129 protein-coding genes, 1 pseudogene and 1 riboswitch (2 of these 131 running past the window's edge) are annotated in these 113,966 nt (G+C 44.1%); of the genes and pseudogenes, 12 read left to right on the top strand and 118 right to left on the bottom strand.

All coding sequences use genetic code 11. From position 1 onward, the window contains the following. Positions 1 to 29: the 5' portion of a DUF2524 domain-containing protein gene (locus tag AC0YN6_RS13340; protein ID WP_475747360.1), read on the bottom strand. Its footprint begins 154 nt before the window's first position; only the first 29 of its 183 coding nucleotides appear in the window; its start codon is at positions 27 to 29; the stop codon falls past the left edge of the window. Between the two features lie 184 nt (positions 30 to 213). On the opposite strand from AC0YN6_RS13340, the gene AC0YN6_RS13335 reads away from it, so the two are divergent. After that, positions 214 to 1,542 (top strand): cytochrome ubiquinol oxidase subunit I, encoded by a 1,329-nt coding sequence (locus AC0YN6_RS13335; RefSeq protein WP_475747358.1) that lies wholly within the window; start codon positions 214 to 216, stop codon positions 1,540 to 1,542. Positions 1,543 to 1,553: 11 nt separating this feature from the next. Continuing rightward, entirely contained in the window at positions 1,554 to 2,570 is a 1,017-nt protein-coding gene (locus AC0YN6_RS13330; protein ID WP_475747356.1) for a cytochrome d ubiquinol oxidase subunit II, read from the top strand. A gap of 157 nt (positions 2,571 to 2,727) precedes the next feature. Here AC0YN6_RS13330 and AC0YN6_RS13325 read toward each other — a convergent pair whose 3' ends face one another. From AC0YN6_RS13325 to AC0YN6_RS13315, 3 genes are all read right to left on the bottom strand, one after another. Continuing rightward, entirely contained in the window at positions 2,728 to 3,744 is a 1,017-nt protein-coding gene (locus tag AC0YN6_RS13325; protein WP_475747354.1) for an aminoglycoside phosphotransferase family protein, read from the bottom strand. After that, positions 3,741 to 4,808: a ribosome small subunit-dependent GTPase A gene (gene rsgA, locus AC0YN6_RS13320; protein ID WP_475747352.1), complete on the bottom strand. Its 1,068-nt coding sequence runs from the start codon at positions 4,806 to 4,808 to the stop codon at positions 3,741 to 3,743. Before rsgA ends, AC0YN6_RS13325 begins: the two co-directional genes overlap by 4 nt. A 613-nt stretch (positions 4,809 to 5,421) precedes the next feature. Then, positions 5,422 to 5,625, bottom strand: a complete 204-nt coding sequence (locus AC0YN6_RS13315; protein WP_475747350.1) for a hypothetical protein — start codon at positions 5,623 to 5,625, stop codon at positions 5,422 to 5,424. 414 nt (positions 5,626 to 6,039) lie between these two features. On the opposite strand from AC0YN6_RS13315, the gene AC0YN6_RS13310 reads away from it, so the two are divergent. After that, positions 6,040 to 6,225: a hypothetical protein gene (locus tag AC0YN6_RS13310; RefSeq protein ID WP_475747348.1), complete on the top strand. Its 186-nt coding sequence runs from the start codon at positions 6,040 to 6,042 to the stop codon at positions 6,223 to 6,225. Positions 6,226 to 6,350: 125 nt separating this feature from the next. Here AC0YN6_RS13310 and AC0YN6_RS13305 read toward each other — a convergent pair whose 3' ends face one another. The 47 genes from AC0YN6_RS13305 to AC0YN6_RS13075 form a co-directional block, all read right to left on the bottom strand. Beyond that, positions 6,351 to 7,442: a prephenate dehydrogenase gene (locus tag AC0YN6_RS13305; RefSeq protein WP_475747346.1), complete on the bottom strand. Its 1,092-nt coding sequence runs from the start codon at positions 7,440 to 7,442 to the stop codon at positions 6,351 to 6,353. Between the two features lie 4 nt (positions 7,443 to 7,446). Beyond that, on the bottom strand, positions 7,447 to 8,544 hold the full coding sequence (hisC, locus tag AC0YN6_RS13300) for a histidinol-phosphate transaminase (RefSeq protein WP_475747344.1): 1,098 nt from the start codon (positions 8,542 to 8,544) through the stop codon (positions 7,447 to 7,449). Between the two features lie 382 nt (positions 8,545 to 8,926). Further along, entirely contained in the window at positions 8,927 to 9,736 is an 810-nt protein-coding gene (gene trpA / locus AC0YN6_RS13295) for a tryptophan synthase subunit alpha (RefSeq protein WP_475747342.1), read from the bottom strand. Further along, positions 9,723 to 10,928: a tryptophan synthase subunit beta gene (trpB, locus tag AC0YN6_RS13290; protein WP_475747340.1), complete on the bottom strand. Its 1,206-nt coding sequence runs from the start codon at positions 10,926 to 10,928 to the stop codon at positions 9,723 to 9,725. The genes trpA and trpB overlap by 14 nt, the downstream gene beginning before the upstream one ends. Continuing rightward, on the bottom strand, positions 10,925 to 11,602 hold the full coding sequence (locus AC0YN6_RS13285; RefSeq protein ID WP_475747338.1) for a phosphoribosylanthranilate isomerase: 678 nt from the start codon (positions 11,600 to 11,602) through the stop codon (positions 10,925 to 10,927). Before AC0YN6_RS13285 ends, trpB begins: the two co-directional genes overlap by 4 nt. Then, positions 11,599 to 12,399, bottom strand: a complete 801-nt coding sequence (gene trpC, locus AC0YN6_RS13280) for an indole-3-glycerol phosphate synthase TrpC (RefSeq protein WP_475747336.1) — start codon at positions 12,397 to 12,399, stop codon at positions 11,599 to 11,601. Before trpC ends, AC0YN6_RS13285 begins: the two co-directional genes overlap by 4 nt. Then, positions 12,386 to 13,438 (bottom strand): anthranilate phosphoribosyltransferase, encoded by a 1,053-nt coding sequence (gene trpD, locus AC0YN6_RS13275; RefSeq protein ID WP_475747334.1) that lies wholly within the window; start codon positions 13,436 to 13,438, stop codon positions 12,386 to 12,388. The genes trpC and trpD overlap by 14 nt, the downstream gene beginning before the upstream one ends. Beyond that, complete coding sequence (gene trpE / locus AC0YN6_RS13270; RefSeq protein WP_475747332.1) at positions 13,438 to 15,009, bottom strand: anthranilate synthase component I; 1,572 nt, start codon at positions 15,007 to 15,009, stop codon at positions 13,438 to 13,440. Before trpE ends, trpD begins: the two co-directional genes overlap by 1 nt. Before the next feature lie 363 nt (positions 15,010 to 15,372). After that, entirely contained in the window at positions 15,373 to 15,741 is a 369-nt protein-coding gene (aroH, locus tag AC0YN6_RS13265; RefSeq protein ID WP_054024380.1) for a chorismate mutase, read from the bottom strand. Then, positions 15,741 to 16,841 carry a 3-dehydroquinate synthase gene (gene aroB, locus AC0YN6_RS13260; protein ID WP_475747329.1) on the bottom strand — a complete coding sequence of 367 codons (1,101 nt, stop codon included), beginning with the start codon at positions 16,839 to 16,841 and terminating at the stop codon, positions 15,741 to 15,743. Before aroB ends, aroH begins: the two co-directional genes overlap by 1 nt. A 2-nt stretch (positions 16,842 to 16,843) precedes the next feature. Then, complete coding sequence (aroC, locus tag AC0YN6_RS13255; RefSeq protein WP_475747327.1) at positions 16,844 to 18,013, bottom strand: chorismate synthase; 1,170 nt, start codon at positions 18,011 to 18,013, stop codon at positions 16,844 to 16,846. A gap of 216 nt (positions 18,014 to 18,229) precedes the next feature. Beyond that, entirely contained in the window at positions 18,230 to 18,400 is a 171-nt protein-coding gene (locus AC0YN6_RS13250) for a hypothetical protein (RefSeq protein ID WP_475747325.1), read from the bottom strand. A 73-nt stretch (positions 18,401 to 18,473) separates the two neighbouring features. Next, the gene (locus AC0YN6_RS13245) at positions 18,474 to 19,253 is read right to left on the bottom strand and encodes a CheR family methyltransferase (RefSeq protein ID WP_475747323.1); all 780 of its coding nucleotides are present in this window, start codon (positions 19,251 to 19,253) and stop codon (positions 18,474 to 18,476) included. 28 nt (positions 19,254 to 19,281) lie between these two features. After that, on the bottom strand, positions 19,282 to 19,725 hold the full coding sequence (ndk, locus tag AC0YN6_RS13240; protein WP_475747321.1) for a nucleoside-diphosphate kinase: 444 nt from the start codon (positions 19,723 to 19,725) through the stop codon (positions 19,282 to 19,284). A 29-nt stretch (positions 19,726 to 19,754) separates the two neighbouring features. Beyond that, positions 19,755 to 20,729: a polyprenyl synthetase family protein gene (locus AC0YN6_RS13235; RefSeq protein ID WP_475747319.1), complete on the bottom strand. Its 975-nt coding sequence runs from the start codon at positions 20,727 to 20,729 to the stop codon at positions 19,755 to 19,757. Between the two features lie 8 nt (positions 20,730 to 20,737). After that, the gene (locus AC0YN6_RS13230) at positions 20,738 to 21,586 is read right to left on the bottom strand and encodes a menaquinone biosynthetic enzyme MqnA/MqnD family protein (RefSeq protein WP_475747317.1); all 849 of its coding nucleotides are present in this window, start codon (positions 21,584 to 21,586) and stop codon (positions 20,738 to 20,740) included. Further along, a complete protein-coding gene (locus tag AC0YN6_RS13225) occupies positions 21,549 to 22,223 on the bottom strand; it encodes a UbiX family flavin prenyltransferase (protein WP_475747315.1) in 675 nt (224 codons plus the stop codon). The genes AC0YN6_RS13230 and AC0YN6_RS13225 overlap by 38 nt, the downstream gene beginning before the upstream one ends. After that, entirely contained in the window at positions 22,217 to 23,092 is an 876-nt protein-coding gene (locus tag AC0YN6_RS13220; protein WP_475747313.1) for a UbiA-like polyprenyltransferase, read from the bottom strand. Before AC0YN6_RS13220 ends, AC0YN6_RS13225 begins: the two co-directional genes overlap by 7 nt. A gap of 2 nt (positions 23,093 to 23,094) precedes the next feature. Next, positions 23,095 to 23,805, bottom strand: a complete 711-nt coding sequence (locus AC0YN6_RS13215) for a demethylmenaquinone methyltransferase (RefSeq protein ID WP_475747311.1) — start codon at positions 23,803 to 23,805, stop codon at positions 23,095 to 23,097. Positions 23,806 to 23,823: 18 nt separating this feature from the next. Further along, positions 23,824 to 24,684: a heptaprenyl diphosphate synthase component 1 gene (locus tag AC0YN6_RS13210; RefSeq protein WP_475747309.1), complete on the bottom strand. Its 861-nt coding sequence runs from the start codon at positions 24,682 to 24,684 to the stop codon at positions 23,824 to 23,826. A gap of 125 nt (positions 24,685 to 24,809) precedes the next feature. After that, positions 24,810 to 25,385: a hypothetical protein gene (locus AC0YN6_RS13205; protein WP_475747307.1), complete on the bottom strand. Its 576-nt coding sequence runs from the start codon at positions 25,383 to 25,385 to the stop codon at positions 24,810 to 24,812. 162 nt (positions 25,386 to 25,547) lie between these two features. Then, entirely contained in the window at positions 25,548 to 25,769 is a 222-nt protein-coding gene (gene mtrB / locus AC0YN6_RS13200) for a trp RNA-binding attenuation protein MtrB (protein ID WP_475747305.1), read from the bottom strand. Between the two features lie 143 nt (positions 25,770 to 25,912). Next, entirely contained in the window at positions 25,913 to 26,188 is a 276-nt protein-coding gene (locus tag AC0YN6_RS13195) for an HU family DNA-binding protein (RefSeq protein WP_076336385.1), read from the bottom strand. A gap of 225 nt (positions 26,189 to 26,413) precedes the next feature. Continuing rightward, positions 26,414 to 27,892, bottom strand: a complete 1,479-nt coding sequence (spoIVA, locus tag AC0YN6_RS13190) for a stage IV sporulation protein A (RefSeq protein ID WP_475747303.1) — start codon at positions 27,890 to 27,892, stop codon at positions 26,414 to 26,416. Between the two features lie 297 nt (positions 27,893 to 28,189). Beyond that, positions 28,190 to 28,942 (bottom strand): hypothetical protein, encoded by a 753-nt coding sequence (locus AC0YN6_RS13185; protein ID WP_475747301.1) that lies wholly within the window; start codon positions 28,940 to 28,942, stop codon positions 28,190 to 28,192. Positions 28,943 to 29,028: 86 nt separating this feature from the next. Then, positions 29,029 to 29,376 carry a 2Fe-2S iron-sulfur cluster-binding protein gene (locus AC0YN6_RS13180; protein WP_475747299.1) on the bottom strand — a complete coding sequence of 116 codons (348 nt, stop codon included), beginning with the start codon at positions 29,374 to 29,376 and terminating at the stop codon, positions 29,029 to 29,031. Then, positions 29,376 to 29,978: a nucleotidyltransferase family protein gene (locus AC0YN6_RS13175; RefSeq protein WP_475747298.1), complete on the bottom strand. Its 603-nt coding sequence runs from the start codon at positions 29,976 to 29,978 to the stop codon at positions 29,376 to 29,378. The genes AC0YN6_RS13180 and AC0YN6_RS13175 overlap by 1 nt, the downstream gene beginning before the upstream one ends. 32 nt (positions 29,979 to 30,010) lie before the next feature. Next, positions 30,011 to 30,307 (bottom strand): 2Fe-2S iron-sulfur cluster-binding protein, encoded by a 297-nt coding sequence (locus AC0YN6_RS13170; protein ID WP_475747297.1) that lies wholly within the window; start codon positions 30,305 to 30,307, stop codon positions 30,011 to 30,013. A 54-nt stretch (positions 30,308 to 30,361) separates the two neighbouring features. Further along, positions 30,362 to 30,541: a DUF2768 family protein gene (locus AC0YN6_RS13165; protein ID WP_475747295.1), complete on the bottom strand. Its 180-nt coding sequence runs from the start codon at positions 30,539 to 30,541 to the stop codon at positions 30,362 to 30,364. A gap of 137 nt (positions 30,542 to 30,678) precedes the next feature. Further along, on the bottom strand, positions 30,679 to 30,954 hold the full coding sequence (locus tag AC0YN6_RS13160) for a stage VI sporulation protein F (protein WP_475747294.1): 276 nt from the start codon (positions 30,952 to 30,954) through the stop codon (positions 30,679 to 30,681). An 81-nt stretch (positions 30,955 to 31,035) separates the two neighbouring features. After that, entirely contained in the window at positions 31,036 to 32,070 is a 1,035-nt protein-coding gene (locus tag AC0YN6_RS13155; RefSeq protein ID WP_475747293.1) for an NAD(P)H-dependent glycerol-3-phosphate dehydrogenase, read from the bottom strand. 10 nt (positions 32,071 to 32,080) lie between these two features. Then, positions 32,081 to 32,677: a glycerol-3-phosphate 1-O-acyltransferase PlsY gene (plsY, locus tag AC0YN6_RS13150; RefSeq protein ID WP_475747292.1), complete on the bottom strand. Its 597-nt coding sequence runs from the start codon at positions 32,675 to 32,677 to the stop codon at positions 32,081 to 32,083. A 12-nt stretch (positions 32,678 to 32,689) separates the two neighbouring features. Further along, on the bottom strand, positions 32,690 to 34,012 hold the full coding sequence (gene der / locus AC0YN6_RS13145) for a ribosome biogenesis GTPase Der (protein WP_475747290.1): 1,323 nt from the start codon (positions 34,010 to 34,012) through the stop codon (positions 32,690 to 32,692). Between the two features lie 77 nt (positions 34,013 to 34,089). Continuing rightward, complete coding sequence (locus AC0YN6_RS13140; RefSeq protein WP_475747289.1) at positions 34,090 to 34,269, bottom strand: capping complex subunit for YIEGIA; 180 nt, start codon at positions 34,267 to 34,269, stop codon at positions 34,090 to 34,092. Continuing rightward, on the bottom strand, positions 34,262 to 35,179 hold the full coding sequence (locus AC0YN6_RS13135) for a YIEGIA family protein (RefSeq protein ID WP_475747288.1): 918 nt from the start codon (positions 35,177 to 35,179) through the stop codon (positions 34,262 to 34,264). The genes AC0YN6_RS13140 and AC0YN6_RS13135 overlap by 8 nt, the downstream gene beginning before the upstream one ends. Then, a complete protein-coding gene (locus AC0YN6_RS13130) occupies positions 35,179 to 35,823 on the bottom strand; it encodes a YphA family membrane protein (RefSeq protein ID WP_475747287.1) in 645 nt (214 codons plus the stop codon). Before AC0YN6_RS13130 ends, AC0YN6_RS13135 begins: the two co-directional genes overlap by 1 nt. A gap of 98 nt (positions 35,824 to 35,921) precedes the next feature. After that, positions 35,922 to 37,157: a 30S ribosomal protein S1 gene (rpsA, locus tag AC0YN6_RS13125; protein ID WP_475747285.1), complete on the bottom strand. Its 1,236-nt coding sequence runs from the start codon at positions 37,155 to 37,157 to the stop codon at positions 35,922 to 35,924. An 81-nt stretch (positions 37,158 to 37,238) separates the two neighbouring features. Beyond that, positions 37,239 to 37,817 carry a lysophospholipid acyltransferase family protein gene (locus tag AC0YN6_RS13120; protein ID WP_475747284.1) on the bottom strand — a complete coding sequence of 193 codons (579 nt, stop codon included), beginning with the start codon at positions 37,815 to 37,817 and terminating at the stop codon, positions 37,239 to 37,241. Between the two features lie 3 nt (positions 37,818 to 37,820). After that, positions 37,821 to 38,489 (bottom strand): (d)CMP kinase, encoded by a 669-nt coding sequence (gene cmk / locus AC0YN6_RS13115; RefSeq protein WP_475747483.1) that lies wholly within the window; start codon positions 38,487 to 38,489, stop codon positions 37,821 to 37,823. Positions 38,490 to 38,661: 172 nt separating this feature from the next. Next, positions 38,662 to 38,859, bottom strand: a complete 198-nt coding sequence (locus AC0YN6_RS13110) for a hypothetical protein (RefSeq protein ID WP_475747282.1) — start codon at positions 38,857 to 38,859, stop codon at positions 38,662 to 38,664. Positions 38,860 to 38,913: 54 nt separating this feature from the next. Further along, positions 38,914 to 39,567 (bottom strand): flagellar brake protein, encoded by a 654-nt coding sequence (locus tag AC0YN6_RS13105; protein WP_475747280.1) that lies wholly within the window; start codon positions 39,565 to 39,567, stop codon positions 38,914 to 38,916. A 58-nt stretch (positions 39,568 to 39,625) separates the two neighbouring features. Next, positions 39,626 to 40,981, bottom strand: a complete 1,356-nt coding sequence (gene ypeB / locus AC0YN6_RS13100) for a germination protein YpeB (protein WP_475747279.1) — start codon at positions 40,979 to 40,981, stop codon at positions 39,626 to 39,628. Positions 40,982 to 41,086: 105 nt separating this feature from the next. After that, positions 41,087 to 41,248 carry a hypothetical protein gene (locus AC0YN6_RS13095; protein WP_475747278.1) on the bottom strand — a complete coding sequence of 54 codons (162 nt, stop codon included), beginning with the start codon at positions 41,246 to 41,248 and terminating at the stop codon, positions 41,087 to 41,089. A gap of 74 nt (positions 41,249 to 41,322) precedes the next feature. Further along, on the bottom strand, positions 41,323 to 42,018 hold the full coding sequence (prsW, locus tag AC0YN6_RS13090) for a glutamic-type intramembrane protease PrsW (RefSeq protein ID WP_475747277.1): 696 nt from the start codon (positions 42,016 to 42,018) through the stop codon (positions 41,323 to 41,325). Positions 42,019 to 42,033: 15 nt separating this feature from the next. Then, complete coding sequence (locus AC0YN6_RS13085; RefSeq protein WP_475747276.1) at positions 42,034 to 43,284, bottom strand: Glu/Leu/Phe/Val family dehydrogenase; 1,251 nt, start codon at positions 43,282 to 43,284, stop codon at positions 42,034 to 42,036. 137 nt (positions 43,285 to 43,421) lie between these two features. Then, complete coding sequence (locus AC0YN6_RS13080) at positions 43,422 to 44,036, bottom strand: genetic competence negative regulator (RefSeq protein WP_475747275.1); 615 nt, start codon at positions 44,034 to 44,036, stop codon at positions 43,422 to 43,424. A gap of 204 nt (positions 44,037 to 44,240) precedes the next feature. Beyond that, positions 44,241 to 44,564 carry a hypothetical protein gene (locus AC0YN6_RS13075; protein WP_475747274.1) on the bottom strand — a complete coding sequence of 108 codons (324 nt, stop codon included), beginning with the start codon at positions 44,562 to 44,564 and terminating at the stop codon, positions 44,241 to 44,243. 177 nt (positions 44,565 to 44,741) lie between these two features. Here AC0YN6_RS13075 and AC0YN6_RS13070 point away from each other — a divergent pair, with 177 nt between their 5' ends. After that, positions 44,742 to 45,599, top strand: coding sequence for a polysaccharide deacetylase family protein (locus AC0YN6_RS13070; protein WP_475747273.1), 858 nt, complete (start codon positions 44,742 to 44,744; stop codon positions 45,597 to 45,599). Here the strand turns inward: AC0YN6_RS13070 and AC0YN6_RS13065 are convergent. After that, positions 45,589 to 45,822, bottom strand: coding sequence for a hypothetical protein (locus AC0YN6_RS13065; RefSeq protein WP_475747272.1), 234 nt, complete (start codon positions 45,820 to 45,822; stop codon positions 45,589 to 45,591). The two genes, AC0YN6_RS13070 and AC0YN6_RS13065, sit on opposite strands and share 11 nt — an antisense overlap. Continuing rightward, on the bottom strand, positions 45,819 to 46,412 hold the full coding sequence (locus tag AC0YN6_RS13060; protein ID WP_475747271.1) for a lysostaphin resistance A-like protein: 594 nt from the start codon (positions 46,410 to 46,412) through the stop codon (positions 45,819 to 45,821). The genes AC0YN6_RS13065 and AC0YN6_RS13060 overlap by 4 nt, the downstream gene beginning before the upstream one ends. Before the next feature lie 113 nt (positions 46,413 to 46,525). Between AC0YN6_RS13060 and AC0YN6_RS13055 the strand changes: the two genes are divergently transcribed. Next, positions 46,526 to 47,446, top strand: a complete 921-nt coding sequence (locus AC0YN6_RS13055; RefSeq protein WP_475747270.1) for a hypothetical protein — start codon at positions 46,526 to 46,528, stop codon at positions 47,444 to 47,446. A gap of 20 nt (positions 47,447 to 47,466) precedes the next feature. Here AC0YN6_RS13055 and AC0YN6_RS13050 read toward each other — a convergent pair whose 3' ends face one another. Then, positions 47,467 to 47,793 (bottom strand): rhodanese-like domain-containing protein, encoded by a 327-nt coding sequence (locus tag AC0YN6_RS13050; protein WP_475747269.1) that lies wholly within the window; start codon positions 47,791 to 47,793, stop codon positions 47,467 to 47,469. A 240-nt stretch (positions 47,794 to 48,033) separates the two neighbouring features. On the opposite strand from AC0YN6_RS13050, the gene serA reads away from it, so the two are divergent. Next, positions 48,034 to 49,626, top strand: coding sequence for a phosphoglycerate dehydrogenase (serA, locus tag AC0YN6_RS13045; RefSeq protein ID WP_475747268.1), 1,593 nt, complete (start codon positions 48,034 to 48,036; stop codon positions 49,624 to 49,626). A 133-nt stretch (positions 49,627 to 49,759) separates the two neighbouring features. Here the strand turns inward: serA and AC0YN6_RS13040 are convergent, their stop codons facing one another. The 11 genes from AC0YN6_RS13040 to AC0YN6_RS12990 all read right to left on the bottom strand — a co-directional run bounded on the left by AC0YN6_RS13040 (position 49,760) and on the right by AC0YN6_RS12990 (position 60,085). Next, on the bottom strand, positions 49,760 to 51,226 hold the full coding sequence (locus tag AC0YN6_RS13040; protein ID WP_475747267.1) for a HAMP domain-containing sensor histidine kinase: 1,467 nt from the start codon (positions 51,224 to 51,226) through the stop codon (positions 49,760 to 49,762). After that, positions 51,227 to 51,943, bottom strand: coding sequence for a response regulator transcription factor (locus tag AC0YN6_RS13035; RefSeq protein ID WP_053376699.1), 717 nt, complete (start codon positions 51,941 to 51,943; stop codon positions 51,227 to 51,229). Positions 51,944 to 51,970: 27 nt separating this feature from the next. Then, positions 51,971 to 53,230, bottom strand: a complete 1,260-nt coding sequence (ccsA, locus tag AC0YN6_RS13030) for a cytochrome c biogenesis protein CcsA (protein ID WP_475747266.1) — start codon at positions 53,228 to 53,230, stop codon at positions 51,971 to 51,973. Next, positions 53,227 to 54,891 (bottom strand): cytochrome c biogenesis protein ResB, encoded by a 1,665-nt coding sequence (gene resB / locus AC0YN6_RS13025; protein WP_475747265.1) that lies wholly within the window; start codon positions 54,889 to 54,891, stop codon positions 53,227 to 53,229. The genes ccsA and resB overlap by 4 nt, the downstream gene beginning before the upstream one ends. A gap of 11 nt (positions 54,892 to 54,902) precedes the next feature. Further along, complete coding sequence (locus tag AC0YN6_RS13020) at positions 54,903 to 55,433, bottom strand: redoxin domain-containing protein (protein ID WP_475747264.1); 531 nt, start codon at positions 55,431 to 55,433, stop codon at positions 54,903 to 54,905. 87 nt (positions 55,434 to 55,520) lie between these two features. Continuing rightward, the gene (locus tag AC0YN6_RS13015) at positions 55,521 to 56,267 is read right to left on the bottom strand and encodes a pseudouridine synthase (RefSeq protein ID WP_475747263.1); all 747 of its coding nucleotides are present in this window, start codon (positions 56,265 to 56,267) and stop codon (positions 55,521 to 55,523) included. 54 nt (positions 56,268 to 56,321) lie between these two features. After that, entirely contained in the window at positions 56,322 to 56,825 is a 504-nt protein-coding gene (locus tag AC0YN6_RS13010) for a spore maturation protein (RefSeq protein WP_475747482.1), read from the bottom strand. A gap of 25 nt (positions 56,826 to 56,850) precedes the next feature. Continuing rightward, complete coding sequence (locus AC0YN6_RS13005; RefSeq protein WP_475747262.1) at positions 56,851 to 57,510, bottom strand: nucleoside recognition domain-containing protein; 660 nt, start codon at positions 57,508 to 57,510, stop codon at positions 56,851 to 56,853. A 67-nt stretch (positions 57,511 to 57,577) separates the two neighbouring features. Next, positions 57,578 to 58,774, bottom strand: a complete 1,197-nt coding sequence (locus tag AC0YN6_RS13000; protein WP_475747261.1) for a D-alanyl-D-alanine carboxypeptidase family protein — start codon at positions 58,772 to 58,774, stop codon at positions 57,578 to 57,580. Positions 58,775 to 58,903: 129 nt separating this feature from the next. Beyond that, positions 58,904 to 59,386 carry a GerW family sporulation protein gene (gene ytfJ / locus AC0YN6_RS12995; RefSeq protein ID WP_475747260.1) on the bottom strand — a complete coding sequence of 161 codons (483 nt, stop codon included), beginning with the start codon at positions 59,384 to 59,386 and terminating at the stop codon, positions 58,904 to 58,906. 519 nt (positions 59,387 to 59,905) lie between these two features. Further along, the gene (locus AC0YN6_RS12990) at positions 59,906 to 60,085 is read right to left on the bottom strand and encodes a hypothetical protein (protein WP_475747259.1); all 180 of its coding nucleotides are present in this window, start codon (positions 60,083 to 60,085) and stop codon (positions 59,906 to 59,908) included. 144 nt (positions 60,086 to 60,229) lie between these two features. On the opposite strand from AC0YN6_RS12990, the gene AC0YN6_RS12985 reads away from it, so the two are divergent. Further along, positions 60,230 to 60,460, top strand: coding sequence for a helix-turn-helix domain-containing protein (locus AC0YN6_RS12985; protein ID WP_475747258.1), 231 nt, complete (start codon positions 60,230 to 60,232; stop codon positions 60,458 to 60,460). A gap of 38 nt (positions 60,461 to 60,498) precedes the next feature. Here AC0YN6_RS12985 and AC0YN6_RS12980 read toward each other — a convergent pair whose 3' ends face one another. From AC0YN6_RS12980 to ald, 26 genes and pseudogenes are all read right to left on the bottom strand, one after another. Continuing rightward, positions 60,499 to 60,939 carry an HNH endonuclease gene (locus AC0YN6_RS12980; RefSeq protein ID WP_475747257.1) on the bottom strand — a complete coding sequence of 147 codons (441 nt, stop codon included), beginning with the start codon at positions 60,937 to 60,939 and terminating at the stop codon, positions 60,499 to 60,501. Further along, complete coding sequence (locus AC0YN6_RS12975; RefSeq protein WP_475747256.1) at positions 60,891 to 61,985, bottom strand: hypothetical protein; 1,095 nt, start codon at positions 61,983 to 61,985, stop codon at positions 60,891 to 60,893. Before AC0YN6_RS12975 ends, AC0YN6_RS12980 begins: the two co-directional genes overlap by 49 nt. Positions 61,986 to 62,792: 807 nt before the next feature. Then, positions 62,793 to 62,909: pseudogene (locus AC0YN6_RS12970) on the bottom strand (sporulation protein YtfJ); the annotation flags it as partial. After that, positions 62,882 to 63,574 (bottom strand): DUF2953 domain-containing protein, encoded by a 693-nt coding sequence (locus tag AC0YN6_RS12965; RefSeq protein ID WP_475747255.1) that lies wholly within the window; start codon positions 63,572 to 63,574, stop codon positions 62,882 to 62,884. The pseudogene AC0YN6_RS12970 and the gene AC0YN6_RS12965, both read right to left, overlap by 28 nt. Positions 63,575 to 63,632: 58 nt before the next feature. Then, the gene (gene scpB, locus AC0YN6_RS12960) at positions 63,633 to 64,235 is read right to left on the bottom strand and encodes an SMC-Scp complex subunit ScpB (RefSeq protein WP_475747254.1); all 603 of its coding nucleotides are present in this window, start codon (positions 64,233 to 64,235) and stop codon (positions 63,633 to 63,635) included. Then, positions 64,204 to 64,983: a segregation and condensation protein A gene (locus AC0YN6_RS12955; RefSeq protein WP_475747253.1), complete on the bottom strand. Its 780-nt coding sequence runs from the start codon at positions 64,981 to 64,983 to the stop codon at positions 64,204 to 64,206. Before AC0YN6_RS12955 ends, scpB begins: the two co-directional genes overlap by 32 nt. A gap of 35 nt (positions 64,984 to 65,018) precedes the next feature. Then, the gene (gene ribH / locus AC0YN6_RS12950) at positions 65,019 to 65,489 is read right to left on the bottom strand and encodes a 6,7-dimethyl-8-ribityllumazine synthase (RefSeq protein WP_053376708.1); all 471 of its coding nucleotides are present in this window, start codon (positions 65,487 to 65,489) and stop codon (positions 65,019 to 65,021) included. A gap of 23 nt (positions 65,490 to 65,512) precedes the next feature. After that, entirely contained in the window at positions 65,513 to 66,748 is a 1,236-nt protein-coding gene (locus AC0YN6_RS12945; RefSeq protein WP_475747252.1) for a bifunctional 3,4-dihydroxy-2-butanone-4-phosphate synthase/GTP cyclohydrolase II, read from the bottom strand. Positions 66,749 to 67,091: 343 nt separating this feature from the next. After that, positions 67,092 to 67,751, bottom strand: a complete 660-nt coding sequence (gene ribE / locus AC0YN6_RS12940; protein ID WP_475747251.1) for a riboflavin synthase — start codon at positions 67,749 to 67,751, stop codon at positions 67,092 to 67,094. A 92-nt stretch (positions 67,752 to 67,843) separates the two neighbouring features. Next, on the bottom strand, positions 67,844 to 68,935 hold the full coding sequence (gene ribD, locus AC0YN6_RS12935) for a bifunctional diaminohydroxyphosphoribosylaminopyrimidine deaminase/5-amino-6-(5-phosphoribosylamino)uracil reductase RibD (protein WP_475747250.1): 1,092 nt from the start codon (positions 68,933 to 68,935) through the stop codon (positions 67,844 to 67,846). 218 nt (positions 68,936 to 69,153) lie between these two features. Next, positions 69,154 to 69,365: riboswitch (FMN riboswitch) on the bottom strand. A 33-nt stretch (positions 69,366 to 69,398) separates the two neighbouring features. Beyond that, positions 69,399 to 69,830, bottom strand: a complete 432-nt coding sequence (locus tag AC0YN6_RS12930) for a peptidylprolyl isomerase (RefSeq protein WP_475747249.1) — start codon at positions 69,828 to 69,830, stop codon at positions 69,399 to 69,401. Between the two features lie 53 nt (positions 69,831 to 69,883). Then, positions 69,884 to 71,215 carry a diaminopimelate decarboxylase gene (lysA, locus tag AC0YN6_RS12925; protein WP_475747248.1) on the bottom strand — a complete coding sequence of 444 codons (1,332 nt, stop codon included), beginning with the start codon at positions 71,213 to 71,215 and terminating at the stop codon, positions 69,884 to 69,886. 131 nt (positions 71,216 to 71,346) lie between these two features. Further along, a complete protein-coding gene (locus tag AC0YN6_RS12920) occupies positions 71,347 to 72,993 on the bottom strand; it encodes a spore germination protein (RefSeq protein WP_475747247.1) in 1,647 nt (548 codons plus the stop codon). A gap of 24 nt (positions 72,994 to 73,017) precedes the next feature. Then, the gene (locus AC0YN6_RS12915; RefSeq protein ID WP_475747246.1) at positions 73,018 to 73,446 is read right to left on the bottom strand and encodes a stage V sporulation protein AB; all 429 of its coding nucleotides are present in this window, start codon (positions 73,444 to 73,446) and stop codon (positions 73,018 to 73,020) included. Continuing rightward, complete coding sequence (locus AC0YN6_RS12910; protein WP_475747245.1) at positions 73,439 to 74,089, bottom strand: stage V sporulation protein AA; 651 nt, start codon at positions 74,087 to 74,089, stop codon at positions 73,439 to 73,441. The genes AC0YN6_RS12915 and AC0YN6_RS12910 overlap by 8 nt, the downstream gene beginning before the upstream one ends. A gap of 115 nt (positions 74,090 to 74,204) precedes the next feature. After that, positions 74,205 to 74,960, bottom strand: coding sequence for an RNA polymerase sporulation sigma factor SigF (sigF, locus tag AC0YN6_RS12905; RefSeq protein ID WP_475747244.1), 756 nt, complete (start codon positions 74,958 to 74,960; stop codon positions 74,205 to 74,207). Positions 74,961 to 74,979: 19 nt separating this feature from the next. After that, a complete protein-coding gene (gene spoIIAB / locus AC0YN6_RS12900) occupies positions 74,980 to 75,426 on the bottom strand; it encodes an anti-sigma F factor (RefSeq protein WP_475747243.1) in 447 nt (148 codons plus the stop codon). Then, positions 75,423 to 75,776, bottom strand: coding sequence for an anti-sigma F factor antagonist (gene spoIIAA / locus AC0YN6_RS12895; protein WP_475747242.1), 354 nt, complete (start codon positions 75,774 to 75,776; stop codon positions 75,423 to 75,425). Before spoIIAA ends, spoIIAB begins: the two co-directional genes overlap by 4 nt. Positions 75,777 to 76,028: 252 nt before the next feature. Then, entirely contained in the window at positions 76,029 to 77,237 is a 1,209-nt protein-coding gene (locus AC0YN6_RS12890; RefSeq protein WP_475747241.1) for a D-alanyl-D-alanine carboxypeptidase family protein, read from the bottom strand. A gap of 225 nt (positions 77,238 to 77,462) precedes the next feature. Beyond that, the gene (locus AC0YN6_RS12885) at positions 77,463 to 78,794 is read right to left on the bottom strand and encodes a pyrimidine-nucleoside phosphorylase (RefSeq protein WP_475747240.1); all 1,332 of its coding nucleotides are present in this window, start codon (positions 78,792 to 78,794) and stop codon (positions 77,463 to 77,465) included. A 36-nt stretch (positions 78,795 to 78,830) separates the two neighbouring features. Then, positions 78,831 to 78,989 carry an aspartyl-phosphate phosphatase Spo0E family protein gene (locus AC0YN6_RS12880; RefSeq protein WP_475747239.1) on the bottom strand — a complete coding sequence of 53 codons (159 nt, stop codon included), beginning with the start codon at positions 78,987 to 78,989 and terminating at the stop codon, positions 78,831 to 78,833. A gap of 109 nt (positions 78,990 to 79,098) precedes the next feature. Beyond that, positions 79,099 to 79,938, bottom strand: coding sequence for a purine-nucleoside phosphorylase (locus AC0YN6_RS12875; protein ID WP_475747238.1), 840 nt, complete (start codon positions 79,936 to 79,938; stop codon positions 79,099 to 79,101). A 60-nt stretch (positions 79,939 to 79,998) separates the two neighbouring features. Then, a complete protein-coding gene (deoB, locus tag AC0YN6_RS12870) occupies positions 79,999 to 81,186 on the bottom strand; it encodes a phosphopentomutase (protein WP_475747237.1) in 1,188 nt (395 codons plus the stop codon). A gap of 48 nt (positions 81,187 to 81,234) precedes the next feature. After that, positions 81,235 to 82,125, bottom strand: a complete 891-nt coding sequence (gene xerD / locus AC0YN6_RS12865; protein WP_475747236.1) for a site-specific tyrosine recombinase XerD — start codon at positions 82,123 to 82,125, stop codon at positions 81,235 to 81,237. Positions 82,126 to 82,238: 113 nt separating this feature from the next. Beyond that, the gene (locus AC0YN6_RS12860; RefSeq protein WP_475747235.1) at positions 82,239 to 82,472 is read right to left on the bottom strand and encodes a YqzK family protein; all 234 of its coding nucleotides are present in this window, start codon (positions 82,470 to 82,472) and stop codon (positions 82,239 to 82,241) included. A 74-nt stretch (positions 82,473 to 82,546) separates the two neighbouring features. After that, positions 82,547 to 83,692, bottom strand: a complete 1,146-nt coding sequence (ald, locus tag AC0YN6_RS12855) for an alanine dehydrogenase (protein WP_475747234.1) — start codon at positions 83,690 to 83,692, stop codon at positions 82,547 to 82,549. A gap of 465 nt (positions 83,693 to 84,157) precedes the next feature. Between ald and AC0YN6_RS12850 the strand changes: the two genes are divergently transcribed. Continuing rightward, complete coding sequence (locus AC0YN6_RS12850; RefSeq protein WP_475747233.1) at positions 84,158 to 85,102, top strand: S8 family peptidase; 945 nt, start codon at positions 84,158 to 84,160, stop codon at positions 85,100 to 85,102. A gap of 48 nt (positions 85,103 to 85,150) precedes the next feature. On the opposite strand, the gene fur is transcribed toward AC0YN6_RS12850, so the two are convergent. The 3 genes from fur to AC0YN6_RS12835 form a co-directional block, all read right to left on the bottom strand. Continuing rightward, positions 85,151 to 85,624: a ferric iron uptake transcriptional regulator gene (gene fur, locus AC0YN6_RS12845; protein ID WP_475747232.1), complete on the bottom strand. Its 474-nt coding sequence runs from the start codon at positions 85,622 to 85,624 to the stop codon at positions 85,151 to 85,153. Positions 85,625 to 85,716: 92 nt separating this feature from the next. Then, the gene (gene spoIIM, locus AC0YN6_RS12840) at positions 85,717 to 86,337 is read right to left on the bottom strand and encodes a stage II sporulation protein M (RefSeq protein ID WP_475747231.1); all 621 of its coding nucleotides are present in this window, start codon (positions 86,335 to 86,337) and stop codon (positions 85,717 to 85,719) included. Between the two features lie 942 nt (positions 86,338 to 87,279). Beyond that, complete coding sequence (locus AC0YN6_RS12835) at positions 87,280 to 87,843, bottom strand: NUDIX hydrolase (protein ID WP_475747230.1); 564 nt, start codon at positions 87,841 to 87,843, stop codon at positions 87,280 to 87,282. 97 nt (positions 87,844 to 87,940) lie between these two features. Here AC0YN6_RS12835 and mciZ point away from each other — a divergent pair, with 97 nt between their 5' ends. Then, positions 87,941 to 88,105 carry a Z-ring formation inhibitor MciZ gene (gene mciZ, locus AC0YN6_RS12830; RefSeq protein ID WP_475747229.1) on the top strand — a complete coding sequence of 55 codons (165 nt, stop codon included), beginning with the start codon at positions 87,941 to 87,943 and terminating at the stop codon, positions 88,103 to 88,105. A 137-nt stretch (positions 88,106 to 88,242) separates the two neighbouring features. Here mciZ and AC0YN6_RS12825 read toward each other — a convergent pair whose 3' ends face one another. The 6 genes from AC0YN6_RS12825 to lpdA form a co-directional block, all read right to left on the bottom strand. Then, entirely contained in the window at positions 88,243 to 89,376 is a 1,134-nt protein-coding gene (locus tag AC0YN6_RS12825; RefSeq protein ID WP_475747228.1) for a M20/M25/M40 family metallo-hydrolase, read from the bottom strand. A 179-nt stretch (positions 89,377 to 89,555) separates the two neighbouring features. Beyond that, positions 89,556 to 90,266 (bottom strand): lipoyl(octanoyl) transferase LipB, encoded by a 711-nt coding sequence (gene lipB, locus AC0YN6_RS12820; RefSeq protein WP_475747227.1) that lies wholly within the window; start codon positions 90,264 to 90,266, stop codon positions 89,556 to 89,558. A 17-nt stretch (positions 90,267 to 90,283) separates the two neighbouring features. Next, a complete protein-coding gene (locus AC0YN6_RS12815) occupies positions 90,284 to 91,618 on the bottom strand; it encodes a dihydrolipoamide acetyltransferase family protein (RefSeq protein ID WP_475747226.1) in 1,335 nt (444 codons plus the stop codon). A 120-nt stretch (positions 91,619 to 91,738) separates the two neighbouring features. Continuing rightward, complete coding sequence (locus AC0YN6_RS12810; protein WP_475747225.1) at positions 91,739 to 92,722, bottom strand: alpha-ketoacid dehydrogenase subunit beta; 984 nt, start codon at positions 92,720 to 92,722, stop codon at positions 91,739 to 91,741. Beyond that, complete coding sequence (locus AC0YN6_RS12805) at positions 92,722 to 93,756, bottom strand: thiamine pyrophosphate-dependent dehydrogenase E1 component subunit alpha (RefSeq protein WP_475747224.1); 1,035 nt, start codon at positions 93,754 to 93,756, stop codon at positions 92,722 to 92,724. Before AC0YN6_RS12805 ends, AC0YN6_RS12810 begins: the two co-directional genes overlap by 1 nt. A 98-nt stretch (positions 93,757 to 93,854) precedes the next feature. After that, a complete protein-coding gene (lpdA, locus tag AC0YN6_RS12800; protein WP_475747223.1) occupies positions 93,855 to 95,282 on the bottom strand; it encodes a dihydrolipoyl dehydrogenase in 1,428 nt (475 codons plus the stop codon). 217 nt (positions 95,283 to 95,499) lie between these two features. Here lpdA and AC0YN6_RS12795 point away from each other — a divergent pair, with 217 nt between their 5' ends. Continuing rightward, positions 95,500 to 95,793, top strand: a complete 294-nt coding sequence (locus AC0YN6_RS12795; protein ID WP_475747222.1) for a DUF2627 domain-containing protein — start codon at positions 95,500 to 95,502, stop codon at positions 95,791 to 95,793. Positions 95,794 to 95,879: 86 nt separating this feature from the next. Here AC0YN6_RS12795 and coaD read toward each other — a convergent pair whose 3' ends face one another. After that, a complete protein-coding gene (gene coaD / locus AC0YN6_RS12790; RefSeq protein WP_475747221.1) occupies positions 95,880 to 96,356 on the bottom strand; it encodes a pantetheine-phosphate adenylyltransferase in 477 nt (158 codons plus the stop codon). 138 nt (positions 96,357 to 96,494) lie between these two features. Here coaD and AC0YN6_RS12785 point away from each other — a divergent pair, with 138 nt between their 5' ends. Both AC0YN6_RS12785 and AC0YN6_RS12780 read left to right on the top strand, forming a co-directional pair. Further along, positions 96,495 to 96,662, top strand: coding sequence for a mechanosensitive ion channel protein MscL (locus AC0YN6_RS12785; RefSeq protein WP_475747220.1), 168 nt, complete (start codon positions 96,495 to 96,497; stop codon positions 96,660 to 96,662). A 176-nt stretch (positions 96,663 to 96,838) separates the two neighbouring features. Next, positions 96,839 to 98,059 (top strand): GNAT family N-acetyltransferase, encoded by a 1,221-nt coding sequence (locus AC0YN6_RS12780; protein WP_475747219.1) that lies wholly within the window; start codon positions 96,839 to 96,841, stop codon positions 98,057 to 98,059. A 701-nt stretch (positions 98,060 to 98,760) separates the two neighbouring features. Here AC0YN6_RS12780 and spo0A read toward each other — a convergent pair. The 17 genes from spo0A to accB all read right to left on the bottom strand — a co-directional run. Next, complete coding sequence (spo0A, locus tag AC0YN6_RS12775; RefSeq protein ID WP_054024301.1) at positions 98,761 to 99,573, bottom strand: sporulation transcription factor Spo0A; 813 nt, start codon at positions 99,571 to 99,573, stop codon at positions 98,761 to 98,763. 296 nt (positions 99,574 to 99,869) lie between these two features. Continuing rightward, entirely contained in the window at positions 99,870 to 101,198 is a 1,329-nt protein-coding gene (spoIVB, locus tag AC0YN6_RS12770) for a SpoIVB peptidase (protein WP_475747218.1), read from the bottom strand. A gap of 123 nt (positions 101,199 to 101,321) precedes the next feature. Then, positions 101,322 to 103,034, bottom strand: coding sequence for a DNA repair protein RecN (gene recN / locus AC0YN6_RS12765; protein WP_475747217.1), 1,713 nt, complete (start codon positions 103,032 to 103,034; stop codon positions 101,322 to 101,324). A gap of 16 nt (positions 103,035 to 103,050) precedes the next feature. Continuing rightward, positions 103,051 to 103,503 (bottom strand): transcriptional regulator AhrC/ArgR, encoded by a 453-nt coding sequence (gene ahrC / locus AC0YN6_RS12760; RefSeq protein ID WP_475747216.1) that lies wholly within the window; start codon positions 103,501 to 103,503, stop codon positions 103,051 to 103,053. A gap of 20 nt (positions 103,504 to 103,523) precedes the next feature. Next, positions 103,524 to 103,994, bottom strand: coding sequence for a hypothetical protein (locus AC0YN6_RS12755; RefSeq protein ID WP_475747215.1), 471 nt, complete (start codon positions 103,992 to 103,994; stop codon positions 103,524 to 103,526). A gap of 183 nt (positions 103,995 to 104,177) precedes the next feature. Beyond that, entirely contained in the window at positions 104,178 to 105,008 is an 831-nt protein-coding gene (locus AC0YN6_RS12750) for a TlyA family RNA methyltransferase (RefSeq protein ID WP_475747214.1), read from the bottom strand. Positions 105,009 to 105,024: 16 nt separating this feature from the next. Next, entirely contained in the window at positions 105,025 to 106,974 is a 1,950-nt protein-coding gene (gene dxs, locus AC0YN6_RS12745) for a 1-deoxy-D-xylulose-5-phosphate synthase (RefSeq protein WP_475747213.1), read from the bottom strand. Positions 106,975 to 107,041: 67 nt separating this feature from the next. Continuing rightward, complete coding sequence (locus tag AC0YN6_RS12740) at positions 107,042 to 107,956, bottom strand: polyprenyl synthetase family protein (protein WP_475747212.1); 915 nt, start codon at positions 107,954 to 107,956, stop codon at positions 107,042 to 107,044. A gap of 2 nt (positions 107,957 to 107,958) precedes the next feature. Then, complete coding sequence (gene xseB, locus AC0YN6_RS12735) at positions 107,959 to 108,213, bottom strand: exodeoxyribonuclease VII small subunit (protein ID WP_475747211.1); 255 nt, start codon at positions 108,211 to 108,213, stop codon at positions 107,959 to 107,961. Continuing rightward, positions 108,191 to 109,567 (bottom strand): exodeoxyribonuclease VII large subunit, encoded by a 1,377-nt coding sequence (xseA, locus tag AC0YN6_RS12730; protein ID WP_475747210.1) that lies wholly within the window; start codon positions 109,565 to 109,567, stop codon positions 108,191 to 108,193. Before xseA ends, xseB begins: the two co-directional genes overlap by 23 nt. Positions 109,568 to 109,575: 8 nt before the next feature. Continuing rightward, entirely contained in the window at positions 109,576 to 110,436 is an 861-nt protein-coding gene (gene folD / locus AC0YN6_RS12725; protein ID WP_475747209.1) for a bifunctional methylenetetrahydrofolate dehydrogenase/methenyltetrahydrofolate cyclohydrolase FolD, read from the bottom strand. 48 nt (positions 110,437 to 110,484) lie between these two features. Then, positions 110,485 to 110,928 (bottom strand): transcription antitermination factor NusB, encoded by a 444-nt coding sequence (gene nusB, locus AC0YN6_RS12720; RefSeq protein WP_475747208.1) that lies wholly within the window; start codon positions 110,926 to 110,928, stop codon positions 110,485 to 110,487. Between the two features lie 156 nt (positions 110,929 to 111,084). Continuing rightward, positions 111,085 to 111,315: a DUF2273 domain-containing protein gene (locus AC0YN6_RS12715; protein WP_475747207.1), complete on the bottom strand. Its 231-nt coding sequence runs from the start codon at positions 111,313 to 111,315 to the stop codon at positions 111,085 to 111,087. Positions 111,316 to 111,329: 14 nt separating this feature from the next. After that, the gene (amaP, locus tag AC0YN6_RS12710) at positions 111,330 to 111,887 is read right to left on the bottom strand and encodes an alkaline shock response membrane anchor protein AmaP (RefSeq protein ID WP_475747206.1); all 558 of its coding nucleotides are present in this window, start codon (positions 111,885 to 111,887) and stop codon (positions 111,330 to 111,332) included. Between the two features lie 102 nt (positions 111,888 to 111,989). Continuing rightward, positions 111,990 to 112,397 (bottom strand): Asp23/Gls24 family envelope stress response protein, encoded by a 408-nt coding sequence (locus tag AC0YN6_RS12705; RefSeq protein WP_076266953.1) that lies wholly within the window; start codon positions 112,395 to 112,397, stop codon positions 111,990 to 111,992. A gap of 135 nt (positions 112,398 to 112,532) precedes the next feature. After that, a complete protein-coding gene (accC, locus tag AC0YN6_RS12700) occupies positions 112,533 to 113,888 on the bottom strand; it encodes an acetyl-CoA carboxylase biotin carboxylase subunit (protein ID WP_475747205.1) in 1,356 nt (451 codons plus the stop codon). Between the two features lie 53 nt (positions 113,889 to 113,941). Further along, positions 113,942 to 113,966 carry the end of an acetyl-CoA carboxylase biotin carboxyl carrier protein gene (gene accB, locus AC0YN6_RS12695; RefSeq protein ID WP_475747204.1) on the bottom strand. The gene runs 467 nt beyond the window's last position, so 25 of the gene's 492 nt are visible here — the last part of the coding sequence; its start codon lies off the right edge, out of view; the stop codon is at positions 113,942 to 113,944.

The following is a 113,966-nucleotide window of genomic DNA, read 5'->3' as shown; positions in this document are numbered from 1 at the left end:
TTATAATTACTCTCGAGGTTTTCAAGCATATTTTATCCTCCAATCAATAGTTATGCGCACTAGAATATTATGGTTAATATCAATTAATTTATTCATAAACTGGTCAGAAATTTTGTTCGTACCCCTCCATGTATAGTTTAATTTATTGGAAGGAATAGTATTTCAAGGGAATGATGAGAGCTATCTGATATCTTGTAAGTTGGAGGGGTTAATTTGAGTTCATTGGACTGGAGTCGTGGGCTGACAGAAATGACACTTGCTTTTCATATCTTATTCGCAACAGTAGGGGTGGGCATTCCCATCTTCATCTCCATTGCCGAATGGATAGGGATTAGAAAAAAAGATCCTCATTATTCACTCATGGCACGAAGATGGACCCGCGGTTATGTCATTACGGTAGCTGTAGGCGTAGTTACCGGTACGTGTATCGGACTTCAACTTAGCCTGTTATGGCCGGAATTTATGCGATTTGCAGGCAATGTAATAAGTCTGCCTCTCTTTTTGGAAACCTTCGCATTTTTTTTCGAAGCTATATTTCTTGGCATCTATCTATACACATGGAACCGTTTCTCCAATCCTTACTATCATTGGTTATTGACAATTCCAATTGTGATCGGCTCCTCCGCTTCCGCATTGTTTATTACGATGGTTAATGCTTTTATGAATACACCGCAAGGATTTTCTTTCCAAAATGGAAAGCTCACGCATCTTGATCCGCTCGCTGCTATGTTCAATCCAGCTACGCCATCCAAAGTAGCTCATGTATTGTCTTCCGCGTACTTATCGGCAGGTTTTGTTCTGGCCATGATTGCTGCATATTCCATGCTCCGAGGGCGAAAGCATGAATATTACAAAAAGTCCATCCGACTCACTATGATAACTGGACTGATTCTTGCGGCATCAACGATTTGGATAGGTGATATTTCCGCCGTATTTTTAGCAAAGGAACAGCCTGAGAAATTGGCCGCCGCCGAATGGCACTTCGAGACCGGTAATCAAGCTTCACTTATTATTGGAGGCCGATTAAACCCTGACACGCATGAGATAACGGCCGCTATAAAATTTCCTTGGGCACTTAGCCTTCTCGCAACGCACGATCCAAACGGAACGGTTATCGGGTTAAACGATTTTCCAAAAGACGAGTGGCCTCCGTTATATGTACACTATCTTTTTGATGCTATGGTTGGCATCGGTTTTTACTTACTGGCCGTCCCCATTCTGTTTCTCATCTTGACCCGAATGAAACGATGGAATGCATATAATCGCTGGATTCTTGGAGGAATACTAGTAGGCGGTCCACTTTCATTATTCGCCATCGAGCTGGGTTGGTTTTATGCGGAAGTAGGAAGACAGCCTTGGATACTAAGAGGATACATGAGAGTTTCCGATGCGGCTACAACAAATCCTGATGTCGGTATTACATTCTGGCTGTTCGCAGCATTATATCTCTTGCTAGGCATTAGTTGCTTGTCTGTACTCAGCCGGTTATTCCGGAAAAAACCAGCGGAACTAGAACTAGAAGAACGCCGAATTATTTTATAGGAGGATCCGGAATGTCGCTTGAACAGCTTGGAATCACAGTACTTTGGGTATTTCTGTACGGCTACTTAATCGTTGCTTCCATTGATTTTGGTGCTGGATTTTACGCTTATTATGGCAGGGTTATCGGAATCGAATCGGTAATTGCGCCTGTTATTTCTAGATATTTGTCGCCCGTTTGGGAAGTAACAAATGTGTTTCTCGTATTCTTTTTCGTCGGTATTGTCGGTTTTTTCCCGGAAACCGCCTATTATTATGGGACCGCTCTGCTAATCCCTGGCAGCATTGCTCTAATCCTGCTTGCTATCAGGGGATCGTACTATGCATTCGCTAATTATGGTGCAAAGAAAAACAACCTTTATCTTTTTGCTTATGGTGCAACAGGCCTACTCATACCAGCAGCTTTATCAACTGTGTTTACCATTTCAGAAGGCGGTTTTTTGTCTACTCGTGGAAATACCGTGACGTTGTTGATGGAGGAACTCTTCTTTAGCGCCTATTCTTGGGCGGTCGTCCTGCTTGCTGTTTCCAGTGTTCTATTTATCAGCTCGACATTCCTGACATATTACGCCGATCGTGCGGGTGACAGTAGGGCTCTCGAATGGCTTCGCTCTTTTGCATTGTGGGGAGGCGTTCCGACGATTATTTCCAGCCTCTTCGTTTTCATTTCACTTCGTAACCATAATCTTGAACATTTCCAAAACACACTTCAGGTTTGGTGGATGTTCGGCTTATCTTTGGTATCTTTTATGATTGCCATCTGGTTGATCTTTCGCCGAAAATACTACGGAACGGCATTCTTGATGGTTATGCTGCAGTTCTTTTTTGCCTTTTTTGGTTACGGGATTTCTCATCTCCCTTATTTACTTTACCCTTTCCTAACAATTACCAGCAGTATAACGAATCCGGTAATGGGGCGGGCATTAGTCGTAGCGTTTGTAGCTGGACTCGTTTTGTTAATTCCATCGCTTGTGCTGCTGCTCAGATTATTTCTATTTAATGCGAAGTATGTGAAAGGAGAAACATCATGAACGTCTTTGATCGTCAGGACAAATGGTTAATGCGGCTTTGTTTCGGAATTGCTATTTTGATGCTTTTATCAGCGATACGTTACTTGTTATAAAATAAAGGGTTGGCTTTCAACATTGCGGAAGTCCAACCCTTTATTTTCTCAATAGTTATATTCTTCTACATATTTCTCATCTCATGGATTTTTTGCAAGGTATTAAGGTGCATTGATTTATCTTCGGGCGACTCAGCGAATTTATACCACTCCACAAGCCTGTATCCGAACATAGCAAGAATTAGTTCATAGATACAATGATCGGAGATATGGGACACGTCCGCATATTCCGAAAAACCCCTGTAATACGCCGGAATGCATTTTTGGTAGTATTCAATCATATGACAGACGTCCGCTTCATCCGTTATTAAACTCGCGATATCCTCGCCCATATACCCCCATCCGGCGGTATCCCAATCGATAAGTACGATTTTATTGTCCGAATAGAATATGTTTGCCACCCAAAAATCTCTGTGGCAAAGCACTATTGGTAGCTTTTCAATACGACTGAATATTTCGTCCGCATTGTTATCTATGTCTATGAGCATATTACACAGGTGCTTCGGAATTTCGCAGTCATTGGAGCGTATGTAATCATACAAAACATTCCATGACCGATACCGCAGATAGTAGTTTTTCATAAACTCAACCTTGCTTAAATTGGACAGATTCTGCAATACGTTTGGTCGTTCAGTGTACAGCTTGCCTTGAAATCGCCCCAATTCCTCAGCTATACGTTCATACATTTCCGAGGTCAGATTTAAGCCTGACACACCATCAATATATTCCATCCACAGTTGAATCTCATCGCCATTTATTTCGGCGTGATAACACTCCGGACAACGGAACGAATCGAAGAAAACCGTTTTGAAATCCGATGCATAGAGGTCGTATTCCCTTCGCCATGAATCCGGATCACCATAACGCTCAAATTTTTTCTGTGTTTTCCAAACCACCTTATACGGCAGATTTTCACCATCGGAAGTTTCAACTTTACCTGTTACAAGCCGGACATCTCCTATTGTCCCGCCTTGCAACTCTTTGAGTTGATAATCTGCGCGGATTATCGTCTTGTCGAGCATTTTACTCAAAACAAGCGCCAGTGTTTCAGGCTTTACAAACCTTTCATCATTGTTGTTCATTTCTTGTTTCCTCCGTTTTTACCCTTATGTCGCATGGCAATCGACTTTTGCCACGCCCGTTTATCCATGAGATACCCCGATTTATCATCCACAAACTTGTTTTCCCGCTTCTGTACAAGGTAACGCTCCCAATGCTCTGGCGCCAATGATCCACCGGCAAGGGCGGCAAGAACTGCGCAGCCCGGTTCTGTCTGATGGTGGCAGTCATTGAAGCGACACTGTGTGAATAATTCTTCCACATCGTTAAATCCCGCGCTGATCCCATCGTCCGCACCGAACAGCCCAAGTTCACGCATACCCGGCGTATCAATAACCATCGCGCCGGAAGTGAGCATGAAAAGCTGGCGATGCGTTGTTGTGTGCCGGCCCCGGCTGTCGGCCTCGCGGATAACATTGACAGTCATCACTTCCTGATTCATCAAGGCGTTTAGCAGTGAGGATTTTCCCACGCCGGACATGCCGAGGAATACCACGGTTTTTCCAGGTTGCAGATATTCACACAACCCGTCTAAACCACTCCCGGTGTGACTGGAAACTGCGTGTACCGGCACATCAGGAGCGGTTTTCTGAATCTCAGCTAACGGAGCGCTGAAATCCGGGGCCAAGTCAGCTTTTGTTAAGATTATGATAGGCTGGCCGCCGCTCTGCCGTGTCTGTGTCAGGTAGCGCATGATGCGGCTGACCTTGAAATCCCAGTTTAGGGACGACACGATAAATACATAATTAAAATTCGTTGCTACGACTTGCTCCAGTATGGTTTTGACATACCCTGCTGCGTGTCCCGAATAGTCAGCGCGGGAAAATTTCGAGCGGCGAGGCAGCAATTTGGCAATGCGTGAAGCGCCGTTTTCGTTGTATTGTAGAAATACAAAATCGCCAACGCACGGAAAATCCTCCCGAGTCCCCGCAGTGTGGTAGAACGCGCCCTTCAAAACAGCCGTCACTTCTCCTTGTTCGGTGATGACGGTATATTGCTCTCGCTGAAGTTCCGTAACCCTTCCGGGTATTAAACCTATCGTCGGTGTTTCGGCTTCGATATAGCCGTATTGTTTCAAATCAATCATTGAACCGATCCTCTCCTAAAAATTAATGTTGTTTTTGGGCATAAAAATACCGCGAACAAGCAGCCTCCTAAGAAGCTACTGTTTCGCGGCGAAAAGCCAAAAGTCGGCTTATAATCAAAAAGGGATACGACCTTCATCGTATCCCGCTAACAGCAGTATTCACGAAAGGTTACTGTTTACGGCATAGCAAAAAGTACGGGTGATATTCCCGGTTGCTCTCATTCCAAGCTATGATCAAAGATTGGAATTCACTATGCCAGATATTCGGTTAAGCTAAAACCACCAATACCATATAAGCAGTCATTACAAACATCTCCTTTCGCTGGAAAAAGTTGAAATACAATTACACTTCTATAGTGTGACATACCCCATTGTGAGCAATCAATAGAAAATTTGATTATAAGCAAATTTTACCGGTCTAGTTGATATTGCTTCGAGCGATCATAGCCCACAGGGGGTCTACTGGAAGTTGGAACATACAAAATAAACTGAGAATGGGAGGGAGATCCCTCCTTTTTTCAGTTTATATTATATATAATCAAAGAAAAGGAGTGATTCTCATTAGGTGGAAAATGGTTTCTATAGGTATTTGTTCACTCATAGCAACCTTCTTTTATCTTTCTCCAGTAAAAGAAGCAATTGGTATTGAAATAATGCAGTTCTTAGGTTCAGAGATCGGTTCTGAGAGTAGAGCAGTTAATATATGGTACCCAATTTCGCTCTTACTTGGTATCATTGCCTTGGCACTAAGTTTTTTACGAATTAGTGAGAGTTTTATATCTATTGGTTTTTTTTGTGTTGTGCTAATCGCTGTCATTCAGTTCCCCCCGTTTAGTTTATGGATGTTGGTAGTAATCCTGAACATGTCATATCTCCCAGGTGTGTTAATGTTCTTGTTACATAGTACTACGTTGATTTTAGCGGTTGTTCTTTGCCTCCAGCTTTTAAAACAAGGAAAAAAGATACGAATTGAAAAATAGTTATTTCGCCTTTGCTCCAAGGTAATGGTAATTCAGGATGTTTTTGATGATTTCTATATTCATAAAAAACTCAGTGAGCAACATTATAATGATTTAATGAAACGGTACGCGAATAGGCAAAAAGAAATTAATAGAAAACTTGAAAAGAGCCTATTCCAAAAACTAATAATAAGCATGGATATTTTATTGACCTTCTTAGTGAACTTGCAATCGCATTTGAAATCGGTCTAGACCCACGAGATAAACGTGTCATGACAGAACTTATTATAGAAAAAATAATTCCAAACAAAACTATACAAGTTCTCTTTGGATGGGGTGAAATACAAGAGATTAAATACACAAAATCATCTTATAAAAATAATGAGGAACTATTTTCAAAAAAAAACCACCCCGAAGGGTGGCCCGTACTCATGATGAGCACTATAGGATTTGGATAGGAGTGGAGAGAAACCATACTGTACCTTTATTATATGTATACGCTTCCAATTTGTCAACAAGCGCTTTCATTTTTCTTTTGAAACAACTGTTAATGTTTTATCAACAAAAAAAGACGTACACCCGATTAAAGGTGAACGTCATATCCTTTAGAAGTAAGCAGCACAACTGCTTGATCCAAATACTCTTGGCTCCGGAAAGAAAGTCTTAGAACGCCCGGCACGTCCTCTCTGCTCTCGATAATATGAATGTTGCTCAAGTTGATGAGACTGTTCCCGAGCTCACTCGTAATTTTGCCGATTATACCCGGATGATCCGGAATGTCCACGTAACAGTCAAAAGCAGAATGAATCATGCCCTTGCGGCGCTCTGGCATTTTGCTGCGGAACTGACCTGCTGTTTCAAATGCCACTGCAATCCCATCGGCGTCTGAGCTCTCCAGCATCGTCACAAATTTCTCCGTTTGCTTGCTCCAATCGCGCAGCAGCTCAAGCATAACCTTGCGATTATTAATCAATATATCACGCCAAATAATCGAATCACTTGATGCAATACGCGTAATATCGCGGAAGCCCCCTGCTGCAAGCGATTCATATAGATCATTATTTTCGTTATATCCACGAACCTGATTCACAAGCGAAACGGCAATGATATGCGGCAAATGACTAATGGCACCAGCAATCTCATCATGCTCTTTCGCATCAACTCTTACGATATTCGCCTTTGTATGACTGAGTAGCTCGACTAAACGCTCAACATCTTCCTCTGGCGTGTTTTCTTCCGGAGTAAGTACATAGTAGGCGTTCTCGTACAAATGTGAAGACGCTGCTTCAACACCTGTGCGCTCTGAGCCTGCCATAGGATGTCCGCCAATGAATGAAGCCGGTCCAAAATCAAGAGATTTCGCACATGCCATCACAGAAGCCTTCGTACTCCCAGCATCAGTAATAATACAGCCAGGCTTTAATTGATACTTGCTTAGCTTCTCCATATACTCCTCGATATTGCCGACAGGGACGCATACAAAAATAAAATCGGCTTGCTCAGCCGCTTCTTGCATAGACGTCGTTGCATAATCGACCACACCGCGCTGCACATACTTCTCTACCTGCGAGGGACGATTCGAATGCCCTATTACCGTAATATCTGGTTTACCTTTAAAACAAAGGGCGATCGATCCTCCGATCAGCCCCACTCCAAAAATCGCTACTGTCGTCATAACTTTATCCTTGCACCGCCGCTTCCTGCAGAACCTGTTCTAACGCTGTAATGAATTTTTCATTCTGCTCACTCGTACCAATCGTAATCCGAATATGATTCGGATAATAAGTCCAGCGAGATCTTGAAATAATCCCTCTTCTCAGTAAGCCGTCGAATACTTCAGGAGATGGACGCTTCACATCTACCATAATGAAATTTCCGTACGCTGGGAAGTAAGTTAGACCTAAGCGATCAAACTGCTCGGATAAATAAGTCAGACCTTGTTTATTTTGGTCACGGCAGAATGTGATGAACTCTTTGTCCGCAAGTGCCGCTTTCGCCGCTGCTTGCGCTGCTCGTGATGTATTGAATGGCTCACGTACCTGATTCGTAAAACGAATAACGTCAGGATGCCCAACGCCAAAGCCAATCCGTAATGCAGCTAAACCATAAATTTTCGAGAAGGTACGAAGTACGATCAAATTACGATACTCGCTTAGCAGCTTTACGCCGTCTGGGAATTGCGGATCATTAATATATTCGCCATAAGCTTCATCAAGCACGACGAGTACATTTTCAGGAACTTGCTTCAGAAAAGCAGATAACTCTTCAAGTGTCACAATGGTTCCAGTTGGATTGTTCGGATTGCAAATCCAAATGATCTTAGTACGTGTGTTAATTTTAGCCAGCATTGCAGGCAAATCATGTTTGCCCTCTTTTAGAGGAACCTCAACGATCGTTGCATTCTCGATTTCTGCATTATGCTTGTATTGCGGGAATGTTTCATCTGCCATAATCGTTTCGTCCCCGGGAACGATGAACGCACGGTTAATCATGAGAATAATTTCGCTGGAACCTGTGCCAAAAATAATTTGATTGCTCTCTACGCCCAGTTCGTTCGCTAATGCTGCTGTCAATTCAACACTCGCGCCATCTGGATAAATATTTGAATTTAATATTTCTTCAATTGCAGCTGCTTTTGCTTGTTCAGAGCAGCCAAACGGATTTTCATTAGATGCAAGTTTAATCACTTCTTTTAACCCTAGCTCCCTCTTAACATCTTCAACCGGCTTGCCGGGTTGATAGACGGGAAGGTGGACGATATTACTTTTGGGCTGCATGAGCCGTTCACCTCTTTTATAATTGACTAGTCTCATTACTCGACATCCATTGTCTCATATCTGTGTTAGGTTTTAAAGTTTTTTTAACACAAGATTAGTCAATTGTTAAAGATTATATCGAATTTGTGATTTAAGTTTGACCAACGCAATTTGGATCAGGCTTAAATCGTCCCCATTTATTATTACGCTCTTCATTCAAAATTAACTGAAATTGAGCTGAACTAACACCAGTAACTCAGCGTTACTTACACAAGAGGACACTAGACAACTTTTCTGTGCCAACTCCCTCCCCCTCTATCCAGGAAAAACAAAAAAGCTCTCCTAGAACAAGTCTAGGGAGCCTTCTGCAATACATAAGTGCCTTCCTCACAAAAGAACACATCTACCCTTTAAGCTGTGCCACAAAATCTCCGATTTGCTTCAGACCAGCCTCACGCGTGCTTGCGTCATTCAGCAATGGAATCGCGTCTTCGATCGTCCGTACAATCGCGCTGCCGACGATTACACCGTCACACTGCTCCTCGAAGCGAGCAACCTGCTCGCGGTTAGAAATACCAAAGCCAACTGCGATCGGCAAATCGGTCGCCTCGCGAACCATGGAAAGAAACTCATTAATGCCGGAATGGAAATCTGCTCGCACGCCAGTTACACCAAGAGATGAAACGCAGTAAACAAAACCTCTTGCTTTGCGTGAAATACGAGTGACACGATCTTTCGAGGTTGGAGCTACAAGCGGAATTAGATGAACATTTGCCGCTTCTGCCATCTGTCTAACTTCCTCATCCTCTTCGATCGGCAAGTCCGGAATAATTAGACCGCTGATTCCTTTGCTCTGAACAAGTTCAAAGAACGCTTCAAGCCCAAATTGAAACACCGGATTGTAGTAAGTAAACAATATAAACGGAATTTTGACACCCGCTTCACGCGCTTGCTCAGCTATTTCAATACAATCCCTTAATGTAATGCTGCTATGAAGCAATGCTCGCTCAGAAGCACGTTGAATAACTGGGCCATCTGCTAGTGGATCGGAATAAGGAACGCCAAGCTCAATCATGTCGGCGCCCGCTTTCTCCAAGGTTTGGATAATCGCAACAGATGTCGCGAGGTCAGGGTCACCCATCGTAACGAAAGGAATGAGCGCTGTTTTGCCTTCAGACTTCAGTCTGGCAAATGCTGTATCAATGAGATTCATGCTTATTTACCCCCAAATAACCCATAATGGCTTCTACATCTTTGTCTCCGCGACCCGATAAGCTGACAACAACCACTTTGTCTTTGCCAAGTGTAGGTGCAAGCTTAATCGTCTGTGCGATCGCATGAGCAGATTCAAGAGCTGGAATAATACCTTCCGTGCGTGACAGCAGCTGTAGTGCGTCAAGTGCCTCAGCATCGGTAACGGGTACATATTCAGCGCGTCCGGAATCCTTTAAGTAAGAATGCTCAGGACCAATACCAGGATAATCAAGCCCCGCAGATATCGAATGCGCAGGCTGAACCTGTCCATGCTCATCCTGCAGTACGTAGCTCATAGAGCCTTGGAATATGCCATGACGTCCTTTGGTCATTGTAGCTGCATGTTCGATAGTGTCTACACCGCGACCAGCAGCCTCGACGCCAAGCAGCTTCACGCTGTCATCATTGACGAACGGGTAGAAAATACCCATTGCGTTGCTGCCTCCGCCAACAGCTGCTACGATATAATCCGGCAATCTGCCTTCTTCAGTCAATATTTGCTGGCGAGCCTCGTCGCCGATAATGCGTTGGAAATCACGAACCATCATCGGATATGGATGTGGACCGGTAACGGAACCCAAGATGTAATACGTATCCTCTACATGGCTGACCCAGTAACGAAGCGTTTCATTACAAGCATCCTTAAGCGTTCTCGTCCCTGACACTACAGGCACAACTTCAGAGCCAAGAAGCTGCATACGGAAAACATTAAGCTGTTGACGTTTCATGTCCTCCTCGCCCATAAATACTTTGCATTCAAGCCCAAGCAAAGCAGCAATCGTTGCAGAGGCTACGCCATGCTGTCCAGCGCCTGTTTCTGCTATTATTTTTGATTTTCCCATCCGCTTGGCAAGCACGCCTTGGCCAATCGTATTGTTGATTTTATGTGCACCTGTATGGTTAAGGTCTTCACGTTTTAAGTAAATTTTGGCGCCGCCAAGATGCTCGCTTAGTCGCTCTGCATAATACAACGAAGTCGGACGACCCGAATATTTATGCAATAAATAACGAACCTCATCTTGAAACGTTTGGTCCTTGGAATAGTGTGCGTAAGCTTCCTCTAGCTCTAACAACGCGGTCATTAACGTTTCCGGCACATATCGGCCGCCAAACTTACCAAAACGTCCATTCTCATCTGGTACTTGTGTCATGATTCCATCACCCTTCTTACAAATAATCGAATTTTATCAATATCCTTGCGTCCATCCGTTTCAACACCGCTTGATACATCAATTCCGCTCGGAGCATATGTCCTTAGCAGCTCTTGCACGTTCTCAGCATGAAGTCCGCCTGCAACATAAAGCGTCATACCAAGCTCATCAGCTGCTTGATTATATTCTTTAATGGCATCCCAATCAAAGGTTTGGCCGGTACCTCCACCAGGTGCGTCGATCAGCACGGCATCCACAGCTTCTTGAAACGGTGATAACCGCTCTAGAGCAGATATTGGAGTGTCTCCTTCGTCATTCTTCTTCATAGAAAACACTTTCCATACTTGAACATTCAGCTGCTCACGTACTTTCTGGCAAAACTCTGCCGTTTCATGACCATGCAGTTGAACTACGTCTAAAGGCGCTTCTGTCAAAAGATCCTGTAAATTCGCAAACGTTTCGTCCACGAAAACACCAACCGTTCTAGGTCGCTCACCGCCAGCTGCCTTTAAGTGAGAGACTGCTTTAATTAGCTGCGATGCCGTCGTTTTGTCTACAAGCCGCTTACTTGGAGCAAATACGAAGCCGATCTCGTGAATGGGTAAACCATCCATTTGCTGAATCGTTTGAACATCCATCAGCCCGCATATTTTGATACGCGGCCTCTGCATCATCGAACGGTTACCGGGCCCATTAAATCGTTAACGGCTTGGCCAACTTGCTCATGACGCATAAAATACTCACCGATTAACACGCCATGCGCCCCAATAGACTGCAAATAATCCATGTCACTGTTTCCTGCAATGCCGCTTTCACTAATGACTGTCACATTTTCCGGCATCAAGCCGATCAAATTCTCGGTCGTTTTCAAATCCGTGACGAATGATTTCAAATCACGGTTATTAATGCCGATCAGCGTTGCTTTATCCAGCTCTAGAACGCCTTCCAGCTCTTCTTGGTTATGCACCTCTACAAGAACATCCAAACCGATCGATTTCGCAAGATCATGAAACTCGCCAAGCTGCGATGGGGTCATAATAGCAGCAATTAGCAGAATTGCATCGGCTCCGATTAATCTAGCCTCATAAATTTGACGATAGTCAATTGTAAAATCTTTTCTTAATAGCGGAACCTTAACTGTTTCTTTAACCGCTTGAAGAAATGCATTAGAACCTTGGAAATAATCGCGATCCGTCAAGACAGAAATACAATCTGCGCCGGAAGCTTCATAAGCTGCCGCAAGTGAGGTTGGTTCGAATTCTTCGCGAATCAATCCTTTGGAGGGTGATGCTTTCTTCACCTCAGCAATGAGTCCCATACTCCGGTTGCGACCGGCTGCTGATAATGCATGCTCAAATCCACGGCAAGCCTCAAGAGCAGCGATCTGCTTCTCCACTGCTGCAAGATCAAATCGAGCAGCGAGCTCTTCAACCTCAGTTCGTTTTGTTGCTACAATTTTATCCAGAAACATTTGCAAACTCTCCTGTCGTATGAATAAGGCTAACGAGCTTGCGCTGCGCCTCTCCAGAATCGATAACCCTCGCTGCCATCTCTGCGCCTTCGCGAAGTGACGGTGCCTTTCCGCCTACATAAATACATGCTCCTGCATTCGCAATCACGATATCACGATATGCACCGCGCTGCTCTCCTGAGAAAATCGAACGAATAAGTGCTGCATTCACTTCAGGCTCCCCGCCCATTACTTCAGCTATCGGCCAGCGAGTTAATCCTAGTTCCTCCGGCGTTATATCATAGGTTCTGACGCTGCCGTCAAGCAGCTCAGAAATTTGTGTCGGTGCGGAGATACTTATTTCATCTAGACCATCATGGCTGCTTACTACCATAGCCCGCTTCAAGCCAAGCTCACCTAGCACTTCAGCAACAGTTGAAGTCCGAGAACGGTCATACAGACCAAGGAGCTGCCTATCCGCCCCAGCTGGATTAGTAAGCGGACCAAGCATGTTGAAGATCGTCCGAATACCCAGCTCACGGCGTGGAACCGAAGCATGTCGAAGTGACGGATGGTACAACTGTGCGAACATAAAACAAATGCCGATATTCTCTAAGCATTGTGCTGCTTGCTCAGGTGTAATCGTAATTTGCACACCCAGTGCCTCTAGTACATCAGCACTGCCCGTTTTTCCAGACATCGCACGGTTGCCGTGCTTGGCAACTCGAATGCCGGCAGCCGCAGCGATAATCGAAGATGCGGTTGAGATATTGAATTTATGAATACCCGATCCGCCAGTTCCACAGGTATCAAGCAAGCCCTCTTGCTCCGTGTGGAGGTGACTCGAATGTGCACGCATCGCTTCAGCGAAGCCAGTGATTTCATCCGTCGTCTCGCCCTTCATCCGTAACGCGGTTACTACACCAGCGATTTGTGCGTCAGTTGCTTCTCCGCTCATGATAATATTCATGACTCTGCTCGCTTGTTCCCTCGATAAGCTTGCGCCGCCAATCAGTTGACCCAATGCTTGCTGCATCGTTATCGCCTCGGTTGCCTGCATTATTGACCAAGCCCCTCTCCGGCCTTGACGTAATAATCCATATTAATAGAATTAAAGCTGTCCGCCGTATTTTTCGGCTTTGCGAAGAGCGCTTCCGCAGTACGAATCGCCTTAAGCATGCCTTTTGCCTTATTTACGGTTTCCATATATTCGCTCTCAGGAACAGAATCCCATACGATGCCAGCTCCTGCTTGGACATAAGCTTTGCCGTGCTTGAAAATAATCGTTCGGATCGTAATGCAAGTATCCATCGAACCACCAAAACCTAGATAACCGATAGCGCCTGCATAGGCGCCTCGTGCTTCATTCTCCAGCTCCGCAATAATTTCCATTGCTCTGAGCTTAGGTGCACCCGAAACGGTACCCGCAGGCAGACATGACACGAAAGCATCGAAGAAATCATTATCCTTATGAAGCTTTCCAGAAACGTTCGATACGATATGCATGACGTGTGAATATCTCTCGATCTCCATAAATGAGTCACACTTTACCGATCCGAACTCTGACACACGACCAATATCATTGCGTCCAAGATCAACCAGCATCAAATGTTCTGCGCGTTCCTTCTCGTCTGCAAGCAGCTCAAGTTCAAGTGCTTTATCTTCTTCTGGAGTTTTACCACGCGGCCGAGTTCCTGCAATTGGTCTCGTCTCGACGCGGTCGCCATTTACTTTCACCAGCGCCTCCGGGGATGTTCCGACAATGACTTCTTCACCCATCTTCAAGTAATACATATATGGAGAAGGATTCATCGTACGAAGCACCCTGTATACATGCAATGGATCGATATCTGTATCAATATTAAAGCGCTGCGACAGTACGACTTGAAAAATGTCGCCGGCGCGGATATAATCCTTAGCTTGTTCAATATTAGACATGAACTGTTCTTTGGTTACATTCGATTGAATATCCCCCAGCTCATAATCAACTTCAATTGAGCCGCCGGTCGTTACAGGAATCGTGACTGGCTGCTGCAGCCGATCAATCGTTGCTTCAATTTTGGCAACCGCTGCAGCGTAGCTATTCGCGATCTCCGAATCCGTAGAACCCTCAGCGATATGAACATTTCCTACAATTTGCAGCTGCTGCTTGAAATGGTCAAACACGATAACTTGATCGCAGAACATAAACTGCATATCATTCATATTCAAGTCATCAATGCGGTGTGCAGGAAGCTTCTCATAGTATTGCAGAAGATCATAGCCAAAAAACCCGATTGCACCGCCTGTGAAGGGAGGAAGCTCTGGAAGCGACGGGCTGCGGAAGGAACGCAGGTGAGCTTTTAGAAGTTCAATCGGCTTATCATTAAGCACTTGCTTCACTCCGTTATGCTCAAGCACCATCTCGCCATTTTTGCCGTATAGCATCATGAATGGATCCGTACCAATAAATGAATAACGAGCCCATTTCGCACCGCCCTCGACACTCTCCAGCAAAAACGCATGATTCTCTTTCGCAAAATGCTGGAATAATCGAATTGGTGTTTCTGTGTCCGCCATCATATAACGAACGATTGGTATTAAATTGTACTGACTGGCAAGACGGGTAACGTGCTGCAGCTCATTTGACATCCCGAACAACCTCCCTTAGTAGTTAAAAACTCTATAGTTAAAAACAAAAAAAGCTCCTGCCAGAGCAGGAGCGTTGGTTTAGATGATGACGGAAGTGTGTAAGCGGAAAAGACGCAATTATAGATACGTTGAAACAGCACTTTTACAATCCATAGTGCTAGCGCACAATAGATCATTCAGCTCTTTCTTAAAGCCACGTATCACTCATTGCCTTACTCTGCTCTACTCTCAACTAATCTCGACTCATCTAGGCTCAGCTCATAAAAACGGCTCTGCTACTCTCACTTACGTAACTAAATATACAACAACGTACAGCTATGCGTCAACAAAGGGATTTTATTCCATATGAGCTAAGCAAGAAAATTAAGCTTTAGACAAGTCCGGACGAAGCGCTTGCGCGCCATTTAAATAAACATGACGAATCTCTGCTTGGGTTTTGTCCGTGTTTATAAGTACCATCAATCTAATGCAGCGCTCTAGACTGCCTTTCACCGGTACTTCAAGCGCGCACATGAGCGGAACAAGCTCCCAACCCTTCATTTGGCGAATCGCTCGAGCAGGGAACGTCTCATCGAGATCGCTCGTAACGGTCACGAATACGCTGCAAATATCGTCTGGCACGATTTCGTTATCTGCTACGATTCCATTCAACATCTCAATCGTTGCATTCAAAATGGGCTGTTCTTCATTAGCTTCTACAGTAATCGCACCGCGAATTCCTCTAACACTCATTATTGTTGCACCTCCTGCTTTAATTGCTCTACGATTTCACGTACCCATTCAATACGTACATCGGATTTAATCTCTACTTTGCCAATTGCTGTTGGCACTACAAAAACCATCGTACCCTCAGCAAATTTCTTGTCATGCATCATCGCATCCATAATCTTGTCTACGTCCAAATGCTCAGGCAGCCTTACAGGCAGCCCAGCTTTTGCGAGAACGCGCTTCGTAACGGTATATATCTCTTCAGGAGCGCCATATCGCATGCCAAGCTTAGCCGATCCAATCATGCCGATCGAAATAGCTTCACCATGCAGCAGCTCACCGTAGCCGGCTACTGCTTCCAGAGCATGACCAATCGTATGACCCAGATTTAAGATCGCTCTTAGATCATTTTCACGCTCATCCTTTGATACGACTGCCGCTTTTACGCTGCAGCCCTTATACAAAGCGTAACCGAGTGCATCTGCATCCAGCGAGAGCAGCTTGTCGGCATTCTCTTCACACCAATCAACAAAGGATTCATCCCAAATCAGTCCGTGCTTGATCACTTCTGACAAACCGGCGCTAACTTCCCTAGGTGGAAGAGTTTGCAACGTTTGCAAATCATACAAAACCAGCTCTGGCTGATGGAAAGCGCCGATAATATTTTTGGCAAGCGGATGATTGACGGCTACTTTACCGCCTACGCTGCTATCATGTGCCAAGATCGTAGTTGGAACCTGAACGAATTTAATGCCCCGCATATAAGATGCAGCTACGAAACCAGCAAGATCTCCAACTACGCCGCCGCCAAGCGCAACGATTGCTGACTTGCGGTCAAGCCCCTCCTCTAACGCTTTAGCGACAAGCGTCTCAAGCATTGCTAGCGATTTAGAGCTTTCTCCGGCTGGAACAACGACACTGGATGTTTTAAAGCCTGCGCCTGAAAGCACGGATTCAAGTGTTTGCAAATGATTACCCGCTACGTTGGAATCGGTAATAATAAGCAGCGGGGATTTCTGGCTAATTCCATGCTTTATGAAATAGGAGGAAGCCTCTTTCAAGAGGCCTTCCCCAATGTATATAGGATAAGAGCGATCACCAAGTTCAACTGTAAGTTCCCGCATTTTTAATACCGCCCTAGCTGTTCGAGATAATTGTTCAGGTTGGCGCGAATTTCTTCAATGGAATCGCCACCAAATTTTTCAAGGAATGCTTTTGCAACTTCCCAAGCCATAACATGCTCCATTACGACGCTTGCCGCAGGAACAGCACAGCTGTCAGAACGCTCAACTTGAGCTGTAAATGGCTCTTTCGTATCGATATCCACGCTGCGAAGCGGCTTATAAAGTGTCGGAATCGGTTTCATTACGCCGCGTACAACGATTTGCTCTCCGTTCGTCATGCCGCCTTCGAAGCCGCCGAGACGATTTGTTGCACGATGATAACCGCGTTCTGCTTCGTACATGATCTCATCATGCACCTGCGATCCGCGTAGCTTAGCTGCTTCAAATCCGATGCCGATCTCGCAGCCTTTGAATGCATTGATGGAAACAACAGCTTGTGCAATCCGACCATCAAGCTTACGGTCCCACTGCACGTGGCTGCCAAGACCAATAGGCACGCCTTCAATAATACATTCTACGATCCCGCCAATGGAGTCGCCTTCTGCTTTAATTTGATCTATGTAGTCAGTCATCTTCTGTTCTGTTTCCTTGTCAACGACACGAACGGAAGATTCTTCTGTCAAACGGATCAACTCATCAACAGGAAGTTGATTAGCAGGTGCTTCGATTTCGCCGATACGAATAACTTGTCCAGCTACTTTAATGCCAAATTCCGCGAGGAATTGGCGTGCTACTGCTCCTACAGCTACGCGCGCTGCTGTTTCACGAGCACTAGAGCGCTCAAGCACGTTGCGCAAATCCTTCAAATCATATTTAAGACCGCCATTCAAATCCGCATGACCGGGACGCGGACGATGAACACGGCGCTTCTCTTCGTCGCTGCCTTCAATCGGCTCAATATTCATTACGGAAGTCCAATGCTTCCAATCGTTATTAGCAACGATAAGCGCTACAGGAGCACCCGTCGTTTTGCCGTGGCGTACGCCTCCAACAATGTTTGCTGTATCTTTCTCAATTTGCATCCGGCGTCCACGACCATGGCCCTTCTGACGACGGTGCAGCTGAAAGTTCAGTTCCTCAAAATCAATTTTTAAATTACTTGGCAATCCTTCAATAATAGCGGTTAATTGGGGACCGTGTGTCTCCCCCGCAGTCAAATATCTTAAACTCAACTAAAGCTCCTCCTCAAGTGTAAACGACTAAAGCAGTCCATTTACAGCAAATTGCCTGCTATGCTTTACTGCACTAAACATCTTTGCTCATTATAGTACAGCCTTTCCGGTTTGACAAGAATTTGAACCCCTTAAAAACAGCTCCCCATGCATAAAAAAAGGGCTGGCGGAATTGTCATCAAGAATGACAATTCCGCCAGCCCGGGCAGCATGTAGTCAATTAGCTGTTAACCGATCTTTTCTTAGTATGCTGGTTCCATCGCTCGTAAGTAATGGGTCATCTACAAGTCTCGTCATTTGCCCGCTGTCTACTCCGATAATTTGCGCGCATTCCTGAATAGAAATAAAACCGCGCCTATAAGCAGCTATAACCTTACGTTTATCCATCGGTTGCTTCATCCTCCAAGTCAGTTACCTACTAACTAGTATAGGAGTAGATGGAAAACCGTATACATGCGTCTTACACTCGGCGATAAAAAAACGTATCAGCGGTCTCAAAGCCATATTGTGCAGGTGAGAAAATTTGTTCCGTACTGCCTACAAACAGCAGTCCGCCTGGTTTAAGTGAATTAGAAAATTTATGATACAGGAGATGCTTTGCTTCTTCTGTGAAATAGATCATCACATTTCGGCATACGATCAAGTCAAACGATCCTTCAAACTTATCATGAAGTAAATTTTGCTGCTTGAATTGAATAAATTGTTTAAGTGAGTCCGAGATCTGATACGCGCCTTCTGCTTGCTTAAAATATTTTTGCCGGCATACCCCGGGAACATCACGCAGCGAACGCTCTAAATAGCTGCCTTCCATTGCCTTTTGCAGCACATTCATATCTAGATCCGTTGCGAGCAATGACGAACGCGCAAGCGCACCGAGCTCCGATAAAATCATAGCCAGCGTGTAGGGCTCCTCACCAGTTGAGCAAGCAGCGCTCCATACCTTTAGACGATTACTTGAAGCAAGCATCTCAGGAAAAAAACGTTTCTGCAAAACTTCAAAGCGGGAAGGATTCCTCCAAAACTCGGATACATTTATCGTCATACGATCCAAAAATTCATTCAGCATACTGCGATTTTGCTCAATGGCTTTCCAATACTCATCAAATGTCTCATAGCCATGTTTCATTCGTAATGTAGTCAGCCTGCGTTTCATTTGAGCTTCTTTATACTGTGACAAATCAATGTCGGTCTTTTGCTTTATTCGAGCAATAAACTGTGCAAAATCACGATCTTCAAGCATTGGCTCCTCCATCGCTTGTGGGCGAATATTAAATCCACCGTTGAATTGTATGCTCGTATTGAACCAACTCAGCTGGAGTGAAATAAATGTTGATCTCTTTTTCAGCGTTGGCTGCTGAGTCAGAGCCGTGAATAAGATTGAAATTCGTATGTACGGCAAAGTCCGAACGAATTGTTCCTGGATGTGCTTCTATCGCATCCGTCTTGCCGATTAAGGCACGTGTCAATGCAATGACATTATCGCCCTGCCATACCATCGCAAATACAGGGCCTGACGTTATGAAATCAATTAAAGGCTCATAGAACACTTTACCCTTATGTTCTTCATAATGACGCTCTGCTAGCTCATGGCTTAAAACCATAAATTTGGCTGCACACAGCTGCAGTCCTTTTTTTTCAAATCTTGAAACGATCTCGCCGATCAAGCCACGCTGAACGCCATCTGGTTTAATCATCAGAAATGTTCTTTCCATATACAATCATCCCTTTCTATTTACACAATTTAGTAATTACGTTTTCCAAACATAATCGCGATATCATTCAAGTTCTTCTTCGCTGTCACATTAGGTAATCCCTCTAATGCTTGCAAAGCTTTTTTAATATATCGGTTTGCAAGCTGATCAGCTTGCAAACCGCCATCACTTTTACGGATCATTTCAATAGCTCGTCCTGCATCTCTTTTGCCGCCTTGTTCCCTGATCAATGCGATTTCCTTCAACAAAGGATCACGTATTTTTGGGTCCTGCAGAGCAAGAAGAACAGGCAAAGTAATATTGCCTTGTCGCATATCAGAGCCGGCTGGCTTTCCTAGCTTCTTCTCGGTACCGTATAGATCAAGCAAATCGTCGCGAATCTGAAATGCCATACCTACGTTATAACCATATCGATATAAGCAATTTGCCGTTTTACGGTCAGTACCCGCTGCAACCGCGCCAAGCTGACAGCTAATTGCAATTAATAACGCAGTCTTACGTCTTATCCGAAGTAAATAATTGCGAATCGATTGTTCCGTATTAAAGAAATCACGAATTTGTTCCATCTCACCGATACACATTTGTACGAGCGCATGGGACAAAATTTGATGAATTTGTGGATTAGGAAGCGTTGCTGCGATTGATAATGCTTTGCCATGAATAAAATCGCCCGTATACATCGCAATGCGATTATCCCACTTGGACTTTACAGTGAGCTGTCCTCGACGTGTTTCAGCGTCATCAATGACGTCATCATGTACAAGTGAAGCCATATGTATAAGTTCAAGAGGGACTGCGACACGCTTCATCACATCCAGCTGATAATCGCCAAACTTGCCCGCTAACAGAACAAAAACGGGTCTAATCCGTTTTCCGCCGGCTCTAAGCAAGTGCAGAGAAGCTTCGCCTAGCAGCACATGATCATCCGATACACTGCGCTCAAGCTCCTGCTCGATCTGATTGAGGTCGCCTTTCATCTTTGCATACAAATCTAGTAGTTTCATTCTTTCACCTATTGGGCAGATTGGTCTTCAAAAAAAGTTAGCTCCACGTCATTCGACAGCAATCCTAGCTGCTTCGAATAATCGAAATATAATTTAAGTCCTTCTTGCAGCTTGCTTCCAAAATCATATTGGAGCGATTGAAAGTACATCTCCCAGTAAGTCGATGCTCCTCCAAGCTGCGTGCAGGCTTGTTCAATTAATGGATTAAGATGATTCTTATTATACTGTTTGCTCGCATTTAACGCTTTATATACTGCTTGTACTTCTTCAGGTGCTGCTGCTGCCGCTTCTTTACGTGCAGCAACTACAGCATAGGTCATGCCTAGGCCCGTCCATTCGTTCCACAATTGTCCTAAGTCAATCACATGCAGACCATGATCAAGCCATGAAGCATGGATAGCCGGGTCTCCAATAATAAGTGCAGCATCAGATGTCTCCAGCATACGCTCAAGATCGGGTTCTGCTGGTACATATTCTGGATTACACTCAAAGTGCAATGCCATCAATATTTTCAATAAATTAACTGAAGTCGCTGATGCCGTTGTTACTGAAATGCGTTCAGGACGTTTACGCGTAATCGGTTCTTTCGTAAATAACAGGATTGATCTAACATTTCCTATAGAGCCTACAGATAATTCCGGCAAGAGTACATAATCTTCCGCATTTAGTCCGTAGGCAAATGATGATATTGCAGATATATCTAATTCACCAGTTTTTAGCATCTTGTTTAATTCAGAAGGTACACGCTTTATGACCTCAAAGCTCGCCCCATTCATTCGCTCCTCGAACTGATGGAAAAGCGGCCATGCATTCGCGTAATCAATTCTTCCGATGGTGATCGGGCGATTCATGCCCATTCTGTTCATCTCCCCATCTTCTGTACAAATCATGTTCGATTGTCATATTATCAAGTACTTTGCCAACCAAAAAGTCTATCATTTCATCCATCGTCTGTGGTTTGTAATAAAAAGCCGGCATAGCCGGAATGATTCTTACCCCTAGTCGAGCAAGCGTCAGCATGTTCTCAAGATGAATTGCATGTAGCGGCGTTTCTCTTGGAATGATGAGCAGTTTCCTGTTCTCCTTCAACATCACATCTGCGGCTCTAGTCATTAAATTATCGGAAATGCCGTGCGAAATTGACGCAAGCGTCCCCATCGAGCACGGCACAATAACCATTCCTTGAACCCGGTAAGAGCCGCTTGCAATACTAGCGCCAATATCCGCATTTGGATGAAATATAAGTCTTGATTCAGCAACAGCATTGCCAAAACGTTGTTCAAGAGCAGCTTGCCTGCGTGATGTCTCCCAGCCAAGCTCTTCCTTAAGCACTCGCCAGCCTGCTTCTGTTATGACTAAATGAACCTCATAGTTCATCTGTAGTAACACATCAATTAGTCTTATTCCATAAATTGAGCCGCTCGCACCTGTTATTCCAACAACCCACCGATTCGTCCAATTCGTTGCACTTTCTTTTTTAAGATCGTTTACCATTGATGAATGACCAATAAATCAACGATGACAAAAAGAAAAAGCACAACGCTTAGCGTACCGTTCATTCCAAAAAAGGCAGTTTGAACACGCGACAAGTCATTTGGACGAACGAGCCAGTGTTGATAGAACAAAAGAGAAATCGAGATCAAAGTGCCAAGCAAATACATCCAACTAAGATCAGTCAACCAGAACAAGGCAATAAACCCAATTGCCGTAACAATGTGTAATGATCGAGCGATCCAAAGTGCTCCACTTATACCAAACCGAGCCGGTATAGAGTGCAGCCCAACATTGCGGTCATATTCAAAATCCTGTGTTGCATAGATGATATCAAAACCTGCAATCCACAAAGAAACCGTAATATACAAAATCCATGCAGCCAGATCAAACTGACCGGTGATTGCAACCCAGCCTCCAAGCGGCGATAGACCAATCGTAAGACCTAATACTAGATGGCATAACCATGTGAACCGTTTTGTGTATGAATAAAGGACGAGCAATGCAACTGCGATTGGCATAAGCTTCATTGCGATTGGCGCCAAGTTCGCCGTAGCTATAAACAATAAAATAAAAGACACAATAATAAATAGCATAACCTCAGCTGACTTAAGCAAGCCTGCTGGAAGTGCTCTTTTCTCGGTTCTTGGATTGCGTAAATCGATCGCTTTATCAATCAGGCGATTCAAGCTCATTGCTGCGCTTCGTGCACCGAACATCGCTAATGTAACCCAGCCGATTTCACCCCATGAAGGTAGACGCTGCTCCATCATAACCGCCCCTAGAATAGCTCCCATAAAGGCGAACGGCAAAGCAAAAACCGTATGCTCAAACTTAATCATTTCCAAAATAATACGTAATTTGCGAATCATTGCTACTTCTTCTCCTTTGTCCCCATATGCAGCGCAGCAACTCCGCCGGTTAGAGGATATGCCTTCACCTGATGAAGACCCGCTTCTTCAAACAGCTCTGCAAGCTGCTGTCGACCGGGGAACATTTTAAGTGATTCGGGCAACCATTTATAATCACTAAAACTTTTGGCTACCACTTTACCAATTATCGGTAATATACGTTCGAAATAAAAGTCATACATCGCTTTGAACGGTTGCCAGGTTGGTTTAGATACCTCTAAACATACAACTTGACCACCTGGCTTTACAACTCGGTGCATTTCCTTCAGAACCTGCAAATAGTCAGGAACATTGCGCAGACCGAAGCCAATCGTAACGTAATCAAAAGCATTATCCTCAAAAGGCAAGCTCATTGCATTTCCTTGGACCAATTTAATTTGTTTGTTTAATCCCAGCTTATCGACTTTAATAGCCCCGATATCGAGCATGTTTTGACTAAAGTCAAGTCCAACGATTTTGCCTGTCTCGCTTGCATTAGCAAGTGAAACTGTCCAATCACAAGTGCCGCAGCAAAGATCGAGTGCGGTTTGTCCTTTAGTTACAGCCATTTTTTTCATTGTAAACTTGCGCCATGCCTTATGTCTCCCAAAGCTAATAAGATCGTTCATCATATCATACTTTGGAGCAATCCGTTCAAATAAGCCATGCACATGGCTCTTGGAGTTCGTATCCACCTTTACAAGTCACCTCGTCTAATTGAGCGCTGGCGTGTAATCGGTCTTTTCGTTTAACAGAGTGTCGACGATGCTAGTCAATTCCCCGAGTAACTTGTCCGATTCCAGCTTGTCAGCTATTGTTTTCACCGAATCAACTGATTGCTTCAGCTTCGCCATAAGCTGGCTGCTCACGTTGTATTTTTCTGTCAAACTGTTAATAAATATGAGATCATAATTCCGCTGGGTGAGCTGCTCGCGCTCATCATCAGTACTCGCTTGCATGATATGCCAGTAGGACCAGCTCTTATCAAACAAAGCCGGATTGCCACTTCGCATTAATTCATCAGCCAAAACCTCGCAGCGACTAATGCCGTCCAGAATACCAGGCCATACTCTTGAAAGCTCACCCTCCAGAACCTCAGTGAAAATTTGGAACAACGTACTTCGAAGCTGCACCGATAAACCTAAATATTCCTCTGCGCTAACCTTCTGCTGCCTCATACGAACATAAAGATTAACTTTCAGTCGATTGACCTCGCTGACCGCTTTGCTAATTTTTGAAATCATTTCGATTTCACCGGCTTGCGAAAGCAATTGATAAAAAGTCGCACTAAAATAGTCCCCTGCCAGCACTTTAAGCTGCCTCGACCGCATCTCTGCCTCAGGACGATGTTCTTGGTGCGTATCGATTAAATCATGCGTATCCATTCCTAGCTGAACGAGAGATACGACGAGTGTATAGAGCTCACTATGTGTCTTAAGCGACGCTTGCTGGCTTAGGAAGGCATGTAGCAAGCGAAGCCTTGCATTCGCTAAGTCAGGAAGAGCCGTATGCTCCTCAATCATGTCATATTTCACATATTTTTGAGCTATTTCAGGTATACGATATGTTTTCATTGGGGAATCCTCCGAACAGAGAAGCGCAAATCGCCGCTCAATAATCTAAACTATTATAGCACAACTTATTCTAAAGAACATATGATTAGGCTTGCTTGTTCAACAAATTGCAACATACATCCCTTTTATAGCTGCGAAATGGAGGAGGGTTTTACAGTAAATCCCGATACTGGTCCAAATCGTTCTTCCCAAGCGGAAGTAAAGCTAACTCTTAGTCTCTTTCTCCAAAGCTCGTCATGCACGGGATCAGCTTGAGTTAAGCGATCCATGTCACTAATCAGCCATTCGTCTGTTTTCCGCACGTCGACAGCCGCAAGCAAATCTTCACCCTCAGCATTCGCCCCAATAATTCGAATAAGTATACGCTTCACGTTCTCAAGCTGCTGGAAGGAGACCCGCACTAGCTTCTCTACATCCCCGAACCAAATAGCCGGTCTTCCCTCACTAGTACTAACTCGCATGTCAACTGCCAGGATCCCGTTGCTCCATTCCACTTTATTCAGCCTCTCATGCAGCTGAGCAGAAATGATCACATCAACTAAATTGCTATTGGAAAGCCTAACAGCAGGCGTCGTACGGAAGACAGCCACGTCGCCGCGATTGGCCTTCTGCTGCCATGCTGCATGAGGCAGCCAAGTAAATAATAATGTGACCGCCAGCGCAGTCACGCATGCCGTTAGAAGCGGTTTGCCGATGTTCACCCTGCACCTCCGAATAATAGCTTATCTTCATGAACCTCTAAAATCAGATTCTTCATATGAAAAATAAGTCCCATCTCTCATTGTACGAGCGTTGAGGAGTTAATATTCGAATGACAAGCAGGCAAAAAAAAAGCAGGCTTAGCCTGCTTTGCTCATTAGTTGCTACTGATCAGTTTCCATTGTTCCGTATTTCGTCATGACGACCGCTTTACCCCGAATTTTAATGGCTGAAGTATGATCGGTAAATTGGCAAATCAATATTTCGTTTTTATCAAGCTTTTCCGTATGATGAAATTTCGTGTCCAGTCCGCGTGTTAATCCGATGACTTGAACGCCTTGATCCTTTGCCTTTACGACAATATACTCGCCAGTTGTAGGCTCCATCGTTATCCCTCCGCATCCGTAATTCCAAGCTTCCATGTGAATTATAGTGGATGTATAACATTTGTGCAATCCATTCTCTTATGCAAATATACAAAAAAACGCTCGAACGGTATTCCGTCCAAGCGTTTTTCACTAAAGTATGCTTAATTGGATACGAGGTCCTTAAGTGATTTTCCTGGTTTAAAAGCAGGTGTTTTGCTAGCTGCGATATCGATAGGATCTCCTGTTTGCGGGTTGCGGCCTTTACGGGCTTGACGCTCGCGAACTTCGAAGTTACCAAATCCAACCAATTGGACTTTATCTCCGCTTTGCAACGCATCGGAAATAGCATCAAAAACAGCGTCAACTGCTTTTGTTGCATCTTTCTTCGAAAGATCAGTCAATTCAGCTACTTTCGTAATCAAATCTGTTTTGTTCATTGTTTCACCTCCTCCAAGTACTTAGTGAGTACTATTTGTTTGCAATATAAACTCTCATCTTATCCCTCTTATTAACGGAAAACTTCAAAAATATACCTTTTAACTGAACAAACCTATAGTAATACAGCCGTTTGCCAATTTCAAGTAGCAACTTTCATTTCCGCCAAAACAAATAAAACCGCTCCCTATTTGGCGGCGGCTTATTTGTATACTAGATTCGTTCAGTTACAGGATGATGGCAATCAATCCACCGGAGCCCTCATTAATGATTCGTCCGAGTGTTTCCTGAAGCTTGTAGCGAGCATTATCCGGCATCATTGCAATTTTGCCCTGAATACCTTCTCGTACAATCGAATGCAGGGAACGACCGAATATATCAGACTCCCAGATTTTGATCGGATCATTCTCAAAGTCTTGCATTAAGTATCTTACCAGTTCTTCACTTTGCTTCTCCGTGCCAATAATCGGAGCGAATTCCGATTCCACGTCGACACGAATCATATGAATGGACGGTGCTGTAGCCTTCAGCCTAACCCCAAAGCGCGAGCCTTGACGGATTAGCTCCGGCTCATCAAGAGCCATTTCTGCAAGTGACGGAGCTGCAATACCGTATCCGGTCGTTTTGACCATTTCCAATGCTTCAGCAAAACGGTCATACTCCCTCTTGGCATGAGAGAACTCTTGCATCAACTGAAGCAAGTGATCTTTGCCGCGAATCTCGACTCCGACTACTTCCATCAGGATACGGTCATACAGCTCATCTGGAGCGTACAAGTCGATCTCAGCGACACCCTGGCCCATATTCATTCCGCTTAGTCCAGCTTTGGCAATGAAATCATATTCCATGAACTGAGTCACTACTCGATCGACGTCACGTAACCGGCGAATATCCTTAACCGTATCACGTACAGAACTCTCGTAGTTGCTGCGCAGCCAGTGTCTATCGCTCAGCACCATCACCCAGCTCGGCAGATTAACATTTACCTCATGCACAGGGAATTCGTAGAGCACTTCTCGCAAGACCGAAATGACCTCTTCCTCGCCCATCGTCGCTACGCTAAGCGTCATAACCGGAATATCATATTTCGCTTGCAGCTCATTGCGTAATTGCAAGGCCTCTTCACCCTTGGGACGAGTGGAGTTAATGATGAGCACAAATGGCTTGCCGACTTCCTTCAGCTCGTTAATGACACGCTCTTCAGCAACAACATAGGAGCTGCGCGGAATTTCGGCGATTGAACCGTCTGTCGTAACAACAACACCGAGTGTTGAATGCTCTTGTATTACTTTGCGCGTTCCGATCTCTGCCGCTTCCTGAAATGGAATTGGCTCATCGAACCATGGAGTTGTGATCATGCGTGGACCATTTTCGTCCTCATAGCCCTTCGCGCCTTCTACAGCATATCCAACACAATCGACCAGTCTCATGTTTACCTCAAGTCCATCGGTAACCCTGAGCTTTACCGCTTGATTCGGGACAAATTTTGGCTCTGTTGTCATAATCGTCTTACCTGCGGCGCTTTGAGGAAGTTCATCCACGGCTCTCGCACGGTCTGATTCGTTCGCAATGTTAGGAAGTACAACCGTCTCCATAAACCGTTTAATAAACGTTGATTTGCCCGTCCGGACAGCCCCGACAACCCCGAGGTAAATATCCCCGCCGGTTCTTTCGGCTATGTCCTTGAAAATATCTACTTTCTCCACTGAATATCCCCTCCCAATTGATTTTTCCGGTTCGCCGCCATCCACCGGTCAATAGGGCAGGCCAGCGACGCAACTCGTACATGCTTTTTGGACTAGTAACATCTTATGTGCAAGCTTTCCGATTATGACGATTCCTTGCATGAAATCTTTTTTTGTTCCTCTGCGGGCTTCCCTTCCAAGATTGAGTTATATGAGAAAAAGAGCAAATCTATGACCCTAATGGTCAAAAAAAACCTCTCCAAGACAATAGTCAAGGAGAGGCTATAAGGTAACATTTAAGTATAAACGTGTATGATCCTATTGCTTTACAGCCTGCGGCTCATTATTTACATAGTGATAAACAGGTGCTTTGACGGGAACAAAGTCTGATCCATCGACTAGCAATGTACGCAAATCCAACTCCGCAGCAAAATCTGTTTTTCCGCTTTTCTGAATAAATTGCATAATATCGATACCATAGTCAGAGTATACAACGCCATTATCATCTACGAGCGCTTGAATCGATTGCCCTGAAAAAACACTTTGAATAATCGGAGCAGATTTATTCATCGCTTTGTAATCAATTTGATAATAACCTGGGTAGGTTTGTACTCCTTTGGGAAGAACTTTGTTTGTTTGGATATAGGAGGTAACCGAGGCCTGAATATCATTAATTTTTTGGTACGCTAAAATATCGAGCAGCTTCACTCTAGGCGTTGTCTCTTCATCAATGATAAGGTAGCTATAATTACCGCCCTTCTCAAAAGCCGATGAAGGGATATCCGTTAGATAGCCTGTCCGCCCAAGCACGCCAAAATCAATATAAAACTTTTCATATCTCGGCGTGTCCGCCGAACTGTTCTTCATAGGCAGCATGCCCGTTTCAGCCTTATATTGATCAATAGCTGCCTGCACATTTCGCACTGCATCTTTTGGAGCTACCTGATTTTGTTTGAGCTGGTCTTTCGGATACATGCAGCCCGACAACGCAAACAAAATAACAAACAAAGCAGAAAATGCTGCTGTTCGACGAGCATAACTCGGCAGCTTCTTCGTAAATATTCCGTTCATTGTTTATAACCTCCTTAAGGTTTGCGTAGCAAACCACTTCGTAAGCATTAACTTAGGTTTGCGTAGCAAACCTACTTCGTATGCCGCTACCATAATCCGTCGTTTTCCTCCGCTTGCTTTGCCAGTTGTCGCGCTACTGCTGCTCGAAGCGGATCGAGCGGAATTTCCACATCTACTTTGCCAGCTACTCTTGCTTGGCATGACAATCGAATATGGTCTCCGTCTAATCCGTACAGCTTCCGCCTCTCCACATCCGCAATCGGCTGCAGCACACTTCCAGGGCGCACGGAGACCTTGCACATGAAGCAAGCAGCTTTGCCGCCGCATCGTGTACGAATGGGGATATTAGCGCGTCTGGCGGCGTCTAGCAGCGTTGTACCCGGCTTCACTCTAACGGTCTTGCCAGATGGCCAAAAGGTAACCTCTCCATCCATCACAAGCCACCGACCTTTCGATTGAATAACAATTGATGTAAACTGCGCTTAGCCTCTAAAGCAAATGAATTATTTGATTCAATCGCAATCAAGGCTTCCTCATGAAGGGCAGGAGCTTCAGCATACGCTTGAATGATAAGATCGACACGATCCATGCGTCCACGCAAAAAATTAAACCAAAGCTCATGCGCAAGTGGAACAACAGATACGGATTGATCAGAATCGCGTAGTTTAACTTGTTTGGAGAGGGGAATCAGAAGCTCTCTAACCATAGTCTTATAATAGGAGTCTCGGGCGTTCACCTCAAAGCCGCCAACAAGCTCAACCTGAATATCATGAATTAGAAAATGGCAAAGGGTTGAGCGATACATATCCGTTACACTAAGAATCGGTTGATCAATGGCGAATGACTCCAGCGACTTATAAATAGCGTGTATATCCTCTTCGTCGCAATAAATATCCAAGTCGCGAGGATCAGCTGATAATGGAAGGCTTCTTAACATAAGACTAGCACTACCGCCAATCACCCACTGCGCTTGACTTGATTCAGCGGCTTTTTTCACGACAGCCAGCGCTTTATGAATTCGTTCGTGTTCTGACATCGCCGGCACGTCCTTCTTCAGTTGCATATGCATTAAAAATAAGGTTTGTTGGCAGCTTTAATTATCGCATCTGCACTTTTAACTACGGCCTGACAGCCCAGTCGGTAACCTTCATCAAACTCCTCTGGCTCAAGGCGGTCCCACTCCACATCTGTTACCTCTTCAAGCTGGTCTCTGCCCTCTGTTACCAAGCAGCGGCACCGTGCACATGTACCTCTAGCACATGAGGAGCTCCAGTCGATCTCATGTTTAAGTGCGAGGTCAAGCAGTGACAAGCCTTCTTCTGCTTTTACTACAGCTGTTTTGGTCCTACCCTTTAATTCAATCATTGTATGTCATAATCTCCTTTTTGCAGTGAACAAACGTCCCCTATGTAGTATGAGTTAAATAATAGATATAAGACCGCAAATAAATCCAATAATTAGAATGAGAAACGCAATTAGCGAAAGTACAAATTTCACTGCACCTTTCGTTTTCAAACGAGCAAACGTAATTAAAAGGGCCGCAATCGCCATCATACCAATGCCGAATAGCGAAACCCACATTTTTGTCATCGCATCCATAATAATTCCATTCTCCTAATCTATATCATAATGAATTCTCACCCATTATAACATCGCACAAAAAAAAGGACAAAAGCCGACAGAGCATTTAACCGAATAATAAAATTCGGAACGCTCCTCGCTTTTGTCGCTTCATTTTATTTTTTTATCATCATTTTCATGAGTGCTTCCATATTGCTAGCGCTCATGCCGCTGGCTTTGACAGCTTTTACGATATCATTTACGGTCGATTCCGAGACCTTGACTTTAGCCACTTCCGATACTTGCTTGATTAGCTTGCGGAGCTCAGCTTCGTCTTGCATTGTTTCTGCTGTTACTCCACTGGCAAGCTTCTTGACAGAGCTCTCGGAAATTCCCTTACCAGTCTTTTTATTAATCGAATTGAGAATATCCTTGGAAAAATCTCTCGCCATACCCTACACCTCCAGCATGCGCATGTGTCTTGCTCCATGCATCATATGAGAAGGGCAGATGTTTGGTGTAGGCGCTGGTTCTTAGCCCAGCTCTTCGATTTCATGCGTGCGAAGTCTGCCCATAAGATGCTCAACAGCTGTCCGTGGTGCTTTATTTGCGAACAAAACCTCGTATAGCTGAAACGTAATCGGCATTTCCACTTCATACTGTTTGGCTAAACTATACGCTGCACGAGTCGTGCGAACGCCTTCTACAACCATTCCCATCTTGCTGAGCACATCTTCAAGCGGCGTCCCGTCTGCTAGCATATAGCCTGCACGCCAATTGCGGCTATGCTTGCTTGTGCAAGTGACGACAAGGTCTCCGACGCCTGCAAGACCGGCAAAAGTGAGCGGATTCGCACCCATAGCAGTTCCTAATCTGCTGATCTCCGCGAGTCCCCTAGTAAGTAAAGCAGCTTTGGCATTGTCGCCAAATTGAAGACCATCCGTCAAGCCAGCACCGAGCGCTATGATGTTCTTGATGGCTCCAGCCACTTCCACGCCTACGACATCTGGATTCGTGTATACACGGAAATGAGTATTCATAAGCGCATCCTGAGCTTGCTCAGCTGCTTTGATGTCTGTAGATGCGACTACAACCGTAGTTGGCTGCTTCAAGATAACTTCCTCAGCGTGGCTTGGTCCGGATAGGACAACCAGCTGTTCCAATGACCGACCAAGTTCCTCTGAGAGTACAGTTGTCATCCGCTTCATCGTATCCGATTCAAAGCCTTTAGTTGCGTGAACAACAACCGTCTCATTTGACAGAAATGGCGCTGCTTGCTTAGCCACATCGCGCATTGCGCCTGAAGGCGCAACGAACAAAGTAAGCTCAGCATCCTGCAGCGCCAGCTTCATATCCGTCGTTGCATGAATCAGCTCTGGAAGTTTAACGCCAGGCAAAAACTTGCTATTCACATGATTTCGATTAATGTCCTCCGCTTGTTCGCTGCTGCGCGTCCAAAGATTTACATGATATCCGTTATTCGCGAGTACGGAAGCTAGAGCAGTGCCCCAGCTCCCCGCAACAAGCACAGCCGCATTTTTCTTTATGGTTGAATTCAGCTTGGTCATGCGACGCTCACTACCCTTTCTTAGCACCTAACTTATTTTCCGTCCCTTGGAACAGCTTTACAATATTCGTCCGATGACGTACGAAAGCGAAGATACAGATCAGAAGACTTGCACATAGTAAAGGCACTGAAAAATAAAAGATGGAAATAAATAATGGCGTTAAAGCAGCAAACAATAAAGAACCGAGTGAAACATATCTAGTCAGAGCAATTACCGCAATAGCGATAATCCCTGCATAAAGCGCAGGAAAAAATGAAAGCGTCGCAATAACACCCACGGTGGTTGCAATTCCTTTGCCGCCTTTAAAACGGAACCAAATCGGCCAATTGTGCCCGATGATCGCAGCTAGTCCGCATAGCACTGGAATCCAATCATTATCACTAAGTGCCCGGCCAATGAATACGGTTGCCACACCTTTGGCGATATCGAGTAAGAACACCAGTATGCCCGGCCCTTTGCCGAGCACCCTGAGTGTATTCGTAGCTCCGGCGTTTCCGCTGCCGTGCTGACGTATATCGATACCTTTAACATATTTTGCTATAACGATACTAAATGATATTGAGCCTAACAAATAGCTTAAAGCAACCGCAATTACTCCGTATAACAAGCTACTTCTCCCCTAATCTTCTTCGGACTTACGACGCGAGAATATGCGTATTGGTGTCCCCTCAAAATTAAATGCAGCACGAATTTTATTTTCCAAATAGCGCTCATACGAGAAGTGCATAATTTCCGGATCGTTCACAAAAACAACAATCGTCGGCGGTTTGATCGCTACTTGTGTTACATAGTTAATTCGTAGACGTTTACCTTTGTCAGATGGCGGCGGATTTATCGCTACAGCATCCGATACAACATCATTTAGAAGATGCGTCTGAATACGCATAGCGTGCTGCTCTGAAGCATGCTTCACGACAGGCAGAAGCTTATGCAAACGCGTTTTCGTCAGTGCTGATAGATAAACGATTGGTGCGTAAGACATGAATAAGAAGTGATCACGAATGTTTTGCGAGAAATTTTGCATCGTTTTCTCATCTTTATCGACAACATCCCACTTATTCACAACAAATATTGATGCTTTTCCAGCTTCATGAGCGTAACCAGCGATATGCTTGTCCTGCTCAATGATGCCTTCTTCGCCATTAATCAAGACGAGAACTACATCCGCACGTTCTATCGCTTTCATTGCACGCATTACGCTGTATTTTTCTGTTGACTCATACACCTTGCCTCGTTTGCGCATGCCGGCTGTATCAATCAGCACATAGCGTTGCCCATCACGCTCGAAAGGTGTATCAATTGCATCGCGTGTCGTACCTGCAACATTACTTACAATAACACGATCTTCCCCAAGTAGTGCATTAACAAGAGATGATTTCCCCACGTTTGGACGTCCAATTAGCGCAACACGAATGACATCTTCATCGTAACCATCGTCTGTTTGGTCTGGAAGCAGCTCAACTGCAGCATCAAGCAAATCTCCAATTCCAAGTCCATGCGAGCCAGAAATTGCGATTGGTTCACCAAAGCCTAGTCCATAGAACTCATAAACCTCGTCCATGCGGCCATGATTGTCAACTTTATTAACAGCCAGCACAACAGGCTTGCCTGAACGAAACAGCATTTGAGCAACTTCATCATCCGCATGCGTCAAACCTGTTTTCGCATCCGCCATAAAGATAATTACATCTGCTTCTTCGATCGCGAGTTCAGCCTGCATACGGACAGATTTCATAATTTCGTCTTCGCCATCAATTTCAATACCGCCAGTATCAATAATGCTGAACGGTTTGCCATTCCACTCTCCGGTGCCATAAAGTCTGTCACGAGTGACACCCGGTTTATCCTCAACAATTGCTAGACGATCGCCGATTACCCGATTAAAAATCGTGGATTTACCCACATTTGGACGACCGACAATAGCGATAACGGGTCTTGCCATGTTTGTTTTCCACTCCTTCAAAAATACTCACGCTATCCATCATAGCAAAAAAGTGCGTTCTTGGCTAACTTTTCATATTATCGATGATTGACCAGTATAATTGTACCGTTCTTTAAATCATGCGCACTCGCATCCAAAATCTTCTCAAGCAGGAACGAGGTTTCTTCGAGTTTTTTTTCATTCTCTGCTATAAAAATAGGCGCTCCGCCGCTAACTGAATCCGCATAAATCGATACGACAGCTACAATCTCAGCCATTCTCCCCCGCTCCTTTCTTGTTTACGGATGCTTCTGTCGGCATTCGAACTGCGGATTCTAGAATCGGTACACGCATAATAACGGCTTTACCTTTATCCTCATCAAGCTCCTGCGGCAAAATAAATATAGCCAATCGCCCATCCTTCATATCCAGTTTTGCCATCGGTATTAGTGCAGGCTCACCATCGTCACGATAGACGCCTAATATCGTAGCTAAATCATAAAGAATCGCCTGCCGTTGTCCAAGATTACTTATGGTAACTTTTCCGTTCGAATTGTATGGTGTCAAAATAAAACCCATTCCACGCGCTGCTATAATTTCTTGATTGGATTTCAAACCCACATTCATAATATAAACGTTATCTACGAATAGATCAGGACCGTCCACCCGAACCTGAGCGCTTTCCACGGCGGCAATATGAGAAATTGCTTTTCCAGACTTAAGCTTCTCGACAATGAGCAGTGATAGAACTCCAGCAAGTATTCCTGTCCATATATTAACTAATATCCCAAATAAACATGAAAGTAACGCAGTCATAATTACTAAATAATTGCGTCCCTCAAAAACCATCGCAATGCCCTCGATATATGTCGAACCTCGTCCAACCAGCTCCATACTGTCGATTTTCGTCAAAGTCTCGCGTTCCATCTTGCGAACATCTCTAAACTGTTGAGCTGCCAATGTAAGAAATGTTATTGCCGTATAGTCCTTATTAAACAAAGCCGGCACCGCAACAGCACCAAGTGCTGCTGCAATTACACCGAGTGAAATATGAATAATACGGCCATGCGGATATGTTGGATATTGGCGATAGTCCGTTCTAAGCATAAGCAGACGTGAAATGATTCCGAAAGAAATACCGAGCAGAACGCCAACTAAATATTTATTTTCGCTGAGAAAATGTTGCATTAGGATGAACGTCCTCCTTTAATATGCCATAGTATTCCGCTTAGCTTCGATATGCCGATTCGGAGCGACTTTAACAGCAGGCTGGTCAACACCGCAGCCGCTAAAGCAATCCAAAAGCTATCCCACCACGCAACATTGCCAATATGAGCAGTGTACGAACCGAATCGCAGAGCTGCATTTATCGATTCACCGAGGACTGCCCCCCATACGATGATCCCAAACTGCTGTTTTACGTGAGCTGTAAATGCTCCACAAAAAATTCCGCACAACAAAGGAGCATCAAAGCTCGGATCAATCCAATGAAAAACAGGATCAAAACTATACATTTTGCGAACGAAACCCCAAATGACAGCAATGATTATCGTACACAATAATAAGTAACCTTTATAACTCCAATCCTCCGTATTTTTGAATGCTAGTAAGCCGATCAGCAATAACAAACAAACGCTAACATGGAGCTGCACATGAAGCAGGTGTGGAAATGGTGCCCACCAAAACGAAACGCCAAGCAATGCCATGATCGCGATAGCATAAAGTGACATTATACGACGGCTAATTTCTGGCGCCAAATAGGGCTTCCAGCCGGTCGCAATGAGAATAAACACAATAATCATAATCCAAATTGACATATATCCGGGGTTCAACGTTTTCTCACCTCTTGTACCCCCTATTATGCACCAAAAAAAAGGAGCTATTCCTGCGATATTTCGCAGAAATAGCTCCTTCTTGTATAAATAAAATGTTATTTAAGATTTTTAAGTTTGTCGCCGAAACGCTCTGCAAGCGAGTAGCTCATGCTCTCGTTGCTCAAGCTAACATTCGGGTTATCGATTTTCTCGATTTTTGGTGAGCGTGGAGCTCTTTCAGGTCTAGCGCTAGGAGCTGCTTGCTCAGGCGCTTCTTCTGTTTCTTTGATGCTTAGGCTAACGCGTTTTTCAGATGGGTTGAAATCAAGAACTTTCGCTTGAACTTCTTGGCCTTCTTGAAGAACCTCGTTAGGAGTTGCAATGTGGCGGTGAGCGATTTGGGAAATGTGAACAAGACCTTCAACGCCTGGAGCGATTTCAACGAAAGCGCCAAATGGAACAAGGCGACGAACTGTACCTGTTACGATATCGCCAACTGCAAATTGACCACCTGCAGAATCCCAAGGACCTGGTTGAGCGGCTTTCAAGCTAAGGCTGATTTTGCCAGCTGCCGGATCTACTTTAAGTACTTTAACGCGAACCGCTTGACCTTCAGCTACAACATCTTTTGGATGTGCAACGTGCTGCCATGAAAGTTCGGATACGTGTACAAGACCATCAATACCACCGATATCAACAAAAGCGCCGAATGGTGTAAGACGTTGAACGGTACCGTCTAGCTCTTGGCCAACTTCAAGCGCAGCAATAACTTGCTTTTTGCTTGATTCAAATTCAGCGTCAAGAACTTCTTTTTGAGACAAGATAACTTTGTTGTTCTCACGATCGATTTCTTTGATCTTCACGCGAAGCGTGCGACCTTTGTAACCTGCGAAATCTTCAACGAAGTGACGCTCAACCATGGATGCTGGAATGAAACCACGAACGCCAACATCAGCAACAAGTCCGCCTTTAACAACGTCAGCAACAGCAACTTCAAATACTTCGCCGCTCTCAAAACGTTTTTCAAGAACATCCCATGCTTTCTCGCCGTCAACTTGACGTTTTGAAAGAACAAGCTTTTCTTTCTCGTCGTCGATGCTAACAACTTTAAGCTCAACCTCTTGACCGATTTGAACAGCTTCCGCTGCGTTTTCAATCTGCACTGCAGAAAGCTCACGAACCGGAATAACGCCGTCATATTTATATCCAAGGCTTACATAAGCTTGGTTATCTTCGATTTTGACGATTGTACCTTTAACGGAATCGCCTTTTTTCAAAGACACGAAATTATCCAAAGCGTCTTGGCTTACTTCTTCCGCCACGGATTCTTGCACATTAGTTTCTTCTGACATTGAAATAACCTCCTCAGTTCATACCCCAACTTTATTTAAATCCGCAAGCGCCTAGAGCGAAAGCAGCATTTAAAACTTAAATTAACGATTGTTTGCAGCTAACTCGCGAATGCGAGCCATAATGGCGTCTGTTACTTGCTCAAGCATATCTGGTGATGATTCCTCAATAATTGCAGTAAGATCAATAGGCTTGCCGTAACAAACGATTATTTTGCTAAATGGTCTATACTTGCCGACAATAGCGACGGGAACGACTACCGCTCCGCTCCGAATGGCAATCATGGCTGCGCCTTTCTTGGCCGCCCCAGACTGATTGTTGCGGGAACCCTCTGGGAATATACCCATCACATTGCCGTCTTTCAGCAGGGTGATCGCTGACTTGATAGCGTCTTTGCTCACGCCGCCGCGTTTGACCGGGAAAGCACCAAACGAACGAATCAGAGGCCCAAAAACAGGAATTCTGAACAATTCCTCTTTCGCCATAAAATACACTTTGCGCTTCACCTTGACACCGACCGTAGGGGGATCAAAGTTACTTAAATGATTTGAAGCGAGAACAACTGGCCCTTCGGCTGGAATATTTTCCGTGCCCCTTGCTTCCAATCGAAATAACACCGTGTAAATGACACGCAAGAGAAACCTAAAAATAAGATATGACATAGTTTACTTCGCCTCCCCTGATTTGGTTCGGCTTAAATTCACAATTGCGTTAATTACTTCGTCAATTGTCATGGCGGTGCTGTCGAGAACTACAGCATCATCAGCGCATATTAGCGGTGAGATGTCACGTTGCTCGTCCAAACGATCGCGCTCTGCAATCTCAGCTTCCAACTGGGCTAGTGTTATAGTTTGGGTATCCGCTATTTCACGGTAACGGCGAAGCGCCCGTTCCTTAACGGATGCGGTAAGAAAAATTTTCAATTCCGCATTTGGCAGCACGTGTGAACCAATATCCCGACCGTCCATAACAACACCCTTGCGCTCAGCAAGTTTGCGTTGCAAAGTGCCGAGTACCTCACGTACGGTTTCGTTCGCAGCAATATGAGACACCTGAAGCGTCACCTCGCGCGAGCGAATCAATGCGGTTACATTTTCCCCATTCACAAATACGGACTGACCTTGCTCACCTGGCTGAAGCTCAATCTCTAAAGATCTTACTAGTTCAGCTAGCTTGGCAGTCTGATCCGCCGTTACTGCTGCTCTCTGAGCGCTGAGTGTTACAGCGCGATACATCGAGCCCGTATCGATATACACATATCCAAGCTGCTCGGCGACTTTTCGCGCAACCGAGCTCTTACCCGCACCTGCTGGTCCGTCAATTGCAATGTTCATGCGGTAGCTTTCACCTTCGTGATGCACCACTTAAGGTCAACCCCCTTTTTAGTAGAGACGGCTGGCCGGATGCATATAAGAATGCGACGCAAACCTCTCAAGAAAAAAGCAGGCTTTGCCTGCGAACGTGAAAATTATACCACACAATATACGCAGATGCAAAAGCTGAGCGTCAGTTCATGTGGGTTCCTTCCCACTGATCCACGCCCGTCAGCCAATATCGAACCGCATCATTTTGCAAAGCTGCTTGTGAACAAAGGAGTATAATAACGAGCGTAATAATGATTTTCTTCAATATATTGCTCACTTCATCTGTTAGTTTAATGATTTGTTTACGGCTCTTTTTTTTGCCAAAAAACGTTCGCCTCACACGAAAAACCACCTTCCTCTTTCAGGTTAGTTTTCCATATTTATCAAATGTTATTCAACGATTACGATATTCTAGCTGCTTCTCGAAGCAATATCTTATCACTTTTTGCCGTTCTGAATCGTTAATGCTGACATATTTAATCATCGCCTGTTTCCTTCCGGACTCAAGCTCGACAACACGTACTACTTCTCCTCGAAAAAAAGCATGCTCTATGGTCCCATTCTTAAATGGAACAAGTAACCAGCATTCCAGCACCTGTTCCGGTACGAGCTGCCATTTTCCATCACATATAAATGAAATGCCTCCACCGCCAACATCATCGGTCATGCAAACAAATCTTGCTTGGCTAGACATCTTTACCGCAATTTCTAGGTCAGCTGAAACACGGAGAAAGCTGCGGCGTTGAACCTTTGTTATGCGGTCTGCCTCAGGTCTGCGAATTTTGATTAGCCGTACGCCGTCTTCTTTGAAACCAAGTACATGTGAGTCAAAATAATTTTTTATACCGTCTTCGGATACAAAATAGACAGAAAGCTCGTCACCCAAAAAGAGACGCTTGTACCTGCCTGATTTCTCGCTGATCGGAATCTCTATTAGTAAGCCGTCCTCTTGCTCATCGGCAATTCGAGACTTGTATTCAATTGAAGCTTCCTCTTCATCTGAAGAAGCGATCTGATAGTACAGCATTTGGTTCACTTTAGGCAACAAATTGACTCCCCCCATTTACATGTCATTATAACACGTCGTTTTGAGGGGAGCCATATCGTTATTTGTCAGAAGCTGCCTTGGAATCGCTGTGAGACATTTCCTCAATTGATTCTTCCAAGCCATTCTCTGAGTTTATATAAACGCGATAAATCGTTCCGTTCATTTCTCCCGTATATTCGTAGCAAAGCACTTCCTCACCTAAATCATTGTAAATCAGTGCCATTTGATCGGTTCTAACTTTCATTTCTGGATTTAACGCCTTCCGAGCCTTCTCTTTCGAAATGATCGGAGCTGGTATATTACGCTTATGATGCTGGAATACATAATCATTGGCTTGCAGGCCAACTGTCTGCCCTTTATCAAGCGCTACTTTCACAGTCAACTTATCCGGGTAAATTAAAACCCCATTTTGCAAGCCAACATAAGTAAAAGCACCTGTGTTTCCATACATATCATAGCTTATGGCCTTCATATCAGGAAATCCGTGCTTCTTCAAAAAAGAATCTGCAGAGGACCTCGCTTCTTCTAAGCCCACCTTACGTTCTCCGATTTCCCGAGAATTCATAAAAAATAGGAGCTGGCCGCCCTTTTCTGAAAAATCCAGTTGAAGCGTATTGTCTTTTCCTTCTTTCACATTTGCTGTGAAAGAAGCATATTCCGTCCCCTTGGCATTTTCAACGACGTTAATCTCGGCATTCGGGTGGTCTGTAAACTTGGCCGCTTGTTTCTTAATATCTTCTGCGGTTACCATTTTCCCGCTGAGCATCTTGATCGTGCGCTTCTGATACATGCTGCTTACAGAAGGCCCCCAATTGATTTCAGGATATTCACTTACCTTCTTATCGACTGACTTAAAGCCGTCTACGATCACATTAGGATTTCCCGCTTCTTTCGAAGCTATCGCAATCTCAACGTCCATCCAGCGTAAGCGGTTATCGATCACATCTTTTTGCATTTTCGCAAGATCTTTTGATATTTGCTCCGAATTTGTATATAGCGTCTTCATCGTCTTAAATTCATCTGGGGTGAGCGGCTGTTTCGTCAAATCACGAACAGAGGTCTTGTATGCAAAATTGGCAATACGCGACAAGAAATCTTCTGCTTCATTGAAAGGAAGCATCGTAACAGGGAGCTGGTTGATTTCGTTTTGTGCTTGGCTTGTTAAGCGCCATACATTAACAAGACCCTTCCGATGAAAGCTTTGAGAGGTTGAGTTAACAGCAAGCGTGTTGCCTAACTGCTGGTGCAACTGCTCGACATGATTAGTTAAGTCGTGAAATGCTCGTTGATATTGGTTTTCGGCCTTTATCAAAATCGCGTTTTTCTCTTGTAGCTCCTGATAGCCCCAGTAGGCAGCGCCAATAAAAAGCACAGTCATAATGGGAAATAGGATTGAGCTGAGTCGACGGTACATAATACAAAAGCTCCTTTCTTGTGCAAAACCTGGTTTTAGTTTGGTTTGCCCAAGGGAGCTTTATGCATCCATCTATTTATTTGTCATTTCTTCATGTATTTCCCTTTAAAAAACACTATGCTCTTCAATTTCGAGATCATTCGCATTACTGCAGATGCATTGCTTAAAACCGGTATCAATGGCGTCTTTTTCTCTTCGTCCGCGAAGCACGAATTTCTCACCGCATACATTGCACCTAATCGTTACCTTAATTCTTGCAGCCTCCATATGCCCCTCCTCAGCGATTATTCGAATGCCGTCATTTCAGGCATTGCAATATAATGTAAGTATGGACGGATCAACTACAGTTTAATCTCATCTTCACGGACGAGAAATCGAAAGGGTGATCGTGCATTCGCATGATGCATTTTGCGTAAACCCCATAACCAGAGCACAATCATAAACGGAATAATAAAATACATCCAATTTGTGCGCAACGTAATCATGATCCAATCGTAAGTACCATGTAGAATAACCGGCAGCAAAAGTGATATGCCTAAGAAATATTTGGATTTGTTCTTAGGTGCAAACTTCGCTTTCCCTAAATAATAGCCCATCATGATACCGAACAATGCATGACCTGATACGGGGAGCAGTGCTCTAACAAGAAGTGTGCCAAAGGTTGCAGGAGAATATATTGCATACAAAACATTCTCAAGCGTCGCGAAGCCTAACGATATCGATGCTGCATATACAATACCATCGTATGGCTCGTCAAATTCCGTATGGTTGTAAATGACGTGATACAATACGAACCATTTCACAAACTCCTCAACGCCTGCTGATTCTCCAAAAGCAAAAACAATCGGATTCTCACCAAGCCAAAGCTGAAGTCCTCGTTGAATAACCATTATAGGCACAACAACAAGAATGCCTAGCACAAACATTCTAGCTACCATGTAGATTGGCTCTGCCTCGTAACGATCCCTTAAATATAAATAAGTAAGCAGCGAAACGCCTGGCGCAACAGCTGCGGTCAAAACAGAAAACAATAGCATTCTTCCCCTACTTTCTTACACCCAGCCACGATAGCGTACTGCCTCAGCCATCTTTCGAACTCCAGCCATATAAGCAGCAAGTCGCATATCAACCTTACGGGTGCGGTGGATTTCATACACTTGGTTAAAGCCGCGGATCATCATAAGCTTCAGCTTATCATCCACTTCTTGCTCTTCCCAGTAGTACCCTTGATTGTTTTGCACCCATTCAAAGTAGGATACGATAACACCCCCGCTGCTTGCAAGAACGTCCGGTACTAACAAAATGCCTTTGTCCGACAAGATTCGTGTTCCTTCAAGCGTTGTTGGACCATTGGCAGCCTCAACCACGATCGATGCTCGAATAAGATGAGCGTTTTGATCTGTTATTTGATTCTCGATTGCTGCTGGGACAAGTACGTCACAGTCAAGCTCCAACAGCTCAGCATTCGTGATCGTATTCGTAAATAAATTCGTTACATTCCCAAAGGAATCTCGACGATCCAGCAAATATTCGATATCGAGTCCTTCTTTATTATACAACGCCGCGTTCACATCGGAAATACCTATTACGCGCGCACCGGCCTCATGCATGAATTTGGCAAGGTAACTCCCTGCATTTCCAAAGCCTTGAATGACGATTCGTGCATCTTTCAAATCAATATTTTTTAGGCGTAAAGCCTCTTCAATCATAATAACGACCCCTCGTGCTGTAGCTGTCTCTCTTCCTTTGGAGCCGCCAAGCACGAGCGGTTTGCCCGTAATAAAACCAGGCGAATCAAATTCACGTATCCGGCTGTACTCGTCCATCATCCAAGCCATAATTTGAGAATTAGTCATCACATCAGGCGCAGGTATGTCTTTGCTTGGTCCCACAACTTGGCTGATCGCTCGCACATAGCCCCGGCTTAATCCCTCGATCTCTCGAAAGGACATTGTCCTCGGATCACATATAACGCCGCCCTTGCCGCCTCCATATGGCAGATCTGCAATGCCGCATTTTAAGCTCATCCAAATGGACAATGCTTTTACCTCATTTTCCGAGACAGCTGGATGAAAGCGCACGCCGCCCTTGGTTGGGCCTACCGCATCATTATGCTGAGCACGATATCCTGTAAATACTTTTGTCTTACCATCATCCATTCGAACTGGAATACGAACAGTTAAGAGTCTCATGGGCTCCTTCAAAAGGTCAATCATATCCTGATCATAGCCAAGTCTGCGCAGCGCTTCTTCAATTACAATTTGAGTAGAATGCAAAACATTGTTTGCTTCTTTATTACTCATTCCATTCACCGCCTTTGTCTATATCTAATATGAACGCCTTTCCTCTCGTATATTCCATTCTTATAGCTGTTATTATGCAAGAAGAGCATCGTACAGACAAAATTCAGCCTGCAGATGCTCTATCCATGAACATTTGTTTAAAATGTAAAATGATTACATATGTCCCGTATCGCTGATTCGGGCATAATCACTTTTCCGTACTCTTCCAACATGGCATAGGTTACCGATGTCGCTTCACCATACTCAGCGAGCAGTGCAATAACAGCGTTATGCCTAGAGGCATCGATAAGAGCTGGCTCTAACGCTAAAATATATTTGCCATGATAAGAATATAACCGTCCATCTTCAGTTAGCGTTGAGCTTAGCAATTGCTTGCAAACGGAAATGACATCCTCAAAGTCACGGAACGAGTACATCACTACATCGCTTTGCTCAAGCGTCACTTCCATATCGTATATTTCGTCTTCCGTGTCGTCATCTTCGGTGGGTCTATCGCCTGCATGACTGTGCATTTTGCCACGGGTGACAATCACTACCATACCTTGTGCGGGGAGGGCAAACACTTCGACCGCTAATGGGCCGCTGGCATCGAATCCAAGTTCACTATATGCTTGATCCATCATTTCACTGAATAGTTCGTGTACTTTTGGAATTTCGCGCCACATGTCGTCCTTCTGGATACCCCGTTCCAGCAGGTCGTCGAACGTCAGGAAAATCCGTATCTTATCCTGACTCAGTCGTTCGATTTTCATGACAGGATCCTCCTCTGCAGCATCTGTTGTAATAGCGTATGAATTTTTTAAATAAGATGTGATCAAATTGACCAAATCATGCTATGTAACTACTTTATCATGTCTTTTCATCGAATGCACTACTAAATGAACGAAAAAAAGAATCGTTTGATCGCATCGCATTTCTGCTTTGCGTCCAAACGATTCTGGTTTCCCGCTGCATGATTAATGGGCAATCGCTGATGATTCCGCCCTTATCTTGTCCGCTTCCTTCTTTAATTCGGGATCACTGTTTACAATCGCTTCAATTTGTCCCCAAGCGGCTTCGGATTTTACGCCGGTATCGCCGGACTGCTTTGGGGAATGAGCAGACGTTTCTTCCTTTATTGATTTACTCATCATTCTGGCAACTGAATTTCGAGCAACCGAAGAAAAAACATCTGAACAGGCGTTAGTTGCCCATGACACTGCTCCAGGTTGTCTGCGCGAGATATATACCGTTGCTGCCGCGCCAATTAATCCACCGACTATAAAGCCACTTAACTTCATGATCGCGAACACCTCTTTCCTAATTCATCTTGCGTATTCAGTTGTTAGTTTGACCGCCAGCCAGCGCCCTCATTCCATATAAAATAAGGAAATCATTCTAATCCTTCATTTAGGCAAATATGATACAATGATGACGATTCAGCAGCTTTTACAACTAATTTATGGAGGGCAAGCATCATGAAGTACAACCTGCCAATTGTCATTTTGCTTCTTGGGTCGCTACTAACAGCCTGCAGCACACAGCAGCAAGACCAAAATAAACCTATTTCATCTGAATCTGCACCCGCTGCTGCCTTGCAAGAGCCCCTTGCGAGCTCAAATGACCAAGCTAATGAAGAAATGTCCATTTCGGAGGAGGAGCCTGCTCCATCCCCCACAGAAGAGATTGAAGCGAGCGCCACACCACTTTATCGAATGAATGAATCCTACCGCTTCGTTCCTGCTCAAGAAGGGACGACCGACAAAGTTGTTTTGCTTACATTCGATGATGGGCCAAAAGATGAGGCTGTTTTAACCAGCATGCTTGATACACTCCATAAACATAATGCAAAGGCAATTTTTTTCGTGAATGGCTATCGAGTGAAACAAAATCCAGAGTTATTGAAGCTGATTGATGAACGAGGCCAAACGGTAGGCAATCACTCATGGGACCATAACAATTTAAAAAATGAACCCAAAGAGGTTATTGAACAACAAATTGGAGATCTTCAAACGGATATCAATATTTTAATTGGCAAAAAACCTTTGTTTTTCCGACCTCCCTATGGTGCAGGTGGAGATGCGGTCAAAGAAATAGCAAAAAACCACGGCATGCTATACATGACGTGGTCAAATGGTTCCATGGATTGGGATAAATCTGCGAAGAATAAACCTGATGTCGTTATCAAAAACGTGCTGGATCAGCTGCACCCCGGAGCCAATATTCTCATGCACGAGCTGCAATGGACTTCCGATGCGCTCGATGAGCTTCTCAACACTTTGGAGAGCAAAGGTTACGGATTCATTGATCCTGCTTCCATTGAGATTACTCCGTAAATTTTAAGCCATACCAGAAAAGCCCGCCAACCAAACCCACAAACAGCAGGAACAACAAATTATAATACCATTTCGTTACCTTGTTCATATTTGAAGAATGTTTCTGCCGCCTAGGCGGCAGAGAATCTCCCTGATTGGAATCCGCTCCGATGCTGGACGACTCTGCCGTCCTTCCATGTTGTGATGGTCCCCTCGCGCTTCCAAACTTTTCTTTCCTGCTCATGACTCCCTCCTAAATCGAATAATTAACCCCATAATAAAATCAATAAGAAAATGAGCGATGATCGGCGCCCAAATCGAACCCGATTGCATATAAATCCAACCTAAACCATAACTGATGGAAAATACGAGTCCGGTTGGAATCCAATGTTTTAAGTATCTTACATGAATAGTAGCAAAAATAATGCTTGTCCAATAGGGACCAATGGCATGCTGAATCGCTCCACGAAATAAAAGTTCCTCGCAAATCGCTACTACTAAGGAAATAACAGCAATATGCCAAACCTTACGCGTACGAAAAATCCGGTCATTAATTCCGCCGTCATCACTGGCTTCCTCAGGCACAAAGCGAGAAATAAGCAAATCAATCACAATTACAGCTGCGGCTAACCCCACTCCCCAATAAACGAAAGCAAGCTCCTTTGGAGGAGTAAATAAGGTAATCAAATTTTGGTGCTGAAATAAAACCCATATTAAGCCGATAATAAAAGTAAACGCTTGAGTTGCATATAAATTGATCAACAGCATACGGTCATCCAGATCATCAACGGACACCTTGCGAATGCGAATATTACGAATATCAAATTTTTTCATAGCTTCCCGCCTGTCTGAAACGTTCATATTTTCTTTTTTAACCTTTTACCCTATACTGGTAGAACAATTCGACAGCATAATTTTTTTTTACATAGAAGGAGACAGCGATTGAGATGGAAAAACGATTAACAACAAACGCAATGTTATTCAGTGTTGGATTTGTATTTTTGCTAGTTTGTACAGTAGGCGCTTTTTTCTACGGCATTCAAATTGGTACTGAAAAGACCAATGATAAGTATTTGAAAGAAGCTGAGGGATCGAAGGCGACTAGCGCTTCAACAATCCCGTATCAACAACAAGATTTGGTCTCTTTCTATCATACTGTATTTTTACCTTACCGTGAATTTCAAAACGAATGGTTCGCAGCTATGAACAAATTATCGCAAGGAAAAACAATTGAAGCAACCTCTATGTTTAAAGATTTGGCGAGCCTTGCAGATGCAAAAGCAAAGGAAGCTAGCTCGTTTGATATGCAAAAATCTCCTTTGCTCGGTCAATCTCAGGTCAGTTATATACGAAGTCTAAAACTATTCAAAGAAGCAGCCGACATTGCAGCGGCTAGCGCAAAGAAATTAAACTTTACTGATTTGAAGGAAAATATCGAACAAGAAAAAACCTATCTCTCCGCCGCTCAGTTTGCTTTAAATGCTCAGCAAGCTTATTATTCAGCCATGCTGAAATGGTCAGCAACTGTAGATCTTGATATTCCATCCGATTATAAGTCTCCTGCTATACTGGAACTATCCGATTGGAAGAATCTATCGATAACGATTAAAAACAAACTAATGGCCGATCAGCTCCAAAATCGCAAAAAACTAACAGCTTACTATCCGCATGATTTAACAAGCCGGGTTGACGAGCTAATCGTTTCGGGACAAGCAACGAAGATGAAGCTGCATACCGTTTCAGCTGTTGTTGATCTTCTAATCAGTACAGAAGCAGTGCGATCAGGCGATTTTAATGAAAGTAAATCGCGGCTTTATCAGCAGGATCTTCTGCCTCAGCTGCCTTTTTTCTACCCTGAAACAAATTGATTTGATCGTAAGCAATGATGCTAATCATATTGAAATCCTTTTAATGAGGCTATAGCCGCCATCCCACCGGAAACGTTGTGAAGGCTGCTGTAGCCTTTTTCTTCTAAGTAATTGCATACCGCTACACTTCGAACACCATGCGCACATATGATGTAGACAGGCAGCGTATCGTCCAGCTCGTGCAGCTTAATAGGCAGCGTGTTCATCGGCAATAAGACAGAACCTTCCAAATGGTAATACTCCCATTCAAACTCTTCTCTTACATCTATGATTTGACTCGCTTTTACTTGTTCATTCTCCAGCAATTCCAATAAAAATTGAGGAGTCACATTTTGCCATTTTGCCACGTATAATGACCTCCAATGTCGTAATTTGTTGCTTATGATGCTTGAATCATAACGAAATTTTCACAATTCAGCAAGTTTGAGGATTGCTTTTGTCCGTCACCTTGCATTAAAATAGAAAAGTCTAAGATCGATGATCAAACTCTCGTCCCGCTGCTGCACAACGGTGCCGGGAAGAGGGTTTTTCTGTTCATATTAAGCGAAGCCCTAAAGCTTCGCCCCATTTTAGGAGGCATACTTCACATGTTTAAAGTGTTAGTTTCCGATCCAATCAGCGATTTGGGCATTCAGCAGCTTGTTGATGCGTCAGATGTCGCAGTCGACAAAAAACCTGGATTAAGCGAAGACGAGCTAGTGGCCATTATTGGCGAATACGACGCTTTGCTAGTACGCAGTCAAACGCGTGTAACAGCAAAAATTATGGAGGCTGGCAAACAGCTTAAAGTAGTTGGTCGTGCTGGTGTTGGTGTCGATAATATCGACCTTGACGCAGCTACACAACGAGGAATTATCGTAATTAATGCACCTGATGGCAATACCATTACAACTTGTGAGCATACTTTTGCTATGATAATGGCAGTTGCCCGTCACATTCCGCAAGCGTACATGAAAACTGTTAATGGGACTTGGGACCGTAAATCCTTCCTCGGCGTAGAGCTTCGCGGCAAAACGCTTGGAGTACTCGGTATGGGAAGAATCGGTAGCGAAGTTGCAAAGCGCGCTAAAGCTTTCGGTATGGATATTATGGGTTACGATCCGTTCATGACAGAAGAAAGAGCAGAGAAAATGGGCATTAAGCTTGCAAGCGTGGATGATATTGTCCGTAATGCGGATTTTATGACAGTACATACACCTTTGACACCTGAAACTCGCCATATGATCGGCAAAGCTCAATTTGCAGTCATGAAGCCTGGAATGCGTATTGTAAACTGCGCACGCGGCGGCATCATTGATGAGATTGCTTTGGTTGATGCAGTGGATGCAGGTATCGTTGCAGGCGCTGCATTCGACGTGTTTGAAGTCGAGCCTCCTGCTAACGACCATCCTTTCTTGACACATCCAAAAATTATCGTAACTCCACACCTTGGCGCTTCAACAGTTGAAGCTCAAGAAAACGTTGCGATTGACGTTTCTGAACAAGTGCTTCACATTCTACGCAGCGAGCCGTTCATCAATGCAGTTAACATGCCGCCAATTCCGGCAAATCTGCTAAGCATTCTTCAGCCTTACTTTACACTTGGCGAGAAGCTTGGTAACTTTATTGCTCAATCTACAGAAGGTGCTGTTACAGAAATCGTTGTTGGATACTCTGGTGAGCTTGCTGAGGTTGATACTCAACCGCTTACTCGCCATATCGTTCGCGGTGTTCTTGCTCATCACCTTGGCTCCGATCAGGTTAATGTCGTTAACTCCCTGCATCTTGCCAAAGTACGTGATGTGAATATCGTTATCCAAAAATCGCATGCGTCGAAGGATTTTACGAATCTAGTAACCGTATCGTTGCGTACTAAAAAAGAAGAACGTGTCGTTTCTGGCACAATGCTGACTGGCTACGGTCCTCGTATCGTTCACATCGACAAGTTCCCTGTAGATGTTACGCCTGAAGGTAACCTGATTCTAATCTCACACAACGATAAACCAGGGATTATTGGCCGGGTAGGAACACTGCTTGGTAACAATGACGTTAACATTGCAACGATGCAAGTAGGTCGTCAGCTTGTTGGCGGTTCAGCAATCATGGTTCTAAGAGTTGATAAAGCAACGCCTAAAAACGTGCTTGAACAGCTTACTAACATGCCTGAGCTAAACACAGCCAAAGAAATTACTCTTGTTTAATTAATACGTTCAAAATAAATATCAAAAGAGCCCGCCGAATCATTCGGTTGGCTCTTTTTTTTTGTTTCACGAACAACAAGAATTATCTGCTGCATTCTACAAAAAAAGCGCCCCCTAAGGAGCGCCTTGACAACTATTGATGAGCTTCGACAGGAATTAGTATTGTAAACGATGTTCCAATGCCTGGGCTGCTCTCGACGACAATCCGTCCATGATGAAGATCAATTAGATTTTTGACAATCGCAAGACCAAGACCTGTACCGCTTGAAGAACCGCGTTTACGCGCCTTATCTGCCTTGTAGAAGCGTTCGAAGATAAACGGCACATCTTCCGTCGGAATACCTTGACCCTCGTCTCTAACGCTAAGCTCGACATACTGGCTTCCATTGACGCTTGCTTGTTGTCCAGCAATTGTAATCGACTTTCCAGATGGCGTGTGACGCAAAGCATTATCAAGCAAGTTAGTTAGTACCTGCTCAAGCCGATCCTCATCGGCTTCCTTAACAAGCAGCGGCTCACTCGGCAGCTCAGCAATCAGCTTCACCTCGCGCTCCTTCGCATAGACCTGAAATTTCCGGTGAACTCGTTTCAACACATGTCCGAGATCAATCTCCTGAAAATTCATATCTACATGGCCGGCTTCCATCCGAGCGATATCTAGAAAATCATTCACAAGCCTGCCCATTCGCAGCGATTCATCATAAATGACTTGAACGAGTTCCTTGCGGTCATCCTCTGACACGACGATATCATCCAGCAGTGCCTCGCTGTAGCCTTGCAGCATGGACAATGGCGTCCTAATCTCATGCGAGATATTCGCCACAAAATCTATTCTAAGCTTCTCCAGCTTATGCTCCTCCGTGACATTACGGATAACAGCTACTGCTCCGCGAATAACACCTTTGGATTGCAGCGGAGCCATCACAACAGACCACACGCTGCTTAGCACATGAACCTTATCGGTAATATCCCTGCCCTCTTCCATCACTCTTTGAAACAACTCGCGGAGCGGCATTGGAACCTCGGAATATGCAGTCGAGTCCTCGGACTCATCCTCTTGCCAAGCAAGCTCTACCCCTGACCACTGATTGATTAGTAAATGACCAACTGGATTCGTAAGTATGACTTTACCTTCCGCATCGAAGGTAATGACTGAATCTCCCATACTTCGCAAAATGCTCGCAAGATGGTTTTTCTCATGATTGATATCATGAATCAGTTTATCCAGCTGCTCCGTCATATGGTTAAACGTATCCGCAAGCTCACCGATCTCATCACTGGAGCGTATATGAACTCGAGTTGTATAATTCCCTTGAGAAATCGATACCGCTGCATCTTTAAGTTGAAGCAGCGGCTGTTGAATTTTTTTGGATAAGAAGAAAGCAAAAAATGTTGATAACAAAAATCCGATGATCGCCGTTAGAACAAACAGCACTTTCACCTGATGCGTATTGTCTTCTTTAAACCATATTTCAACGTACTGCAGCAAAAACACGCCAACGATAAGCAATACGACAGCAACAAGCAGCATGATTGTCGCCCAGAGCTTTCCAACTACACTGCGATACAACTTGCCAACCGAACGATGCCACAAGCTCATTTACTTAGGTACCTCTAGCTTGTAGCCGACACCCCAAACAGTAGTAATCATGGATGCCGCATCCGGAGACACTTTATTCAGTTTCTCACGCAGTCGCTTTACATGCGTATCAACTGTCCGCAGGTCACCGAAAAACTCGTAGTTCCAAACATCCTTAAGCAGTTCCTCACGTGAGAACACTTTATCCGGTGAAACCGCCAAATAATGCAGCAGCTCATATTCCTTAGGGGTTAAGCTTACTTCCTGTCCTCCAGCTGTCACGCGATGAGCATCATGCTCAATAACGAGATGCGGGAAAACAATATTGTTGCTTGAGTTTATTTCTTTGGTTAGAAATGCTGTTGCAGAAGAACGTCTCAATATTGCTTTAACGCGGTAGATGACCTCGCGCGGGCTGAAAGGCTTGACCACATAATCATCTGCTCCAACCTCAAAGCCTTGCACACGGTTCATCTCTTCGCCTTTTGCAGTTAACATAATAACAGGAGTCGCCTTCACTTGACGCAGACGTGAACACACTTCTACTCCGTCGATCCCCGGAAGCATCACATCTAACAGAATGAGCGCATAATCCGTATTCGAAGCCAATCTAAGTGCCGTTTCTCCGTCCTCGGCCTCGTCGATCGTATAGCCTTCCTTCTCTAAATACATTTTGAGCAGACGACGAATTCTTTCTTCATCATCTACAACCAAAATACGGCTTGAATAATCAGACATAGGGTAATTCTCCTCTCAATCTAAATATTAAACACCTGAATATGAATGCAGTCCCGCTATGACGAGGTTAACCCCTACAAGTGTAAATAATACAACTACAAAACCGATTACTGCAAGCCAAGCGGATGGTTTGCCTTGCCAGCCCCGCGATAAGCGGAAATGCAAATATGCACTGTAGTACAGCCATGTAATAAGGGCCCAAACTTCCTTCGGATCCCAGCCCCAGAAGCGGCCCCAAGCAATATTTGCCCAGATCATAGCGAATATTAGAGCACCGAGCGTAAAGATCGGAAAGCCAATAGCTATCGACCTGTAGCTGATTTCATCCAAATCTTCCGGATCTACCCCATCCATAATGGGATGAATAACGGCACCAAGCGGTTTGCGGAATACAAGGCGCAACAATCCATAAAGCAATGAGCCCGCAATAATAGACCATATTACCGTATTGAACTTACGTCCGGAATTTGCACCGGTCATCCAAGAAGGAGCTTCGAATAAAGCTTTTTTCATTCCAAGGAACGATTCGTATTCAACTACTTGACTGTTATATGGCTTAACAATTGGCGGCAATGTGTAATTCACTGTTTCTGAAGTCGTCGACTCAATCCCTTTAGCATCGATCGTCGAAATCTCTTGAATGAATTTTGCTTCATAGCCCATTCCTCTAAAAGCAAACACTGCAACGATAAAGCCAACAATGACAATTATTGTGTATAAAGAAAATTCAACCCAAAACTGTGATCTCTTTGCTTCCTTTGTCTTGCTCTTGAAATCGACCACTCTTAACAAATACATGAGACCTGCGGCAAAACCAACTGCAAAAAAAGCTTCACCAAGTGCTGCTGTCGTTACATGTACTTTCAACCAATAGTTGTTAAGTGCCGGAATTAACGGTTGTACCTCCTGAGGAAATACAGATGCATAAGCAACGATAATTACCGTTAACGGCAACGAGAACATTCCGAGCAATGCTTTTCTGTAGATCGCATACACAATTGTAAAGGCAATCATAATCGACATACCAAGGAACGTCATAAACTCATACATATTACTAGTTGGAATTTGACCGCTTCCTGCCCACCGGGTAAAAAAGAAAGTCAAATGGGATGCTAAACCTAGACTAGAAGTTATAAATGCTATCCTGCCCCAACGCTTCTCATGCTGCTTGGGATCGCGATTGCTCCATTTTTTACCTGCAATAGCAATAACATAAAACATAAAAGCGAAGCAATAAAGAAAAAATGCGACAATGAATGCGTCGCTGCTAAAATCAACTAAGCTCACGCGTTGTTCCCTCCGTTATCAAGCGACTTCGGATCTACGGTTATCCCTATTTTTTGAAGCGCTCCCGCGACATCTGAGCGCATACCGTACCAGTTTTTATTCGTATGAGCACCTAACGAAAGTTCTCCGTCATCTACCCGAAGCCAGATGCGGCGATGCTGCCAATAAGATCCCATCAACAGACCGACCATCGAGAAGAATGCTCCTACCCAAACATAAGGCAAAGCCTTATCCATACGCACATTTAAATATGTTGATGCTTCAGAAAAGTCTACATTTTCCATACCATCCACTCGAATTTCAATTTTATCTGAAATCGCGTGATTGATAGCATCCTGCGAAAATTTGACCTTATCCTTCTGCATCGGGAAATACATGTAAGGCTCGCCTTCCGGATCAAGCCCTGGTCCTTTGACCGTAAATATAAACGCCGGAGCAATTGGGTCACGTGATAAGGTGGTCGGCTCGCCATTTGCATCAATTGCGAATTCCATATAATTCGCGTACAAATCAAGCGTGTATGGTCCAAGCTTATGCTGAAGCGCAGAATCCTTCATTGGAAGATCGAACGGACCAAACTTCTCTCCCGTTGCTTTATTCACAAGAATAGGATGTACCGCATTCAACCGAGGAGTTGTATCATAATCGAATTGATACAGCTTTAACCCTTTGTAAGTAAGTGGTTCATTCACGATGATGTCGTGTCGCTTCACTTCTTTGAGCTCCGGCTTCTGAGCTTGATCACTACAATTGCTAACGCATTCATAGAGCACTGCCTTCGTTTCAAAGAGCTTTGCACGGGAGATTCCCTTAAGCTTGTCAGGTAATTCCTCGTCCTTATAATACTCAACTGTAAACTTCTCATTTTTCACAAAATAATTCGTACCCGCAATTTGGACCGTGTCGCCATCTGGGATTGTTATGTAGCTATCCATCTGCCAGCTTGGTATGCTCCTTGCCAATATTGCAAGCAGAAACAAGATTAGGCCGATATGATTGATATAGGGGCCCCAGCGGCTAAACCGATTTTTCTCTGCAAGCAGCGCAGAGCCGTCGCGGTGAATGCGGTAGCCTTTGCGTTTCAGCTGCGTACTAAACTCCTCTACCCACTGCTCCTCATCGCCCTCAATCCGATGCTTGTACACCGTCTTTTGTCGATGAATGAACTGCAAATGCTTACGAATTTGCTGCTTGTTCAGCGCACGATAAAGCGGCAGCACCCGATCAAGACTACAAATAACAAGTGATGTGCCAATCATTACAAGCAAGCCAATGAACCACCAGGTTTCGTAAGTATGCGATAAACCAAGCAGATAATACAATTGACCCGGTAATCCGTATGTTTCCTCATAATAAACGGAAGGGTCAAAGTTATTTATAAACGTGTTTTCCTGAGGATAGATTGTGCCTAGCATCGCAGTCAAAAAGGTAATCACGATTAAATACAACGCAATCTTGACTGATGAGAAAAAATTCCAAATTTTATCAATATAATTGGGATTGCTCTTTTGCGAACGTCGAGCAACTCCGTCATATCGCATTTCTAACGGCAAGTCGGAAACATTATTGTTTTCGAGGGGTTTGCCGCAGCTCTCGCAAAGCACGGTACCCACCGAATTCTGATGGCCGCACTCGCATTTTGTGTTTTCAACGACTAACACAATCAAACCTCCTACGGCTGTAGCAGCCGTTCAATCCGTTCTTCAATCTCCACTTCAGTCATGCCGCCTACTGTTATTTCCATAATCGCTCCATCCGGCTTTACGAAAAAAGTAGTAGGGTATGATTTTAGACCATACGCACGCTCTGTTTTGCGATTTACATCACGTAAAATCGGATAACTCAAATCAAAGCGACGAACAAAATTGTTCACGGTCAACGTATCCTCACTTAAATTAATAGCTAGTACTACGAGGCCTTGATCCTTCCATTTCACATACTGTCGTTCAAATTCCGGCATTTCCTTCACGCAAGGCGGACAGAATGTGCCCCAGAAATTGATGACTACAGCTTTCCCTTCATAATCAGACAACTGCCGCACATTTCCCTCTAAATCAACAAGCTCAAATGCAGGAGGTTTTCCTCCTACCTTTAGAGGTCCGTTATCATCCGCGGCAAATAAGGTAGATCCAATTGCGTACCCACCTATAATCAAGACGGCAATCAAAATTACAATTTGCACCGTCTTGCGCCATTTTCCCATAATTGTTTTCACCACCAGCTAAGTTCTATGCAGTCACGAATATTACCATTATAACGAAAAGTCGACGGCAATTACTGCCGCCGTCGATTACTTTTTATGAACTTTATGTGTCTTGCTATTCGCGATCGCAAGCAATTCTTTTATTTCCTGCGGCGTTAGATGACGATACTTTCCTCTGCCCAGGTTTTCAAGTCCAACCTCACCAAAACGAATTCTCTTGAGCCGAATTACCTTATGTCCAATTGCTTCGAACATCCGGCGAACCTGACGGTTACGGCCTTCATAAATCGTAATCGTAATCGTAGCTTCATTTCCGTCCGTATCTACATCGTGATATTCCACTTCAGCAGGCGCGGTCATACCATCCTCAAGCTTAATGCCCTTTTGCAACTGCTCCAGCGCTGTACCATGCGGTACGCCTTTCACAGTAGCACGATAAGTTTTAGGGACATGATGACTAGGATGTGTTAACAAATTAGCGAATTCGCCGTCATTTGTTAGTATGAGAAGTCCTTCCGTATCATAATCCAATCGACCGACCGGATATACTCTCTCCTTGATACCTGGCAAGAAATCAGAAACCACCTTGCGTCCTTGTGGATCTTTGGCGCTTGTGATAACTCCCTTGGATTTGTTGAGCATGAGATAAAGCTTCTTCTCACTGCGAATCGGTTTTCCATTAACCGTAATCGCATCGACAGCTGGATCGGCCTTAACGCCAAGCGTCGTAACCTTCTCACCATTAACCTCAACCATTCCTGCCAAAATCATTTCTTCACATTTGCGACGGGATGCGATTCCCGCTGCTGCTAATATTTTCTGTAAACGTTCCAATGCTTTCACCTCAATCTACATCATAACGATATAGAGAAGAAAGCACAAGCTTCACTATCCGAATATGTACAAGCAAATGAAAATTGCTGCGAAAAAACCAACGATATCTGAAAACAATCCTACTTTTAAAGCATAACGAGATCGACGTATGCCAATCGCTCCAAAATAAACCGTAAGTACGTATAAGGTTGTATCCGTACTGCCTTGAATCGTAGAAGCAATTCTTCCGATCATGGAATCAGGACCGAAGGTTTGAATAAGATCCGTTGTGAAGGCTAAGGAGCCTGCTCCAGTTAATGGCCGCAAAATCCCGAGCGGCAGCACTTCACTGGGGATACCGACCCAATCAAAGAGTGGTCGAACGGTTGATAACAGAAGTTCGAGCGCACCAGATGAGCGAAACATACTAATGGCAACCATCATTCCTACTAAATGAGGAATAATATTAATGGCTGTGCCAAAACCATCCTTCGCACCCTCTACAAATGTTTCATACACTGGCACCTTGCGTCTTAATGCTGCATAAAGCGGAATAAATACGATAATGGCAGGAATCATCCACGCTGATATATTAGTAAATAAATTATACAATTGCTTCACCCCCGGAAGCTGGTGGAGCCGCCTTCTTGTTCTGAGGTCTTGGTGCGGATGGTGCAATAGGCGGTGGAGGAGACTTCCTGCGATACCATCGATCGGCGAGTATAGCAGCTGTAGTCGCAACGAAGGTCGCTGCAAGTGTCGTTCCAATAATTTCAGCTGGATTAGCTGAACCATAATTCATGCGAATGGCAATAAGCGTAGTAGGAATGATTGTAATACTGGATGTGTTTAATGCTAACAGTGTACACATTGCAGGGGTTGCCGTTTCAGGATCTGGATTGAGCTTCTGCAGCTCCTGCATCGCTTTGATTCCCATAGGCGTTGCCGCATTTCCTAACCCAAACAGGTTCGCGCTTAAATTACTCATAATATAACCGATAGCTGGATGATTTGGGGGGACGTCAGGAAACAGCTTCCGCACTATTGGCCCGAGCATTCGAGCCATTGTTCGCAGAAGTCCTGCGTCCTCCGCAATACGCATCATTCCAAGCCAAAACACCATAATGCTAATTAATCCGAAGCTGACGGTAACACCCGACTTGGCTCCCTCGAAAGCTGCTTGCGTCACCGCATCCATTTTACCCGTTATCGCGGCTACAACTACGCTTGCTACAATAAAAAACAACCAAATCCAGTTTACCATTCAGGTCGCCTCCCCCTCTGCACCCGTTCCATTCTTCTCATTTAACGTCTCCCTCGCTAAATGAAAGTTAATGCTCAAATAATGCATCTAATACTTTAAATAAAGAACCCAGCAGCGGTCCTTGCTGATCCTGCTTAGTTGCCTTCTTGAAATCAGCTATTGATTGTAACGTCTTCTGTGAGGTTGTCGAGAGCTGAAGTCTGCTGCTTGCTGGATCATAAACAGGTACAGATCCAATTTTATTATTGTTCAAATACCATTCCAGAATTCCGCGTTCTCCAAGTGCGTAGTGCGTCGTAGCTGCGTCAAGCAGCACTAAGCGCGATTGCACAGCATCAAGTTCTTGCTCCCCTAGAGGATATTTGAAAGATTGGCCAATTGCATAAGGATAACCTGATATCATCTGGCCTTTCTCAGCGATTCCCTGAAGTGGATAATGACTAAAACCCCAATCAAGCATTTTTCGGTGATCTGCCCAATCATCGCTATCATTTATCGTAACTGCTGCTAACTGCTGCCCATTTCTTGTTGCAGAGCTGACTAAACAACGAAGTGATTTTTTGGTATACCCTGTTTTTACTCCGTCTGCTCCCTCATACATCGTTAACATTTTGTTTTTGTTTGTATAGCTGTACTCCCATTTTTCATGAGGATTAGGCACTTTTTTTACACGCGTACTTACGATTTCTGCAAATACATCATTTTTCAACGCATAAGCCGTCAGCTTGGCCAAATCATTTGCTGAGGAATAATGCCCATCTTCATCCAGCCCATGCGGATTTTTAAATTGCGTGTTTTCAAGTCCAAGAAAAGTTGCTTTCTCATTCATTAGATGAACAAAGCCCTCCTCAGATCCTCCTACATGCTCGGCAATTGCCGTTGCAGCATCGTTTCCGGACCTGAGCATAAGTCCGTATAACATATGGAGCAGACTCATTTCTTCGCCAAGCTGCAAATAAATAGAGGAACCCTCTTTACCAACAGCTCTTTTGCTTGTCTTCACCTGATCGGTCAACTTTCCATGATCTATTGCAACTATAGCTGTCATAATCTTCGTCAAGCTTGCAATTCGCATGGACGTGTCACCATTACTGCTATACAACACTCTGCCTGACTCAACATCAATTAAAGCCGAAGCTCTAGCATTTGTATGCAGGTTCCTTGGATTTGCTCCAACTGTCGGCAACGCGCTTGTCCCAACGAACAAAGCTGCCAATAACCCAAGTGAAGCAAACCGCCGCAGTTTTTTGAAATACATATCCATTCTTGCTCCTCCCGCAGCGATAGTAGATAAAGCTTGTGTGTGCGTATTTCAGTATATGCTTGTACAGGTTGCTCTAGACGAAAAGAAGCTAACAAAAATGAAAAACTGCCCTCACGGGCAGTTATGTCATTAATAGTGGTCGTTTGCTTCTACATTACCGCTGATTACAGTCTGGAATGTAGCAGCGTTTGCTGCTGTGTTTGCTGGCTGCTTCATCATGGATTGAAGTTTATCAAACACATGCGGCGCGGAGTCAATTACACGCTCGAGCAGATGGGTTTGATTATCGAGTGGAACTATTTTTACACCATGCGTTCCAACGACCAAAAAAGCAATTGGTGTAATCGATACACCTCCGCCGCTGCCTCCGCCGAATGGCAAAGCGACTGAAGCATGCTGTGCATCAGACTGAGAGCCATGTTTATGATCGGCTTCATCTAATCGAATATCACTGCCTCCTGCTACAAATCCAAAGCCGACTTTCGAGATTGGCATAATAATACTGCCGTCCGGTGTCTGTACTGGATCGCCAACTATAGTGTTCACGTCCACCATTTCCTTTATGTTTTCCATTGCTGTTTGCATGAGACCTTGGATTGGATGATCTGCCATTGTTTTTCCTCCTCAGTTTGATATAGATAAGGACTTACCTACGCTTTTTGTATTGTGCTCAGTTCGAGGATGAAGTATGTATAAGATCAATCAAGATGTACTTTCTTAAATGAAATCTTCCTACATGGATCATTTGGATGATTTTCGCTTGGCTCTTTTGGAGACTTCACAATTATTATTTAACAATGATATTTTCTCGATTTCTCAAGGGATTGTATTAAGATCTACCGCTTCTAATTATCAGTCGTTTTTTTAATCTGGATCAATAAACCTACTGATAATACCTAAAAGGAAACCAATAAACACAGCCACAAGCCAGCCTTGATGTTCGTAAATTAGTGGTTATAAATAACCAACAAAATAACCGAGAACTAATCCGCCAAATATTAAAAGAAATGCGATTGAAGGATAGGAGCGAGTTAATGCACTCATCAAGATAAAAATAACAATTAAAACAAATATTTTCACAACAACTTTCTCGCTCCCTTAGATGTTATGTTTCCATATTAATTCGATTTTCTATCCTCTTTTTGCTCTCTGTTCCGCTTTCATTAAAGACAATATTCTAACAAATCTTTCGCAAGCTTCAGTTGAAGGGCTTCCAACAATAATAAGAATGGAATGTTCACATTCCATTGTTGTCACATCATTTTCTTCATCGTACGAAATTAACTTCCAATTCAAATAATCAATCTCCATATATATCACCCTAATATGAGTCGTGGAGAAATTACACGATGACTATATCTATATGAATTTTATCACATCACGCCTCAATGTGACTATAGTCTGTTGAAGCATTAATAAACTCCGAGGAAGATGGTAACAAAAAGGAGTTTTAATTTGAAACTTGAAGTTATATTTGGGGAGCTATTGAAACAGCACAGAATTCAGAAAAACAAGTCCCAAGAAGAACTTGCTTTTGAGGCAGGACTTGACCGAACATATATATCTTTACTTGAACGAGGGAAGCGACAACCTTCGTTGACTACAATATTTTCGCTTTCAAAAGCATTAAGTATTAATCCCTCAGATTTAATTGTAGCAATCGAAGAACTTAACAAAGATAAATAGCCGCTTGGTTAAGTCACCAAGCGGCTTATTTGTGTTTATCAATTACGGATATACTCACAAATAGGTAGATAAACATTTCGATAATGGTATTCAATGTTTTCTTTTGATATTTGATGCCTCAGATCAAACAACTTGCCATGCAAATCGTTTGTCTCGTCTACATGAAGAAGTGAATTCGAGCTATTTAGATTAATTGAGATTATTCCTAAATCAAACAATTTATGATGATTTGGACAGAGAACAAGCATGTTTGTAATGTCATCAGTACCACCTAAAGCATGTGCTTTAATATGACAAACTTCAGAATAAGCAATACCTCCTCTGTTTACATCACCAAGTAAGACAAGTGGCACTCCGCATATTTGACAAGTCTCGCTATAGAGTTGTTTTAGTTGTTTGACTGGTGTTTGATTTCTAGGGCGTTTATGGATTAAATACTCAGATAGTCTCCTTTCCCCATTGAAGTGTTGTTTCTCCAATGGGGAAACTGAAAAAAATATTCTTCGTCATAAGCATCAGCACCATTAAAGTTGGTTTCTGTTGATTGCGGAAGTAAAAAATTTATTTCATTTACATCCTCTTCACTATAATACTTAATAATAGCGTCTTTAATAAAATTAACCCAACCAAACGTTCTTATTAGTTGGTCAATCCCTTTTCCATTTGTACTATATAAATAATGGAGAATGGTGCTATGCCGTAAACTCGTAGTCTCTATACGTTGATTTAAGCCAAGATTATTAGAAATATACTTTAATATGTACGATACCCATTGGGTGATAAACGTCGGTTTCTTTCCAGACCATAAATTTGGATCATATTGAATTTGTCTTGCCTCTTTATTGTCCCAAAGTCTGATAAAGAACAGTTCGTTACCTTCATCCACAACAGCAATTCTTCTTTTGTAATAGTCCAAGATAAATAATGACAAGTATTCATTCAAAATTATCCACCCACTCTTAAAGTTGTTGAATGGATTCCTAATCCTAATATGATTAGATGTTATTTCAAAATCACTTATCTTTAAAGTGCTGATTTCACTTGTATCAAATGCACCACCTAGGCAGACTGCAACACATGCTTTTAACTCAACAATAATATTTTCATTTTTCAGATGCTCGTACCACTTATCACTAAACAATTCATTGAAATTAAAATCTTTTGGCAGATAATTGGCTCTTTCGTCAGATGTATTCTCTTCTTTTGATTTCCTCTTGGTTAGTTCTCTTTTTAAATCCTTATTGATTGGAAATGGCAAATAATCGTTATTATTCAGTAAATCAGTATGTACAAAATTATAAAAGTGTTCTAATGCCGCGATGCTAATTACAGGATTTGCATCTTCAATCAAGAATGATCTTATATTCTCTAATGACAAAAGATCAACCAAACCCAAATCAGAGTGAAGTTCAGTAAACAGATTTATCTTTGGAGTATATTGATCTTTTGTACCTTCTTTCTTAAAATATGCTTCCGAACTATATCGCCAATACCCATCTCTTCCGCTTAATTGAACTTCTTGCAATCCAACTATCTCCCCTCAACAAGAGTACCTATTATTATATAATACCATATTTTCACAGGTTAAGAAGAGATTGACCATTACATGACCTTTATTCAGCATCTCAGATTTTGTTGATGACGAACTAAACTCTTGATAATCAGTCTGGAAAATGATACTATTTTTAAGTCTCCGACTCAGACGCTGAGAAGGAGATTATCATGAAAAAAACAATTAAAGCACTTTGGTCACTCATCAATAAATTGAGCATTGCTCTTTGGTTGCTCACAAAAAAATCAAGTAATTCACAATCACTCAACTTCTTTGTAACTGTAATCAGCATCTTGGTAACACTTATTAGCATCTGCGTCACTTTGAAGGCATTATAATTAACAATTTTCTTGTGTAAGGTAGTCTTAGCAGATGATGAAAGGGAAGGAGACAAAAAACTTTCTTGATCAGTGTCTGAGGTAATTAATATGCTCTGCTTGAACTTACATAGAAGCACTAAGGGAAGAGCTAGCCACTCTTCTCTTTTTGTTGTTGTAATACCTGATAAAAAGGGAAAGAGAGAGGGTAGCCATCCCTCTCTCTTTCCTGAATTTATTTTGTACCCAAAAGTATATTGTCGATCGACCTGTGGTTACACCTTGAACAACGTGTATCCTTTTTCTCCATGCTTTCGCCCCTCCTTTTTCAAAAAGAATGCGATCACTGAGAAGAGAGGTTTCCCATGAACAAAAACTTTAGGCACTAAGGTCACTAATATTATATACATAAATTAAAGATAGAGCAATCGGGATTTAACACCGCTTATCTGGCTCGTTTACCGACTACACACCCATCTGGCGTTTGGACAGGGTCACCTACGATTGTATTGACGTCAACCATCTCTTTAATATTTTCCATTGCGGTTTGCATTAAGCCTTGAATAGGATGTTCTGCCATGCTTTGACGCCTCCTTTCAATTTCCTCATCCGAACCAACAGCTGCAGTCCGGCAAGAATAGCATAACCGAAGCGGATTTGAGCTATGCATGACCATTCGGTTGTAAAAGCAGATCGTTGATAATTAGGTTGAACATTCATTTTGGGTTCCGTTTTGAGCTTTACCATCTGTGACAAAACACCGATAATTGTTGTTTTCACTGACCAAACAAGTCCAGTTGTCATCGCCGTCCACATGGCGTCGCCTGTTCCGACTGAGGTTGACCAGTTCCACTCCAAAAGCCTAATTCTCGTTAGCGACTTTCTGACCCAACCTGTTAAGTTTTTCGTCATTTGCAACAAATCCTTCGTTTTTTGGATCATATTGGTTATGGATTCTGCGTCAATCTCTTCATTAAATTGTTTCCATGTGTCTACACTCACATTCTTCTTAGAAACTTCTTCCTCCAGTTGGATAGAGGTACCCTTGAACTGAACAATCGGCACTTTAATACGGTATCTGAGGATTCCAAATAATGCCTTTATATTCAACTCAAAATCATCGTTTTGTTCTATTCTCCTCAAATGCCCTCTTAATTCGACCTGCGAGGTGAGGGCGACTATCAAAATGAGCAAAAAAAAGAGACCGACCGCCGTTATCCAACCGTAAGGGTAACCGAGCATCATGATGCTTCCTCCGTTTCCCTAATATGGGTTGAATATAGTATGACCCGGCGGTCAAATCTCATTCTTTTATTTCTTCAATTGTCATCTGCTTCCCATCCAACCGATCGAATAGAAGCTGCGTCTGTTCCTCCAGTGCGTCATCCAAATCGACACTTCCTGGCTCTGGCAATTCTTTTATAGAAGGCAACCCGAAATAATCTAAAAATGATTTCGTTGTTCCGTACAAGATCGGTCTGCCAATTTGATCTGCACGACCAACCTCTTCAATCAAGTCCTTCGATACAAGCGATTGTATAGCTCGATCGCTCTTTACCCCGCGAATCTCTTCGATAAAAATTCTCGTGATAGGCTGACGGTAAGCGACAATAGAAAGTGTTTCTAATGCTGCTTGCGAAAGCTGTGATCTTGTTGGCGTATAAGCCATGCGTTCAAAATAAGGCGCATGATCCAAATGAGTCGTCAGCCGGTAAGAGGCTGCAACCTCCGCGATTTGAATCCCGCGTCCCTCACGCTCCAAATCACGCTGCAAATCATAGACTAGATCAGAGGCAAGCTCAGCATCCAGCTCCATAATATCAGCGAGCTGTCGCTTCGTGAGGCCCTCATCGCCTGCCATAAACAGCAGTCCCTCAATAATTGTCTTCAACTTCTGATAATCCAATTGATGTCGACTCCTCTCTCCAATGAATGACGATGTCGTCAAACAATTGATGCTGAAAGCAACGAATATGCTTCATTTTCATTAGCTCCAGAATCGCTAGAAAAGTGACCACGATTTCGTGCCTGTCCATATTTTCACGAAGAAGACGAGAAAAACGGACCGTTTCAAATTGCTTTAACACTTCCACAATATCCCTAATGCGATCTTTTACTGAGATCTCATCACGTTGTATGGTCGCAACTACATTTCGCCTTGTAGCTCGGCGCAGCGCCTTCTGAAAGGCAACAATTAGATCCGACAAATGCAGACCTTCGACCGGATTTATTTTCTCTTCCTTCAGAAATGGCGTCATATCCTCCGGTTCTCGCGAATAAACAAGACTGCGCTCGAATTCCTTCTCGCGCAGCTGATCGGCAATTTGTTTGAATTTTCGGTATTCTACGAGCTTCTGAATGAGCTCATCCCGAGGATCTAATCCATCATCCGGCCAATCCTCATAGTCTTCCTCGAATACAGGAGGTTTTGGAAGAAGCTGCTTGCTCTTTATCGCCAAGAGGGTTGCCGCCATGACTAGAAACTCACTTGTCACCTCAAGCTCCAGCTCCGCCATCGCATGCAAGTAATCCATATATTGAATCGTAATCTCGCTGATAGACACTTCATGGATATCGATTTCAGCTTTGTCGATCAAGTGAAGCAGCAGATCCAGCGGCCCCTCAAAAGAATTCAGCTTATAAAGCACTGACACTTACATTTCCTCCCGCCTAGCCTTAACTTCGCTGCTTAACCTTGCAATTGTTTAGTCAAATTCGCCATTTCAATTGCGCTTGTTGCAGCTTCATAACCTTTATTGCCTGCTTTCGTACCAGCACGCTCGATGGCTTGTTCAATCGAATCCACGGTCAAAACGCCAAAGATAGTCGGAATGCCCGTCTTGAGTGCAATTGCCGCAACACCCTTAGCTGCTTCGTTGCAAACAAAATCGAAATGCGGAGTTGAACCCCGAATAACAGCGCCAAGAGTAATAACAGCATCATACTTGCCGCTTTCCGCCATTTTTTGAGCGATTAATGGAATTTCGAAAGCTCCGGGCACCCATGCTACTTCAACATCCGAATCCTGTGCGCCATGACGTTTGAATGCATCAAGTGCGCCTCCAAGCAGCTTGCTTGAAATAAACTCATTAAAACGTCCTACTACTACTCCATATTTTAAACCTTCTGATACTAAATGTCCCTCATAAATTCGTGTCATTTTGTCAACTTCCTTCCGTTATTTTAAATGATGTAGTCAATACCTTCAAAACTAAGTAGATGACCCAGCTTAGATTTCTTTGTGCGAAGATAACTTTTATTATCTTCCTTTAGCTCCATTTGTATAGGAATACGCTCTACAACCTCTAGTCCGTATCCTTCAAGACCTTTAATTTTGCGAGGATTGTTAGTCATTAAACGCATTTGACGAACGCCAAGATCCTTCAAAATTTGTGCGCCTATACCATAATCGCGCAAATCCGCGGGAAAGCCAAGCTTTAAATTCGCATCAACCGTATCCAAACCTTCTTCTTGCAGTGCATACGCCTTTAATTTGTTGATAAGCCCAATGCCTCTTCCTTCTTGGCGCATATAAAGCAAAACGCCGCTTCCCGCTTCTTCAATCTGTCTAAGAGCTGCTTCAAGCTGTGGACCGCAATCGCACCGATGAGAGTGAAATACATCGCCGGTTAAACATTCCGAGTGAACACGCACAAGCTGTGGAAGCTCGGGATCAATATCACCTTTGACTAGAGCGATATGCTCTTTATTATCAATCATATTCGTATACGCAATCGCGCGGAAAGTACCAAAATCAGTTGGCAGCTTAACATCAACCGCACGCTCAACAAGCTTTTCCTTCTCATTACGATACTGAATAAGCTCTTGAATGGTAATAAGCTTCAGGTTGTGCTTCTCTTTAAAGACAAGCAGATCTGGCAAACGGGCCATCGTGCCGTCCTCATTAATAATTTCGCAAATCGCTCCGGCCGGTGATGAACCGCACAACACAGCGAGGTCGATTGCCGCCTCCGTATGACCAGCACGGCGAAGTACGCCGCCAGGTCTTGCGATGAGCGGGAATATATGACCTGGTCTGCGGAAATCCGCTGCTTTGGTCGTCGGATCTATTAACGCTTTAACGGTTTCGGAGCGCTCAAATGCGGAAATCCCTGTTGTTGTTCCTATATAATCAACTGAAACGGTAAATGCTGTACCGTGATAGTCGGTATTATGAGTTACCATAGGCGGCAGATCAAGCTGGTCAGCCCGCTCCTGCGTAATGGGAACACATACAAGACCTCTAGCCTCAGTAATCATAAAATTAATAACCTCTGGCGTCATTGTATCTGCAAGAGCAATTAGATCACCCTCATTTTCCCGATCTTCGTCGTCCACGACAATAATCGGCTTACCGAGCTTGAGGTCAGCTAATGCCTCTTCTATGTTATCAAATGGGTATTTTTCTGTATGTTCCATTGGTTTCCCTCCTTTGTGACAACCAAACCTTGATAAGGCTTCTACCTTACCTTCAAAGGTTACTTTAAATATCAAATCTTTAAGTAAAATAGCCAAACCTTAAAGGCTTTTCGAACCCACCCAAACCCTCCCTTCCAAGGGAGGGCCCCAAGGACTGCGTCCTCTGGACACCTACAACTGGACTAACGCGGGAGTTTATCAGATGATTATGTGCCAGCTTTGGCTAAGGATCGCTTTCGTCCCTGCGGGACACGCTTACTATTAGTGCTTACTGTTAGTGCTTACTGTTAGTGCTTACTGTTAGTGCTTAATGCTAGTGCTTAATGCTAGTGCTTACTGCTTGTTACAAAAATCCATTTTCCATAAGGAATGAAGTGGTTAACTTAGAGCTCGTTGGTGCCGCTTCTGGCCGTTTGAAATGAAGCAGATGATCGACGTACTTGCCGATAACATCGCATTCGATATTAACGGTGTCTCCAGCCCGTTTGTTTTGTAAAGCTGTCTCACCTAACGTGTGCGGAATAATGGATACGGAAAAGGATTGTGTTGCTGTATCCACTACGGTAAGACTTATTCCATCTATTGTGATTGAACCTTTCGGGATCACATAGCGCAGCATGTCAGTGTCGTCTAAATGAATTTTATAAACAACAGCGTTGGCATCCGTATCTCGCGAAGTGATTTTTCCAGTACCGTCAATATGCCCTTGAACGATATGACCGCCAAAACGTCCGCCTGCCTGCATCGCTCTCTCTAAATTCACTTGCTCGCCAGCACGTATTTGGTGAAGGTTGGACTTGCGATACGTCTCAGGCATCACATCTGCGGAGAATGAGCTTCCGTCAAATGACGTTACCGTTAAGCAAACACCGTTAACCGAGATACTATCTCCCAGCATTACGCCATCCGTCACACGGGATGCACCGATTACAAGCCTCATCGCTTCTCCCTGCTTCGTGATTCCTTTCATCTTTCCCACTTCTTCCACTAATCCGGTAAACATGGGCTTCCTCCTCAAAGGTTCGCAAATGCAAACCTACTTCAAACAACGTATAATTTTATTTAGTTAAAATATCGGCTTACAGTCCAATTATTTTAATATACTGGATAGCCCGAAACGCAAATGTCCTCGCCTGCCATTTCAACACTTACCCGATCCAGTGATATAGCATCGGCCATTTTGTCGAAACCTGCAAAGGTAAAGGTTCCTGTTGTACCGCCGATTATTTTTGCCGCGTAATAAAGAATTATTTTATCGATAAGACCTGCCTCTAGCATCGCACCATTAAGCTGGCCGCCGCCCTCAAGTAAGATTGAACCGATCTCAAGCTCACCGAGCTTCTTCATCGCTTCACCAAGATCTACTTTTGCGCAAGTACCGCATACAACAATTTCAACACCTGCTGCTTCAAGAGCTTGACGATTGTCCACGCTTGCTTCACTGGAAGTTAGAACGATCGTTCGAATGGAGCGATCTGTTACTACCCGCGCATCAAGCGGTAATCGCAGCGTGGAATCTACGATGATCCGAATCGGATCAATAGCTGGGACAGCTGCTCTCGTATTCAATAGAGGATCATCAGCAAGCACCGTGCCTATTCCAACCATAATGGCTTCGTGCTGATGACGCAGTGTATGAACCTGCTCCCGCGCTATTGCGCCGGTCACCCAGCGGCTGTCACCTGATCGTGAAGCAATTTTACCATCTAACGTGCTGGCTGTTTTTAAGGTAACGAATGGATGACGAGTCGTAATATACTTATTAAATTTTTCGTTCATTTTCTGTGATCTTTGCTCTAGTACGCCTACAGTAACGGCAATTCCTTCTTCACGAAGTCTTGCAATGCCTCGACCTGATACTGCTGGATTAGGATCGCCGCTCGCAATAACAACTCTTGCAGCTTTCGCATCGATGATACGTTCACAGCAGGGGGGCGTTTTTCCAAAATGACTGCATGGCTCCAACGTTACATAAACGGTAGCCCCTTCTGCCTCATCGCCCGCCATCTGAAGAGCATGCACCTCAGCATGACCGGTTCCACGCTTTAGATGCGTGCCAATTCCGAGAATTCGACCATCCTTTACAACTACACAACCAACTACAGGATTAATTCCTGTTTGACCAGAAGCTTTCGCAGCCATATCCAGCGCTAACCCCATATAAAATTCGTCATTTAAAATGTCCATGAACAAAAAACACCCCCATCGGCATACGATCCGACAGGGGTGATGAAAGATAATTCGAGAACTACGACAAAACCGATCGACGTTGTCGGCTTTTCTCACCGACTTATCGTTAGTCGCACAAGCTGCGAAAACGGTTCGTAAATACGCCAAATAAACTAACCTATTACATATGTGAAATAAAACACATGCCAATAAGCAGTAAATTATAGCTGTCGAAGCATCCCCTTCTCCCATCCAGACTGTACTGTCGGTCCCGGAATTACACCAGGTCCACCGTTCTAATCGTTTTTTCATCCAAATACTTTCGAATAAAAAAGCCAATTAGCCCGGGTCACGGACTGACGAGATGGCACAGAATTTCGGATTACCGATATTCTGTGCCATCTCGATCACCGCCGGTTAGGAATTTCACCTGACCCCGAAGGATTGCTGCACTTACATTAATTTAGTTAGTATCTTAACATTAAATCGATTCAACTTCAACCTTTTCCATTTTGTCTCCGCCTTTGAAAGCATCAACAAACTCCATACCTTTTGAAACTTTGCCAAAAACGGTATGTCCGCCATCCAAATGCGGTTGTGGAGCATAACCGATATAGAATTGGCTGCCGCCTGTGTTGCGACCAGCATGCGCCATAGCTAGTGAACCACGCTCATGCTTGTTAGGGTTGATTTCACAATTGATTTGGTAGCCAGGACCGCCTGTGCCTGTACCATTCGGGCAGCCGCCTTGTGCGACGAAACCAGGAATAACGCGGTGGAAAGTAAGTCCATTGTAAAAGCCTTCGTTAGCAAGCTTCTCGAAGTTTGCTACAGTGTTCGGCGCGTCTTGATCGAATAGATCGATTAGAACTTCTCCGCCGTTTGCTAGTGTGATTTTTGCTTGTTTTGCCATTGCTGCATCTACCTTTCTTTTATCCGAATAAGACTACGTTACCAATTTCGCTCTTATTTCGCAAGCGATGATTTTTGAAGTCTTGCCGGAATGACGTCATTGCATACGATATTTTCAAGCGATTCACGCTTAACAGCAAGGTCTGCCTGGCCATCTTTCACGAAAACAACAGCCGGACGACGAATGCGGTTATAGTTACTCGCCATTGCATAATTATAAGCACCTGTACAGAAAACAGCAAGTAAATCACCGTTTTCAGCTTTCGGAAGCTCCAAGTCCCAAATCAGCATATCGCCACTCTCACAGCATTTACCCGCTATAGATACCGTTTCTTCAACAGCTTCATTTGCACGATTAGCAAGCACTGCTTCATATTTGGATTGATATAGAGCTGGGCGAGGGTTGTCTGTCATGCCGCCGTCAACCGCGATGTATTTACGTACACCAGGAATGTTTTTGCTAGTACCAACTGTATATAAAGTTGTTCCTGCATCTCCAACCATACTGCGGCCTGGCTCTACCCAAATTTCAGGCAATGGGAACTCTGCAGCTGTGAATTTTGTAATAATCGCACCAGTAATTGCAGCTACATATTCGCTGATTGGCAATGGTGTATCGCCCTCAACATAACGAATTCCGAATCCGCCTCCAAGATTGATTACTTTAAACGTAAGGTTAAGCTCGCTTCGAATGGCAACCGCGAAATCAGCAACCTTGTCCACTGCCATACGGAAACCTTCAACCTCAAAAATTTGCGATCCAATATGGGAATGAACGCCCAAGATGACAAGGTTCGGCAAAGTAAGAGCTTCTTGAATCGCTTGTTTCGCTGCGCCGTTTCCGAGATCAAAACCAAATTTCGAATCCGTTTGGCCAGTTGAAATATAATCATGTGTATGTGCTTCCACTCCTGGCGTAATGCGGAACAAAATATTTACTTTCTTGCCTTTATCGCCAGCAAGTGCATTCAACAGATGAAGCTCCATGAAATTGTCAACAACGAAGCAGCCAATACCTGCATCAAGAGCCATGTTGATTTCTTCTGGCGTTTTGTTGTTTCCATGGAAATGTATGCGTTCAGCAGGGAATCCTGCTTGCATTGCAGTGTACAATTCACCATCGGATACGACGTCAAGCGATAGACCTTCTTGCTCAGCAATTGCACACATAGCCATTACGCTGAACGCTTTGCTTGCGTATGCGACTTGAAATCTAAGACCAGAAGCTTTGAAAGCTTCAACATACTCGCTTGCACGTTGACGTACAAGCGCCTCGTCCACAATATATAGTGGCGTGCCAAACTGTGCAGCCAAATCAGCTACATCACAGCCGCCAATCTCTAGATGTCCATTTTCGTTAATTTTACTTGTTCCATGCAGGTACATAATTTCCCCTCAGCTTTCTTCTATCTGCAAGCAGATAGAACGGATAGAATTTGCATTAATAGCACTAGTATAACGCATTCTACCCGCTCGAAGAAATGGATAAATCCACATTTCATTTGCATTTTATGAATCTACTCCGTTTTTGGCATTTTATCCCTCTGCTGCGGATTCAAAATATTGGGGCGAGTTCGATTATAGAGTACAGGTTGACGGATGATAATGCTCCACAACGCTCTGAGATCAAACGGAATAATCGGCCACATGTAGGGGCGGTTGAATGAACGCTCATTTACGAGCATCAGCAGGATAGCCGTCGTCGCAATGACGAAGCCCGGTGCACTGAAGGCGGCCACCGATACGATTAAGACTAGCCGCACGATTCGGTTCGCTAGTCCAAGCTCATAGCTTGGTGTTGCAAACATGCCGATAGCTGCAATTGCCATATACAAAATGACCTCATTTACGAATACACCTGTCTTAACAGCAATATCACCAATGAGAATCGCAGCAACCAACGACATAGCTGTTGCAAGCGAGGTTGGCGTATGGACGGAAGCCATTCGAAGCAAATCTACGCCAATCTCAGCAAGCAGAAATTGTACGACTAGCGGCAGCTTTCCGGTTTTATTCGGTCCAATAAATTCTAATGCCAACGGCTTCATCTCAGGATGCATAACGAATAGAAGCCACAAAGGCAGCATAAATAATGACGCAAAGATACCTATAAACCGTACCCAGCGCAAGTAGGTTCCAATAAAAGGAGTTTGTCGATTCTCCTCTGCATGCTGCATCAAATCGGTGTAGGTTGTAGGAATCGTCATAACACTTGGCGACGTATCAACAAATACCGCTATAGTGCCCTCCAGCAAATGGGCAGCTACCGTATCAGGTCTTTCTGAATAACGAACAAGCGGGAAAGGATTCCATCCCCTCTTTACTGTTGATTCCTCAAGCTGCTTGTCTGCGAGCGGCAAACCGTCTATTTTCACCATCGAAATTTTGTCCTTAACCGCTTTGAGCAGCTTCTTGTCCACAATATCATCAATATAGGCGATGCAAACGTCGGTTTGCGTCCTCTCACCTACCCGTATGATTTCATAACGAAGCTGCGGATCACGCAAGCGTCTACGTACAAGCGACACGTTAACCATTAACGTTTCCACGAAGCCGTCCCTGCTGCCGCGAACGACTTTCTCAAGCGACGGCTCTTCCGGCCCGCGTGCTGGAAAAGCTTTTGCATCAATCATTACTGCGCAGGATTCACCATCGATAAATAAAGCTGTTACGCCTGACAACACACTTGTCAGCATCTTGTTCCAATCCTCTTCTTTAGATACCTGCGAGGCAGGAACGAACAAATCAAGGAAGGAATGGAACGCATCCGCAGTGAGATCATCTGGATGCAGATAGGTCAATCGCATAAGAACATCGGTCAGCACGGTGTCCTTAACTAATCCATTCATAGACAGCATTGCTGTGCGCCGCTCGCCAAATGTCATTTCTCTCACGACGACGTCGAAACTTATTTTGTATCCAATCTCACGCTCCAACCTGAGCAAAACATCATCCAAATCAGATGGGATCGGCGTTTTTTCTTTCCTCGCTTTTTTCTCCGTATCATCATTATTCTTTTTGTCTTTCTTATTTGTGCGTGAGAAGGATACCTTGTTTATCGCAACTCCTGATTCCTCTTTCTGTTGATCGTCTGACCCCTCTAGCATCGGAGGCGCTCCATGCCCCTCTTTATCCTTGCCTTGTACATCATGATTGTCATTCATCACTCTCACCCCATCCATACGAAATCACCATTGATATACTAGCCAATCGAATAACGAACCTAACGTTTTCCCGAGTACCATCGCCATGACGAGTGCGACCATGTAATCGGATAAATTCATTCTTTTTGCCAAAATAGGCAGTACGTTCATCACCTCAGTCAAGGCAGCTGCCAACATTCCAACAAACATACCATCGATGAGACCTGCCCCACTCAAAAACACACTCGCAGGCAGCGACAACTTCCAGCCCATAAAATCTGCAAAGGTCCAGTACAGCGACCCGCATATGACGGCAGACTCAAACCACGCTGACATTCGATAGGCATTAGCAACCTGAGCAAGCCGCGGAATAAGGTCGAGTATAATGAGTAACGCCACCAATCCGCTGCCTACTGCTAGCCCTCCTGCCAACCCAATTAGCGCAATAAAAATATTAGCAGCTGCACTAATCATGCCTGTTTCCCTGTGTCTGATCGTAATCTGATTTTTTACGCATTTCGTCAGCAATGACATAAGCATTTACATTTTCCTGATACATATACAGCTCAACTTCAAGTGGGTTAGGCTCCTCATTGAACCGTTTGCGGAATATATGGTTAAAAAACAGTACCATACCAAGTCCAATGCCTAGCGAATAAGGAATTTGAAACCATAGCGGATGCTCCGTGCGTTCCCCCGTGATCAGCTCGACTATTCGGATATGAACTTCTTGCATACTTACATCCGTATGGAAATTCATAATAGCGAGACCCGCTCCAAAAAACAGAAGCAGCCACGAAAAAATCAATACAGAAATTCGCGGCTTAACCGGCTTTTCCGCAATCATGACCAGCACCTGTGGATCTCCGTAGGCTTCAACCGTTAAGTCTGGCTCAAGCTCTCGGATCGCTTTTACGATTTGCAGCAAGTCTATAACGACGCGATTTCCGTCCGCCTTCTTGTGCTCATAGAGAACAAGCGTCTTAAGCCGATCTTCAAGCTCGTCATCCTTAGCCAGCAGCCTCGCTGCCTGCCCCAAGGATACACGTTGATTCGGTTTCGTATAAATTCGTTTTTTCAAACGCAGATAGAGGACCGAATGGTTGGTTGTGGCCATTTGTCATCTTCCCTTCTGCCTATAACTTGGTGTAAGTTTCCCTTTTAGTATGATAAAAGGTCGATTCGGATACTCATGCAAAATGAGGTAAAAAATAGAAAAAGACCAAATCGCCCTAAAGGGCGATTTGGTCTCGGATGGACTGTAATATTTTTTTCTCAAGCCGCGATACCTGCACCTGTGATATACCCAGCCTGCTTGCTACTTCGGATTGCGTTTTGTCGCGGTAATACCGCAAGTACACTATTAATCGTTCTCGCTCGTTTAGGCCTTCAATAGCTTCCACAAGCGCCAGCTTGTCAAACCAGCGATCCTGAGATTCATCAGCGATTTGGTCCATTAGCGTAATCGGGTCACCATCATTTTCAAACACGGTTTCATGAATCGACGTCGGCGGCTTGTTCGCTTCCTGAGCGAATACAACTTCTTCTGGCGTAATGCCAAGCTGCTCTGCTACCTCCCCAATTGTGGGCAGGCGACCTAACGTTTTTGAAAGCTCATCCTTCATTTTCCGCACCTTATTAGCGGTTTCCTTGAGGGATCTGCTTACTTTCAACGTTCCGTCATCACGTAAAAATCGTTGGATTTCCCCAATAATCATTGGAACCGCATAGGTTGAAAACTTAACATCATAGGACAAATCGAATTTGTCCACTGATTTAAGCAATCCGATACATCCGATTTGGAACAAATCATCGGGCTCATAACCGCGATTGATGAACCGCTGCACGACTGACCAAACTAAACGAATATTACAATGTACGAGAGTATCCCTTGCAAGCGTATCGCCGGATTGACTTAACGCAATAAGCCGCTTCACTTCCGCGTCATCCAAGTATGGCTGGGCCGTCTGCTTTAGATTGACATCCATGAGGTTCAACCCCTATACGCTAATTGTAAAGCGCTTTTTTCGATTCGATTCTCTTCAGCATTGCTACGCGTGTGCCGCCGTCTACCTGACTTGAAACTTCAAAACGATCCATAAAGTTTTCCATAATGGTGAAGCCCATTCCAGAGCGTTCCAGCTCGGGCTTCGACGTGTATAACGGTTGACGTGCAAGATCTAAATCCTCAATGCCACGACCATGATCGGATACTGTAAGAGACACAGAATCACCTTCGATTCTTGCCTCTATTTTAACTTCGCAAGATGGATCGTTCTCGTAGCCATGGATGATCGCATTCGTTACGGCTTCGGACACCGCAGTCTTCAAATCATTCAGCTCCTCGAGCGTCGGATCAAGCTGTGACACAAATGCAGCTACCGCAATTCGTGCAAAGGCTTCGTTTTCCGATCGGGCGCTGAAGGAAAGCGTCATTTCATTGGAACCGTTCATGACACCACCTCCAAACTGGAAATTGCAGTACGTTCGTTTTCATGAACCGTCAGTATCTTGAACAAGCCCGACATCTCGAATAAACGATGAACATTCGGATTCACATCGCATACGACCATTTTGCCGCCCTTGCCCTTGACTTGCTTGTATCGGCCCAAAATGACACCTAGACCCGAACTGTCCATGAATTGCAGCTCTTTCAAGCTAAGAATGACGTGCTCGCTGTTGCCTCTTAAGAGGGCTTCCTCCATCTTATAGCGAACGACATCGGCTGTATGGTGATCCAACTCGCCCCGAAGCCTTACGATCAGCACATTGCGGTATTGCTCCAATTCTGCTTGCAGACTCATTATGCTGTTCAACTCCTCTAGGTTTTTTCAAACATAAGTAGGAATAAGCGTTGCCTGTTTGCCATCCTTACATTTTACCGTGAAACGCGGACTGATCTGCGATGAGTCAGATTCAGACGTTTACACTTGCCGAGATAGAACTAGCAATTCTCCAAGATGGTGGCCTATTCCTGCATGCCGACAAAACTAGAAGCATACCGCTAACAGCTGACAAAATACGAGTCACATAAAGATATAAAATTCAGGTTCTAGTTATGCAAATAAACCAGAGAAAGATCGTTTCAACAATTTCCACCAGCCTGCCCGTTCTACAGAAAGCGGCGCATCCACATCAAATTCTTTCAGTACATTCTCACCTTGATAGACAACAAGTTTTCCGATGGGTTGACCAATTTGAACCGGCGCTTTAAGCGGACCGTTAATTTTTAGCTCATAACGAATATCTTTCGTTTGACTGCCTTTTTTCAGAAGAACGCTATAGGGATGCTTCGCAACAAGCGGGAGCTCAGGCGCTGTGCCTTTCTCAATTTTCAGTGTCCCCATTGACTCTCCTTCTTTAATAATAGGATGGTTCATATACTGGGCGAACGAATAATCAAACATTTGTGACACTTCAGCATTCCTAGTCTTCGTATCCGGTTCACCCATAACAACGGCAATAACGCGCATATCATCACGCTTTGCAGTAGCGGATAGACAATACTTCGCTTCACTCGTAAAGCCAGTTTTTAAACCGTCTGCACCGCTATAGAATCGAACAAGTTTATTCGTATTGACTAGCCAAAATGGCTTAGCAGAGGTCTTCCTCAAATAATCCTGATAAAGCCCTGTATATTTAGTGACCTCAGAATGCTTTAGCAATTCTCTGGACATGACTGCAATATCATGAGCCGATGAATAATGATTCGCTACAGGCAATCCGTTTGGATTAGCAAACTGCGTATCATTCATACCAAGCTGCTGAGCGCGCTCATTCATCATCGTTACAAATTGCTGTTCCGTACCCGCCAGCTTCTCAGCCATTGCGACAGAGGCATCATTACCGGAGGCCAGTGCTATGCCCTTGACCATGTCGTCAACCGTCATTTCTTCTCCAGGCTCGAGAAAAATTTGCGAGCCTCCCATGGATGCAGCGTACTCACTTGTTTGAACCTTGTCTGATAGTTTTATTTTGCCGTCATCGAGCGCCTCCATAATGAGCAACAGCGTCATTATTTTGGTAATGCTTGCAGGCGGGAGCTTATCATGACTGTTTTTTTCATAAATAACTGTCCCGCTATCTGCATCCATAAGAATAGCAGAACGCGCTGACGGTGCTAAATTGGCGTTAGAAGCTTGATTCAATGGCGCAGGTGATGGACCGGGAGCAGGTGTTGGCTCCACAGCTGCAAAAGCTGCTGCCGGCAGCGCTAGCGCAATTACAAGAATGAGTATACCTAGCTTGATCATACGATTTCCCAACTAAATCTCCTCCTAAAAGTTTTGTGAAGCAAAACTTACTTCGTAAGCATCAGCTTAGTTTTGTGAAGCAAAGTAAAGCAAAAGACGTTTGCTGCACAATTCGCATATATTTCTCTTTTCAGTGTTGACTCTTAAGTTGGAAATTATTCCATTAGCTAGAGTTAATTGCACAGCAAAAAAAATCCGCCCACGTTGCCTGGGCGGATTTCCTTTAATATAAAACTATTAGTCGAATCGCGTAATGCCTTCAGCTGTAATGACTGATAACAATAAGGCTCGCGGCTCTGGCTTTTCTGAAGAGATCTTGTACGCATTTCTTACGCGATCAGCGACCGCTTGCACAGAGTCATTTGCTTCACGGACATGAAGCAGTGCAAGCGTATCACCGGCATTTACAGAATCACCAAACTTCTTGCGAAGTGTAACCCCTACTGCATAATCAATCGCTGCGTCGTATGTTGCTCTACCAGCACCTAAAAGCATCGCAGCTAGACCAAGCTGCTCTGCTTCAATTGCATGTACAAAGCCAGAGTCCTCTGCTTTCACTTCAATAATTGCGGCTGCTTGCGGCAGTCTAGCTGGGTCGTCTACAATTGAAGCATCCCCGCCCTGCGCAGTAATAAACGCTTTAAACTTCTCTAGGGCAGCTCCGCTCGTGATCTGATCGCGCAGCAGCTGCTTCGCAGCCTCTACTGAATCAGACTTTCCACCTAATATAACCATATGAGCTCCGAGTGTGAGACACAGCTCTGTAAGATCCTCAGGCCCATTTCCTTTGAGTGTTTCAATCGATTCTTGTACCTCTAGAGCATTTCCGATTGCAAAGCCGAGCGGCTGATCCATGTCACTAATTACTGCAGCAGTGTTCCTGCCGACCTCAGTACCAATATCAACCATTGCTCTTGCTAATTGCTCAGAGTGCTCCAGCGTCTTCATGAATGCTCCGCTGCCCGTTTTCACATCAAGCACAATAGCATCCGCGCCAGCAGCAATTTTTTTGCTCATAACTGAACTTGCGATAAGTGGAATCGACTCTACAGTTGCTGTTACATCGCGCAAGGCATAAAGCTTTTTGTCCGCAGGTGCAAGATTCCCGCTTTGCCCAATGACGGCTAAACCGATATCGTTCACCTGTGTCATAAATTTCTCGCGTGAGAGCTCTGTACGGAAGCCATCAATAGATTCTAGTTTATCAATGGTGCCACCGGTATGACCAAGGCCGCGACCAGACATTTTGGCAACAGGTATGCCTACTGAAGCGACTAATGGCGCTAATATTAAAGTCGTTTTATCGCCCACGCCACCAGTGCTGTGTTTATCAACTTTAATACCGCTAATCGGACCAAGGTCAACCTGATCACCTGAATTAGCCATCGCAAGCGTAAGTGCTGCTGTTTCTCTGGAAGTCATACCGCGGAAAAAAACAGCCATCGCCCATGCGGATAGCTGATAATCCGGAATATCGCCCCGAGAATAACCGTCAATTAAAAAAGTTAGCTCCGAAGCGGTCAGCTCGCCACCGTCTCTTTTCTTCTGTATAAGATCTACCGACCGCATTTGTCCCTCTCCATTCACCATACTGTTGTTGAATAGTTATTGAGCACGTCGCTCCCTTTGCACTTGGACAATAATTTTATCAAGTGATTGACTTAACATAATGACGTCCAAATGCTGAAGGCTTTTATTCAACAGAGCTGCTTCGACCATTTTTTTACGTAATTGCTCCATTTGCATGAGTACTTGCTTGTCCATTTGATTGTCCACTCCATCTTTCTGTAATCATGGACATTATACGACGAATCACAAAAAAAACACTGTCATAATGAGTCGACGGAATTATTACAATTGTGTTACAAGATTGTTAGATTTCCGCAATTAATGCGTTAACAAGTCCCAAGAATTGGGACTTGACGCGTTCAGTCGTTTCCATGACTTCATCATGCGACAACGGTTGATCCAAAATACCCGCGGCCATATTGCTTATACAGGAAATCCCAACAACCTCAATCCCAGAATGACGTGCTGCAATGACTTCTGCAACAGTCGACATTCCGACAGCGTCGGCTCCAAGAACCCTCAGCATTCGAATCTCCGCAGGTGTTTCATAGGTTGGACCTAGGAGACCTGCATAAACGCCTTCACGCAGCGTAAAGCCTTGAGACGTTGCTATATCGCGTGCTACAGCACGCAGACGCTTGCTGTAAGCTTCCGACATGTCCGGGAATCTTACGCCCAGCTCATTGTCGTTTGGACCGATCAACGGGTTTTTTCCAGTCATATTAATATGGTCAGAGATGAGCATGAGGTTGCCCGCTTCATAATCCAAATTGACGCCGCCTGCTGCATTTGTGACCAGCAATGTTTTCACGCCTAGCGCCTTCATAACTCGAACTGGAAAGGCTGTTAATTCTGGGCCATATCCTTCATACATGTGAAACCGTCCGCGCATTAACAATACCGTCTTGCCGGAGAGTGTTCCAATCAGCAGCTCACCTGCATGACCTTCAACCGTAGAAATTGGAAAATGGGGAATATCATGATATTGAATCGTAATCGCATTCTCCAAATGGTCGCCAAGCACGCCAAGTCCAGAGCCCATAATTAATCCAATTTCCGGTCTTTGCTCTGTTTGAGCTTCAATAAATTGCGCTGCTTCTTTAATATTAGCTGCTGATAGTCCAGCTGCTGTAATTGTAGTCATAAAAAATCCTCCTAAAGTAAGTTCATAAATAAATTCACACATTTAAAGCAATGATGGATTTTACCCCTTTGTGACAAGCTCTGACAGGAAGCTGGTTCCGTTTGGAGGGGCCTCCACTTCAAAGTTATGGGCAATCGTTGCCCCGAGATCCGAGAAGGTTGAACGCGTTTGTATTAGACCTGGCTCTTTAAAGGCTGGACTCACGATGAATAGCGGTACGTATTCACGGGTATGGTCCGTCCCTGGATGTACTGGATCATTGCCATGATCGGCAGTCACGATAAGCAGATCTCGCTCTCCTAGCTCCTGCTCCAGTAAAGGAACAGCACGATCGAATTCCTCCAAAGCGGCTGCATAGCCCATGGGGTCACGACGGTGACCGTATAGTGAATCGAAATCAACAAGGTTCGTAAACAACAGTCCTTTAAAAGGCTGCTTCAACTGCTCAATCGTTTTTTCGATGCCGTCTGCATTGCTTTTTGTAGGCGTAGAGGCTGTAATGCCTTCCCCATCAAAAATATCATTGATTTTCCCGATTGCAATCGAATCAAAGCCTGCGTCTTTCAAAGCATTTAATACGGTGGGCTGAGGAGGCTTAACCGCATAATCATGACGATTTGGCGTTCGTTTGAAAGCTCCCGGCTCACCTAAATAAGGCCTCGCTATGACACGTCCAACTGTAAAGCGCTCGTCCATTGTTAGCTCCCTGGCTATTTCACAAGCTCGGTACAGCTCCTCTAACGGTATGACATCCTCATGAGCGGCAATTTGGAATACACTATCCGCTGATGTATAAACAATCCATGCACCGCTTTCCATTTGCTCGGCGCCAAGCTCATCTAGAATGTCGGTGCCGCTCGCCGATTTGTTGCCGATGACTTTGCGACCCGTTCGCTCTTCGAATGGACCAAGGAGCTCCGGCGGAAAGCCCTCTGGAAATGTTTGAAAAGGTACTTTCATTTCAATACCCATTAATTCCCAATGACCAGTCATCGTATCTTTCCCTACCGACACTTCGGCCATTTTACCATAATAAGCTGCTGGCGCTTCTGATGCTGGTTTCCAATCATGAATCGCTGCTATACGATCAAGGCCCCATCTTCTTAAATTCGGGAGCTTGGTAAGAGGCGCTCTCTCAACGATGTGGCCAAGTGTGTGTGAGCCCGCATCACCAAAATCCTCCGCATCAGGAAGCTCGCCTATTCCCACGCTGTCCAATACGATAACTGTTATGCGATCAAATCTCATATGTATGACTTCCTCCTCTGTAATTGGGATTTATCGACAACGATCTTGTTAAGCACGCGGATGAGCTTGTGTGTAGACATCCTTCATACGTGTTTTGGAAACTTGTGTGTACTTGAGCGTAGTTGAAATATCCGCATGCCCCAGCAACTCCTGAACAGACCTGATATCGGCGCCGTTATCCAATAAATGAGCTGCTACCGAATGTCTTAGCGTATGAGGCGTAATCTCCTCTTCAATTCCCGCTTCCTTCGCGTACTTCTTTATCGTCTTCCAAAAACCTTGTCTTGTCAAACGAGTGCCCAAATGATTGAGAAACAGTGCGGATTCCGATTCTCTCTCCGTCAACAATTCCTCTCGTCCCGCTTGCAAGTAGTCAGATATAGCTTCTGAGGCTAACCTCCCGAAAGGAACGAGTCTTTCCTTCTTGCCTGTGCCGATGCATTGGATGAACTCAAGCTTCATATTGACATGCTCGATATTAAGCGACACTAGCTCCGATACTCGAATACCTGTAGCATAAATAAGCTCCAGCATCGCTTTATCACGTTTACCGGCAGCACTGGAGTTGTTAGGCGTCTCAAGCAGCGTATTCGTAACAGCGACACTTAATATACCTGGCGGCTTTTTCTCCTGCTTGGGCGCCTCCATATATAGGGATGGATTATTATTAATAAAGCCTTCCTCAACTAAATAATGAAAAAAAGCGCGAATAGACACAATGTGTCTAGATAACGTCGCAGCCTTTCTGCCTTGTTCCTTCAAATGCAGCATATACATGGATATATGATGTCTTTGCACAGCAATCAGCTCGCCCAATCCCAGCTGATCCGCGTAGTTAATAAATTGATTCAAATCCCTCTCATAGGATGAAAGGGTATTTGATGATAACCCGCGTTCTACTCGCAAATATTGTATAAAACGATTTAAATGAGCCTTCATAGGACTTCCTTTCACATAAGACACCCTTCTAGTAAGCTTTTCTACAAAAACATTCAACATTCGACTCTATTAATCCTGCTTGAAAAGTTTTTCTGCGCAACCTGAGCAATCATTTACTCTCCGTACCAATAAAACCATCGCAGCCGATCAGCAGCATCTTTGCTATCAGGCGAATAAGGGTCAGTCACAAAAACCTTCATAGCATGCCCTTTAGGCTCCCGATAGGGATGTATGGGAGAAATAGCATCAGCAAGCCAGCGATAACCGCCAGTAACAATCAATAACAGTATCGTGAAAATAACAACAAAAATAATACGGCTCGTCCATCTCCGAATCGAGAATACCATCTAAACCAGCCTCCTTCATATGCCGATACGTTTGTCCATTCGTATCACCATATGAGGAGGAAGGTTCTAATATGTCATTCATCCAACAATTGCTCGTAAGATACACTGTTTAAACATTTTTCTAAAGGTACATAGGGCAGATTGGTGGCTGTCGCTACCGGTTCATAGGTTACATTGCCAGCGTGTGTATTCACACCTTTTTGCAATGGCAAGCTCTTGCGAATAGCCTCCATTCCATTATTCGCTATATCTAATGCATAGGAGATCGTTACATTGGTTAGTGCAAAGGTTGATGTCCGAGGCACTGCACCTGGAATATTGGCAACGGCATAATGGACGACGCCATGTTTGAGATAAATCGGATCTTTATGCGTAGTAGGCCGGTCTACCGTAGCAATAGACCCTCCTTGATCCACTGCTACATCCACGATTACAGCACCTTTCTTCATATTTTGTACCATTTGCTCTGTCACTAAGTGTGGCGCTCTCGCACCCGGAATCAAGACTGCGCCAATAAGCAAATCTGCTTTCGCTACGGCTTCTGCAATATGGTAAGGACTTGACATTAATGTGTGAACTCTCCCGCCAAAAATATCATCCAAATATCTCATGCGATCTGCGCTTCTCTCTAGAATGACGACATTAGCACCCATGCCTAGGGCAATTTTAGCTGCATTTGTACCTACAATTCCGCCGCCAATAATTACGACCTCCGCGGGCGGGACTCCCGGAACACCTCCGAGCAGCACCCCTCTTCCACCGTTAAATGCTTCTAAAAACTGCGCACCCACTTGCACAGACATTCTTCCAGCCACCTCACTCATCGGAGTAAGCAGCGGCAGACTGCCGTTAGCCATTTGAATCGTCTCATAAGCAATACCAGTGACACCTTTTTCCACGAGGGCTTTAGTCAAGTCAGGTGCTGCCGCCAAGTGCAAGTACGTAAACAATAATAAGCCTTCACGAAAGTAACCAAACTCCTCAGCAAGGGGCTCTTTCACCTTCATAATCATTTCCGCTCGCGACCATACCTCAGCGGCGGATGCAACTAGTTCTGCTCCTTCACGCTCATAATCGCTATCTTCAAAACCGCTGCCACCGCCTGCTCCTATTTCAACAAGCACTTTATGACCCGCTGCAGATAACATAGTAACACCAGCTGGGGTTAAGGCGACACGATACTCGCTTTGCTTAATTTCTTTTGGAACGCCTACAATCATGCTCATTTCCTCCTCCGAAGCTATTTTTAAAATCATGAAGCAAAAAAACTTCTTTCTATGTTGTATGAGAGTTTTAGTTAGAATGATCGTCCTTTTCGTGACGTTCACTGCGAAATTTATTCAGCGTATCGCTGTTATTTCTATACTTTGTTAAATTTCAAAAAATATGTGTGGATGTGACAAGTACCCAAACCGAATCCCGCCTAATCCCATATACTGAAACTGGAATTTCTTGATTAGGGGGTACTAAGTACATTGTCCAAACTTAAAGGAATATTTAAAAACTGTATTTCCTGCAAACCATCGATACACACCCACCGCAAACTCATTACACTCCAGTCAACGAAATCCTACAAGCGATGCCTTAGGCAGCTTAAACAGTTAGGAATTACACCTTTCAAAAAAGTTTTGAAGAGTCGAGTTATTGGATGCCATTTCCATATAAATTCTCCAATGCAGTCGTTAGTGAAACATCCGCATGTTAAGCTTGTTGAAAGAGACTTCAAAATCCGCGCTCACGGTCTTCAAATCAATAAACCGAGGATGCGCGGCTATACCATGCCTCTCCTCACTCCTGCTACATTACCAGCACTAATGCCTTGGAATATTAATCGAATAAAAGCACCGGCAGCATGGGCTGTGACAAAAGGAAAATCTATTAATGTCGCTATCCTCGACACTGGAATCGCTAGTCACCCCGATTTGAACATAGCTGGAGGAATCAATACAATCAATGGAGGCTCTTATGCTGACGATAATGGACACGGTACTCATGTAGCAGGAATTGTAGCTGCGGCAGGAAAAACCGGAAAGTTAGTAGGGACAGCTCCTGAAGTAAACCTTTATGCGGTTAAATCGCTTAATGAGAACGGCGAAGGTTTTGTTTCGGATATTATTGAAGGTATCAATTGGTGCATTAATAACCGAATGCATGTCATCAACATGAGCTTTGGTATCATAGGCTCCGAGAGCAGCGGTACTTTGCATAACGCGATAAAACGTGCGGCAAAGCAGGGCATTGTAATTGTCGCCTCGGCTGGCAATAATGGCAATGCGAGCGGAAAAATTGACGAGCCTGCTTCTTTTAAAGAAACAATTGCTGTTGCCGCTTCAACACAAGCGAATATGATCGCAAATTTTAGCAGTAAAGGTAACGGCATTGCTATTTCTGCACCTGGCGATAATATAGTATCCACGTGGCTTGGCAGCAAATATGAGAAACTCTCTGGCACGAGTATGGCTTCTCCACATGTCGCAGGCGGAGCTGCTTTACTTCTAGCTGGCAAGCCTGGGCTTAGTACTCTCTCAGTAAAAACAAAGCTCCAGAAGCATGCTCTCAAACTGAACAATTATAGTTCGCTCGCACAAGGGGCAGGGTTAATGCAGCTTGATCGAATTTTCAATGCCTAAAAATGCCAAAACGGCTTGCCGTCCAGTTATTCTGGGCAGCGAAGCCGTTTAAGATTGATTTTCATTTAGGTTTGCGTTGTCGTTCTTTTCTTTGCATCGATGACAGATCCCTTGAAAATCAAGACGATGATCGATGACAAAAAATCCATACTCCTGCTCCAGCCGTTCTTCTAATGGCAAAAGCCAGTCTTCCTTGATCTCATCCATGGTTCCACATTGTACACATATGAGGTGATGGTGATGATGCTTGTTGCTATCCGTACGAAGATCGTAGCGTGCTACACCATCGCCGAAATTTAATTTTTCGACAACATGCATTTCACTTAGCAATTCCAATGTCCGATAAACCGTTGCAAGTCCGATTTCTGGAGCTTTATCCTTAACTAACATAAATACATCTTCTGCGCTAAGATGGTCATCTTCATTTTCAAGCAAAACTCGTACTGTTGCTTCGCGCTGCGGAGTTAATTTGTAGCCCTGCGACTGCAACTGTTGTTTAATCTTATCAATCCGGGCTTCCATGATTTCCCCCCTACCACATGACTGCGCCTTTTTCAGGAAAGGTTTCCTCTCATTATAGGGGCTAACATGCAGTAAAGTCAAACATTTTGGTGTCATATTGTGGCGTTAACAGACGCAATTAGTGGTGAAACCCAACTTATCATAACCGGTGAAATATAAGCCTCGAACAACGCAGCCCCTGCAAAAAGAATCAGCATCAGCACCGCTGTTGACGTAAATGAGCCTAGCTCAGGCGCAAGCTCACCCTTTTGCCGTAGAAGCCTGTTTTTGATGACGAACAAGGAGAAGGAAATCGCAGCAGCACTCATAATAATCATCGCCGGAATCACAATAATATTTTGCGGGGCAACTGACACAAGCGAGAACAGCACACCCTTCCAAGCATATTGATTGATGAGTGTCCCAACCGAAAAACCAACTAAGGCCCCTTTTAAGAAATTAAGCGCGAGTACCCCCGGTATACCAATTACGGTGATACCAAGCAGCCACAATAAGAGCAGCCACTTGCTGTGGAAAAAAAATCGATCCCAAAAAGAATCTGCTGCTCCTGAGCCGAGCCCTTCATTTATCAATTTTACATATTGATCTACATCTTGAGCCAGCTCCTGCTGCTGCTCTAGCGTAAGTGCATTTACCATTAGTGCGCCGAAAATAACACCAACAATAAATAATACGGATACAAATACGTATAACGATAATTGATTTTTTGCCATGGTCACCGGACCTTTCGCAGCTGTTGACCCAGCCCTAGTTTAGGGTTTCTACCAAACCTACATAGGCTTCTACCTTACCTTCAAAGGCTTCTATCCAAACCTTTAAGGCTTCTTGCTCTGTTGCTGCTTCTCAGATATTTTTTTATCCCAACCCTTAAGGCGCTTCGAACCCACCCAAACCCTCCCTTCCAAGGGAGGGCCCCAAGGGTTGCACCCTCTGGACTCCCACAATTGGACTAACCTTGAAGTTTGCCCGACGCCCGAGAGTTTCAGATGAGCATCGAACGCTTTCGTCCCTGCGGGACACGCTGGAAGTTTGTGCTTCAATGACAAGTCTATAGCTAGTGTCAATGGCTAGTTATTTAATGGATAACAACTGGACTAAATGGCACGTTATTGATCAGCTAGTGTTCGGGAATAGGTGGTAATTGGTCAGCTACTTAACAACAAGATAGGCACAGGTGTGTGACTATGCGGATTAGATAGGACTTTGTCATTAAAGAAAAACAATTAAGTAATAGATTTTCATTAAAGTTAAATATTTGAGTACACTTTATTAAACTCACGATGATTCGTGCCTCACTGTCAACTTCATCTGAACGGACTGAGGATACGATATTTATCCTTTTTAAGGCAGAATTCGCTTTTGGCGGACACAGAGGCTCTTATTTGCTCCATTTGATGCCTTTTGTTAACTAAATGAGACGAAACGGATTCTGTGTCCGCAAGAACTGCAAAACATAGAGGATCACAACAAATAAGCGTTGTGGTGTCCGCTGAAACGAGCAGCGAGACAACAATTTCAAGCCGCAAGAGAGATTTATTTGAGCATGCACTCTCACATGGACGAATAGCCAAACAGATTAGGGGTTGTCTTACTATTGTATTGTATGAGGACTTGCAGTGGGGTATGACGGGTATATTGAGGGAAGACAGGGTCGGTTAGAACCGACCTGTCAGGATGTATAGTTTCCAAGCGTAGACTGCTAGAATTGTTTTGGCGTCGCTGATACGCCCTTCTTGAATATATGCCTCAGCTTGCTCGAGAGTGATTGCTTCAACCTTCAGGTCTTCATCCTCGTCAGGGTTTATGACCCCTTGCTCTACCTTATCTGTGAAATAGACATAGAGTTTCTCATCGGCAAAACCCGGGGAAGTATAGAAAGCACTGAGCAGCTTCAAGTCATTTGAGCGGTAACCTGTCTCTTCCTCTAGTTCGCGCGCTGCAGCTGTCATCGGATCTTCACCTGGATCAAGCTTGCCTGCTGGAATTTCGATTTGGAATTTTTCCAAAGGCTTACGGAATTGCTCGACAACAAGCAGCTTGCCATCCAATAATGCCATAACCGCCGCTGCTCCCGGGTGTTTAACAATTTCACGTGTCGCCGTTCTGCCATCTGCCAGTGTGACCGTGTCTACCTGCAGGGTAATCATTTTACCTTCAAAGATAGGTTCTGTTTTAATTGTTTCCTCGCGCCATAGCTCCGATTGTAGCTGCTCTTCCACTCGAAATCTCCCCTTTTTAATTGTATTGGCTTATTTCGCATAACTTGTCCAGCCTCTGCATAACTATCATTATATCAAATGGACAGGGGCGAATAATATGAAACAATATGTTGCAATTAATCATTTGCGTTTAGTAGGCAAGGGCTGGGAGATACGGCATCAGCTTCGAAAGCTGTCTGCTTCATCCCTATCGAGAACCCCCATGTCCGAATATACGAACATTATTAGCGTGCGCCGCATTGCTCTGGAAAAAACAAATTAATTGTGTCTCGTAAGCAAACAAAAAGCAGACAAAAACCCTCCATCCGCGTCCAGTTTAATTTGGGCAGTAGGATTGAAGGGCTTTCTGTCATGTTGTGGCTAGCTTAGCTGTCGAGCGTTATAGCAAGATTTGATGTGCTATTCTGACACAGCTGCTTGCTTAATAATTTCTACTACGAGCTCAGTCGTTTTGACCAAATCTTCAACCTTGATCTGCTCTTTTGTCGTATGAATATGCTCATAACCAACAGCAAGATTGACAGTAGGAATTCCTAATCCGTTAAAAATATTAGCATCGCTTCCTCCGCCGGAATGAAACGTCCGCGGTGTACGGCCAATCGCAAGGATTGCTTTTTTGGCAAGCTGTACCACTGGATCTGCATCGTCATATTGATAGGCAGGATAAATAATTTCACTCACCAGCTCTCCACGTGCTCCAAATTCTACAGCAGCACTCTCCACCGCTTTACGCATCGCAGCAATTTGATTGTCCAGCTTATGCTGTACAATACTTCTCGCCTCAGCATATAGCGTAACAAAATCACACACAATATTTGTAGCGCCACCGCCCTCGAATCGACCGATATTCGCAGTTGTTTCTTCATCAATGCGTCCTAGCGGCATTCTCCCGATTGCTTTTGCCGCAACTTGTATAGCACTTATGCCATCCTCAGGATTAACGCCAGCATGCGCTGAACGGCCATACATTTTGATTGTAACCTTTGCCTGCGTCGGTGCTGCCACAGCTATATCTCCAACAGCACCATTAGAATCAAGCGCGTAGCCAAACTTAGCCTCCAGCTTGGATGCATCTAATGCGCGTGCACCAAGAAGTCCCGATTCTTCTCCGACCGTAATGACAAATTGTATACGACCGTGTGGAATGGATTGCTCCTTCACGACACGAATGGCTTCGAATATTGCAGAAATACCTGCTTTATCATCAGCCCCGAGAATCGTTGTTCCATCACTTCTTATGTAGCCATCCTCATCCAGCTGCGGTTTGATGCCGACACCAGGCGTAACTGTATCCATATGGCATGTAAAAAAAATCGTTGGTGCCGATGCAGCTGCTCCCTCCGCTTCCCATATTACGAAGAGATTGCCTGCACCATGACCTGTTTTGGCTGCTGCGTCATCTTCGCTAATTTGCAAGCCAAGTGCTTCAAACTTTTGCTTTAGTACACGGCTGATTTCCTGCTCGTGTTTAGTTTCGCTATCAACCTTGACCAATTCCATAAATTCGTTCACTAAACGATCTTTTGCAATCATAACGTTTCCTCCGCCCATTACTTTCGTATACAATAGAGTAAATGACAAGCTCATAGCATGCTATGACGTTCCAAATCAAGAAAGGGGTTTTCCATATGCGCAGACAGCGATTGATTCGTATAGTTGCCATTGTAGTCGTATCCGCATTAGTTTTATCTTCTTTATTTGCTGGTCTTGGATCATTGTTCCTTTACTAGATCCATCTCACATTTGAATTCTTTCAAAAAATGAGGGAGCAATTGGTTCGCCGCTTCCTCAACTGATAACTCAAGTCCCGTTAGATCATTGAAGGACGTAACACCAAATTGTTCGATTCCGCAAGGAATGATTCCACTGAACCCTTCCTCGGCAATGCCTGATTTAATATTGAGTGCAAATCCATGACTCGTAATAAAGCCCCGCTGCTTGCGGGCTTTATTAAATTTCACGCCTATGGCAGCTATCTTCAGATTACCGACCCACACACCTGTATATTCCGGCTTTCTGCCCGCTTCTATACCATACTCGCTTAGCCAATTAATAATGACTTGCTCCAAGCTGCGCAAATAACCATGTAAATTAAGACCCTCTGCATCCAAATAAAGAATCGGATAACCAACCAGCTGACCAGGACCATGATAAGTGATATCCCCGCCACGATCTATTTGGTACAAAGTAATACCTCGTTCCTTGAGCTGCCCTTCATCAAGCAGAAGATGCTCTGGATGTTTGTCAGATCCCATCGTATACGTAGGCGGATGCTGAAGAAGGAGCAGCGTTTGCTTACGCTCCTCCTGGTCTATTTGCTTTACATAAGTTTTTTGCAGCTCCCACGCTTCCGCGTAATCAAGCATACCGATATAATGGGCATCCAGCCGTCTCAAGCCTCGTGCGTTATCCGCTTCAGACATGATCGTGCTCCCCTTTTCTAATACAATTTGCTTTCTAGATTAAAGCTCTCCAAGTTGTCCTTCACTCGTTGTAAGAAACGACCACAGATGACGCCGTCCAAAATCCGGTGATCCAAAGACAAGCAAAGATTAGCCATTGAACGAACAGCAATCATGTCGTTAATGACGACAGGACGCTTCACGATCGATTCAAATGTTAGAATCGCTGCTTGCGGATAATTAATAATCGGATAAGATAAAATAGATCCAAAAGAACCTGTATTATTAACGGTGAATGTACCACCCTGCATATCCGAAAGTGTCAGTTTTCCTTCTCTCGTTTTGCGGGCAAGCTCTTCAATTTCTTTGGCAAGGCCGGCTACATTTTTGTGATCAGCATTTTTGATAACAGGGGTAAGTACAGAATCCTCTGTACCAACCGCTAGCGCAATATTGATATCACGTTTCACAATGATTTTATCTACAGCCCACATGGAGTTCATGATAGGCACATCTTTGATCGCGTTAACGACAGCTTTGAGCAAGAAAGCTAAATACGTCAAATTAATGCCTTCACGCTTCATGAAGTCTTCCTTAAGCTTATTTCGAAGAAGTACGAGATTCGTTACATCGACTTCAATCATAGTCCAAGCATGTGGAATTTCACTTACGCTCTGCCTCATATTTCTAGCAATCGTATTACGAATAGGCGTTACATCAATGAAATTGTCACCACGACCAAATCCCGCAGCGCCTTCCACTTCAATTTTCGGGAACCTTGGCGTTTCCGTCAAATGCAGACCCGAAGAACGAACCTGTGCTGCTGCATCAACCGTCCTAGGTGCTGGCGCCGCAGTGCTGCTTCCTAAAACCTGATCGCCTTTACCCGTTGCGCCTTCCGCTATGTACGCAAGAACGTCCTTACGTGTAATACGACCGCCTAATCCGGTTCCTGGAACATCAGTTAATCGGATCCCATGTTCTGCTGCTAGTTGTTGGACAGCAGGTGAGAAACGATTGCGCATAGGAGTGTCTTGCAAATCAATTTCACCTACTTGTACACCTGAAGCTCCACCTGAAGCAACTGACTGGGATTCCGCTGCTCCCGCTCCGGTATCTTCAGTAGTACCTTCTGTTTCGATTATGCAGATCGCAGTGCCGACCGGAACGGTCTCACCCTTATCGACTAGGATGCTTACAAGCTTGCCAGCAACCGTAGAAGGCAGTTCAGCATTTACTTTATCTGTAATGATCTCACAGATTGGCTCGTAAATATCTATCCAGTCACCCGGCTGCTTCAGCCATTTATCTATTGTAGCCGACACCAGTGATTCTGCTAGTTGTGGCACGACGATTTCAGTCATAATTTTCATTATTCACATCTCCCTACTGGCCGAGGCGTAAACGGCTACCGCCGTCCTCTGGCGGCGCAGCATACGTTTCGCGTTGACATTTAAGCTTAGTTCTTAAGCTATGCCTGCAATTCTTGTATCCTAATAAAGAGCTAGCTGTCGCATAGCTTCTTTTACTTTTTCTTTATTGAGCATAAAAAACTTCTCGCCTGGGGGATTAATCGGCATCGCTGGCACGTCAGGTCCGCATAGTCTCATAATCGGAGCATCAAGCTCATAAAGCAGCTCTTCTGCAATGATCGCTGACACTTCTGCACCCACGCCGCCTGTCTTATTATCCTCATGGATAATGAGCACCTTGCCTGTTTTCCTTACCGCTTCCAGAATTCCTGCTTTATCAAGCGGTTGAAGCGTCCGCAAATCGAGAATATGAGCGCTAATGCCCTCTGATGCAAGCTCCGCAGCTGCCTGCTCTACAAAATGTAGAGGGAGACTATAACCGATTACCGTAATGTCATCGCCTTCGCGAAGCACATTCGCTTTGCCGATTGGAACAATGTAATCATCATCTGGAACCTCACCCGTAATGAGCTTATAGCATTTTTTGTTTTCAAAATAAAGCACCGGGTCCGGATCACGAACAGCCGCTTTAAGCAACCCCTTCGCATCGTATGCGCGGTATGGCGCAACAATTTTTAGACCCGGCGTACCGAAAAATACCGATTCCGTACATTGTGAATGATACAATCCACCGAAAACTCCGCCGCCGATTGGCGCGCGAATTACGAGCGGGCAAGTCCAATCATTGTTCGAGCGGTAACGTATTTTGGCGGCTTCACTTATAATCTGATTCGTAGCTGGAAACATGAAATCTGAATACTGCATTTCCGCAATCGGCTTCATACCATACATCGCGGCGCCAATGGCTACCCCTGCAATAGCCGATTCTGCAAGCGGCGTATCAAGAACACGTTCCTCACCGAATTGTTCAATCAATCCTTTTGTCGTTGTGAAGACACCGCCTTTAAGACCAACATCCTCACCTAGAATGAATACATCCTCATCCCGTTCCATTTCTTCCTTCATTGCTTGGCGTATTGCATCAATATATTCAATGACTGCCATTATTCCATTCCTCCTTGCTCAGCATCATCCGCATATACATGCAGCAATGTAGATTCCGGCGTCGGGAACGGCGCTTTGTCGCCATATTCAGTAGCCTCGTCAAGCAGCTTGCGAATTTTGGCTTGAAGCTCGGTTTCAAGCTCCTCTGACCAAATATTGCAATCAATCAAATATTGCTTATATTTAGGAATTCCATCTTTCGCACGATTGAGATCAACCTCGTCCTTCGTGCGATATGCGAGATCATTATCTGATGTTGAATGTGGTGAAATACGGTACATTAACGCTTCAATCAGCGTTGGACCTTCGCCTGCAATTGCGCGCTCACGCGCTTCCTTCACAACTCGGAATACTTCTAGTGCATCATTGCCATCAACCTGAAGTCCAGGGAAGCCGTAACCAAGTGCACGATCAGCAACCGTACCTGCTAGCTGCTTGTGAATAGGAACAGAAATTGCATATTGATTGTTTTCACACATGAAAATAACAGGCAGCTTATGTACACCTGCAAAGTTGCAGCCTTCATGGAAATCGCCTTGGTTACTCGAACCTTCGCCGAAGGTTACGAAGCTAACAAGAGGTGTGTTTTTCATTTTTGCTGCTAGCGCGATGCCAACAGCATGTGGAACCTGAGTAGTAACTGGGCTGGAGCCCGTTACAATCCGCAGCTTCTTCGAGCCAAAATGGCCAGGCATCTGGCGTCCGCCGCTATTTGGATCTTCCGCTTTCGCGAAAACCGACAGCAACAGATCTCGCAATGTCATGCCAACAGATAGCACGAAGCCATAATCCCGATAATACGGTAAAAAATAATCAGTTTCACGATTAAGCGCATAAGCTGCGGCAACCTGTGCCACCTCTTGTCCTACACCGGATACGTGAAAATTAATTTTCCCTGCGCGCTGAAGCAATAGCATACGCTCATCAAATTTCCGTGCAGTCACCATCGTTGCATACATATCAATTGCTTGCTCATCGCTAAGCCCTAATTCCAAATGACGAACATTTTGCCCAGTGGAAGCAGATTGGGTCATAAGGTGTTCCTCCTTTTTTTCGCACTATTATAACCTGGTACTAAGACTTGATCATATTTATTATAACTCCATTTGATCCAAAAAGAAAACAGTCTTCATTAGAACGATATCGCTCTGCCATCTACCGCAAGCATCGCTTCACCTAACGCCTCAGAAAGCGTCGGATGAGGATGAATCATTTGGCCAACTTCCCAAGGTGTTGCATTCAGTATGCCCGCAAGTGCCGCTTCGGATATTAGCTCTGTTGCATGAGCGCCGATCATATGAACCCCAATAATGTCATTTGTCTTTCTGTCGGCTATTACTTTGACGAATCCATCCTTCTCACCAGATACTAGTGCTTTTCCGATCGCTTGAAATGGAATTTTTCCAGTCTTAATATCATGGCCTTTCGCACGAGCGCCATCCTCTGTCAATCCATAAGAAGCAATTTCTGGCCGTGAATAAATACATCTAGGAATCAGATGTGCTTCGATTGCAGCCTTCTTCTCACCGTTAATATGCTCCGCTGCCATTAATCCCTCATGTGCAGCTGCATGGGCGAGCTGAACGCCGCCGATAACATCACCGATCGCATAAATATGCGGTTCACCTGTTTGACCGAACGCATTTACTTCAATTACGCCATTCGTTGTACGAATATCGGTATTTTCCAGACCAATATTTTCGACGTTTGCCTGTCTGCCTACAGATACCAACAGCTTCTCAGCAGTCAACAATACATCACCATCTTGCGTAGCTGCCACTATAGAAACTTCGCCGTTTTCTCCTTTGTATTGGTCAGTTTGTAATTGAACGCCTGTTAGGATGCGTACACCGCGTCCACTTAGCACTCTTGTAAGCTCAGCAGACACCTCTGTGTCTTCACCAGGAAGCAAGCGTGAGCCCGCTTCGACCAAGATAACCTGAACGCCAAAATCATTCAGCAATGAAGCCCACTCTACGCCAATAACACCGCCACCGACAATAATGATAGACTTGGGTAATTTGTCCATAACAAGCGCTTCGTCGCTGGTCATAATATATTCGCAATCCGGCGTCAAACCAGGCAATAACCGAGGTCTAGAGCCCGTCGCTATAATTAGATTCGTCGATACAACCGATTCCATTTCTCCATCAAGAAGTTCTACTGCTAACGAGCCGCTCTTTGGCGAGAAGATCGAGGGACCTACTACTCTTCCTTTACCTTGAATAATCTGAATTCCATTCTTTTTCATTAAACTTTGAAGGCCGCGATGAAGCTGTTCTACCGTCTGCTCCTTACGTTCCTGTACTCTGTCATAGTCTAGCGAGATGGCTCCTTCTGCCACTTTAATGCCGTATGAGCTCGCTTCGAGCAATGTCGAATATACCTCTGCGCTGCGCAGCAGAGATTTACTCGGAATACATCCTTTATGTAAGCAAGTTCCGCCAAGCTTGTCCATTTCAATAATTGCTACCTTCTTGCCTAATTGTGCAGCACGAATCGCTGCTGTATAACCGCCAGGCCCGCCTCCGAGCACAGCTACGTCCACCTGTATAGCCATAAAATCATTCCTTTCATAATAACCATCAATATATACTGGTTTTGCCTATTTATATAAGTCTCAAGCATGCCCATTCGCATTGTAACATGCCATCTATCCCTATTGTACCTGTTTTTACCGATGATGACATCGTCGTTTTACGAAATAGACACTAAAGTTGTAAAAAGGTATGATAGAGCTAACTGTATATTTTGACCGATAAGGAGACGCTGTATTTATGAAATTAGTTGCTGCTCGACTCATTGCCATCCTCATGCTTGTTATTCCTGGCTTAATCGCCTGCTTCGGCTTTCTGAAGATGAAAGATTCACTCTTTGTCTATTTCTCCGAATTTGGAAATGATGCTATTACACCAGACTTTCATTGGCTGAATTTTTTACTTGGATTAATTATGTTTCTCGCAGGTGCAGGCTTTATCGCAGGCTGGACTTTTTTCCGAGACCGCAAGCGGAATTATGTGGCTCCAAGATTCAAGCCAAAGCGTCCTCGTCCGCCAAAACCACAAAGTTAATAATCAAAACCGCTAAAGATGGGATCGTGACGATCCTTACTTAGCGGTTTTTCTAATAAAAATAGACTTTATTCGTACAGCCACAGCTACTCAACATAATCAAGCATCTGTGTATACGCCTTCGGCACCATGTAGGAAGCTGCAAGCTCTGTTTTGTCAGACATGAGAAACATCCTAACGAGCGAGCTGCTCGTCTGCATGTAATGAGTATAGGGTGATAAATAAATCGTATCTGCCATCGTTGTGTTACGAATGTATTGCTCAAGCTGCAATTCATATTCTAGATCCGTTGCATTACGTATTCCCCGTATAACCACGTTGATGTCATGCTCGTTAATATAATCCGCAACAATACCTTCATAAGGAATGATTTGAATTTTCTCATCCTGTGGGACCGATAAACTAACAAGCTCTGTTCGCTGTTCAATCGTAAAATGATGCTTTTTGGAGCGATTGTTAGCGATAATAATATGAACTTCGCTAAATAAGTGGAAGGCTCTCTCAATAACGGATACATGTCCGAGCGTAATCGGGTCAAAGCTTCCTGCGTAGACGGCTCTCATCCTGTCATCTCTCCTCGTATATATTTTACATTGCGATGATGCTTTCCACATAAAATTACAATTGTCGGCAGTTCAATTTATTTTCTCCACATACAACTGCATTACTATGAAATTAACCAAAAGAAAAGAGGTGCAATCATGAAAATTGTATTCGATGTTACCGTAGATGGGAAAGTAAAAGAAACAATCCAGCCACAGTCGCAGCGGTTAAAAGAAATTCATAGCTTTATAAAAGCAGAATCGACTGGTTTAATCAAGAAATATGGCAGCAACGTTTATTTAAACCGCAGAGTTATTTACAATTGAGGCATCCATGAGGGCCTTTTTTTTTTGAGTAAACGTCCCTTCCACTTTAATCGTTTTTTATAACCTCTACACCATCAACACTCTTTACATACCAAGGTCAGTTTACGGTTATTTAGAACGTTTGTAGGACATCCTCAGCATATTAGATATGTTAATAAAAATGGAGGTCGTCACCTATGAGTCGACGAAAGATGCATGAAAGACTCAAATTAAAACAAATCGAAACCCAGCATGGCGAGCAATTCAACAATTTATTGCGCTATGTATTTCAAGTGACTAATCGTGATTTACAAACCTTTGGCTGGGAGAACAGAGAAATTGCAAAGTCGAAGCTGCCGGTGCTCCAGTATGCCGACGTTCAAGGATGGTTTGATGGGGACAAGCTTATTTCACAGCTCGCAGTCTACCCTTTCCAAGTGAACATCTACGGACATATTTACGAAATGGGCGGACTAACAGGTGTAGGCACCTATCCCGAGTATGCTAATTTAGGCTTAATGAACAAGCTTATGCTGCTTGCACTAAGTAAAATGCGGGAACGAAAGCAATCGATTTCTTACTTGTACCCCTATTCCATCCCCTATTACAGGCGCAAAGGCTGGGAGATCATTTCAGATAAAATCTCATTTGAAGTGCCGGACACTCAACTTCCGAAGCTGAAGAACGTGCCAGGAAACGTCGAACGAGTATCGATAGAACATCCAGATATCAAAACCATATATGAACAGTTCGCCTTGCTTCACCACGGCGCCATGCTGCGAAATGAGCTTGCTTGGGAAGAATATTTGCGTTGGGATTTAGATGACATGACCGTCGCTATTTATTATGACAACAACGATTTGCCTATGGGCTATTTGCTGTATTGGATAGCTGAGGAGATCTTTCATATGAAAGAAATGATTTACATTAATGAAGAAGCGCATACTGGATTATGGAACTTTGTCAGCGCTCATTTCTCAATGATTACGCTCGTTAAAGGGGATATCTACAAGGATGAGCCTCTTGCATTCATTTTAGACGATGGAGATATTAAGGAAACGATTGCACCTTACTATATGGCTCGAATTGTGGACATCGTTTTATTCATTGAGCAGTATCCGTTCCAAAGTTTGGAGAAGGACTCTCGGCTAGTTATTAATCTGCATGATCCTATGCTCGAATGGAATCAAGGAACCTTTACGCTAACCGTTGATACTAGCGGCAGAGGTCAAATATGTCAGGGAGGAATTGGCCCTTCCTTGGTTGTAGACATCCCCGTCTTAACGACGATGCTAATGGGATATAAGCGACCAACCTATCTGGCTCGAATCGGCCGCTTGCAGGCAGATGACGCTTCCATCCGAATACTTGAACAATTGATCAATCAGGAGCGTCCCTACTTTTCAGATTATTTCTGATTTTGGGATTGGTAATTGAAATTATAAACAAGGGGCCGTCCCAAAAGTCATCAAAGACAAAGATGACGATGGGATAGCCCCTTTCTATTCAGAACAAATTTGGTTCCCAAGTTCACTACGCAGTCGAATGATCTTCCGATCGCTGTTGTTCGCGGACCCTTTTGAGAGGGCTCCTTTTTACATGCAGTGAAATAAGGCCATTCAATATTATTTATCAAGAAAAATACTTATTATTGCTGCACCATGCTTTCAATTTTAACTTTACCGAACCTCTTGCAATTAATTATTCAGATCAATAATTATATTTAAACTATTTTATACCATCTATACCTTAATATTATTTTTATTTTAAATATATATCATTTATTTCAAAAATAGATTTTCAACCTATTGGTATCCTGCGTTGAAAATAAATCCTTCGAATCTCATCAGATAGACACGATCCAGTTCTTGTATAGCCTCTATTAAAAGGATCAATATTTCTAAGTTTAGTATGAGTAAAATTGTTTATCTGTCATAACAAAAACACCGTTATTTATTGGTTATAAACAACCAATAAATATGCGGTGTCTGTTGATTTATGATCTTGAAGTTTATTCGTTTTGAAACGCCCTATTCGGATATTTACCGCCATAATTGTTCTGGCTGTAAACGCATTCCAAAACCTCTTCACACTTACTGTTACGCTAATCGTCCCCCTCTCAGCTAACTTTATGCTCAATCCGCAGCTTATCAGCCACCATCGCGATGAACTCTGAGTTCGTCGGTTTAGATTTACTAATATTGATTGTATAGCCGAATAGGTGAGAGATGCTGTCGATGTTGCCCCGAGTCCAAGCCACTTCAATGGCATGGCGGATCGCGCGCTCAACGCGGGAAGGCGTTGTTTTGAACTTCTCAGCAATCGCAGGGTAAAGAGTTTTTGTAATCGCACCAAGAATTTCAATATTGTTATAAACCATCGTAATGGCTTCGCGCAAATATTGATAACCCTTAATATGTGCCGGCACTCCGATTTCATGAATGATGCTCGTAATGTTAGCATCCAGGTTTTTACCTTTAGGGATTGGTACGACATTTGATTTCATCGAAGAAGAACTAGTTGTGAAGCTGCCCGTAGACGAGTATGTTGGATTTCCAACAAGCTGGCGGATACGATTAGCTAAAATATCCATGTCAAACGGTTTCAGAATATAATAGGAAGCACCAAGTTGTACCGCTTTTTGGGTAATATTCTCTTGTCCGAAAGCAGTAAGCATAATGATCTTGGGCATAGGGGATAGATTAATTTCTTTCAATCGCTCTAGAACGCCTAACCCGTCCAAATGAGGCATAATAATATCAAGGATAAGTACATCTGGAACCTTTCTTGTTTCCTCCAAATGTCTTAAAACCTCTTCTCCATTATACGCGACTCCACTCACACTCATATCACTTTGTTCGGATATGTATTCCGATAACAAGTTAGTAAACTCTCGGTTGTCATCTGCTAATAATACTTCGATTTTATGCAAGTTGTGGTCCTCCCTTAAATGATATTCATGTTTTCGCTCGCTAGTTGTCTGATTAAAGTTTTCGACATGTGGAGTTCAATTCCTTCTGTCGAAAATTATTTTTCTTTATTTTTTTATGGAGTTTCGATATAATAAATAATTTGTTACACGTACCGATTATGTTCGTTCTTCTTCGACAAAAATCATTGCTCATTTATTTGATCACGCGTTTTTTAGATAGATGGCTCAAATAAAAAAATAACGACCACCTAAGCTTTGATTCAGCTTAGGCGATCGTTATTTCTAACGTATTAACCTTATGCAGCTTCACCCAAATGACTATTTGCCGACTTCAACAAAACACCTGCATCCTGCAGCATCCACTCAATAAAACAGCCATATCCTGATGAAGGATCATTGACGAATACATGAGTAACTGCACCAACTAGTTTGCCATCTTGTATAATCGGGCTTCCAGACATCCCCTGTACAATACCTCCGGTCTTACTTAACAAACGCTTGTCTGTAATCTTGATGACCATACCCTTTGTCGCTGGACCAGATTGCTTTGATACATGTACGATTTCAATATCAAAGCGCTCAACCTTCTGTCCATTCACAACAGTCAAAATTTGCGCTGGCCCTTCATTAACATCCTCGGCAAAAGCGACAGGAACAGATTTATCACTGTAGCTGTGAGTAGGAACTTCATTCATTTTGCCGAAAATGCCAAACGGAGTATTTCGCTCTACATTACCTAATATTTTGCTTTCTTTCACAAAATGCGCTCTTTTTTCTCCTGGCTCGCCATTTTGGCTTTTGTTAATGGACGTAACGCTGGACTGTAAAATCTGACCCTCGCCAACATCGATCGGTGTTTGTGTGTCCATGTCTGTAATTACATGCCCTAAAGCTCCATAAACGCCTTGATCGGGTGCGTAAAATGTTAATGTGCCTACTCCAGCTGCTGAGTCACGGATATACAAGCCTAACCGCCACGCTTTATCTTCCGCATCATATACAGGATTAAGCAATGTCTTATTTAATTGACCATCTCGCTTATACGTCACTTCAAGCGGCTTCTTGTCATTGCCCGCCTTCTCACTTAGCTCAGCAATCCTATTCACTTGATTGATGCTTGTACCATCAATCTTAACAATTAAATCGCCCAGCCGGAGTCCTGCGGCTTCACCAGGCGATTGCTTCAAGCCGTTGCTGCCAGCTACCTGATGATGACCTACAACTAAAATGCCTGAGGATTTAACTTTAACCCCAATCGTTTGGCCGCCTGGAATGACACGTAAATCAGGTACGACATTAACCTTAACAGTCTTGAATGGAATTTTACCAAATAATTTCACTTTCATCTTGGTTTGACCGCTTTGACTCGACTGCAGTGACAGTGGTTCATTCAAATTTACAGATAAAGAATGACTGGTTGATCCGTTAATCTGAAGCATTTGAGGGTCGACCGTTACTTCTGCATGAACGGGCACTCCATACTGTAAACGTTTCAGTTGCCCGGAGAATAAACGAAGTTCATTCGGGATTGCGGCAAAGTGTTGAAACGGGGTGGAGCTTCCGATCATGCAAATGAAGAAAACAAGAACCAGGCCAAACCATCGCTTCCTTTGATTGGAGTTCAATGATTTCACGCTCCCTGTAATTCCATCGCATGACGAAGAAGGATAAATCGCCAATGGCGTACCTTTAAGTTACCCTCACCCGGTCGTTTTATGTCCGCAAAATCATTCCCTAATTGGCTTCCATTACGCTCCTTTCTGTCTATGTGCCAAATCAAGCATTTCTTGTGCGTGGTTCCTTGTTTTTTCCGTAACCTCTACACCGCCTAGCATACGAGCAAGTTCCTCAATACGAACCTCATCCAGCAGCTCGGAGACTGATGTCGAAGTACGTGCACCAATAACCTGCTTGCGTATTTCATAATGATGATCAGCCATGCAGGCAACCTGCGGTAAGTGAGTAATGGAGAACACTTGACACTTGGATGCAAGCTGAGACATTTTCTCCGCTATAGCTTGAGCAGCTCGTCCGCTTACACCAGTATCGACCTCATCAAAAATCAGAACTGGAACTTGATCTATTTCTGCAAAAATGCTCTTCAGGGCAAGCATAATACGAGACATTTCTCCGCCTGAAGCAATTTTACTTAGTTGTTTTAACGGTTCACCTGGATTAGTAGAGAGCATAAAAATAGCTTCATCCATTCCATTCGTATGCAAACGAATCTGCTTCGTCTCATCTGACCCACCAACCGTTGTATCAATTTGCACACGGAACTTGGCAGCTGGCATTTGAAGCTGTCCTAACTCATTCTCGATCGCTTCAGACAGCTTTGTGGCTGCATGCTCACGCAGCTGCGATAATTCCTGTGCAAGTACGAGTGCTTGATCGTAAAGTTTTAATTCTTCTGCACGCAAATCCTCAAGCAGTTGATCACGATTTTCAATTTTGTCGCGATCCACAATTGTCCGCTCTAAATAAGCGAGTATATCGGGTATTGTCTCACCATATTTCCGCTTCATACTATTTATCAAATCAAGCCTGTCTTCTACCTGTGAGAGCTGATCAGGATCAGACTCAATTCCATCTCGATAATCACGCAGTTGAAAAGCAGCGTCCTCTGCTTGATAAAAGGCAGATTGAAGCTGTTCAAGCAGCGGATTTAATTTGGCAGCGTCGTACGTTTGAATATCGGTCAGCTTAGCTACCGCTTTGCTGACCATATCAAGCCCTTTGCCACCATAAAGCAGCGAATAGGCTTCTGAGACGGCATCCATTCTTTTTCCCGCATACATTAACTTGCGCCGCTGCTCGGCAAGTAATTCATCCTCTAACGGTTTCAGTTGGGCATTCGTAATTTCTTCAATCTGAAAACGATACAAATCAAGCATTTGTACATTATGTCTAGTCGAATTTTCCAGTTCACGCAGAGATGCTCTTGCTTTCTGCAGCTGTGCAAAAATATTCCGATATATTTGTTTGCGTTCAATTAATAAATCCCCAGCGAACAAATCCAGCCATTCTAAATGCTGTTCCGTACGAAGGAGTGATTGATGCTCATGTTGTCCATGTATGTTAACAAGACACTCTCCTACTTCCCTAAGCATCGTCATGGTCACTAACTGGCCATTAACTCGGCTGCTGCTCTTGCCATGCGAGGACAGCTCTCGTCTAATTACTAACATCTCTTCACTAGAAGCATGTACACCAAGCTTGTTCAGAACGACCCAAACTGGATGATTGCTTGGGAGGTCAAATAAAGCCTCCATCTCCGCTTTATCACAACCGTATCGTACCATGTCTGCGGAGCCTCTACCGCCGACCAGTAAGCTTAGTGCATCAATTAAAATCGATTTACCTGCACCTGTTTCACCCGTCAACACATGAAATCCATGATGAAATGTAACGTTTACTTCTTCGATTACCGCTAAATTCCTGATAGACAACTCACGCAGCATGGTTCTGATATCCTCCTTAGTTCAATAGCTCAAGTATTCGTTCAACTACTTCATTGCTTTTCGTCTTAGTACGACAGATCATTAATATTGTGTCATCACCGCAAATTGTCCCCATAACCTCAGACCACTCCATATTATCAACCAATGCCCCAATCGCATTAGCTGAACCTGGTAAACACTTCATGACAACGAGGTTATCTGTAAAATCAATATGTACAAAATGATCTAATAAAGCTCGCTTTAGCTTATGAATCGGATTCTGCTTCTGATGCTCTTGAGGAATGGAATACCTGTATTTCCCTTCACCTGCCGGCACCTTTATTAGCATTAACTCCTTCATATCGCGCGATACCGTTGCTTGCGTTACTTGCATACCTGATGTGCGAAGTGCCTCGACAAGCTCCTCTTGTGTCTCTATGACAAAATTGGTAATGATCTCTTTGATTCGATATTGGCGAATCCCCTTCATAAGAAAACCTCCATGAGTTATTATTCTGCGATGTGAAACGTGATCTTTCGGATAAGCTTTTCCTTCGCGTCCACGTACAATATACCGTCGCATTCAGGCAATAGCAGGGAATAAACAAGTAATCGCTCTCTCACGCCGCTTGGCGACCAGTCCATTGGCATCCGGTCACGAGCAGTTTTCACAATATACGTGCTATTATTCATTACCGCAATGTAATCAATATATAACCGACTTCCCTTTCCAAGCGGCACATCGTCCATCTTGATTGGAATCGGTACTAAATGCTTTCCTGAGCTTACCTCGTACCCCGCTTGTTCCAACAATATTATGTTCTCATCATCTGCTTTGAGTACGCCGCCTCTGCCTAACTTAAGCCGGTTTAGACTACCAGGCTCGTGCAGCCAGCGATAAAACACTCTTAACAACCAAATAATAAACAAGCAACCTGCAATCACCATTATTATTCTGTCACCGTAAGCTCCCACCAGCATCCCCCATTCGTAAATGGATTATTTACTTAATCGTTCGCTATGGCGGGGGCATATTCCTGTTTATCACAATTACCGAACGTTTGTTTGCTTTTCTATAGTTTAACAAATGGAGCATGCTGCTGTAAAGTAAAAAAAGATGTCGGCAGCTATGATTCTGCTCGACACCTTCCTAGTTTATTGTTGTTATTTATTAGTTGTAAACGTTACGTTTGCTTGTTTCACAAGCTCCGCTAGCGCGTAATTATCTGGCACAGCAGTATTCGGCTCAGCATTCCAATGCCAGTAAGCCAAAAATTCAATATTACCTTCTCCGCCTGTAATCGGCGAAAAAGTAATATCCTGCAAAGAATAACCAAGCTCCGCAGCCAAAGTTAATACTTTACTCAGCACATCTTTGTGTACGGCAGAATCTCGCACGACACCTGATTTACCTACATTTTCGCGGCCAGCCTCGAATTGCGGCTTAATCAAAGCAACAATCCCAGACCCAACTGATAATAATGTAGATAATGCAGGCAAGATGTGTTTTAAAGATATAAATGATACATCTATTGTAGCGAATGTCGGCAAAGGTCCAACTAAATCAGCTGGCTGTGTATAACGAAAATTGGTACGCTCCATAACATGTACGCGCTCATCTTGTCTAAGTGACCAATCAAGTTGATTATAACCGACATCAATCGCATAGACATAAGTCGCACCGTTTTGGAGTGCGCAATCGGTAAACCCACCCGTAGATGCTCCAATATCAAGCATAACGCGCCCGTTCAAATCGATATTAAACGACCGAATTGCCTTTTCAAGCTTTAATCCACCGCGGCTCACATAAGGATGCAGAGCACCCTTCACCTTAATGTCCGCCGTACGTGGTACTTTCATACCGCTTTTGTCGACAGGTTCGTCATTTACAAGCACGAGACCTGCCATTAAAGCCGCTTTTGCTTTTTCTCTGCTTTCATAATAGCCGCGTTCAACGAGCAGCACGTCTATACGCTCTTTAGTTGTGGTTGTCATCTTTCACCCTCAGACGTTACTGTCGACCAGTAACTCGTTTCATGCGCTTTGGCTGCATCGACTTCAAATCGGAAGCAACTCTTTCGGCCGTTAAACCAATTTCTTTTCTTTGCTCTTCGATCGATCCATGCTCTACAAATACATCAGGCACGCCAATGATACGAATGGTCAGGCCATAAATGCCTTTGAGCGAATAAAATTCAAGTACTGAGCTTCCAAAACCGCCAAGTTCCGCATTTTCCTCAAGCACAATCATATGTCTGCCTTCTGCAGCCAGTGTAAGAAGCAGTTCCTCATCCAGCGGCTTAATAAAGCGAGCATTTACAATTTGTACATTGATGCCTTCTCGTTTGAGAAGTTCTGCAGCCTCTTCAGCAACTTGAATCATAGGACCAATGGCCAAAATTACGCTGGAGTCGCCTTCGCGAACCGTTTCCCACTTGCCTATTGGAAGAGCTTGCGGGTTGGCCTCCATTTCGACGCCTAATCCTGCAATCCGTGGATAACGAACAGCGATTGGACCATCATCATAGTCTGCTGCAGTCTTAAGCATTTGTCTTAGCTCATTCTCATCCTTAGGCATCATAATAACCAAATTCGGAATATGTCTTAAGAATGAAATATCATAAACACCGTGATGAGTTTCACCATCCGGACCAACAAAGCCAGCTCGGTCTATAGCAAAAATAACATTTAAGTTCTGACGGCAAATATCATGAACGACTTGATCATAGGCACGCTGTAAAAACGTTGAGTATACAGCAAATACTGGCTTCATGCCTTCAATAGCTAATGCTGCTGCCATTGTTGCTGCATGCTGCTCTGCTATACCTACATCGATCATCCGATTCGGAAATTTTGCTGCAAATGGAAGTAAGCCTGAACCACCAGGCATTGCCGGTGTAACCGCGACGATTCGCTCATCCTTCTCAGCAAGCTCGATTAGCATTTTGCCAAATACGTCGGTATACATAGGCGGCCCAACTGCCTTTAACACTTGGCCAGATTCAATTTTGTATGGCGTGATGCCATGCCATTTGAACGAATCTGCTTCAGCAGGAGAATACCCTTTACCTTTAACAGTCAATACATGCACAAGTACAGGACCAGGCATGGAATCCGCTTGTCGCATAATGTCAATCACTTGCTCAAGATCATGACCATCTACGGGACCTAAATACGTAAATCCAAATTGCTCAAATAAAATGCCGCTGACGAGCAAATATTTCAAGCTATCTTTGAAGCGTTCAGCAGTCTTCGCGAGCTTACCGCCAATTGCCGGTATTTTGTTTAACAGCTGTTGCAGCTCGTCTTTTGCTTTATGATAATGACGATCTGTACGAATTTTCCCTAAATAATGATGCAATGCACCAACATTAGGAGCGATAGACATCTCATTGTCATTCAAGACGACGATTAGATTTTTCTTCTCGTGTCCTATATGGTTGAGTGCCTCCAAAGCCATACCGCCGGTAAGTGCACCGTCTCCGATAACAGCAACAACTCGATTGCTCTCGCCTTTCAGATCACGAGCAAGCGCCATACCCATAGCAGCTGACAACGATGTGCTGCTATGTCCGGCTTCCCAAACATCATGCTCACTTTCTGCACGTTTGACGAATCCGCATAAACCTTTATATTTACGAAGAGTGTCGAATCGGTCCATCCGACCTGTTAATATTTTATGCACATAAGATTGATGACCAACATCATAAATAAACTTATCTTCAGGGCTATTAAATAAATAATGCATGGCTAGGGTCAACTCGACAACTCCTAAATTAGGAGCGAGATGACCACCCGTAACGGAAAGCTTCTCAATAAGGAACTGACGGATTTCAGCGGCCAGTTGCTCTAGCTGAGCGGTTGTCAAAGCTTTCAAATCTTGAGGTCCGTTAATCTGGTCAAGCAGCACGTTACTTTCCTCGCTTTCGCGGACAGCCTCTAATTGCCGTCCCATGTACATCTACATTTTTCCTATTATAGCATACAGAGTTTTTTTTCCCAACCGAAATGGAAAAAGCATTACATTCTCAATGATCGCGTTGAACGAGATAATCCGCAATTTCAAGCAATCGATCAGGTGCCAGAAACTCCGCTTCGAGCACTGCTGACTTCGCTTCCTGGGTTAGCCGCTCAACCTGAGCTTTGCTTTCTTCTATTCCGATAAGGAAAGGATACGTTACTTTATGTTGCTGTACATCGCTATTCGTCTTTTTACCTAACTTCTGCTCGTCACCGATCAAATCTAAGATATCATCCTGAATTTGAAAAGCAAGACCAATATTCCGACCATAGCGAGCCAGCAGTTCAAGCTGCTCCTCTGTTGCTCCGCCTATACGTCCACCCGCCATAACCGAGAAAGCAATTAAATCGCTAGTTTTATGAAGATGAATATATTCAAGTTCATTAATGGAAGTGATTCCTTGTTCACCTAGCATATCAGCGACCTGACCGCCGACCATCCCTGGAGCTCCTGCTAATTTAGCCAAATCCTCTACGATGGCTAGACCAACCTCTGCATTAATGCCGCCTTTACGAACGCCTTGCGGAATTAAATGAAAGGCATGTGTCAGCAGCGCGTCTCCGGCTAGAATAGCCATCGCCTCGCCAAACACCTTGTGATTTGTCGGCTTGCCTCTGCGGAAATCATCATTATCCATAGCAGGTAAATCATCATGGACTAATGAGTAAGTATGAATATACTCAACCGCACAAGCAACAGACAGAGCAGCATTTAATGTTTCTGCTTTACCGAAGACAGCTTCAGCTGCAGAAAGAACAAGTGCTGGTCTTAATCGTTTGCCTCCTGCTTCCAAGGAATAAAGCATCGCCTCACGCAAGCGAAGTGGAACATCCCATTCACTTGGTAACGATTGTTTAAACGAAGCTTCAATAAGCTCCGCGCATTGCGATAAATACGCTTTTATTTCTGCCCTCTCGTTCAAGCTTATTCCCCTTTATTTTCGATTGCATCCGCAAACGTTTTTTTCTGGAAGCCTTGCTCTGTTTCAATCAACAATTCAATCTTTTGCTCTACCTGCTCAAGCTTGCCACCGCATAGCTGAGATAATTTCATACCTTCTTGAAATAACTCAATAGCAGTCTCAAGAGGAACATCGCCATTCTCAAGCTTAGATACAATGGAATCTAGTCGTTCCATGGCTTGCTCAAAAGTGAGCTCACTTTTCTTCGTTGCTGCCATCAATTCGATCTCCTCTCAATGAGCCTACATGACAATCAAGCTGACCGTCTGCTACCTTCACCTTAACGATGTCGCCTTGCTTCACATCGTGAATCGATTTTATTAATCGTTGCTCCCGCTCGTCATACACAAGACTATACCCTCTGGACATTACTTTTAACGGACTTAACGCATCCAGCTGCTTCATAGAGCTATGCAGCTTGTTTCTCTTGTCCTTAATAGTAATGTTCATTGCTTGCTCCAGCTGCTTGTTTGCTGTCTGCCACCGTTTAGCAGCAAACGCAACTCGCTCTCCTGGATGATGGCCAGCCAGTGTCGCCATCTGCCTTGCAAGGCGTGTATGACCACGATCCGCTATTCGCTTAGTACGCTGTAATAGCCGCTCTGACAATCGATCGAGCCGTTCAGCCTGCTCAAGTAAGTATCTGCGCGGATGTAAGAAAAACGGCGAACGGCGAATGCGCTGCAGCTTCTCCTTCTCGTCTGTAACACGGTAACGAATGCCTTGTATGAGTCGTTGCTGCTGGCGATTAAGCTGCTGCTTTAATTCAACAATACTCGGAACAGCAAGCTCTGCTGCAGCGGTAGGCGTTGCTGCACGCAAATCAGCCACAAAATCAGCAATCGTGAAATCAGTCTCATGCCCAACCGCACTTATAATCGGAATTTCTGAGGCAGCGATGCTGCGAGCAACCGATTCCTCATTGAAAGCCCACAGTTCTTCAAGTGATCCTCCGCCGCGCCCTACAATTAATACGTCGGCTTCGCCAAAACGGTTCATTGCTTCTATTGCTTTCACAATAGCAGGTGCTGCCCCAGTTCCTTGCACGAGAACGGGATACACATAGATCGGAATTAATGGATAACGCCGCTGTAAGGTAATGATAATATCGCGTACGGCAGCTCCTGTAGGCGATGTGATGACACCAATCGCACGAGGAAACAGCGGGAGCGCCCGTTTGCGTGATTCTGCAAAAAGCCCTTCATTGTTAAGCTTGCTCTTTAGCTGTTCAAACGCAAGGTATAGGCTTCCAATCCCGTCCGGCTGCATTGAATTCACATAAAATTGATAATTGCCATCTCGCTCGTAGACCGTTATGTTCCCTCTTGCAATCACTTTTGTACCTTCTTTAGGGATAAAAGGAAGTCGTTGATTATGAGATGAGAACATAATGGATTTGATCCGGCTATCGCTATCCTTCAGCGTAAAATACATATGCCCACTTGAATGATGTGTAAAATTGGAAATCTCGCCACGCAGCCAAATATCGCCAAGAAGTGTATCGGACTCCATCTTCATTCGAATATATCGATTAAGCTCTTTTATGGAATAAATTCGTGGCTGATCTGCCATACCCGCCATCACTCCTTGATTCCGTTAGCCCTTTTTGCCGCTGTAATCGTATTTTTCATTAGGAGCGTAATTGTCATTGGACCAACACCGCCTGGTACTGGAGTAATAAAGCCTGCTGTATCTAAGCAATCGTCAAAATCAACATCACCCGCAAGCTTGCCGTCTGGCAACCGGTTAATGCCGACATCGATAACGATAGCACCTGGTTTAACGAATTTGCTGTCAATAGCTTTTGCTTTGCCGATAGCTACGACAAGAATATCAGCTTGTTTAGCAATTTCTTCCATGTTAGCCGTACGAGAATGACAAATCGTTACCGTTGCATTCTCACGCAGCAGCAGCATCGCTACAGGCTTGCCAACGATATTGCTTCTGCCGATGACGACAGCATGTTTCCCTGAGATGTCAACGCCGCTTCGTTTAATAAGCTCAATAACACCTGCAGGCGTACATGGCAGTAAGCTGTCATCGCCAATAACCAAATTACCGACGCTTTCCGGATGAAAGCCGTCTACATCTTTATCTACATGAATGGCATCAATAACAGCCTTCTCATTGATATGCTTTGGAAGCGGTAATTGAACAAGAATACCGTTGATCGTAGACTGATTATTCAGACGGTCAATGACCGCAAGCAGTTCCTCTTCACTTGTATCAGCAGCCAAACGATGTACCTCTGAGTAGAAACCAAGCTGCTGGCAAGCTTTTTCCTTAGAACCCACGTAAACTTTTGAAGCAGGATCTTCACCTACGAGTACGACGGCCAAACCAGGGATTATATTTTTTTCTTTTAAGGCTGCAGTTTCCGTAATCATTTCCTCACGGATAAGGTCGGATATTTTCTTACCTTCAATGATTTGTGCACACATAGCTCCAGTCTCCCTTTACATCGATGAATGTTGGTTATTTCATTGCCATTATGATTTTAATTCTTCAATCTCCAAAAGCAATTTACCGAGTACGCCGTTAACAAACTTTCCGGATTCCTCTGTGCCAAAATGTTTCGCAAGCTCAATTGCTTCATTGATTGTTGCTTTTGGGGGAACGTCATCCCGGAATACCATTTCATAAGTCGCTAATCTTAGAACCTGACGATCTACACGTGATAATCGATCAATGTGCCAGCCAGTCAAAAACTGCTGCAGCATACCGTCAATAGCTTGCTTGTGCTCCAAAACGCCTGCAACAATTTCACGTGCAAACGCATCTGTGCTGCCGATTTCAGCAGGATCAGCACCCATTTCGTTATCTAGACTCATTTCTTCCACAAGCATGTCTACTGCATCTGAAGCCGAAACTTCATTCATTTCCATTTGATATAAGCTTGATACCGCTATTTCCCGTGCTAATCTACGTTTCATGTTACCTCCGCGGCAGTTTCATGCCGATAAAATGGTTTTGTTCTTATCAACTCAATAGTTCGTATACTTTGTTACATTTCAAAAAAAACCTATGCTCTCCTCCCTGCCCCGAATAAGCGGCTTTCCGAAATCCGGAGTACGGAGGAGACCACAGGATCATTTAAACGGTCGAAATCTTTCCAATAACGAATACCAAAGCCGCTGCCATGGAAAGATAGGTCCGTTGCTTGTTTCCTTTTGTAAGCCGATCCAATAGCCAATGGAGACGAGAAGCCCTACAAAGAGCATGTCCCAAAAACCGACAAACAAATATAGCAATCCGAAAAACAACCCTATTGAAGCGCCTATTGCGCGCTTTCCATAGCTGTCCCAGAATTCCCTCCACATGAGCAAACTCACCTCTATTCCACGCGACTCTTATACGTGCCCGTTTGAATGATGTTCGCAACATATACCGCAACATTCGTTACGGGTATACCGGCAATTTCCTCTACATGCTCTTTCACCGTACGTTGAATCTCCTCAGTCAGCACAGGTATGGAACTTTCACCGTCTACAACCGCTCGTATCACAATATCTAAACCAGCGTCTGTTGCCCGAATACGAGCGCGCAGATCCTTTACACCACGTTGACGAGAAGCCGCCTTCAAAGCCAGGTTTTCAATGGTTTCAAGAGAAATACGAATGTCGCCGAAGTCAGTTCTTTGATCAATTGACGGAGCGGAGGCTGAACCGCGATGAAGTGATACAATAAAAAATCTTAAGCTAAGAATACACAGAATAACACCTGCTACTGCAAGCGTAATTTGTATGGAATCGACACGATAAAGATCGCCTACTAAATCGTTCAATAAATCTCGCGATATCCAGCCAAATCCAATGGATAGCAGAAAAACGGATAAACATCCAATTACGATGCTATACAAAAACAAAAGCAGCTTGTCCACGACCTTAATCAAACGTAGCGCCTCCTTCTGCCTAGCCGAATGAAAACCCCCTTGCGCCGAGCGGCATGCCCATTCACGAGGGGGTTGTACGGGATTAAATTAAACCATCTTTATTTATTTAACTCTGTGTAGAACTTCTTCTTCTTCCGGTTTATCAGGCGTCTTGAAATGTACATCGTGAATATGTACGTTCACTTCAACAACGTGGAGTCCCGTCATCATCTCGATAGAACGTTTCACATTTCGTTGAATTTCCGAAGCGATCTCCGGAATTCTGTTGCCGTACTCAACGATTATGGATACATCTACCGCTGCTTCACGCTGACCCACTTCAACTTTAACACCTTTGGATAAATTTTTGCGTCCAAGAAGCTCAACGATGCCTCCTGCAAATCCGCCGCTCATTCCAGCGACTCCATCCACTTCAATCGTAGCTAATCCAGCGATTACTTCGATGACTTCAGGTGCAATTTGAATCGTGCCAATGTCCGTTTTCTCATACTCCGCAGCTATCGTACTCATGATGGCTGTACACCTCCTTAAAGTTGCGCGTACCCGGCTTTAAGCCAAGCAATAAACCGCATCTTGTTAATATACTATAACATTCAGTAAGAAATATGACAAACAATACTACTTGTTCACATCTTTGTCGTATCCTCATTCTGGAGCGTTAATATCATGCTCCTCAAGAAACTTAATGTCGAAGTTTCCGCTTATGAATTTAGGATGATTTAGAAGCTTCAAATGGAATGGGATCGTCGTCCGAATGCCTTCAATAGCAAATTCAGACAATGCCCGCTTCATTCTTGCGATCGCTTCTTCACGAGTTGCACCCCAAACGATTAGTTTAGCAATCATCGAGTCATAATGCGGTGAAATGGTATAGCCGGGATAAACCGCACTATCCACCCGAACCCCTGCGCCGCCTGGCGGCAAGTAAAAGGGAATCAATCCAGGAGAAGGCATAAAGTTTCTTTCGGAATCTTCTGCATTAATCCGGCATTCGATGGACCAACCATTAATTTGCAGATCACTTTGCGAGAAGGAAAGTGGATTGCCCTCAGAGACAGAAATCATTTCCTTAATTAAATCCACGTTTGTAATCATCTCTGTTACGGGATGCTCAACTTGAATACGTGTATTCATTTCCATGAAATAGAAATTATCGTCAGGACCAAGTAAAAATTCTAACGTCCCAGCACCTGAGTAGTTCACAGCTAACGCTGCGCGAACAGCCGCTTGTCCCATGCGATCCCGTAGTCCAGGAGTCAAGACGGAGCATGGCGCCTCTTCGACCAGCTTCTGGCGTCTGCGCTGGACGGAGCAATCACGTTCAAATAAATGAACGGCATTGCCGTGCTTATCTGCCATAATTTGAATCTCAACGTGCTTCATGCCTGTCAAATATTTCTCTAGATATACGCCTGCGTTACCGAAAGCCTTCTGAGCTTCCTGCTGTGCTGTCGTAATTTGTGCTATGAGCGTTGTCTCGTCATCCGCAATCCGAATGCCTTTGCCGCCGCCGCCAGCAGTTGCTTTAATGATAACAGGATAGCCGATTTCCCGAGCAACACGGATAGCCTCATCCATATCCTCGACAAGACCGTCAGATCCAGGAATGATTGGCACATCGGCCGTTCTCATCGTCAGCTTGGCAACTGCTTTGTCACCCATTTTGTTAATTGCTTCCGGTGATGGTCCGATGAATGTAATGTTGCAGGATTCACAAATCTCAGCAAAATCAGCATTTTCAGCTAGAAAGCCATAGCCAGGATGGATGGCGTCACATTCAGTTATTGTAGCTACGCTCATAATATTCGTTAAGTTTAAATAGCTGTCCTTTGAAGCGGTAGGCCCGATGCAGTAAGCTTCATCAGCTAGACGTACATGGAGCGAATCACGATCCGCTTCGGAATAAACTGCGACTGTGCTAATACCAAGCTCGCGACAAGCGCGAATAATACGTACAGCAATCTCACCGCGGTTTGCAATTAATATTTTGTGAAATTTCACGTAGGAACCCCTTTCAAGCGACAATTGTCCTGTTCGGACGTTAACTCTCTACATTATTCTGGCTTTACAAGGAACAAT

Source organism: Paenibacillus sp. J22P15 (assembly GCF_056269345.1).
This window is presented reverse-complemented; position numbering and strand designations above follow the sequence as displayed.

What these genes read in the sequence shown, in the direction of transcription:
- AC0YN6_RS13325 (WP_475747354.1), bottom strand. Translation starts at nt 3,744, where the DNA reads ATGAACAACAATGATGAAAGGTTTGTAAAGCCTGAAACACTGGCGCTT.
- AC0YN6_RS13310 (WP_475747348.1), top strand. Translation starts at nt 6,040, where the DNA reads ATGACAGAACTTATTATAGAAAAAATAATTCCAAACAAAACTATACAA.
- AC0YN6_RS13140 (WP_475747289.1), bottom strand. Translation starts at nt 34,269, where the DNA reads ATGGCTGAGATTGTAGCTGTCGTATCGATTTATGCGGATTCAGTTAGC.
- ahrC (WP_475747216.1), bottom strand. Translation starts at nt 103,503, where the DNA reads ATGAAGGGGATTCGCCAATATCGAATCAAAGAGATCATTACCAATTTT.
- AC0YN6_RS12880 (WP_475747239.1), bottom strand. Translation starts at nt 78,989, where the DNA reads ATGGACAAGCAAGTACTCATGCAAATGGAGCAATTACGTAAAAAAATG.
- AC0YN6_RS13060 (WP_475747271.1), bottom strand. Translation starts at nt 46,412, where the DNA reads ATGAAAAAATTTGATATTCGTAATATTCGCATTCGCAAGGTGTCCGTT.
- ribH (WP_053376708.1), bottom strand. Translation starts at nt 65,489, where the DNA reads ATGACACGAATTTATGAGGGACATTTAGTATCAGAAGGTTTAAAATAT.
- spoIIAA (WP_475747242.1), bottom strand. Translation starts at nt 75,776, where the DNA reads ATGAGTCTGCAAGCAGAATTGGAGCAATACCGCAATGTGCTGATCGTA.
- AC0YN6_RS13165 (WP_475747295.1), bottom strand. Translation starts at nt 30,541, where the DNA reads ATGGATGCGATGACAAAAATGTGGGTTTCGCTATTCGGCATTGGTATG.
- AC0YN6_RS13055 (WP_475747270.1), top strand. Translation starts at nt 46,526, where the DNA reads ATGGAAAAACGATTAACAACAAACGCAATGTTATTCAGTGTTGGATTT.
- mtrB (WP_475747305.1), bottom strand. Translation starts at nt 25,769, where the DNA reads ATGGAGCCTACAACTGGCGAGTATATTGTCGTAAAGGCAAAGGATCAA.
- AC0YN6_RS13285 (WP_475747338.1), bottom strand. Translation starts at nt 11,602, where the DNA reads ATGATGCAGAGGCCGCGTATCAAAATATGCGGGCTGATGGATGTTCAA.
- nusB (WP_475747208.1), bottom strand. Translation starts at nt 110,928, where the DNA reads ATGAAACGTAGATTAGCACGGGAAATAGCGGTATCAAGCTTATATCAA.
- deoB (WP_475747237.1), bottom strand. Translation starts at nt 81,186, where the DNA reads ATGAGATTTGATCGCATAACAGTTATCGTATTGGACAGCGTGGGAATA.
- aroH (WP_054024380.1), bottom strand. Translation starts at nt 15,741, where the DNA reads ATGAGTGTTAGAGGAATTCGCGGTGCGATTACTGTAGAAGCTAATGAA.
- lipB (WP_475747227.1), bottom strand. Translation starts at nt 90,266, where the DNA reads ATGTCTGAAGCGGATAACGCACGAGGCTTGAGACGGCTGGATGCCCAT.
- trpD (WP_475747334.1), bottom strand. Translation starts at nt 13,438, where the DNA reads ATGCAGGCAACCGAGGCGATAACGATGCAGCAAGCATTGGGTCAACTG.
- xerD (WP_475747236.1), bottom strand. Translation starts at nt 82,125, where the DNA reads ATGAAGGCTCATTTAAATCGTTTTATACAATATTTGCGAGTAGAACGC.
- AC0YN6_RS12860 (WP_475747235.1), bottom strand. Translation starts at nt 82,472, where the DNA reads ATGGTATTCTCGATTCGGAGATGGACGAGCCGTATTATTTTTGTTGTT.
- AC0YN6_RS13095 (WP_475747278.1), bottom strand. Translation starts at nt 41,248, where the DNA reads ATGGAGGCTGCAAGAATTAAGGTAACGATTAGGTGCAATGTATGCGGT.
- AC0YN6_RS12930 (WP_475747249.1), bottom strand. Translation starts at nt 69,830, where the DNA reads ATGGCAAAACAAGCAAAAATCACACTAGCAAACGGCGGAGAAGTTCTA.
- trpE (WP_475747332.1), bottom strand. Translation starts at nt 15,009, where the DNA reads ATGTCAAATGAGCTGCAGCACGTTACCCGTCTTGCCAGTCAGTACAAT.
- AC0YN6_RS13020 (WP_475747264.1), bottom strand. Translation starts at nt 55,433, where the DNA reads ATGGGAAAATGGCGCAAGACGGTGCAAATTGTAATTTTGATTGCCGTC.
- AC0YN6_RS13235 (WP_475747319.1), bottom strand. Translation starts at nt 20,729, where the DNA reads ATGAAACTACTAGATTTGTATGCAAAGATGAAAGGCGACCTCAATCAG.
- AC0YN6_RS13065 (WP_475747272.1), bottom strand. Translation starts at nt 45,822, where the DNA reads ATGAGCAGGAAAGAAAAGTTTGGAAGCGCGAGGGGACCATCACAACAT.
- xseB (WP_475747211.1), bottom strand. Translation starts at nt 108,213, where the DNA reads ATGGCAGCAACGAAGAAAAGTGAGCTCACTTTTGAGCAAGCCATGGAA.
- AC0YN6_RS12705 (WP_076266953.1), bottom strand. Translation starts at nt 112,397, where the DNA reads ATGAGTACGATAGCTGCGGAGTATGAGAAAACGGACATTGGCACGATT.
- AC0YN6_RS12785 (WP_475747220.1), top strand. Translation starts at nt 96,495, where the DNA reads ATGAAAATTGTATTCGATGTTACCGTAGATGGGAAAGTAAAAGAAACA.
- fur (WP_475747232.1), bottom strand. Translation starts at nt 85,624, where the DNA reads ATGGAAGCCCGGATTGATAAGATTAAACAACAGTTGCAGTCGCAGGGC.
- AC0YN6_RS13315 (WP_475747350.1), bottom strand. Translation starts at nt 5,625, where the DNA reads ATGACAGCGATTAGCACAACACAAAAAAAACCAATAGATATAAAACTC.
- coaD (WP_475747221.1), bottom strand. Translation starts at nt 96,356, where the DNA reads ATGAGAGCCGTCTACGCAGGAAGCTTTGACCCGATTACGCTCGGACAT.
- mciZ (WP_475747229.1), top strand. Translation starts at nt 87,941, where the DNA reads ATGAAACAATATGTTGCAATTAATCATTTGCGTTTAGTAGGCAAGGGC.
- AC0YN6_RS13000 (WP_475747261.1), bottom strand. Translation starts at nt 58,774, where the DNA reads ATGGATATGTATTTCAAAAAACTGCGGCGGTTTGCTTCACTTGGGTTA.
- AC0YN6_RS13135 (WP_475747288.1), bottom strand. Translation starts at nt 35,179, where the DNA reads ATGCAACATTTTCTCAGCGAAAATAAATATTTAGTTGGCGTTCTGCTC.
- AC0YN6_RS13245 (WP_475747323.1), bottom strand. Translation starts at nt 19,253, where the DNA reads ATGCTTGAAGATCGTGATTTTGCACAGTTTATTGCTCGAATAAAGCAA.
- AC0YN6_RS13180 (WP_475747299.1), bottom strand. Translation starts at nt 29,376, where the DNA reads ATGGATGGAGAGGTTACCTTTTGGCCATCTGGCAAGACCGTTAGAGTG.
- AC0YN6_RS13330 (WP_475747356.1), top strand. Translation starts at nt 1,554, where the DNA reads ATGTCGCTTGAACAGCTTGGAATCACAGTACTTTGGGTATTTCTGTAC.
- lpdA (WP_475747223.1), bottom strand. Translation starts at nt 95,282, where the DNA reads ATGGCTATACAGGTGGACGTAGCTGTGCTCGGAGGCGGGCCTGGCGGT.
- AC0YN6_RS12910 (WP_475747245.1), bottom strand. Translation starts at nt 74,089, where the DNA reads ATGGCCACAACCAACCATTCGGTCCTCTATCTGCGTTTGAAAAAACGA.
- ypeB (WP_475747279.1), bottom strand. Translation starts at nt 40,981, where the DNA reads ATGTACCGTCGACTCAGCTCAATCCTATTTCCCATTATGACTGTGCTT.
- AC0YN6_RS12805 (WP_475747224.1), bottom strand. Translation starts at nt 93,756, where the DNA reads ATGACCCAATCTGCTTCCACTGGGCAAAATGTTCGTCATTTGGAATTA.
- AC0YN6_RS12780 (WP_475747219.1), top strand. Translation starts at nt 96,839, where the DNA reads ATGAGTCGACGAAAGATGCATGAAAGACTCAAATTAAAACAAATCGAA.
- ribE (WP_475747251.1), bottom strand. Translation starts at nt 67,751, where the DNA reads ATGTTTACCGGATTAGTGGAAGAAGTGGGAAAGATGAAAGGAATCACG.
- cmk (WP_475747483.1), bottom strand. Translation starts at nt 38,489, where the DNA reads ATGAACATTGCAATTGACGGACCAGCAGGTGCGGGTAAGAGCTCGGTT.
- aroB (WP_475747329.1), bottom strand. Translation starts at nt 16,841, where the DNA reads ATGCGGGAACTTACAGTTGAACTTGGTGATCGCTCTTATCCTATATAC.
- AC0YN6_RS12825 (WP_475747228.1), bottom strand. Translation starts at nt 89,376, where the DNA reads ATGATTGCAAAAGATCGTTTAGTGAACGAATTTATGGAATTGGTCAAG.
- AC0YN6_RS13040 (WP_475747267.1), bottom strand. Translation starts at nt 51,226, where the DNA reads ATGAGCTTGTGGCATCGTTCGGTTGGCAAGTTGTATCGCAGTGTAGTT.
- recN (WP_475747217.1), bottom strand. Translation starts at nt 103,034, where the DNA reads ATGCTGCGTGAGTTGTCTATCAGGAATTTAGCGGTAATCGAAGAAGTA.
- AC0YN6_RS13010 (WP_475747482.1), bottom strand. Translation starts at nt 56,825, where the DNA reads ATGATTCCTGCCATTATCGTATTTATTCCGCTTTATGCAGCATTAAGA.
- rsgA (WP_475747352.1), bottom strand. Translation starts at nt 4,808, where the DNA reads ATGATTGATTTGAAACAATACGGCTATATCGAAGCCGAAACACCGACG.
- AC0YN6_RS13160 (WP_475747294.1), bottom strand. Translation starts at nt 30,954, where the DNA reads ATGGCGAGAGATTTTTCCAAGGATATTCTCAATTCGATTAATAAAAAG.
- ndk (WP_475747321.1), bottom strand. Translation starts at nt 19,725, where the DNA reads ATGGAAAGAACATTTCTGATGATTAAACCAGATGGCGTTCAGCGTGGC.
- trpB (WP_475747340.1), bottom strand. Translation starts at nt 10,928, where the DNA reads ATGACACAAGTACCAGATGAGAATGGACGTTTTGGTAAGTTTGGCGGC.
- AC0YN6_RS13185 (WP_475747301.1), bottom strand. Translation starts at nt 28,942, where the DNA reads ATGAACGGAATATTTACGAAGAAGCTGCCGAGTTATGCTCGTCGAACA.
- AC0YN6_RS13175 (WP_475747298.1), bottom strand. Translation starts at nt 29,978, where the DNA reads ATGTCAGAACACGAACGAATTCATAAAGCGCTGGCTGTCGTGAAAAAA.
- AC0YN6_RS13120 (WP_475747284.1), bottom strand. Translation starts at nt 37,817, where the DNA reads ATGTCATATCTTATTTTTAGGTTTCTCTTGCGTGTCATTTACACGGTG.
- AC0YN6_RS13220 (WP_475747313.1), bottom strand. Translation starts at nt 23,092, where the DNA reads ATGATTCGCAAATTACGTATTATTTTGGAAATGATTAAGTTTGAGCAT.
- AC0YN6_RS12810 (WP_475747225.1), bottom strand. Translation starts at nt 92,722, where the DNA reads ATGGCAGTCATTGAATATATTGATGCAATACGCCAAGCAATGAAGGAA.
- trpC (WP_475747336.1), bottom strand. Translation starts at nt 12,399, where the DNA reads ATGTTTCTGGATAAAATTGTAGCAACAAAACGAACTGAGGTTGAAGAG.
- AC0YN6_RS13005 (WP_475747262.1), bottom strand. Translation starts at nt 57,510, where the DNA reads ATGGTAAACTGGATTTGGTTGTTTTTTATTGTAGCAAGCGTAGTTGTA.
- AC0YN6_RS13230 (WP_475747317.1), bottom strand. Translation starts at nt 21,586, where the DNA reads ATGGGCATGAATCGCCCGATCACCATCGGAAGAATTGATTACGCGAAT.
- AC0YN6_RS12750 (WP_475747214.1), bottom strand. Translation starts at nt 105,008, where the DNA reads ATGACAACCACAACTAAAGAGCGTATAGACGTGCTGCTCGTTGAACGC.
- AC0YN6_RS13075 (WP_475747274.1), bottom strand. Translation starts at nt 44,564, where the DNA reads ATGAAGTTAAGTGGCTTTATAGTCGGTGGATTAATTGGCGCGGCAGCA.
- AC0YN6_RS12795 (WP_475747222.1), top strand. Translation starts at nt 95,500, where the DNA reads ATGAAATTAGTTGCTGCTCGACTCATTGCCATCCTCATGCTTGTTATT.
- AC0YN6_RS13085 (WP_475747276.1), bottom strand. Translation starts at nt 43,284, where the DNA reads ATGAGTAATAAAGAAGCAAACAATGTTTTGCATTCTACTCAAATTGTA.
- dxs (WP_475747213.1), bottom strand. Translation starts at nt 106,974, where the DNA reads ATGTACATGGGACGGCAATTAGAGGCTGTCCGCGAAAGCGAGGAAAGT.
- AC0YN6_RS12915 (WP_475747246.1), bottom strand. Translation starts at nt 73,446, where the DNA reads ATGATTAGTGCAGCTGCTAATATTTTTATTGCGCTAATTGGGTTGGCA.
- AC0YN6_RS12885 (WP_475747240.1), bottom strand. Translation starts at nt 78,794, where the DNA reads ATGCGGTCGGTAGATCTTATACAGAAGAAAAGAGACGGTGGCGAGCTG.
- AC0YN6_RS12755 (WP_475747215.1), bottom strand. Translation starts at nt 103,994, where the DNA reads ATGCTGGTGGGAGCTTACGGTGACAGAATAATAATGGTGATTGCAGGT.
- trpA (WP_475747342.1), bottom strand. Translation starts at nt 9,736, where the DNA reads ATGAATCTCATTGATACAGCATTTGCCAGACTGAAGTCTGAAGGCAAA.
- xseA (WP_475747210.1), bottom strand. Translation starts at nt 109,567, where the DNA reads ATGGCAGATCAGCCACGAATTTATTCCATAAAAGAGCTTAATCGATAT.
- AC0YN6_RS13225 (WP_475747315.1), bottom strand. Translation starts at nt 22,223, where the DNA reads ATGGTAAACGATCTTAAAAAAGAAAGTGCAACGAATTGGACGAATCGG.
- AC0YN6_RS12945 (WP_475747252.1), bottom strand. Translation starts at nt 66,748, where the DNA reads ATGGAACATACAGAAAAATACCCATTTGATAACATAGAAGAGGCATTA.
- serA (WP_475747268.1), top strand. Translation starts at nt 48,034, where the DNA reads ATGTTTAAAGTGTTAGTTTCCGATCCAATCAGCGATTTGGGCATTCAG.
- AC0YN6_RS12875 (WP_475747238.1), bottom strand. Translation starts at nt 79,938, where the DNA reads ATGACTACAATTACAGCAGCTGGACTATCAGCAGCTAATATTAAAGAA.
- AC0YN6_RS13195 (WP_076336385.1), bottom strand. Translation starts at nt 26,188, where the DNA reads ATGAACAAAACAGATTTGATTACGAAAGTAGCTGAATTGACTGATCTT.
- AC0YN6_RS13070 (WP_475747273.1), top strand. Translation starts at nt 44,742, where the DNA reads ATGAAGTACAACCTGCCAATTGTCATTTTGCTTCTTGGGTCGCTACTA.
- lysA (WP_475747248.1), bottom strand. Translation starts at nt 71,215, where the DNA reads ATGTACCTGCATGGAACAAGTAAAATTAACGAAAATGGACATCTAGAG.
- ribD (WP_475747250.1), bottom strand. Translation starts at nt 68,935, where the DNA reads ATGGACATTTTAAATGACGAATTTTATATGGGGTTAGCGCTGGATATG.
- folD (WP_475747209.1), bottom strand. Translation starts at nt 110,436, where the DNA reads ATGTGTGCACAAATCATTGAAGGTAAGAAAATATCCGACCTTATCCGT.
- sigF (WP_475747244.1), bottom strand. Translation starts at nt 74,960, where the DNA reads ATGGATGTCAATCTAAAGCAGACGGCCCAGCCATACTTGGATGACGCG.
- ald (WP_475747234.1), bottom strand. Translation starts at nt 83,692, where the DNA reads ATGATTGTAGGCGTTCCAAAAGAAATTAAGCAAAGCGAGTATCGTGTC.
- AC0YN6_RS12965 (WP_475747255.1), bottom strand. Translation starts at nt 63,574, where the DNA reads ATGATGCTCGGTTACCCTTACGGTTGGATAACGGCGGTCGGTCTCTTT.
- ytfJ (WP_475747260.1), bottom strand. Translation starts at nt 59,386, where the DNA reads ATGGCAGATCATCCAATCCAAGGTCTCATGCAAACAGCAATGGAAAAC.
- AC0YN6_RS12990 (WP_475747259.1), bottom strand. Translation starts at nt 60,085, where the DNA reads ATGGAGATTGATTATTTGAATTGGAAGTTAATTTCGTACGATGAAGAA.
- AC0YN6_RS13155 (WP_475747293.1), bottom strand. Translation starts at nt 32,070, where the DNA reads ATGACCAAGCTGAATTCAACCATAAAGAAAAATGCGGCTGTGCTTGTT.
- rpsA (WP_475747285.1), bottom strand. Translation starts at nt 37,157, where the DNA reads ATGTCAGAAGAAACTAATGTGCAAGAATCCGTGGCGGAAGAAGTAAGC.
- AC0YN6_RS12815 (WP_475747226.1), bottom strand. Translation starts at nt 91,618, where the DNA reads ATGAAAATTATGACTGAAATCGTCGTGCCACAACTAGCAGAATCACTG.
- AC0YN6_RS13250 (WP_475747325.1), bottom strand. Translation starts at nt 18,400, where the DNA reads ATGGATAAACGTAAGGTTATAGCTGCTTATAGGCGCGGTTTTATTTCT.
- spoIIM (WP_475747231.1), bottom strand. Translation starts at nt 86,337, where the DNA reads ATGGCAAAAAATCAATTATCGTTATACGTATTTGTATCCGTATTATTT.
- der (WP_475747290.1), bottom strand. Translation starts at nt 34,012, where the DNA reads ATGGCAAGACCCGTTATCGCTATTGTCGGTCGTCCAAATGTGGGTAAA.
- AC0YN6_RS13035 (WP_053376699.1), bottom strand. Translation starts at nt 51,943, where the DNA reads ATGTCTGATTATTCAAGCCGTATTTTGGTTGTAGATGATGAAGAAAGA.
- AC0YN6_RS12715 (WP_475747207.1), bottom strand. Translation starts at nt 111,315, where the DNA reads ATGTGGAGGGAATTCTGGGACAGCTATGGAAAGCGCGCAATAGGCGCT.
- AC0YN6_RS12920 (WP_475747247.1), bottom strand. Translation starts at nt 72,993, where the DNA reads ATGAATGACAATCATGATGTACAAGGCAAGGATAAAGAGGGGCATGGA.
- AC0YN6_RS13305 (WP_475747346.1), bottom strand. Translation starts at nt 7,442, where the DNA reads ATGACGACAGTAGCGATTTTTGGAGTGGGGCTGATCGGAGGATCGATC.
- AC0YN6_RS13210 (WP_475747309.1), bottom strand. Translation starts at nt 24,684, where the DNA reads ATGAAAACATATCGTATACCTGAAATAGCTCAAAAATATGTGAAATAT.
- AC0YN6_RS13080 (WP_475747275.1), bottom strand. Translation starts at nt 44,036, where the DNA reads ATGAAAATCGAACGACTGAGTCAGGATAAGATACGGATTTTCCTGACG.
- AC0YN6_RS13170 (WP_475747297.1), bottom strand. Translation starts at nt 30,307, where the DNA reads ATGATTGAATTAAAGGGTAGGACCAAAACAGCTGTAGTAAAAGCAGAA.
- spoIIAB (WP_475747243.1), bottom strand. Translation starts at nt 75,426, where the DNA reads ATGAACGGTTCCAATGAAATGACGCTTTCCTTCAGCGCCCGATCGGAA.
- prsW (WP_475747277.1), bottom strand. Translation starts at nt 42,018, where the DNA reads ATGCTATTGTTTTCTGTTTTGACCGCAGCTGTTGCGCCAGGCGTTTCG.
- hisC (WP_475747344.1), bottom strand. Translation starts at nt 8,544, where the DNA reads ATGCAGCCCAAAAGTAATATCGTCCACCTTCCCGTCTATCAACCCGGC.